The sequence below is a fragment of the Acidianus infernus genome (genome assembly GCF_009729545.1).
Taxonomy (GTDB): domain Archaea; phylum Thermoproteota; class Thermoprotei_A; order Sulfolobales; family Sulfolobaceae; genus Acidianus; species Acidianus infernus.
Genome location: NZ_WFIY01000004.1, coordinates 1,242,088 through 1,357,430, shown reverse-complemented (window position 1 = coordinate 1,357,430; position 115,343 = coordinate 1,242,088). Strand labels below are relative to the sequence as shown.

Below are 115,343 nucleotides of genomic sequence, written 5' to 3'. Positions count from 1 at the left end.
TGCGTCTCCCATGTTCTTTATGGCTTTAAGATTCCTAATAGGTGGAATAATATTATTACCATTTACTAAACAATTGACATTAAATAGGGATATTTTTCTTCTCTCAATTTTTACTACTTTAAGCACAACTTTTTGGGCTTACGGATTACTTTACGTTCAACCCTCTGAATCTGCAGTATTAAGTTACACAATGCCATTAATTGCCATCCCTTTATCAGCGTTAATACTTAGAGAAAAGACTACTAAGACTGAGGTAATAGGTATTTTGATAGGTTTCAGCGGTGTTATAATTTATTCCCTAAATCTAGGAATTTACTTTTCATTAATAGGTATAGTATTAACGCTAATAAATGCTTTCTTTTGGGCATTATTTACAGTCTATTTTAGAAAACTGAGAGGCCTTAATGCTATTTCAATTAATGCCGTACAACTACTATTGGGTTCTTTGATCTTTTTTACGCTATCTCCTATTCAATTTTACTTTAGATATTCGATAAATTTCCTAGTAGATCTATTATATGTTTCAGTACTTGGAGGAGGAATTTCCTTTTACTTATGGAACTCAATGCTAAAAACTGAGAGAGTATCAAAGGTGACTGTCCTCAGTTTTTCAGTGCCTGCGGTAAGTACTGCAGTTGATGAGCTTAGGGGAGTTAATGTAAACATTGGCATGATTGAAGGGATAGGCGTGATGTTTCTTGGAATTTTAATATCTAGGTTAGAGAAGAAGATTAACAAATCTAATATAGTAAGTGGAAGATTTCATGTATAGCGAATTTTATCTCAACTATTTTTAAATACTAGTGCAAGAAAGAATAGCATATGAGTTATCCTTACGGAAATCCATACTATCCTCAAGGAGGGTATCCTCCTCAAGGTTATCCGCAAGGAAATCCATACTATCAACAAAATTTCAATTCTTTCATTATGTGTGCCCAGCCTATAGGCTTAGGAGGAAAACAAATGATGATACCAATAAATCATCCGATAGATTTACAATATGTAGCACAACAAGCAGTAATGTACTTAATGGGCCAGGGATTTCAAGCTTATCCGATGGTCGGACAAAACATGGCAGTAATACAAGCACAACATACGAGCTTGCTGGGAGATTTAACTGCAGGTAATAAGGCTTATACTATAAGAATATGTCAAGGTCAAGGTTTCGTAATGGTAGAGACAGGGATAACTAACCTAATGCAAGATTTATTAACAGTAGCAGCTACTGCAGGCGGAACTTACTTGTTAGGAGATGATGTACTTCATAGTAAGCTGGTAGAACTATTAGGAGGGGGAGCATCTGCTCTCGATTTATATCACTTATACCAAGACTATGCTAATGAAGAACAATTAATGAATACTATAATGATGTTAATATCTACCGCACCTCCACCCCCTGCAGTAGGTCAGCCTGGCTATCCACAGCCTTACGGTCAGCCACAAGGCTATCCGCAACAATATACTCCCCAACAGTATGGTCAGCAGTATTATCCTCCTCAGCAAGCAGTTCCTCAGAACGCTGTGCAACCTACTACTCAGCAGAACAGTGTACAGCCCACTCCTCAGCGTGCGGTTCAACAGTCAACAAAAATAGTCAAATGCTGGAAGTGCGGGGAAGAAATTCCTGAAGGTTCAAAATTCTGTCCGTTCTGTGGTGCTCCGCAGACTCCTCTAAAATGTCCTAAATGCGGTACAATAAATTCTCCTGGTGCTAAATTCTGTTCTAACTGCGGTGCTCCTTTACAAGTTGAAAAACAATCATCTTAAGTTTCTTCTCCTTTTTATAAGTATAGTTATTATATATGTGAATATTACTAGGATTATTATGCCTGCAATTATATAACCTAGTTTTTCTATCTGATTAATAATTGTTTCCCATTGTGTAGCAAATTCATATCCAATGAGTGCTAAAGCTGTATTCCATATTATATGTCCAGAAAAAGTTGCTAAGATGAATTTCGCCATTTTCATTCTTGCTAGACCTGCAGGGAAGGAAATTAACGCTCTAAATAAAGGAATAAATCTAAAGCCAAATACTGCAAAAATTCCATATTTATCGAACCATGTGCTAAGCATGTTAAGTTTGTTATCGTCTATTCCAAAGATTTTCCCATATTTAGATAAGAATGGAATTCCAAGCTTCTCTGCAATAAAATAATCAATTAAAGAACCTATTAAACTGCCTATTGTACCAGAAATTATTCCAATCTCGATATTTATATATCCTTTAAAAGAATAATAACCTACTAGAGGCATAATAATCTCGCTTGGAATAGGTAAACTCATTCCTTCTAATACCATTAATATAAAAATTACGATGTAACTTAGTTGTGAGGTAAATTCGTACATTAAGGATTGTTAATTATGCGTGCTTTAAAATTTTTCAGAGGTATCAAGTCTAATGAAGTTTACAGAAAGAGGTTGGGGGAGGAAAGGGAATGGATAGCCCAAGACGTTAATGGTGCTCCTCCCCTACTCGAGGGAGGGATAACCAGCATGAAAGTCCCTCAAATGGTTCTCTGCGCTCGAATCTATGAGCCCCTTTGGAGGGAACCCTTCCAGGAGGAAGTCAGCTAAAAGGAGTCATAGATAAAAGTGAGATACATTATTAAAAGATCAAAATGTCGTTTTAAACAGTTAAATGAACCAATTTCCTTTTATAGATTTATGATTTTAAAATCCCTTTATACGCTATTATGAACTCAATCTACTATTTTCTCATTATAATATTTTAATCTTTTCGTTCTTAAAGAAAAGACAATAATAATTTTTAATAAGATTCTCTAATCCTTTCAAATGAAAGGTGTTTCAAAATCAATAATAGCTCTAATCATAGTTGTAATAGTTATAATAGCAGCAGCAGGAGTTTATTACGTCATATCACATAAGTCAACTACAAGCATATCTACAACTTCTTCAGTAACCTTGACCGTAGTTACATTTTCTGGAGAATCTGCTAAATTTATCCAATGTGCAGGTAATTTGTTCTCAGAAGAACACCCTGGAGTTACAGTAAAGGTAATTTGTTATCCGTTTAGTGAATATATTAATCAAGAAAAAACTGCCTTATTGGCTCATTCTACAGAGTATGATATAATAGGCTTCACTTCAACTTCTGCACAGGAAGTAGCTCCTTACTTAATTTGCCTTAATGAATCAATGTTCAACATGAGCGACATAATAATGCCGCAAGAAGATTTTGGTGGTATAATATATAATTCAACAACAGGAAAAACTGAAATGATAGGCATTGCTTATGAAACTGCAGTTTATTTAACTGCATATAAGGAATGCATCTTCTGCAATGCTACTTTAGCTGAAGAATTTTATAATGAATATCATATGAACTTTAGTCCAACTACTTGGGAGAATTGGACTATAGTACTTGACGTGGACTATTTCTTAACATCTCACGGAATAACAAAATACGGCTTCCTAATTGACGATCACGTTAGTCATGGAATAATTGACGCTTATCCTGCAGTTTTCGGATGGTATTATGAAAGATGCCCTCAGTTGACGCAAGGAAAGATCGGTGGAATTCCAGGGTATAATATAATGTTTGAGAGTTACATCTTACCAGGTTACTCGTATCCATTGCCTTCATTTAATTCAACGGCAGGAATAGAAGCTTTGGAGACATATTACGATCTAGTATCTTATGAGCCTTCTCCATCTTTAATACAAATATGTTACGGTGACTTTGCACAATTCTATCCAGATGCTGCGGGAGCTTTCATATTTACTTCACAACTGACTTGCTTAAACACTACTGAAAGAGAACACACATATCTAGCACCATTACCAGGAGATTACGCTGAGACTGGAACTGACTTCTTAGGAGTTAGCAAATATTCTCTACATAAACAATTAGCCGAAGAATTCCTCGCTTTCCTAGTTTCTCCGCAAGTTCAAAAATTGGCATTCTTAAAGTTTGGCAAATTCCCAATATCTAAGGAGGCATTCCAAGACTTGATGGGCAACACTTCCTTACCATCATATGAAAGAGAATGGTTAACTCAAGTGTATAGAGCTGCAGAAGAGGCATGGGCAAATCCACCAAACATACCTCCAACATATACTTGTTTGATTCCATACTTTAATTGTGAAGTGCACTGCTACCTAATTGGAAAGATCTCAGCACAAGAAGCGTTAAATATTGCGGCTCAAGATTGGATTAAAGCAGTAAGCGGGTAAAGTCATGAGCGTGGAACTTAAGGATGTAAGCAAGAAGTTCGGAAAGCTCTACGCATTAAGTAAAATTAGCCTAAAGGTTGAAAAGGGAGAGTTTTTTGTAATTTTAGGTCCTTCTGGCTCAGGAAAGACCACGCTTTTAAGGTCTATTGCAGGTTTAGAGAAAATAGATGAAGGAAAAATTCTCATTGACGGGAGAGACGTAACTTCTTTGCCTCCCGGTAAGAGAGAAATATCGATGGTTTTTCAAAATTTTGCTCTCTATCCTAACAAAACTGTCTACGAAAATTTATCAATGCCAATAGAGAATTTAAAGAAAGATGAGAGAGAAAAGATAATAGAAGAAGTTTCAAAGAGGTTAGGCATTTCCCAATTGCTAGATAGGTATCCTTCACAATTATCTGGGGGACAACAACAAAGAGTGGGTTTAGCTAGGGCACTTGTTAAGAGGTCAAAAGTATTCTTAATGGACGAACCTTTATCAAATTTAGATGCTCCACAGAGGATTTCCGCCAGAAAATTGATCAAGGAAATTCAGTTGGAAAATTCAATAACAACGCTTTACGTAACTCACGACCAAACTGAGGCAATGGCTTTAGCTGATAGAATAGCAATAATAGATCAAGGTAAGATCATACAAGTTGGGTCTCCTGAGGAAATTTACGAAAATCCCGTAAACGAATTTGTTGCCTCATTCTTTGGAAATCCTCCAATGAGTATTATACATGACGGAAAAGGAAAATTGGGAATAAGGGCTGAAGACGTAAAAATTGGGGAAGGAAATTATAAGGGTATAGTTAAGGACATTGAATTTTGGGGAGATAGATATTTAATTTATATTTCCTTTAATAATGAAGAAATAAAGGCTTTCTCTAGTAAAAGATTGAAAATTGGTGAAGAAATAAATTTTGATTTCAAATATAAGGTGATACCTTGAAGTACTCTATTCCTTATTTAGGTTATATATTAGGATTTGGAATAATTCCCTTTGCGTTAACTTTCGCATTGGTAGGGCTAAACTTTAAGACTGCTTTTCAAGGCATAAATTTAGTTCCTCTCAATGTAATAGTGTATAATACATTCTTTTTCTCCTTCTTTACTGCATTATTCTCATCTATTATAGGCACATTCCTGGCTGTGGGAATAGATATAATAAGTAAAGGAAAAAGGGCGTTGAGCTTACTTATAATGTTACCTTACACGATTCCTTTCACTTCCTCAGCCCTAATATGGACTATAAGCTTATACGGAGGTTACGGATGGTTTACCTACTTTCTTGGTTTAAAATTTGACCCTCTTTACATGAAATGCACCGCATTATATGCAGTAACGTTAGTAAGTATATGGTCTTCAATTCCAATGCCTTTTCTGATAATGCTGTCAGCCCTTAGGTCTATTCCTTCTTATGTTAAGGAAGCCGCTGAAATAGATAACCTAAGCTTATCGGAATACTACTTTAGAGTAGCTTTACCTATGGTAGGAAAGGCATTCTGGTTATCTTTCCTTTTAGAATTTATATTAGCTTTAGGTAATTTTGACTTGCCTTACGTATTGACCTCTGGAGGACCAGGGTATGCAACTACTACTTTGCCTTTATTAGTTTACGAGGAAATGTTCTCATATGATAACTTCTCAGGAGGTTCACTTGCGGCAGCAATTTTAAGTATAATTGCAACAATTCCTTCAATAGCCCTTCTCTCCTTATTAAGGAGTAAAAGGACAGGGTGGATTTCGTTAAAGATAAGAATACCGAACAAGGTCTTTAAAGGAATAATCTTTGCCTTTCTTGCTTTAATGTTATTTTTCCTCGATTTTCCAGTTTATTGGATGTTTTTAGTCGCATTTAGAAATTCCTCATTAGATTTCCATTATCCACCAATATTAATTCCAAAATGCTTGACTTCGTCTTACTTCTCTTCCGCCTCAATTCAAGCAGTACCTTATTTAATATCAAGTGCCATAGTTGCAATAACTGCTTCAGTTTTTACAATATTTATAGCTTTACCTTCGGCTTATGAAGTGTCAAAAGGAAAGCTAAAGTTCATTTTACCATTATCGATTTACCTTTATTCTTTACCTTCTACGTCTTTTGTAATACCTCTTTACGATTTCTTTTCCTCAGAAGGGCTTCTAAATACTTGGTGGGCTTTAATACTCTCAACCCCAATATTTACTGCAACCTTTGCAGTATGGCTATTTTTCAACTTCTTCTTAAGTTTTCCGAAGAGTTACGAGGACGCAGCAGAAGTGTTTTCAATAAAGAGAAAGATGACAAGAATAATAATGCCTTTATCAAGGCCTGCCCTCTTCTCCGTATTTCTACTATCTTTCATATTCAATTGGCATCTACTATTTTACCCATTAATATTCACTTCAACGCCCTACAATTATTCATTCCCACCAGAAGGTGCACAAACAATAACAATATTTGCATTATTAGCTATAGGAGATGAAAGTATAAACTGGGGATTATTAGCTTCTTCAGCATTAGTTGCAGCACTACCAGTAATGGTAGTAACACTATTTGCTATAGATAGGATACTAAAAGGTAGTTATTCTGGAGGATTAAAGTTTATATAAAGAAGAGATAATTTGCGCAACTTTTAATGGACATAGATTAGGGTACTCTACAATGTAACAACATGAAGAAGGAGGCGGTGGTGGGTGCGGATTAGCAGGACTAAGAGTAATATTAATTGACCAGAAGAATACGTAGTTTGCTCCACCTTCCTGTATTATAAACATTAGTAAAATACTTGCCCATGCAGTATTAGGATTTCCACAAAAAGTCCAACATACATTAACACAGTAATAATTGCATTTTGTAACGAAATAAAATGGCTTATTTTGCGGCTTAGCTTTACTAACTAGACACGCTTTATAAGTGTTTGCACGTGAAGTAAACGTTAAAGAAATACAACAATAAGAAAGTTTTGGACCATTCTTCGATATATTATATATTATGGGAATTAAAAATACCTTAGACGATTTTGGTAAACATATTGTAGTAACGTTAATTAATTTTTGGGAGTGCGTTGGAGGTGGAGGAGGTGGTGGAGGCGGAGGAGGTGGCGGTGGTGGAGGAGGTGGAGGTGAGTTATATTCGCAAATTTTTATAGAAACGTTATTGCCAGGATTCACAGAAGAGCAAAATTTTGGATTATGTAGAGAATGGTTTGTGTAAACTTTAATTATCTTAATAGTGCAAAATTGACCTCTAGCGTGATAGTAATACAGAACATCGGAGTAAAAGATACTGGACATTAAAAGAAGAATTAGTAATGCTAGTAATGCCGCTCTAGTCTTCATTAAGTTTCCCTTAATATATATTTAAACTCATTCTATAAATTATTTTTACCACCTTAAGGACTTTAGTTTTATGTTAGAGAAAATAACCTTCAAATCCTTCCTGAAAAAGAAGGAAAGAAAAGAAAAAATAACAATGCTCACAGCTTATGATTACCCTACTGCAAAGATAATTTCCCTCACTGAGCTAGATGGCATTTTGGTAGGAGACTCCTTGGCAATGGTAGTCCTTGGGCTGGAAAATACGCTTAAGGTAGGTATGAAAGAAATGTTACATCACTTAGACGCAGTAGTTAGGGCTAAGCCTAGGCAATTAATAGTTGCAGATATGCCTTTCCTATCTTACGAAACTGGGGATGCAGTAAAAAACGCTGGGTTATTTGCAAAGCACGGTGCAGATGCGGTAAAACTTGAAGGTGGGGAAGAGTTTTCAGACGTAGTAAAGAAAATTGTAAGAGCGGGAATTCCAGTCATGGGCCACATAGGATTAACTCCTCAAAGGTTCTTGAGGTTAGGAGGATATAGGACAATAGGAAAGACTGAAAGTGAAGAAGAACAACTTTTAAGAGACGCAAAGGCTCTAGAAGAAGCAGGCGTTTTCTCAATAGTTATAGAGAACGTCTACTCATCAATTGCAAAGAGAATAACAGAGAACTTATCGATACCAACTATATGCATAGGTGCCGGACCTTACTGCGATGGACAAATTTTAGTTATTCACGACTTGTTAGGGTTGTCTGACTTTAAGCCCTACTTTGCTAAGGCTTACGTTGATTTAAGGGAAATAATTAGCAAAGCTATCTCCGAATATGTAAGAGAAGTGAAAGAAGGAAAATTCCCATCGAAAGAGTATTATAAAGAGAAGTGAATTAATGTCTAAGAGCGAATACAGTATGTGAATTGTACAAGTTATTGAAAGTACCACAACTAGGGTTATAAGTTTCCCCCACCTTGGCTCATCGATTCTGGCGGTCCAGAGAAAAATTTGATGGACTTTCGTGCTGGTTGCCCTCCCTAGAGTCGTGGATGAGCGTAATTAACGTCTTGGGCTGTCCATCCCCTATGCATTTTTATTGCACCCTTAAACGATAAGGACACTAAAGAGCTGAGGCAATAAACCCGTGGCGTAACTTCTTAAGGGATCATTAGAGGGAAACTCCACTACCTTCCTAATTGTATCCTCCTTCAACAGAAACTGACTATCCTAGCAGCACTTTAATACTCCCACCTTCGTGAGCAGTTAAATACCTTGATGACTCTCTCCATCACCTCCTCACTTTCTATGTCACACCGTCTCCTCTGCACTAAGTTGAGAGATAATGAGAGAAAGCAACGTATGGAATTATTTATATCTTTAGGAACTAAATTTATGGAAGAACTGCCTAAACCTTGGTTTAATAATGCAAGATTACTAGAGGCAAAATACGAAGCGGAAATCGCAAGGAAGTTTTTAGAGGAAGGACTTTTACGTAACGCTGCAGGAAAAGTTTACAAAACTTGGAAGGCTGCGGCGTTTGCAACTAGATAAACTAGCGCAAAAGTTCAAAGGAAAGTGACAAAAGTTGACTGGATTATCGCAATGATGCCTACTAATAAAAGCTGTAGCGCAAACAATAGGTGGGGATACTAACACTCCTTCACCAATAAAACAGTCCCGATTCTCAAGCAGTATTAAGTCAGTATACTAATGATGAATCTGCCAAAGAAGATATTCTAAAACTGCTAGGCGTAATAGATAATATACTGAGTAAGTAAATTGAATAGAATGTAGCAAATATGATCGTTTGCTTGCTTTTATCCTCAAAAACCTGGTAATCGTCATATTCTGAGAAATGCCATTTCTTAATTTACTATCTAATATAAAAATCTCGAGTTTTCTATGTGCGAATAGGACGTAACAATCCTTGTACTAGAGCTCCAAGTCTTTCTGCACGAGTTTTAATAACGCTTTAAACACTAAAGGAAAATAGGGCGGTAATGGATAAATTCTTAGAGTTCCTAGAGGCCTCAATCGAGGAATTCAATAAGGGCAGATACAGGGTTTCATGCCTCTTATGCCAAGTGTCTGCAGAGCTCCTAATTAGGTCGATTTTTGACGAGCGAGGGCTTAAACAGCCAATAGTACCGTCCCACGATATTAGAACGTTATTAGGGAGGCTTAATGACGAGAACCTTTACGAGTTTATAAAAGAAAATAGGAAAGAACTTGACGTTGTAAGTAATTGTAGAAAGAATTCACAATACGGTGAAGTAAAGAAAGAGGAAGCTGAGGAATGCATAAAAATGGTTAAACTTCTTTTTGAGAAATTAAAAGGTAACGGAGTAATTAATGATGAGTAAGTTATAATAAATTCAGTTGAAAACTTATATTTGTAGAAAATATACTAATTTTTTGTAAGATGGAAAAAATTTAAGAACTGAAGAATTACATTAATCATAACCAGTTTTACACACTACTAAGCTTTAAGTCTCATTTTCATGAAACAAAAGAAAAAGTTTAAATTGTATAAGCAGTATGAACATGCATGCTCACAAAAAAGCAGTTAGCACTAATCTCCGTGGGCACGTCACTATCTTTCTGGGACATATTTAATGTACCTTACATAGAAAACGAGGCATCTTCACAACTAGGTTCTATTAACTCAACTTTAATCCTATCCGCAGAAATGATAGGATACTTTACCGGAGGAGCAATAAACGGGCTAATAGCGTCAAAGTACGGAAGGAAAATAGGAATAATTCTTTCAATGCTACTCATCTTCCTTGGTTCAACTATTGGATTTTTCTCAACGTCTTTCCTTCAGCTAGCTATTGCAGAATTCATCATAGGTTTCGGAATAGAAGGGGAAGTAGCAGTAGTCCCTGCCTACGTCTCTGAAATGTCTTCGGCAAATTTCAGAGGAAGGGCAGTAGGTTTAACTACACTGGGCGGTTTCCTAATGAGCCTTATTGTAGGACCAGTGGCAGTAATTGCTGGGGACAACTGGAGAATACTCTTCTTACCTTCTTTAATGATCTCAGCTTTCGCACTCATTTTTAGGTTAACCTTACCGGAATCAAAAATGTGGGAAGAGAAAAGGAGAGAGAAGATGGTTTGGGATAACACTGTCCTCCTCTTCCTAGCAATATGGTTTACAAGCTATTTTGCAGGGTACTCGCTCTTCAGCACTCCAGTCTTCTCATTACTTTCTAACAAGGGGTTTTCCAACACTTCCCTCTATTTTACTTACATACTTTACGGAGATCCATTAGGAGTAACTTTAGCTTCCATATTAAACGATAAGTTAGAAAGGAAGTTCTCCTCCTCAGCTTCTAACTTATTAAGCGGGATAGCAATAATTTCAATGCCCCTACTTGGAGGAGTTTCACTTTTAATAGCAGGTTTTATAGCAATGTTCTTCCAAGGTTTTAAGTTCCCCACAATGTACGCTTATACTGCTGAAAACCTTGGTACTAAAATAAGAACGCTGGGCTACGGAATAGCAGATGGAATAGGTCACTTAGGGGGAGCAATAGGACCAGTATTGTTTACGTTAACTTATGAATACAACGCAAGTTATTCATTTATGCTGATAGGAATTGTTTCAATGATTTCAGGAGTGATGTTATTGAAAGGCGCAAGAGTAAAAGGAAAGAGCCTTGAAGAAATCAAAGGATAAATGTGTAGAGAATCTCAACAATAATATTTAGCATTAACATAAACTGACTCCCCGTTGCATAAAACCAAGGTAAAGGAATACGCTTCACATTTCAAGGGAGAAAATCCTGAAGGGAGAGTTAAAGCAACGTTATTTAATCCAGGCTTCAAAATAACATTTTCCACTTCGCAGTAACCTTCTACTTGAAGTTTAACTATTTTTATTTGGGAATTAGTTTGAAGAGAAACGCAAAGTTGACCGTCTTTAATTATTCCCGGAGAAGCTTGAGTAACTATTACGCTCTGATTTTGCGCCCCTAACATTGAATAAGCATAAAACACTACAACTAGTGAAGCGAATACAGTTGCAATCAAGATAATAAGCGTTGTAAAAGAACTCCACATCCCTTTCATTAAGGGAAAGATGGTAAATTTTCTATATAAGTCTTTCTCTGACCTCCTCCCCGCTAGCAAGGGCTCCCCGAGATTACACCCCTTTATGGATGTTACTCTGTTATGATCTACGATGAAAGATAGAGGTTTCTTAACTGCGTTAACGATTACTCCTAATGCCTTCTTTAAAAAATAAAGCGTTGAAACATAAAATTGTGTAGTTAAATAGTTTCAGTATAGTCTCTCTGCTATTCAAATAAATTAAAGAATATCACTTCTTTTTTTAATTACTTTGAAATTGTAATATTATCTTCGCTTACTTAGTACTTGCTATAAAATTGGAAATAATCTTCGCTACAGATTTCAAAGGAAAAATTTATATAGAACTTTAAACAAAAGCTTCTTGAAGAAACATGATAGTGCAAAAGACGAAGAAAGGCAAAAAAGGATTGTCGGGTGCAATAACAGCTCTAATATTAGTAATTGCGTCAGTAATAATAGCACTAGTTGTAGTATTCTTCGCATTCGGATACCTAGGAGCATTCTCATCATCTCCAACAGTAACACAAGTAGGAACAGCAAAAATAATAGAATGTACGACGTCTGGGTCTGGGACTACTACGTCTTACAAATTATGTGTAACGTTATCATCTAATACACAAACAAAAATTGTAGCTGTGGAAGTAGGATCACACTCTATTAGTCCTGCTCAATGTACTATTATATATGCAGGAACAAACCTATACCACATTCCCCTTCCTAGTATTACGTATGCCGCCGGGCAAACCTATACTGTTGACCTAGTATTAAGCGGTGGGCAAGTAGTAGTTGTAAGCGCTATAGCATGTTGAGGGTAAAATTCAGGAGCTTAATTGGAATTTAGTAATATGGTGATATAAAAGTGATAAGACTTTTTTATTTTATTTTGATATTTTCTATAACTATAATTTCTCCTTTATTAGTATTTAGTACGTCTCATACTCCAGGTTTATTTAAGGGTTCTTTTTTAGTATATAATGATACTGTATTTACTTATGTTAATGGTAAGATTATTGTCAACAAAATAATACTTATACAGAAAGTAATATGCGTTTTCCCTAATGGTAGTATTCTTTTAAATAATACAATAATAGCGTTTAATGAATCGTCATATTTTTGTCCTTCTATATCAATTCAAAATTACTCTCATCCTAATGGTATGTTTTATATTTGTCCATATTTATTAGGCAAAAATATAAGTTGTAACAACTTAATTTTCAATGGAACTACACCTAGTGGTTTATATATTTATTATCACTGTACACATTTTTTTGGGGCAAAGAATGAGCTGATCCTATATTTTAACTCATCTGGAATAGCTATAAGTGGCGTGGATGTACAATGCAAATGCAGAATTAATGAAAGTGTTGCATACTATAAGCTTTGGAAAACTAATATAATAACTAACGAAAGTTTACCTAGTTTTACAGGTTTTACTAAGGCAAGAGTACTTACTTATAACTTGTCTTGTGACTTAACTCGAGAGTTTCATGATATCTCATTTACAATACTTAGTCTCGGATTATCTGGAATACTTATAATACTAATCTTTAGACCACAAACGAAGTTGAATGATAAATGAAAAGAAAGTATTATAATACTATCTTATTTCCTCTTTTATTGTACACTTTAGAAAAAATTATTGTTTTTATCACATTTTACTTGATTTTCAGAAACCTCTTCATATATGAAATTACGATAAACTGGGACGCCATAGATTACATGTGGATTGCCGCACATGGATATATGGTCAAATTCCTTTATGCATTCTCACCAGTTTTCCCAGCCCTTATTAAAGGGTTAACCTTCTTAACTGGTTCATATTCCCTTTCTAGCTTAATAATTACAAATATTTTTGTAATACTGTCATATAATTACTATGGGTTTAAAGGGTCAATAATCCTATCAACGTTTCCAGTATTTGTAATTTATTCTACTATCCCTTACTCTGACGATATTGCGTTAACTTTCCTCATACTTTCTCTAAATTTAGGTGGATGGCTTTCAGCAATAGCTTTAGGGGGCGCGATAGCTACTTTCTATAATTTGGCTTACACACTTCCTTCATTTATCTTAAAATATAAGAGAAAAATTTGGTATTTCTTGCCTCCACTAGCTGCTGGCGGGGCAATTCTTCTTGCCTTCTGGATCTTTACTGGAAGTCCTTTCACTTTCTTCTCAGTCGAAAGTAAACATTGGAGCGCTTACTTTACTACACCGTGGTGCCAGGCAGAATGGATATTAAATTGTTATTCTTTTTTTATTAATTCCTTCTTTGATCCATATTTTCATTTATCTCCGTTGGTTTACTTGCTGAGGAATTATGTATTTCTAGCCTTCTATATTACGGGAACTATACTCTTTTACAAGAAATCTAAGGACGTGTTTCTAACTCTCTATTCATTAAGTATAATATTACCTCTCTTTTTTATTCACGGCTGGCCTTCAATATCCTTACCTCGTTTATTACTGCCTGCATTTCCTTCCTTGCTTGGATATGTTGAGGTAATATTTAAGAGGAAAGCGTATACTGTCATTTATATAGCTATTTCCTTCTTTCTCACCTTCTTCTTTACTGAATGGCAAGTCTTGGCATTTTTCGCATAATTTTTTATTTGCAAGGCTAATCACAACTTTGATGGATAGGAATAAGGCATTAACGGTGAATTTTTCTCAGTTTTTATTTGCCATTTCTATGTTTCTACTAATAGCCCCAAATTACGACAATTTGATATTCATTACTATGGACGTGTTATTAGTATTTTTCTCAGGTCTCTTATTATTTACTAAATTGAGCATTCACGATAAATACTTCATTGCAATTATTTATGCAGAGATCATTATTGTAGGGATGCTCTATTATTTTACACAAGGAGTTAGTATTTACGTTCTCATTATTTACTTGTTACTAGTAGCATTAGGAATTAAATACAATTTTCTAGCTGAGGCAATGATTGTAAATTTTCTAATCTTGACTTTCTCTACCCTTGTTTTCCCTCCTAATTTTGGAACCGACGGAATGATGCTTAGTTACTATGCTGCTTACCTATTTTTGCACGGAGAAAATCCTTATAACCCTGCACTTACTGCTAACGTTTACACCTTTTTCCATTTGAGCCAATTTATACCAATTTTGGGTACTCCTCTTTCCACCGGAGGAGTAGTCACTAGGTACGATTACCCTGCGTTGCAAATGCTTATACTTATTCCGTCAGTAATCTTTAACATAAACCCCAATTTTATTACCGTGATTTTTTACTTTTTAGTAGTCTTTCTCCTATATGCAAAGTTAAGGAAAGTTGACAAATTCCTATTTTTATCTTTTTTACTCCCCTACTTGTTTAACATTAATTATCGTGACTTCTCTGCAGGGGGAGTTACTACTCTTGATTGGGTTTTCTTTGCTTTACTTTCGCTATTTTCCAAAGATGTGAAAGCTAAAGGTGTATTTTACGGCTTGGCTTTATCGCTGAAGCAAACTCCTTTTGCTCTTCTTCCTTTTTATTTAATTTCAATATACAAAGAAGGGGGAAGGAGTTCTTTGCTGAAGTTTATAACTTACACCGCCATCTCTTTCCTGGCAATTAACGGGTACTTTATTTTCCTTTCTCCGGAATACTATTTTCAAGGAGTTCTTTATCCAATAGTAGCTCCGCTAATAGGTATAAGTATGGGCTTGTCTATGATTGCGATTTCTGGATTCTTTTATATTTACCCTCAATTTTTTACTTTGGCATTAGTAATAGTTACGCTGACTGAGGTTTACTTTTTCTGGAAATATTACGACAATCTCAAGGATTCTTGGGTTTTCTTTCCGTATTTCATCTTCTTCGTTAACTATAGGGCTTTATGGAATTATTTTATGTCTTGGCCTATACTCGGATACGCATTGCCAAATGGGGAAAAAAGTAGTAGAAGTGCAATTAACTTTAAACCTTTAGCCATACCATTACTTTTATTAGTTGGTCTAGGAATTTTCTTCCATTTTGCATATACTCCATACTATACCTCAATTAACGTGAAAGTGCTTCATGTTTGTGAAAAAGATGGAGAAATTTACGGATTTTTGCTCAACGTAAGTTACTATCCCAAATCTCCATCCTTGCCTAACTGTATAAAACCCTATTTTAGGATATTTCCTGACGCTCCATCTATTTCGGCAAATGGTTATATTTTCTTCTCTAATGCAACTGTTTTGAAGAAGTGTTCTTGGGAAATAGTTAAGTTATATTCTCCTTACGAGGGCTATTATGTACCAGCAGTACCTTTAAAGGTGGAGGCGTATTACTGTAATTTAATAGGAATAGCTTCGGTTTATAAAGTATGAAAGCCCCTCATTATTATAAGTAAGTTTATAAGTTACTTTAATGAAATGAACTTGTGGACTTTTCAGAAATTGATTTTTCTAAGTGGACGAAAGCTCACTGGTCTCTGTTCTCGTCATTAGCCGTAGGATTTTTCATGTGGGGAATTATAGCGTCAATTGCCCCACTTTTTTACCCGCAAGTTAATCAAGTTTGGTTTTTGGTAGTTCCAATAATTGCTCAGCTAGTTGGTGACTTAGCAATTTCTCGCCTTTCCGACATAAGGTTGGGAAGAAAAGGAACCTTCTTCCTTACTATGGGGCTTTACGGTACTGGGGCTTTGATTATATTTGGAGTATCCCAGGCTGTAGTCTCTGGAATAATCTCTTCTTCCTCTCCAGTCTTTTTGCCTTTAGTAGTCCTAGGAATAGTCCTTGGTTATCTAGGAATTGAAGGTGAAGTTCCTACTGCTTTGTCTTATGCTGGAGAAACAATGCCCCTCTCCTTGAGGGAGACAATGCTGGTATTTTTACCTAATTTTAATAACATAGGCGCAATGGTTGCTGCAGCAATATCTTACTTAACGTATTATCTTTCTTCGTCCTACCTTTTAGAGCTGAGGACTTTAGGAATTCTCGCAATTGTAATGGTGGGCTTTGCAATAGTAATGAGATATTTAACTCCGGAAAGCGTTAGATGGTTAGTTAAGGCTGGAAAGAAGGAAGAGGCTGAAAAAGAAATAAAATATTTTGTTGCAGAGGTAAAGCATGTAATACCTGGGGGAGTTAATAAGGTTTCTTTAGGTTTTAGATATGCATTTCTTTCTATTATAGGAGTTTCGCAATACTTAACTTATGGTTTAATGGCTTATATTATTGCTGACTATTATTTTCATGGAATTGTTGTAGATGAGATAGTCTTCATTGCAAATTTAGGAGCCTCTATTGCTGGTATAATAGCTTCTTTCCTAGTTAAATACATACCTACAAGGAAATTTGCCGTATTATCCTTTCTAGGAGGTACTTTAACAATGATACCAATATTATTATTAATTAGCGGAGTAGTTCCATTCTCTCTAGGTATGTTTTACGTGATCTTGCTCTTTAATATGGCTTTTAGCGAATTGGGCTGGGCAACTAGGACAGTTCTAGAACCGTTATTAATGCCAATAAAATCTAGAGCTTTTTACATAGGCTTAATTAGAGTAGCCCCTATGCTAGCTTACGCTGGGTCACTTTACTTAACTTCTGGTTTTTCAGCTACTCAATTCGTAATATATAACCTTGGCCTTTGGGCTTTAGGGCTTGGTGGAAGTTTAGCTTGGTATTATAAAGGTTACGACACTAATATGATACCTATAGAAGAGACAGCTGGAGATACTGCCTATATAGAGAGGAAAGAATGATAAATATTTTCCCCTTAAGTTCTCTTTCTCTTTATTATTTCCTAATTTTTATGAATACAATAATACTTATAGCCAATACGATTACAGTAACGAGAATAATGAAGACGTAATTAACGTTCTCAACTAATCTTTCCACCACTGGTGAATTGACTACTATCATGCTTCCTGGAGATACATTATAAGTGCCTATAAATTCTCCTACTTCATAAATTGGTACGGTAGCGTTGAGTATTATCTTGCTTCCTGCATTGTACCATTTACTAACATGGCACTTTTGCTTCACCAATATAATGCAGATAAGGAGGGAAGTGACGAAATGGCAATATTACGACTTTTGAGCGAAATAGATAAGTTTACAGTAAGTTAATTTTTAATCCATTGCTCGAATTTTAAACAAGATTAACTTTTATGCCCATAAAATCATTAACACACATGAACGTACTTATTCTAGGTTCTGGTTATGCAGGTTTAACGGTTGCACATAGGATAAGGGATTACTTAAAGACAATAGATGTAACAATAATTTCTAGGTCAGCTATCGTAAGAGAAAACACTATCTTTCCGCTACTTTTAACTGATGAAATTAAAGTTGAAGATACCGAATTTAATGCTAAGGAAGTGATGGAAAGAAAAGGAGTAAACTTCGTTGAGGCAGAAGTTGAGGCAGTTGAAGATGGGGAAGTAAAAACTTCAAAGGGGACCTTTGATTATGATTACCTTTTTATTGCATTAGGAGGAGCTTACGAAGAGAACTTCGAGAAAATAAAAGGACATGAACACGCCTATATGCACCATACTCTTGAAGGTTTCTTAGGACTTAAGAAAGAACTGAGTGAAGCAGAGGATGGAGTAAAAATCTTCGTTGGAAACGCTAAAAATAGTCCTATTGAAGGACCTTCTTATCAAGTAGCGTTAATCTCTGAATTTATCCTTAGAAAGAAAGGAATCAAGGGTGAAGTTTACTTAGCTACCCAGAGTCCTAGAGGAGTCTTCGGCCCTATTCCTGATCCTAAAATTTCTGAAATAGCAAATAAATACTTTGAGAAGAGGGGAATTCATTTATTAAAAGGTAAATATGTGACTGAAATAAGGAAAGATAAGGTAGTGCTTAACGATGGGGAGGAAATAGAAGCAGATATTAAATCAGTATTACCTACGCTTTCTGCGCCTAAAGCAGTCAAGGAGTTTACAGACGACTCGGGATTTATTCCGGTTTCTTTCCCATCATTTTCATATAATGAAAGAATATTTGCACTAGGAGATTCAGCTAAAGGAATGGTAGGACCAAAGACTGCTAGGTCTGCCATGGTCTCTGCAGAGAATGCAACTTATGCTTTTCTTAAGAAAATGGGAATAAGTGTTGATAAGCCTTACTATTCACAAGGAGTACTTTGTATCATGGAAGGAGGCGACGATGGAGGAATTGTTAGGTTCGATAAGAACTCAAAGAAGAATGTCTCATTCATACTCTTTGGTAAACAGTACGTTACTATTAAGAAAATTTACAGTAGGCTTCTAGTTAATAACGCATTTAACGTACCTTATCACGCCTCATTGCCATTTATTTAAATAGATAGAAAAGTATCTGCAAAAAGATTAAATAGATGAAAGAGACTGGAATTTTTGCTTTCACTATCCACCCGTGGCGTAACGGGCTTAAGGGATCATACACCCTTCTAGGGAAACACCATTACCCTCTCATCCGTCTTCCTAATTCTTGAATTACTCATCTAAGAACTTTGAGAAATTAAGGATATCTTGAATATACCAGAAATTAAATAAAACTTGACATCTAATTTTATGGAAAACTCGTCATTAAAGTGTCAAGTTTACGTAAGTAAAAGGATAAAGGGTATTACGTTACCCTTTTTATTTTTAATCTTTCATAACTATGTCCATTAATTTTAAATTTAAAGTAGCACACGCCGTTAATCTAAAAAATATTTAAAGTTATCTTTAAATAAGATTGTTGAGGAAATATTAGTATGCAAGAGGAAGTTGTTGAAAAGAAAATAGAAAAGAAGGAAGAAGAGATAAAAACAATAGACATTACTACAGTGAATAGGGTGAGAGGTTTAGACTAAATGCAGTGCAGTGACCTGCTGAAGCTAGTAGTAGAAGGGAAAATAGATAAAGAAATTGGAGCATACTATGATTGTTTTTTAAGTTTGCAACATTTTTTAAGATTTAATGTTGCTATAAAACTAAAGAGAAAAGTAATAAAAATAGGTAATTATGTTTATTTTGATTTAGATTACGATAGACCTTCAAGTTTCATATCAGGAATTGACGATACAACAGGTAAGATATTCACTATGCCAGTTAGAATGTGCGGCATATATTACGAAACAGAAGAGGAAATAAGAAAATGCATGGGCTTTGATTATCACTACTACGAGAAGTTTGAGTATGCTACCAATGTTAAAATAAGGATTCAAGGAGATCTAGTTATGGACGTAATAAGAGCTTACGATAAAAAAGAGGAATTACTGAAATACGTAAATGAAAATAAGGAAAACTTTAGACAACTTTGGGAAAGTTTCGTAAGGGCTGAACTTGGTAAAAATAAGGAAATGCAGAACGCTGAAGTTTTAATAGGAGCTTATCAAGAGTTAATGGATTTTGCACTTAATACTAGAGTTTACAAAGAAGAAGATAGAAAAGATGTAATCAAAGTAGTAAAATTATTAAGAATTATTGAAAATAACGTTTTGACTCTAGCTAAAAAATACGGCATACAAGTTCATAACTTATATGAAAAACCTAGATCTTCTGAGCCTGAACGATATAAATGCATTAGATTCTTGGATATTCAAGAATTTGCTAGAAAATTAAGGGAAAAGAAGGCTGAAGAGTTAAGTGAAAATTTTGACAACTTCGTTTTAAGTCAAGAAAATACAGTAAAAATCAGAATAGGACATTATACAACTCCTCATGAAATATCATTAAATGGAGTAATAACAGACGTAGTAGAGGGTAGAAGAGTAAATGCGCTAATTCTTAGTCCTCAAAAGATTACTGTAAAACATCCAGAACACGGCTTAAACGAATTTTATGTGCCGAAGCCGTCATATGTGCAGTTCAGACTTATGGAACCTTTTTAAGCACAGTTTAAGAGAGGAAAGATTATTAACTTATTTAGTTTTTGATTTACATTTTTGCTATCAATATAATTTATAGCTGGTATGTAGCTTAACTTTTTTGTACAATTTTAGACATTTTCTGGATCAATTATGGCCCTATTTTTATGTTTCACGTATTTATTGGATTTTCACTGATTTTGTAGTATTTACAAAAAGGAGACCATGTCTGCGAGGCTTTGCCCCTTTTGTAAAAGTTCGTTTTTAAATTTTTTAGCTATCAAACATATCACTCCTTATGGTCTCTGGAAAAACAGTTGTAGTAACTGGAGGAACTAGAGGAATAGGAAGGGCAATAGCCGAAAAGTTCTTTTCATCAGGAAATAAGGTAATTGTTCTATATAATTCGTCAGACCAAGAAGCCGAAAAAATGAAAGAAAGAGGATTTTACGTTCTTAAATGCGATGTTTCAAAGAGGGATCAAGTAATAGCTACAGCAAAGAAAGTATCAGAAATAACTAAGACCGTTGATATTCTAGTAAATAATGCTGGAATTTGGTATTTAATGTCATTTGAGGAGTTTGACGATGAGAAATACAGGAGGATGCTAGAAATAAACTTAAATGGGACAATTTACGTTACGCACGAGTTCTTACCTTTAATGAAAGAGAAAGGTGGAGCAATAATAAATATTGCTTCAAATGCAGGTTTAGGAACTTCTGCTTTTGGCAATACATTTTATTCAATTACTAAGGCGGGAATAATTATCTTGACTAGAAGGTTAGCATACGAGCTGGGTAAGTATAATATAAGAGTTAATGCAGTTGCTCCAGGCTGGGTAGAAACGGAAATGACAATAGGTGGAAAGAGCGAAGAAGAGATAGAAAAACTTAGGCAATGGTTTAGAGAAAGGACAATGTTACACACTACAGGAAAGCCAGAAGATATTGCAAATATAGTTTACTTCCTAGCTAGCGATGAGGCTAGATACATCACTGGACAAGTTATTGTAGCTGATGGAGGAAGAATAGATTACTTGACTCATGGAATTTAAGACTTTGGCATGTTTTTCATTAATTTTTCTTTTACTGATTCGTCTAGAGAATTTAAGACTTCCATTACTATCTTAGCATCTCTATCTTGAACTTCTTTTGGCATTTCTGATACAACCTTCATTCTTAAAGAGAGAATTGATTTTATTACATTATCATCAAACATTGAAATGACTCTCATTGTACCTTCGCACCAATTCTTATAATCTTCGTCGCTTGCTTTAGATAAGGCAGTTAATAAGTCCTTTACGGCACTTTCGGCAGTTTTAGGATCCATTGAAAGTAATGTTTGAATTATTTTTTGTATATTATCTATCCTATTTGTATAAGGAAGTTGAGCTATTTGAACTGGATTTATACTCATGTGATATCTTTTTCACAAAACTTTTTATTCTTATCCATTTCTTTTTAACTCCAAAAAATATAAATGGATAAGGTAATAGATTTTATTCCTATTCACGCTTTTCATAATTCCTAAAGAATACATAATAAAGCAAAGGGTCAAATAGAGAAATCACGCCTCCAAGAAAAATTGATAATGTAAAAAGCCCTACAGAAAATAATGCCCCGGAAATTAAACTACCTAAGCCGTAAGGTATTCTTCTGGCTAAACCAGTTATTGAAGTACCGCTAGCTCTCTCTTTATCAGAGAAAACATCCATAGCTAATGATTGTCTCATAGGTATCGTTATAGTATAAGTTACTCCCCTAGCTAGGAATAAGATCGATGCTATAAAGAATGTTGGCGAGAAAGGTATTAAAAGTAAGAAAAGTGAAGATAACCCTCTAAGTATTGAGATGCTTTTAACTCTTCCTATTACTTTTTCTATCTTATCTGCAAATAAGAAAGAAATTCCTACTAAGCTGTAGGAAATTGAATACAAGTAGCTTATTTCACTTTCAGTAGCATCAAAGTCCAGTTTGAACCAAAGAGGTATTAAAGGCATAACCATTCCTAAGCCTATACTACCTAAGCTGCCCGCTATAGAAATTTTGGAAATTGAGGAGAAAGAAGCTTTTGGTATGCTTATTTTTCCTGTTCCGTGATCCTTATCTATTAGGTAAACAAAGAAGATAGAAAATAATGAAATTATAAAGCCTAGCGTAAAAAGTAATGAGTAAGAAATTGAAGGAGGATACACAGTGGTTATTAAATCTGATATTAACCCGCCTGCAAAAGCAGAAATTGTAGCCGCTGCAAAATTTATGGAATATAATTTAGTCCTCTCTTCTGGCCTCGAATAGTCAGCAATTAAAGCAGTTTGTAATGGGTTAAAAGGGCCTCCTCCTGCTCCTCCTCCAATGCCGCCTCCTGAAGCAGTACCTATTCCTAAAACCGAAGTTAGAAATACTACTAATGGAATTTTTATGAAAGCAAAAATGAATAAATTTAAGGAAAAGAGAATACTCAAAAGTAGTAAAATATTCCTCTTACCATAAGCATCTCCAAGGAAGCCAGAAAGGACCAAGAGGAAAGACGTTGAGATTGTAGCTATAAGAAAATAAATTCCTATGAGAAAAGTAGGAATACCTATTTTATGCAAATATAAAGGGACAAGAAAGGACATATAACTTAAAGGGAGACTTCTGAATATTCTAGATAAAACGATATATCTTATGTTAGCTTCCATGGTTAACTTATTTACCCTATCTTTTTTTATATTTTACGTAGGCTATATAGTATCCGTTCTCTATCTATTGAAAATAGTAAGGTTCTCTGACTTCCTCTTGGAAGAGTTCCCTCCCAAGGGGCTCATCAATTCGGGGGCTCAGAGCATTGGAAGAGTGAGAGACTTTCATGCTGTTGCACTTCACTCGAGCTGTGGAGGAGCGTCATTAACGCCTTGGGCTATCTATCCCCTTTCCGTCCCATTAACTCCCGTTTCCTTATAGAGACGAGAGCTAAATATAAAAATTTAAATAATTTATTATACTTTTAAAGAAGGAAGGGATATAAATATAACCACAGCATATATTGAATAAAAAATTCTTTTTACTAGAATACAAAAATAATAGTTATTCTGGAGGGATTTCCTTATAATTCAAGTCTATGTTTATTCCTCTCCTTAAATTATACTCTTTAGATGCCACGTATATTACTATTCCTAAGCCTATTAAACTTAGAACGTAAGCAATGCCTGGCCAGAAAGGTTGTCCATTTGATATTACTCCAAAATAAGGGTTAGTAAATGCTTCATAGCCCATGAATATCATAAATGCCGCAGATAATATAGACGATATTAGCATTCCTATCCTCTTTTTGCCTTCTAAACTGAATTTTATCCCTGCTAAAGATACTAGGAATAGGTAAGCAATTGCTAGGGGTGTGTAAGAGTATAAAGCTTGCACACCCTCAGGGCTTATTATCGGTACTGCTAGGAAAACTAAAGTAACTGCAAAGTCGAGTAAGTGAGCGTAAACTGGCGAGCTACTCTTATTAAGTCTAGAGAATATCTCAGGAAATAATCTATCAAAAGAGAACGCGAATACATACCTTGCAAATACTATAACTCCGAAAGCCATTACGAAGAATTCCCAACTTATTAATGAAATTCCTATAAACCATTGTAAAGCTTGGTTTTCTGCTAAGGCAATTGCAACGCTCCAGAAATTATATGTTTCAGTAGGAAATAGGCTGAAATTGAAACCATAACCTCCAGCAATACAGAGTAAATAGAAAGGTACTGTGATAAGGAAGAGAGTTAATAAACTACCTAGAATTATATTATATTTTATTCCTCTCTCACTTTTAATTTCGGCAGAAACAGCGGGCCCCGCGTAGAGCCATATGTAAGCAAAAGAAGCAAAGTAAGGTATCATGTAAATTGTCGCAGGTAAACTGAAAGTAGGTCCAGTGTAAGTTGAGGGAGTGAGATTAAAGTCTGTCAAGAATGTGGAAATTTTACTATGGAAATCCTGAACATTTATTCCCAGTTCTATCATTGCAACTATAGTACCTAATATTGCTAAAGTACCCAAAGCAGTTACGAGGGAGAACCCCCACTTAGGCTTCAAGATATTTATTCCTATTATTATTGCAAAAGCTATTGCTGCAAGAATATAAATTAATATTTCTTGAGTTAGTGTAATAGAGGGACTGTAGGGGTTAACGAATACGGTATTGGCTAAATTAAGGAGAGCTTTTTCGTGGTTTAAAGTTCCTATTACTTCAAGGACAGTATTTATCGCAGCAACAGAAAAGAAAGCCGAAAGAGCAAAGTAAGGCGGCATGTTAAAGGCTAGAGCGATTCCCATTATGGATCCAATTTTGCCGTTAAGTTTCCTACTTAGCCAAACGTAATCTCCACCAGTTCTGTGAATTTCTATTATAAAGAAAGTATATAGAAAAACTAGAGGCAAGGTGATCAAGAAGGTTATAAGCGAAGCTAACCATAGGACTGCCCCCTTAACTATATAAGGAGATATACCAATGAATATTGCTAGCCCTGCTCCCATGTTCGCAATATTGAGCATCATAGCGTCTGTCAAAGAGGCGTTCTTAACTAGTCCAGAAGAGTTTCTAACGAATTGCATAAGATGAAATTTTATAGATTATTTTTAAGATTAACTATCGAAAATATGTTCGGTATAATTCTAAGGCAAAAATTTCTTTAATAGGTCTTGTGATAAACTAGAATCTTCATTTTTAAAACCTTATATACTATTTTGCCCCCTTCATTGACATAAAAATTTATTACCAACTGCGTTTTGTATAAGACAGTGGTTATTGTGAATAAAATACTTATTATCACATTAGTATTATTATATATAGTTTCAATAATAAGCATAATTCCTATAACTAGTGCAGTACAAGGATTTAAGACTACAAATATAAGTGTTGGCAGTTTTCCTACAGCAATGGCTTACGATTCTAACAACGGATATGTTTATGTTGTTGATTCAGGATCTGGTCAAGTTTCAGTAATCAACTCATCGACTGTTATAGCTACAATATCCGTTGGCACTGATCCTACTGCAATAGTATACGATAAACAGAACGGTTTAATTTACGTGGCTAATACCTTATCTAATTCCATTAGTATAATTAATGGAACAGAAGTAATAGCAACTGTTACCGTAGGAGGAGAAATAGGTTATTCGCCAGTTGCATTATTATGTGTAAACGGTTTAATTTACGTTGCCAATTTAAACTCTTATAAAGCAGGAGTAGGAATAGTAAGCGTAATTAATGGTACAAAAGTAGTTTGTAATATTCAAGTTGAATGCCACCCAGTTTGTTTAGTTTACGATCCTAGTAATGGCTATATTTATGTTTCTGATAACGGTTTCTCTACGGTCTCAGTAATCAAAGGCGAAAAGGTTATTGCGACAATATCAGTAGGTCAAGCTCCAAGACAGATTATTTATGATCCTTATAACGGTCTTGTTTATGTATTAAACTTAGAATCAAATTCAACTAGCGTAATAAATGGAACCTCAGTAATTTGCACTATTAGCGTTCCATACCCTGTAGCCATAACTTACAGCCCTTCTTACGTTTATATAGCTAGCTTATGTAATAATACTGTTTACATGGTTAGTGGAACTAAAGTCGTAGGTAAAATAACAGTAGGGCAGTATCCAGTATTCATAACTTATGATTCCTACAATGGTTTAGTTTACGTAGCAAACTTAGGTTCAAACTCGTTAAGTGTAATTAACTCCTCTAGAGTAATATATCAAATACCTACAGGGAATTCTCCTAGATTTATACTCGTAACTCCTTCAGCAGTTTATGTAGCGGATTCCGGATCCAATGAGGTAACTGAAATTAGTGTATGTAAGATAGTATACTACTTAACATTTAAAGAAACTGGTTTACCTGTTGGCAAATCTTGGACCGTATGTATTAATGGAACAAATGAGACCTCAACATCTAACGAAATAACTTTCATATTACCTCCAGGAACGTATTTCTATAAGGTATATTCAGCATATTATATTCCTTCACCGTCTCAAGGAAGCATAACTTTAAGCTCCAACACAACACTTCAAATTTCCTTTACTCCAGTAAAGTTTAACTTGACTTTTGAAGAAACTGGATTAGTAAGCGGTACAAAATGGGCTGTCTGCGTTAATGGCACCATTTCTACCTCAACGTCTTCTAGAATTTGCTTCTTATTACCTTATGGATATTATGAGTATAAAGTACTTAATGTAACTGGCTATAAAGTAACGCCCACAATGGGATACATTAATTTAACTAGTAATACCACTATAAAAGTCACGTTTTATGCAATACTTTATAATATAACATTCAAAGAGACAGGGTTGCCAAAAGGAGTATCATGGACAGTTTGTATTGATAATGAAAATCATACGACTAATGCCTGCTACATTACAATAACATTACCTATGGGAGTGTATGAATACAAAATATTCTCTCCACATTATATGCCCAACGTTACTCAAGGTATTATAAACTTAACAATGAACGAAGTAATTAACATAAAGTTTACTGTAATGAATTACACTTTAACAATAATTGAAAGCGGATTACCTAGCGGATATGAATGGACAGTAAATATTAACGGAAGTAACTATACAACTACAATGAATGAGATTAATATAACACTACCTTATGGAGAATACATGGTTAAAGTTTACTCTAAATATTATATACCAATAACAGAAGAAGAATTTGTAAACCTAAGTAAGAATACTGAATTGAAATTCACTTTCGTACCTGAGAACTTTACCATAACATTTGAGGAGACAGGACTGCCAAGCGGTACAACATGGTCTGTATGTATAGACGGAAGGAATTACACAACTGCATCCTCCTCGCTAACTATAACACTACCTTATGGCACTTATGAGTACAGAATATTTACTACAACTAATGGTTACTCGCCTAACGTTACGCAAGGAACACTGACACTAACTCAAGCAGTAAAGATTTCAATAACGTATAAGCAAATAACTACTACTACTAGCACTACAACAACCACTACACCTCCTTCAACTACTGTTACTTCACCAAGCCTTAGCACTTCGTTCGTAGTTGGTATAGCTATCGTAGTAATTATCATAATAGCTGCTGCAATAATCCTATTAAGAAGGAAGTAATTTTTTTAACAATCTTTTTAATTACATAGAAGGTAGAAAGTAATAAATATCCACCTCATATAATTGATGATATGAAGTGTTCTACTGAAGAGATCAAGGAAATGCGTGGATTCCAATTTTTTGTTAATAATTGTGATAAAGACGAATTATATAAGAGGATAAGCGATATAAAATCTATCTCCGATTCTTCTGGTAAGACTTATATTCTTAGATTAGCTGAAAGTAATTATTTTAGATTTGAATTACTTTTCATACCAAATACAGTGACGCTAATATCAGTAGCTACTGCTAGGGGTACTAATAATATTAACTTAAGAGATTTTGAAAGTCTAGATGATTTAATCTCACTTTCATGTTGTGCATCAACTAATGAACAATTAAGAGAAGCCTCAAAGAATTTTCTTAATGAAAGGACAAATGAAGCGGAAATAGTTGACTTATTCTCTCAAAAAGAAGAGTTTGAAGTTAATGTTGATTGCAGTAAAGTAAGCTGGAACGAAATAAAGTTTCCTGAAACAGTAGAAGGAAAGTGGAACACAACAGAACTTGCCACAGTAGGAAAATTAAGCTTAAAAGCGCTAGCTGGGCAAATAAAGTTTCTAGCTATATCTACAGAAAGGCCTCAAAATTCAATAAAGTTTACAAACTTTGAGAGATTTTCATCACTATGCTGCTTCTTAAATATAGTTAAGAAAAAGCTAGACGAGTGCTCTGCAATAGTTGAAGCAATTAAGCCTTTCTTAGCACAAGAAAAGAAGAAAAGAAGTAGAAAACAATAATTACAAGAGTTTCACTTTTTATTTTCATGCTAATAGAACTGACAAAGAAGCTAATTTCTTTCAAGACTTATAATGACAACGAGCTCTATGAATGCGCTTTGTTTATAAAGGACTATTTGGAAAATCAAGGTTTTAAGGCAGAAATTAAGGAATACGTTAAAGGATATCCAGTGGTAATTTCCTCAAGCGGAAAAGGAAGGCCTTTAATGCTTAATGGACATTTCGATGTAGTTCCTCCAGGGGGAGGCTGGACTTTAGATCCTTTCGTTCCTAAGATAGTAGACGATAAAATTTACGGAAGAGGAGCAACGGATATGAAGGCAGGATTAGCAGTTCTCATGGAAACTTACGTATCCATGGCAGATAAGTTAGATTACCCTTTGCTTTTTACAGCAGTCCCAGACGAGGAAACTGGAGGTAAAAAAGGAAGTAAATTCTTAGCTGAAGAGTTTTCTCCTTTCTTTGTAATAATAGGAGAACCCACGGGTTCAGGGAGAATAAACATAGGAGAAAAGGGCTTATTGCAAATTAAAATAAAGGAAAGGGGTAAATCAGCTCATGGAAGCACTCCCTCTCTCGGCGATAACTCTATTTTAAAGTTAATAGACGATATTCTAGTTTTAGAGAAAGAGATAAACGATTTTTCCGTCAATATTCCAAAAGAGTTGGAAGAAGCTGTAAATAATGTCAAGGAGATTGACGATAAAATATTTGGTGATGTGAGGAAAATAACCTTTAACCCTGGAGTAATCAAAGGTGGAACTAAAGTTAACGTAGTTCCAGATTATGCTGAAGTTGAAATAGACATGAGAATTCCTCCTGGGATTACGACTGGAGAAGTTTTAGAAAAAATAAGAGTTAAAGGAGAAATTGAAGTAATAAATTCCTCAGAGCCCAATTACACTTCCTTACCTTTCTTTCTAGGTCTTAAACCTTTTATTACTCCTTATGCAACAGATGGAAGGTACTTTAGGTTGAAGGGAATTCCTACCATAGTCTACGGTCCGGGTGAGCTTAATAAGTTGCATTCCTCCGACGAGTATGTGAGAATAAGTGACATAAACGCGTCATTTGAAAAATTAAAGGAAATTTTAAGGAATCTTGTGCCGAAATTTCTATAAAGAATAGTCTAAAACTCCAGTAAGAAGATTGGAGTCTCGATAGTTGAAATCCTCCCACGTAAGGATTGACGAAATTATTCAAAGTAGCTTGAAGGTAGCCTAAGTAAATTCCATTCTGGCTTAGAGTATTTTTTCTCATAAAGTTCTTCTGCAAGTTTTATTTCATCAGTAGTTGGCAAGTCGAAATAGGCTTTTTCTCCCAGAAGAGAAGAATACTCCTTTATTATTGCATCTATTATTTCTGAAGTATCTATTTTCCTTCCTAGAGCGTCAACGAGGTTAGTGACACGATATTTAACCTCTGAGACTCCCTTATCTGATAACTTAGCCTTAGAAACCTTAAGTACTTTGCCCATAAGTTCCAGATTAGTATTTATGAGTAAAGTTCCGTGAAGTAAATAGTAATCTTCTTGAAATGTCGCTGAAGTTCCCGAAACCTTTCTTTCATTTACAACAACGTCGTTTACATTTTCTACTCTTACATTGGCAAAATGTTTTAATGCATTAACAAAACCCTTGAGGAGGAAATCGTACAAATAGTTTACCCCTCCGTCTTTCGGACCTTTAACCGCTATAGTCCATATTAAGCAGCCCATATCTTGATATACTGCGCCTCCACCGGTAAATCTCCTAACGACGTCAATCTTATATTTCCTAATGACGTCGAAGTTTAATTCTTCCTCTGCCAATTGGAAATATCCTATAATTGCTACATTTTTATGCCTCCAAAATCTTAAAGTATTATCAACTTTACCCTCTTTAAGGTTTCTCCACAAGCTTTCTTCAAAGGCCATACTAAAATAGGGATTTTCGTCATTTTCATAGAATAAAACTCTCATAATCCCACCTCTCTTAAAGCACCGTAAATTGAGTTCTTAAAATCTTCAATTGTACACCCAAAAAGCGTAGCCTTTGATAAAATTTCCTCTAAGATCTTAGGCAAGTTTTGCAAGTCGTTTAAAGAGAGACCTTGAAGTTTCTTTTCCAGATCAAAAATTACGTCCTCTGGGAACACCATGAAATCTCCGGATATTTTTATGTCTAACGAATCTCCGTAGTATTTTACAGTTGTTCTAATTACTCCTTTCTTTGCCTTTAACTCATAAATTCCTATTTTCATAATCTTAAAGTATATGACGAGAATTAAAATCCTAATTTTCGAACCTTCGGAAAGGAGGATTTTTAAAGATGAGTAAAACATAATATCGGCTAATAATCAATTTTATCCTAGATTTTTTAAAAAGTAATAGATGATTATAATAAATTATTTTATTGTAATAGTCTAAGATAGTTGAACAGTTTATTGTGAGTAAATCATAAGTTTATATTTCATTAGTAAGGACGCATTACTTTTGTTAAATTATAATTTAAAAGAGGTTATATCCAAATAAATTGCTTAGATAAGCATGTTTTGATGTAAATTTTTCCTAAATTAATCTTATAATATAAAAAATAATTAAAATTTTTATTCTTTAATATTACTTTAGAAAGTCACATTTTACAGAAACTTACTTGATATATTTCTGGCAAGCCGTTAGCCTGAACTTTTGCATGTTCACTAATCTTTAATTCTCCACAGAATGTATGTCCGTTATATATCATTTTAACGTATGCGTAGATAACTCCAGTTAAACAGTTTCCAACTGCAGTAAAGTTATAGTAATCTATTCTTATATTGAAAGTTGTCACATTCTTTAATAAACTGTTTAACTCTGATACCGTGTAATTTCCTGCCAATGGTAAGTTAGTACAGAAGAATACATAGCTTGGGAATTGCCCTATTCCTAACTCTGAAATTACTGGAGTATCTTTAGAGCATATTGCGTGAATGTATGTAAGTCCATCTAATGCCATCTGATACTGGATTTCATTAAAGTAATTATATACATCTATACTGCTTATCTTCCATGTGAACATTGACTGATTAGATAAGGTCATATGATATAATACGTAAATAAACGTTGTTCCTCCGGTACTGTTAACGTTACAATATTTTACTAAAGCAGATATTATAAGGCAGTGAGAAGTGTTATACACAACTCCACAGCATAGGAACGCTCTAACTATTGGATATGCGAATACTTGTGAAAACATTTTATTTACATTAACAATTCCACTAAAGCTACCGTTAATTTTACCTACAGAAATGAAGCCAGTTACGTTGGGGCAGAACATATTTGAGATTTCTTTAGCGTTTGAGGAAGCCAAATATTCTAAAACTTGATATGCTGTAGCATATCCATCTTCAAGGTTTAATTCTGACAGTAACATTGACTTATTACCGTAGAAGGATTCATTTAAACTCTCATAATGCTCTAATAATGCCGTAAAATAGGATTTTAGTTCATTATAATTATTGGATAATTCCGTATAATTAGCCTTTAAACTAGCATATGACGAGTTCATTGTATAAGATTCGCTCTTTAATGCGTTATACTTACTAGCTAAGGAATTATAACTGGAAGATAATGCAGATATTTCAGAATTTAAGTATATTCCTATTGCGGCAACAACAATTAATATAATGATAAATAATATTATTCCTACTTGAGTAGATCTCATATTTATATCCTCAATAGATTGAGTCCATATTAGAATATAAATTTTTATGAAATCTCATAGATAAATAGTGATGTATTAAAGTGAAAGCATATTAGAACTTAAAAATTATTTTTAACTTTAAATTTCTTTCATCATCGTTGTGATGAAATATTTGATTCATATATAGTATTAAAAGTTTAAGTTTTGCTTACATATAAGGTGAGAATTTGAGAAAGGTTTTTAAGTAAATATTCCATCAAAAACTTGTATGAAAAGTAAATCTATATACTTTAAAATTCTCTTGCTAGGTATAATAGTTTTATTAGGAGGTATGATAGTTTCGGAGGCCGCAGGAGTTTTTGTAGCGCCATCGGCATTAAAACAACATGTAACTCCTGCAATAGACTACTGTAAGTTCGGTCCATATTTAGGTTCAATAATATTCTTATGGAATTATACAATAAATACACAGATCTACGAGTGCTTCTTATCTGGTAATATACAATTAATTAATGCACTTCCAGCTTCACAATTTTTAAGCTCATGCATAGAAACTTTAGAGAAGTTACCATCGGTGTCTGTATATGATGAAGTGACCTATAGCTTTATATTCTTTCAATTTAACTTCAAATATTATCCAGAAAATAATGTATATTTCAGATGGGCAATAGCTAGTTTAATAAATCCTGCTTGTGTAGAATCTCAAATACTATGTAATGGACTTAAAGGTGTACCTAATGGATTATATATATGTCCTGCAGTATTTCCCTGCTTAGCAAGCAATACTACTTTAATAAGTGAACTATATAGTATATATAGTGCTCATGAATCTTACTGTCCAAAAAGAGCATGTCAATATTTAAAGGATGCAGGTTTGGTTTATAACCCGTCATTAGGTGAATGGACATATCCTAATGGAACTCCAGTAGTTATTCCAGTTTATATTCAAGAAGATTTCTATAATTGCAAGGCTTGGATAAGCATGCTAGAACATAACGCATGTGAGATACATTTCGGTAAGAATTTAGAGATTATAGACTACCCAGGATCATGCCTTGGTACTGACCTATCTAGCTTAAAATATGGATTAATTAATTTTGGATACCTAAGCTATACAGCACTTATAGCTGACTATTATTCCACTCTGGGGCCTCTGGCTCCTATAGTAGAATTTAACTGTTATGTAAATTCAACAGTTAATGCTCAATTATCTGCAGCTTATACAAAAGATCCGACTTACTCTCAAGCTTTAGTTAACCTAGCTAATGCTTTAGTAGACTTACAATGGGATGAACCATGGGTAATACTAGGTTGGACTACATGTATTACGCCCGCAATTACCAATAACTATTATGGCTATGTTGCGTCTCCAGACGAGGGATATACGCTTACATATACTGACATACATGAAGGAAATACAATAACCGGAAGACTAGTAGAGGCAATGGGAACTTGTGGATTTAAAGCACCAAATATGGATATTTTATACTGTAACTTCTACTCGTCTTCAGAAATATGGGATCAGGGAGTACCGACTCCATTAACTACTCCACCTAGTGAGCCAACACCTCTAGGTTTGCAGCCTTATGTTGCCAATTATAAGATAATACATCTATACAATGTTACTATAAACGGGCATAAGATCATAAACGGTACTGAGATTATATTCTGCTTCGTTCATAATGCTACGTGGATAAACGGTATGCCTCTAACTGCATTAGATTACAACTTCTCTATATGGTATTTTGACATGCCAGGATATTGTCCAAATAATAATCCATTAGGACTTAACATTAGCCACGTATACATAGGCAATTACTTCGGTATTCCAGTCTACGTTAACTATTCAGAAATACCAAATTATGCAATGAAAATAGTATACGGTACAATGCCTTCATTAGTATACTCTTGTGTTCCGGCAAATAACATTTATGAAATAAAATTATACTTCAATAGCACAGCAGCATGCTTACTATCTGCTAGTAATGAAATTATTGTACCACCATGTATATACTTGAATTATAAACCATGCCAGTATAATCCAGATTATCCTAGCTTCGTATGCTTAGCGTATAAAGGAGAATTGCCAGGAGGATTCCCATGGTATATATATGAATGGAATTACTCGATAGGCGCTATAGTGAAGCCATTTGTAGGAAACTTCTTGTGGAATCCATTAGCCTGTACGTATAACGTTACTGCAGGATCAGTTGCAACTATAACTACCAAAATTACTCAAATCATAGCATCTCCATACATAGTTGTTGCATCCAACGGTACTGTTATAAAGACAGCACCTAAGCCTTGTTGCCCAATAACCAACGCTACTGGATATGCTGAAGTATGGGCATACGGGTCTACAACGCCTATAGAGAAGTTGAATTTAATTCATGTAAAAGGCACTGATGAGTACGAGGTTGAGGTTAATACTAGTTACTTAAAGCCAAACGAGTTCTACGTAGTATTTATCAATGCTACTTATTATGCCCCAATAACAGTAATGGGACATACAATGATGATGCCTCACTATGCTTATAGGTGGTATGCAGTATATCCTTACTCTCCAACAGTTATTACTATTACTACTTATGTTTCTAACATAAGCTCACTAATCTCTTGTGCATCTAAATTGACTAGATATACTTATGCTCCAGCTAGTCTCTTTAGCGTAACAGTAAACTCCACGTTATTAACTTACACGCCACCATCTGTTCCTTCCGTTAGTTCTGCAGTAATAGCAATGATAGGAATAACTGTTGTACTAGCATTAATAGGAGTAGCAATTTTGATAAGGTTTAAATAAAAGGTAACTCTCAATTTTTTTAGGTGTATTATTTTTGGGTTTAGCTTCTTATTTAGTTAAGAGAGCAGTAGAAAGGTTAATATTGCTCTTGATTTTTACAGCATTCGTCTGGATGTTAGTTCTTGGAATTCCTCAGCTTTTAGGAATAAACCCTGCTTATCATTTTATTAATCCATCAGAGTTCCTTCATTCTAAAAATCCAGAACTTGCAGAGCAATTAGCAATACAATCTATAGATAGAGGGTTAGGACTTAATTATCCTTTAGAGGTACAATTCTTTATTTATTTTATTCATATGCTAACGCTTAATCTAGGAGTCTGTCCAGTTAATCACCAAAGTGTGGCAGTCTGCTTACTTTCCGCTTTGCCTTTTACGGTAATATTAACTATACCTCCGGTTATATTTCAAACATTGGCTAGTATATATCTAGGTTCTATAGCTGCAATAAAGAGGAATACAAAGATAGATGTTGCTATAATGAACTATTTTATAGTAGATTATAACTTACCTATCTTTGTAATAACTTTATTCTTATGGTTTTTATTTGCTGTAGCGCTAAAGATTTATCCTATTTCAGTATATAATGAGGTTCAAAATTGGACAAATATCGTTACAGATCTAAAGGTATTCTGGCTACCTTGGCTTATTTTAACTTTCATATACGGGTTTTCAACTAGGGGAATATTAATGAGAAACGCTATGATAGAAAATCTAGACTCTGATTTTATAAAATATGAGAGACTAGCGGGTTTAAGGGAAAAGATAGTAAGAGCTCATGCAAGAAGGGTTTCGATTATCCCAGTGATAGTCAGAACTGCAATTGATTTAGCTTTTGCAATATCTGGAGACTTTTTCATTGAAGTATATTTTGGTATACCCGGCTTAGGCTATAAGCTATTTTACGCAGCATTAGGTGATGAAATAATGATAGTTCTTGGCTCAACGTTTTTGTTAACTTTATATGCTATTATCTTACTATATTTCGTGGATCTAGTGGAATTCATAATAGATCCTAGAGCTAGGAGGTCGGTGAAGTGAATTGAATTTAAGAAGATTTAAAAAAACATTTAAGGAATTATTAAAAACATGGCAATTTTTATTATCATTTATTATATTATTGGGATTAGTATCAACTATAGTGGTAGGTAATATAGTATATGCAAAATGTTGCCCTTATAATCCTTCTTATTATTATGCCGCAGCACCTTTTGCCAGGCCCTCATGGGCTACATTATTTTGCGGCAATTTACCACCAGATATTAAGGTTCCTTCTAGTTATAATTTAATTGCCGCAAAGTGTCCTGGAGTATTATCTTATTGGCATTTAAGGAATGAGACGTTGAATGGAGATAAGATAGAAGTAATTTGGAACTCCACATTTGGTCCTTATAATGAGACACTTACTGAAGAAAATCTTGCTACTTTCGGGAATACCGGCCCAGGAAGTATAGAAATTAAAATAATTGGAGACAATCCAGTAAATATTACTTTATATCACTGTTTTGATTATACTTATAAATTGCCAAGCATTCATAATATTTACCTCATGCAATATAGTGTATATTCTAATACATCACAACTATATATTATACCTGGTAAAATTATTGGGCCAAATGGTACATCGATATGCGTGCTATATCATGGTAGTGGATTCCCCACGTTTATTAAAAACCCTGAATTTTATAGCTATATCTTTAACCCTAATAATAAATACGAAATAATTGAGGGTAAATGGAACTTCTTCCAAGCTGGTAGCAATATTCCAACTTTTACTCCTTATTATTATACATTACCGCCTAACAAGCAAGCATTAGCCAGCTTTTACATGATTCACAATTTATTCTCAAAGGATGGAATATATAATGTAACGTTTACCATAATGTATTATCCTTCTCCGATAAATGGAAATTGCACCACAATCTACCTATCCGATGTATATTTTGAATTTTTAGGTAGTGTTTATGGAATATTTGGAACTGATGCCAACGGTGCTAACGTTTTTGCAGAATTTGTTAAAGGAGGGATATTTGACTTGGAATTAGCAGGTTTAGCCGGTTTAGCTATAGTTGCCATAGGCGCGGTAGTAGGTATATTAGCCGGATATTACGGTGGAATAAGGGATATGATGTTAGTTTCTACAACTGACTTTGTACTTTTATTACCAGGATTAATAATAATTCTATTAATAGAGGAAATTTTAATTCTTTATGATCCTAAAGTTCTTGACACATATAGGCCCCTTATATTAGCAGGCATAATAACAATTTTATCTTGGCCAATAACTGCTAGAGTAATTAGAGGCGAAACTTACGTTGTTAGGTCTAAGCCTTTTATTGAAGCAGCAAGAGCTCTAGGGGAATCTAACCTACAAGTTTTAAGAAAGCATATATTTCCTAACTTGTTACCTATTATATTTGCTCAGCTAACTTTAGATGTTACTGCAGTAGTTTACACCGAGAGTACGCTAGACTTCTTGGGGATAGGGATTCCTATATCCGAATTTCCTACTTGGGGTAATATGCTAGGTTATGCACAAGATTATATAGCCAGTGCTCCTTCCTTTGCGTGGTGGTGGATACTTCCTCCTGCTTTAGCATTAGTTCTTTTAGGCATATCATTATTCTACTTAGGAGAAGCTATATTAGAAAGATATAGAGTAAAAACAGGTGTTAGTTAGTATGCTTCAAGTTAGTAATCTTTACGTTAAGTATAGCGTGGGCAAAAATATTAAGGTAAATGCAATAAACGACGTAAGCTTTTCCTTGGATAAAGGTGACGTTCTGGGAATAATAGGTGAAACTGGCTCTGGAAAGACTACATTAGCTAGTGCGATAATGAGAATATTGCCCGATAGTGCGGAAGTTAAAGGAAAAATAATGCTAGATAATTTGGATCTGTTAGCTATTAGTAAAAAGGAATTTAGAACTAAAATAAGGTGGAAAAAAATCTCAATTATTCCGCAGTATTCAATGAATGCGCTTAATCCAATCAAAAGGGTAGGAAAAGAATTAACGGAGATTGTAATGGAACACGAAAAAGTAAGCGAAGAAAAAGCTGTCAATAGAGTTTTATCTTTATTTAAGGATCTTAATTTACCGGAAGAAGTTTTCTTTAAATACCCAGATGAGCTTTCTGGCGGTCAAAGGCAAAGGGTAGTTATCGCTTCTGCATTATTATTAAACCCTGAAGTAGTAATAGCAGATGAGCCTACCACTGCTTTAGATGTTATAAATCAAGCTAGAGTACTAAATTTGCTAAGAAATAAGGTAATTAGTGCATCGAGAATATTAATATATATAACTCACGATATAGCTGTAGTGGCAGGACTTGCAAATAAGTTAATGACATTATATGCAGGCAGGATAATGGAAATAGGTAGCAGTGAAAAAATGTTTAAGAACCCTCTTCATCCCTATACTCAGGGTTTGCTCTCTTCGGTACCAGATATTAGTAACGGTAAGCCGGTTCACATTAGCTATATTAAAGGCGATCCTCCGGATTTAACTAAAGAAATAAAGGGTTGTCCTTTTTACCCTAGATGTCCCCTTGCAATGGACATATGCAAGGAGGAATTTCCAGAGCCCGTTCAAATAGATGATAGGCTCGTATATTGCCACGCGGTGAGGAAGGATGCTAAATAAAAATCTTATTAATGAACTAAAATTTGATCATAATGTAATTAGTGTAGAGAATTTATGGGTAAGGTACCCGCTAAGCAGAGGGCTTTTTAGCAGAGTTTATCTTTACGCAGTTAACGGAGTTTCGTTTTCAGTTCAACCCGGAGAAACCCTTGGAGTAATAGGAGAGAGCGGTTCTGGGAAAACTACTTTAGGTAGGGCAATATTAAAGCTAATAGAAGTTTATGAAGGAAAGATATTTTGGGGTAATATTGATGTAACTAAAATGAAAGAAAGTAAATTAAGGCATTTAAGAAGGTATTTTCAATTAATACAGCAAGATCCTTACGGTGCTTTAGACCCAAGGATGAGTGTGTATGATGCTGTTGCAGAAGGGTTAAGAATACATAAGCTCGTAAAAAGTAGGGAAGAAGAAGAGGAAATTGTTTACAAAGCTTTAGCCCAGGTTAAATTAACTCCTCCAGAAACCTTCGCCTCAAAAATGCCAGATGAGCTTTCTGGCGGTCAAAGGCAAAGGGTAGTAATTGCTAGGGCGTTAGTATTAAAGCCAAAGTTCGTAGTAGCCGATGAACCTATATCTATGTTAGATGCATCTACAAGAGGTCAGATTCTTGAAATACTTGATAATACAAGAAAGGAAAATAATCTTTCAATCCTATTTATAACTCACGACATTGCAATTGCTAGTTACATATCGAATAGAATAATGGTCTTATATAGCGGAAAAGTAGTAGAAATGGCGTCCTCAGAGGAGATCATAAAGAATCCGATGCATCCTTATACTCAAGCTCTAATTGAGGCAATACCTAAACCAGACCCTAACGCCAAGGTTCCAGAACCTAAAATTAAAGGCGAAGTTGTGCCTCTCTTAGATAAGCCGAAAGGTTGTGTATTTTATAATAGGTGTCCATTTGCTATGCCAATATGTAAGGAGAAGGAACCTGAGTTGAAGGAAATTAAAAGTGGTCATTATGTTGCGTGCCATCTTTATTAGCGTATTTTTTGTTATAGTTATTTTATCACTTTTTGCCCCACTTTTAGCATCATCTAATTATACAATAAATTACTCAGGAAGCTTTGAAGCTCATTATCTTGTTACAACTTATTTTAAAGCTTATGGTAACGCAAGCATAAAGATAAATGAGCATAATGTAAGTGTGAGTGAGAATTTTATAGTTTGTAATAAATCATTAGCAATATCAGCTTCGTGTATAAATCCTAATCTAACAAGTTTATTTAATTTTCACATTCATAATTCCTATTATTATATAATAAATAAGAGTAACAGCAATATATGTATAAAATTCTATTTTACAAATTTCTCTATAATGCTTATACCTTATTGTACAATGCTTATACCTTATTATTTACCAATAAATATTTCGAGCGGTAATTATAGCATAGTTATTTTAAACGAAAATATTTTGAGTGGTAAAGTAGTAAAATATAATGGTACATCAATAGTTTATTGCAAGGGAGGCATTCTTAACATTACCTTTACTGCTCTATGCCTTAATCCTTTTCATTATTATTATATTCATGGATATTATGCATATAATAAATCTAATAATATTTTACAATCATATGAGAATATATTTAGCGGAAAAATTAATAATGCTAATGGCAAAGCTCCATTAGATTTCGTGAAAATTTTACAGTTGCATAGGACTTACGAAGCTGTAGTCTCTCACACTTCCAATATATTCACATATATAGAAACTGGAGGTATAGTTATAATAATCTTAGTATTGTTCGCGTTGATTATCAAGAAGAAATTTAGGTGATCTTTAGCTTTTTTACTTAAAAAAGTTAAATGTGCGTAAGCTCATAATCTTAATGCGGTCCTCTTATATACTGGATCAGAAATTACGTAATTTTTCTCTATCTTTTCGATAATGTATAGTCTTTCCAATTAAAGTTTTAGTCGAAACTCTCTTTTCCAGTAGTTCACTCCAAGTAGCTCCATTAATTTCAGTGCTTTTATTTTTCACTTCTTATCTGCAGAATTTTTAAGCGCAATACTTCTAAACTTTCCTTTAATGCATTTTCATGAGGTTTAACGCATCTGTTAGCTCCTAAAAGTTTAACCAGCCTACTAATTTACCTAAAATGGATAGGGCCTCATAATATTTCTTTATCAGAGTAAACTACTCCACATTCTTCTAATTAAGGTATTCCTTATCGGTTTCGTCACGGTTTTAAAGTGATCTTAACCGGATTTCTCCCAGCTAACGATTGTTCTCCCTTTTGCTCTAATAAAGTTTTCATTAATCCTATTTCCAATCATGTAAATATAATTGAAAGATTTGAACACGTGTTAAATAGCCTATGAAAAACAGAGATTAGGTGAGTTATCCCGGCTTTAACGTCTTGTATTTTGTCTAGTACTTTTTGTCGCATAAGGATTTCCTCGATTTTCGGAGTAATTTTTTGTTTGATTTTTACTTTCACTGAAACCTATGAAACTAAAATCCTAGAAATCACGCCATTGATAAATTCTTGTTAAAACGTCTAGCAAATTCTTGTCCATTATTAAATCAACGTATACTACTCTAGAATCTAAGGAATGTGACACGGCCTTAGCCAGGAATTCCTTCTATGTGCCTTATCCTTTCAGTTCCTCTAAAGCCTTGTGCTCTCTCTTTTCAAATATTAGGAGGGAGGAAATTACTACTAAGCCTAATACGTCCAGGAAAACGCTAGCTTCGACTAGAAGTGGTAAAGGTATTAAGAACAAACCTAACATTACTATTCCGTTTTCTTCCTCAATGTAACCAATTATCTGAGCAGGAGTAGAGTTCCTCGATACTATCAAGTACAGTCCTTGGAAGAAGAGGGATAGGGGAAATAGTAACTCTACTTGGTGAAAGACTCTTCCTATTATAAACTCATAAATTACGATGATGGCTATAAAGAAGAAAGCTAAGTCTATTACTAGTAGTGATGCAACACCTTTTATTCTCTCTCTTTCGCCGAACTTATTGCCTAACATTTTAATTAGAACGTAAGGAGTAATAATTCCTCTAAGAGCAACAATTATTATAGCAAGGATAAAATAATCTACAATCCCCGTAATTATTCCGAGAGACGTAGATAGAATTGCTAAAATTATTGATTGTATTCCGCTCATTTTTACTAGAGGTTTATAATAAGCTTGTCCTTGAATGTAGAACGCAGTAATAATAATTATTACAGATATTAATTCTATTATTTCCTCTTTAATCATATTCTATCACCGAGAATATTAAGGATAATATTGATATAACAAACGCAACGGCTAGGAAATCCTGAACTTTGTATAACCTTAGCTTAGCGAGGGAAGTGTCAATGACTACTGCAATAAATATGAGAAATAACCATTTTAGAAACATTATTCCTAAATCCTCTATTGCACCTAAGATTCCAGTTTGCAGACCCCAAGGTAATATAAATACGTTAAGTAGAACAGAGCCTAGTAGATACTGCTTCATGTAACTACCCCATTTTAATAATGCCAGTAATTTACCACTATACTCGTAAGTTAATGCGTCATCTATCATTCCCATTTCTGCTAGGCCGGAGCTTTCAACTGGTAATTTTCCTGTTTCGAATAACCATAACATAAAGAAAGCTACAGAAGCAAACACGTGATCAAGAGCAAGGTAATATACTGGATTTTCTGCAAATTTTAGCTCTACATAAGGATTATTTGTCCCAGTAATTAGGGCAACTGCGAAGAATACCGTAATTAATGTGGCTTCTCCTAGAAAGTTGAATGAAATAGCTCTAGAAGTTCCTAGCGCTACAAAGTTGCTTCCAGAATCCATTGCAGAAATTATTTTGATAAAGGCAGCTAAAGAAAAGAGTAAAGCTCCGCCTAAAAAGTCAACAGTAGGAGTAAATATTATTGGCTGAGGGTAAACTACAGGTATAACGAACGATATCAAAACGTAGATTGAAAATATTACATAAGGTGAGTAAATAAATATTGCAGAGGCATTAATTGATACTATGCTCTCTTTCTTCAGTAGTTTGAGAATGTCGTAGTAAGGCTGAAATATGCTTTGGCCTCTTCTAGTAGATACATTAGCTTTTAATTTGTCTAGAATTCCTGCGTAAAGTGGGGAAAGTAAAATTACTCCTAAAACTTGAATTATTGTTTCTATTATTACCTCATTCATATTATCACCGCCAAGAGAGTTATTATAATAAAAGCGAGAATCATGTAAAAAATATAATAACTTAATGAACTATTCATATACGAAGTAGATAAAATCCTAGAGAACTTCTTATACGCCTTAGCAAGGCTATACATAGCCTCCCAAAATATATCTGCAGAGAATACTACCTCATTTTCTAAAATTTTAGTTCTGAGCAATTTAGACAGCATCATTCTGATATTGTTTGCTAAAGCGAATGATGAGTACTGTTCTTCAAGTTTTTCTCCATTATTCCACGTTTCACTTCTCCTAATTTTAGGTTTTCCAAATATTCCAAAAGTTATCAAGCTTATTATAAATAAAAGTAATAATATGTATAATGGAGAAATACCTCCGAATGGCTTTCCATAATTTGAAACTATGAGTAAACCTTCTAGCATGCCTAAACATGGTGCACCTGCAGTAAATCCTTTAAAGAAAATGTATGAATCTGAACCCAAGAGTAGGATAATGATTCCTACTAGTAATATAATAGAAGACTTGGTAGAACCTTCTGTTTTCCCTATCTTGAATATTTGAGTATAAGAAATAAATTTAATTAACGCACCAGTAGCTAATCCTTCACCCATTGCCACTATCGATCCTGAGATTATGGGAATAATAGAAAGAATAGAGTGTTCGACGTAAGCCAACATAAATAAGCTCTCTAAAAGCCCCCAAGCAGCTACTCCACCAATATTTGGTAATAATCCTGACATTGAAGTTGCTAGCAGAATTCCTCCTATTTTTCCTCTCAAGGATTTGGCTATCTTTACGTAAGATAATGATTCCCCTTCAACATCACCGGAAATAAAGAATAACCCTGTCTTTGCTATAGAGTGAGCTAAGGCGAACACGAGCGTAACGTCAAGAGCGAAGTGTGAAAGTATTCCGTTACTAATGAGATAAACTCCGATTCCAGTCAATATGGAGCCGTTATTCTCAATTGTACTGAAAGCTAACAAGCCTTTTACGTGTTCAGATACGTAGGCATAGAGTGCACCGAAGAAAACAGAAAAACCACCCATTCCTAATAATATAAAGCCAAAGTCTTGAGTTACTATACTGCGTTGTGTTAAAGATGCAATTTTTATTATACCGTATACTCCCATTAACGTCATTGTTGCGCTTAGTATCGCAGATAAATTTGCGGGTGCAGATCCGTGAGTTATTGGTAGCCATTCCATTACTAAGAAAGGAAATATACCCATTTTTACTATGAACCCAAATGTAGATATTATAAAAGGTAATGGCGATGAGAGCTCTGTAAAGTAAATGCTGTCAGTAATAGAATACGAATAGATAAATGCAGACAATATTAACGCTGTGCTCAGTTCTCCGAATGCCATAAAGGTGAACGCAGGATAATCTATTTTCTTATTTAGACCTATTATAGCATATGCAGGTATTGACATGATTTCCCAACCTGCTAGAAATTCTAGGTAATTATTGGAAATTAGTACGATATACATTCCTAGAATTGAAGTTATGAAAAGCGGAGAGAGCCATTTGCCGTAATTATCGTAAAATATTGAGAAAGCTGAAGAGAACAACCATACTATTCCAGCTATAAGCAAGAATATGCAATGCAACCCTTGGTATATTATGAGCACTGACGCTATTCCTAGTAAGGAGTAGCCTATTTTTCTATTAAACAAGGAAATTACTATAGATACCAATAATAAAAATAAAATGAGTAAGCAGAGCATTTTAATCACCTTTTGTCTCTACTAAAGCTTTCAATATTGTATACGGATTTGGAGGGCATCCGGCTATTCTAACGTCTCCTTTTATTTCTGGAGGCAAGCCTAATAGTCCGCCAGAAATTGCACATGCTCCTAGAAGAATTATTAACTTAGGCTCGGGCATAGCTTCATAAGCTCTCATAAGTGCTTCTCTCATTCCTTCGGTCATTATTCCCATTACTAAAAGCGCGTCAGCATGTCTAGGAGTATTTGTAAAAAATATTCCAAACCTGCTCATGTCGTATTGTGGGGAAGTTAACAGCTTGAGTTCTAAATTACATCCTCCGCAAGTTCCAACGTCTATTGGATAAATATAGAATGATTTCCTGAAGGTTGGATTTCTTTTTTCAACTTTAAATATATTCACGTCTCCGGTAGGTTTATAGCTAGGAAAGCATCTTCTACAGAATACGCATTTTTCTTGAGCCCATTTATTATCTTCTATTGCATTAGTTGGACAATTAACGTTGCCTTCTCCTTCAATTTTTGTGCTCCACGGTGCAACTTCTAATGGTTTTTCTTTTGGGAATTTCTCAGTTCTAATCCCACGTTTTATCCCTTTTAAGAACCAACTCATTCGAACTTCACCCCTATTTCTGATATCCAAATTCCAAAGCTTTCCCAATTAAATGGTAAATCCGTAAAAATATTTTTAACCATAGATTTTGAAAAAAGTCTAATATTTATTGAGGAAGGAGATAATAAGTAAATCTCACTAATTTTTCCTTTATTGTTAACTTCAACATAATATGCAAGGTCTCCAGAAGGGCTTTCAACTCTTCCTACTGCCTTTCCTTCAGCTAATCTATTCGTATATTCTATCTTTTTTAGATTTATTCTAGATAGCATATTTAAAGATTCAAAAATCTCCTTTCCTCTGACTATGAATCTGCCGAAGGCGTCTGCAGAATCGTAAGTTGAGATTTTAAATCCAAGGTCTTTATAAGGTAAGCCTATTTCTTCATTCCTTGCGTCGTATTCTAAGTTAGCTGCCCTTGCTGCAGGCCCTATGCTATCTTCGTTCTTAATAATCCCATTGCCTTGTAATCTATCTATAAATATTCTACTTTCTATCAGAGAATTGAATAACTCATTGAATTCCTTTTCAATAATTTCCAAGTCTTTTATTTTGCCTTCCTCTACGTTAATCCCTCCATAATAATTAACCCCAAAAAAGTATCTATGACCAAAATATTTCCCTATTATCCTATTAACTTTTTCAACTAACCATAATAATGAGCTCATCGGAACCTGAAATCCTGCAGCTTCTGTAAGTCTTTCTATAACTAAGAGATTATTCCTTATCCTCTCTAGTTCAATCTCTGCTATTCTGTCTAGTAATAATTCATACGGTACTTCTATTCCCAAGGCTTTTTCTATTGCCATTAAAAATGCTATTGTATGCGAAGCAGTGAAAGGAGCATTTATTCTCTCTATATAAAGTAAAGCATCGTTTATTTCTTTTCCTTTTATTTTAATCGTTCTAGACTTATAATATGGGTTAACGATAACGTCTCTAATATATTCTCCAAATGTTATAATATCAAGCCTCACAGATTCCATTAACCCGCCTGCACTAGGGCCGTAAACAAAATCAAAGGAACCATAAGCTGGAGTATATGCACTTTTCTCGATTTTCTCTTCACATTCTACGTAGCCGTCATTATATAAACAGAATTTACCTAGTTTACCTATTTTTCTCCTCATAATGACCACCAAGCTATAATAAATATTCCTATACCTAGTGATATAATTGCTGAAATTAAAGATATAATACCTAGTGTCTTATCTTCGTTCAGTGAATCTCTTTCTCCTTTAAACGTCATTTTGCTAACGTGGTAATTAACTGAGATGAAAGCAGCTGACAAAGCTATGAGGACTATAACAAACTCGATGACGCATTTTTCTATTAGTGATGATAAAATTAAAAATTCTCCAATAAATGTACCAAATGGTGGAGCCCCTGTGACTGCTAAGGAAGAAAGCAATAATGAATAAGGAATAAACTTATTCTTCCATAATCCATACTCTTCAATTCTCTTACTTTCATAAGTTTTAATTAGAAGTCCGCTAGAGTAAAAGGCTCCCGCTTTTCCGAATGCATGGGAAATTAAGAGAATTACTGCTCCTAGAATTTGCCCGCTGGCTAGTCCTAATAACGCTAAGTTCATGTTTTCAATTGTTGAATAAGCAAAAAGCCTCTTAAAGAACACTTGGCTTGCCATACTTATTGAGGCTATTACTATGGAAATTACTGCTATCCAAGAATATAATGTAAATATTGGGCATATTTTGTAAAATTGATAAAGAACGTATAGAGCCACTGGCAATAAGACGCCAGAGAACATTGCACTTATTGGTGCCGGCGCTTCACTGTGAGCATCTGGTAACCAAGTATTTACTGGAAAAATCCCTACTTTGGTGCCGAAACCTACTAGAGCTATAGCTGACGTGATCTTTAAAGTTAGTGACGAGTAATGATTCATTACTAGGTATGATACTGTTAAAGAATGCGTACTGTAGTATACTAGGATAATGGAAATAAAGGCAAAGGTTACTCCTGCTGAAACTATTATTGTATATCTCCAGCCGACTTCCATTGCAATTTCCGTTCCTTCAGTTATTACTAGGAGTATTGTAGATATTGTTGTGGCCTCTATTCCTACCCACATTAAACCTAGGTTGTTTATTACCAAAGTGAAGAGCATTGAAGAAACGAAGAAATTTAATAGCAAAAAGAAAGTTCTTTCACTTATTTTTGTTCTTTCGCCTTTGAGATAATTAATTGAGAATAATGCAGATAATAAATATATTGAAGATACCATTATTATAAAATACCAAGTAAGGGAAGTTACGTAAAAGTTGCATATTATGGGAATTTTGCCAAATAATAATAGGGAAATTAATACTTCGGCTATTCCTGAGGCTATTGTAGAATATTTAATACCTTTAATGAAGAAGACATTAGCTATTATTGGTACTACTATTAAGCTGATTATTAATACATTCACGGGCCTTTCACCTATCTCCTTTAGAGATAGGCGTCATCAGCCCTCATAAGATCGGGCGGTTCGGGGAATTAACCCCAGGGGGACGCCATCCCCTAGCTTCACTAATCAGCCAACTAAAACACTTTTAACAAGCTTAAAAGTTTTATTTATATAAAATTGTATTTTATCCAATTAGAAAGTTTTAATTGATAACACCCTCCTAGATTAACAAAAATAATTTAAACTATTTATTAATGTATAAGCAATATGGAACCTGAAAGCTTCTCGTCAAACAGTTATAAAGCAATAGTTTCCCAATTTACTGGATTTCTTTTGGATGCCTACGACTTGACAATGATATTAGGTATTGCTCCGGTAATAGCAAAGGTCCTTTTACCTCCTGCATCATCTTTAATTGCCACTTTTTCCGTCATATTATCATATTCCATAACAATAATATTTAGGCCTTTAGGTTCCGCAATTTTTGGCCATTTAGGAGACAAGATAGGTAGAAAAGGAGACTTAATAATTACTATCCTCGGCTTGGGAATAGCAAGTGCATTAACTTCAACTTTACCAACTTATGCCACAGTTGGAATATTATCCTTTATCCTTTTTATTATAATTAGAATTGCAGTGGGAATATTTGCAGGTGGAGAGTACGCTGCAGGACATCCCTTCGCAATGGAGTGGACTCCTTTTAAATGGAGGGGCTTAATTAGCGGAATAGTACAAGGAGGGTTTTCATTTGGTGCTGCCTTGGCGGCAGTAGTGGAAGCAGCATTTATTGGGTTCTTTGGGGTAAAGGCTTTAGATTCTTATGCATGGCGCTACTTGTTTTTAACTTCATTAGTTCCTGCAGTTATTGCGTTAATAATTAGGATTACTATGAAAGAAACTCCAGTCTTCGAAGATGTTAGAGCAAATAAATTAATCAGGAAATCCCCCTTCCTAGATTTATTTAGGAAGCCTTATAGGAGGGACTTCTTTCAAGTTATGCTTTACATGACTGGTTTATTCTTTTCAGCTTATGCCTTATTTGCTTATGTTCCTACCATTTTGGAGAATAGCCCGTCTATATATAGCTTAGGTGAAGCGGAAACAATATATTCTTACGGAACTTATGCAGCCTTTGCCGGAGCCGTAACTATAGGTGCATTATCTCAAATTGTAGGTAGGAGAAAAATAACAATTATATGGGCAATAATAACTGCTATCATATCAATTCCAATTTATTATCTTCTTATTTACTCGGCTACTATAGGAAGTGCCGCACTATCAACTTTAGCGGTAATAATAATAGGTTTCCTCACACAAGCGCCGTGGGGAATAGTCCCAATATATTTATCGGAAAGATTTAAGGCCTCTATGAGGGCTTCGGGCGTAGGTTTTGGTTATTCTTCGGGGATTTTTATAGGTGGGTGGTTTAGCATATATGTTCCGTTAATGCACCAGTATTTATTTAAGTCATTTGATACGCCAACTAATGTGTGGTTTTCTACAGCAGTACTATTAATTTTAGGGGCGTTACTAGTCGGTGTTGGAATATACTTAGGTCCAGAAACTTTAGGAACTAAACTAACTGAAGAGGTAGAAGAAGGTAAAGTTACTCCTCAGTAGGTAAAATATCACCTAGCTTTGTTGCGTATACTGAAATTTTAAATTTTCCTTTAAGATTTTTTAAATCTTCCTCAACATAGCTTTCCTTTCCTCCATAGTTTATGTAAATTCCTCTGAATTCTCCATTGACGAATATTAATCTGAAAATACCGTCTCCATAAGCTGAGATGTATAATACTGGATAATTATTGCAACTGGCTATTAATTCTTCAAGAGAAGAAATTAAGTCGTTTGTATTTATTTCCTTTTCTAGGATTAATTTAGATTTAGCGACTAATTTTGTTACGAATGAAATCCTCTTAAGATGCTCGGATAAATTCGCATTCCTGAAGTTTTCCTTGTAGTTTACATAATCAAAATAGATTTTTTCCTTTAGTTTCCTACCAATCTCATCGAAAATTTTGTAAAAGTTTGCTTCATTATTACCTTCGTAATATATTTGCGCAAAAGGCTCATCATCTAATATTACAGTTATTTTCATTTTATCTTCTTTGCCTTCCAAAGTGAGTTGGCAGAAATTTTTATCTATCCTTATATAATATTTCATCTTAATTTTTTTATTTATTATGATGGAAGGAATTTCTATTAATACAGAATTACCATCCTTTAACGCTGATGGAATACAATTTACTATGTTATTTAAATCACTAAACCAAGACTTTATGAACTCTCTATCAGTGATCGGAAGCTTCACAATTTTGGATAACATTATCGTAAGAGTCTTACATTATCTTTTTTAAAAAAAATTTTCTATATTAGTCTTACCTATTTATACGCTAACTTAGTTAAAAATCTATACTAATGTTAATCTGAAGCAACATGACTATAAGCAAAAAACTCATGTATATATAACGATAGTAATAAAATATTTTATGTGCAATCCTTATCCATATGAATATCAACCATAAGGCTACGGATATCCGCAAGGGGTCGGACTTTCATTGAGGTTTCATGAATTTGTATTCAACTCCTCGTCCTCATTCCCCCTGTCCGGCTCCCCACGCCTAGGTTAGGGAGCCAGCCACGACATGGGGAGCCTCATTGAGCCCATCCTCCCCCTCACATTGCTCATAGAGTTCATTGTAGGGCCCTCTTCTACATGTTAATACGCGACTACAGTATTTATAAATTATTTACTCAGCTTACTTAATAGCGTTGAAAAGGATTAGGAATGACATAAACTTCACTGCTTATCGAAAACTGTTGACAACGGTGTAATTCAAATAATAGTTAAATGTAACAACATTTTGTTTTTCCTAATATTATTTATAGAGTCCCGTTAATCTATGTTAATAAGTTTTAAATTATCTTGAAAGGAAAGTAGGTTATGGCTAAAAACATAGTTGTAATGATAAATTCGGGTAAAGATCAGAAGGCTAAGATATTAACTGGATTAACTTTAGCTTTAGTAGGTAAGCAAAAGCACTTGTTTGATGACGTTCAAGTTATTTTCTTTGGTCCTAGTGAGCAATTAATTGCAGAAAAAGATCCAGACATAATGAATATGCTTGAACAGTTAATAAAAGTTGAGAACGTTTATGCTTGTCAATTAGTTGGAGATAATATGAAGATTACTGATAAATTAAAGGAAGTTAAAGGCTTAAACGTGACATTGGTAGGCCCAGTAATTGCCGATTTTGTAGCTAAAGGATATGAGATACTTAATTTCTGACACGTACTCTCTTTAGATAAAGAGAAAAAATTGTATATAATTTATTTATTTTGTTTATATTATTTAGTGTAAGAGATTTTTCTTTAATTTAGTATTAATGAAATTATGTTATAATTAGAGATTATATGTTATTAACTAGAATATATCATACTAAATTGTATTCTAGTTTTTATTGATGAGATTTAAACTTAGTGGAATTCAAGGAAGAATTGTGAGTACATTAAAACATATAAGCTAACAATTTCAAGCCTTTATATGGATTTTAGGATAATAGAAAGTGAGGCAGTGGCCTCATACTTGGGTATGAAAATTATAGAAGTTAAAGATGGTAAATCGAAACTTGAAATTCCTTATAGTGAGAAGATCTGTAGAAGGGGAGGAGTTTTGCACGGCGGAATGATAATGACTTCCATGGATTACGCAGGCGGATTGGCAGTTGCTTCAATTAATGATGGAATAGACCAGGTTACTCAAGAACTTAAGGTAAATTTTCTTGAACCCATGTATAAAGGTCCCTTTATCGTTGAAGCTAAGGTGTTAAGAAAAGGAAGGACTGCAGTAGTTGTTGAAATTGAATTCAAGGATTCTGAAGGCAAGTTAGGTGCTGTAGGTTTAGGAACATGGTATATAATAAGAGATAGAAAAGTAAGCAAGGAGTAAGATACAAGAAGGGATATTCTCGAGAGTGTGTCCAACTATAAATGAGTAAAACTTTCCTAACGTGGGATTATTGTTAACTTGATAACACTTTAATTAAATTAAGAGCTAACGTCGAATTTAATGTTGATCTATGAATAAGTTTCAAATAAGTTGGATGCACTCATTCTCAACATAGAGAATTTATTTATTATATATAACTAGTTTAAACTCTACTATTCTCTCAATATTATTTATATCTTCCTATTTCATATTGATATTATGGACTTTAATGCAATAGCAGAAAAATGGCAGAAAGTTTGGGAAGAAAGGAGAATATTTGAAGCTAAGGTTGATGAAAAGAAACAGAAATATTTCATTACAGTCCCCTTCCCTTACACTAATAGCCCGATGCACATAGGTCACGGTAGAACATATGTTACTGCAGATATTTATGCCAGATATATGAGAATGAAAGGTTATAATGTTCTATTTCCCTTTGCCTTCCAATTTACTGGTACTCCAATATTATCTGTGGCTGATGCAATAAAAAGAGGGGACCAAGACATCATAGATTTTTTCAAGAACGTTTACGAAATCGATGAAGAGAAAATAAAGGATCTTTCTGATCCTTATAAATTGGCTGAGTACTTTAGACAAGAAATGGAGAAAACAGCAAAGGCTGTAGGCTTAAGCGTGGATTGGAGAAGGAGTTTTACTACTGTAGATGATAGATTTGCCAATTTTATCCAATGGCAATTCAAGAAACTTAAGGATAAAGGGAAATTGGTAAAAGAAACTGACGCAGTAGGTTATTGCCCTAGAGATCAATTTCCAGTAGGAATGCATGATACTAAAGGTGATGTAGAACCAGAAATAGAAAAATTAGACGTCATATTCTTTGAAGGAGACTACTTTTATCCAGTTGCAACTTCAAGACCAGAGACGGTATTTGCAGGAGTAGGGGTGGCAATTAGTCCTTTAACAACTTACGTGATCGCAGAATATTCAGGGAAGAAGATTTTACTTTCTAAAGAAGCATTCGAGAAACTTTCTTATCAGAAAGAACTTAAGAAGGTAGGAGAAGTTAAACCTGAAGAGTTGAAAGTAAAAGAGGCAGTAAATCCGGTAACAAGGAAAAAGGTTAAAGTGGTTCTGAGCAAATTGGTAGATCCTTCAATAGGTACTGGTTTAATTATGCTAACTCCTGCTCACGATCCTATTCATAAAATAATTGCAGAGGATAACGGAATTGAAGATTATTACTCAGTAATATCTTCTCCAGACTTGCCTGAAATACCCACTGAAGAAATAGACATTAGGGACATGGCTGAATTAAAGGATTTTGCTGATCAAATATACAGAATTGAATATTATAAAGGAGTAATGAAAGATGTATCTACGTATGTTCCAGATTATATGAAGCAGTACGTTAAGGAAATGATCTCCGGTAAACCCGTAAAGGACGCAAGGATATCTACTGTAGAATTACTTAACAGCATAGGTAGGCATGACACAATTTACGAAATAATGAATGGCCCCATTTATTGTAGATGCGGGGCGCAAATAGTGGTAAAGGTAATAAAAGACCAATGGTTTATAGCCTACGATGACCCGGAGTGGAAAATGGCTGTTCTGAATTCTTTAGATAACATAAATTTTGTTCCGTCAGAAGTTAGAAAAGATATAGAGAAGGCAATATTTAATTTAAGGAAGAGGGCAGTAGGTAGAAGCAGAGGTTTAGGAGTTAAATTACCTTGGGACGAAAGCGAAATAATTGATAGTTTATCAGATTCTACAATTTATACCGCATTTTATACAATTTCTCACTTACTCAAGAAGGCTAACGATAAGCTCTTTGACTACGTATTTTTAGGTTTAGGAAATCCTGAAGAGATTAGTAAAGAACTAGGAATAAGTAAGGAAGAAGTTGAGGAATTAAGGAAGGAATACAATTACTGGTATCCAGTAGATTCAAGGCATAGCGGAAGAGATCTGATACAAAATCATATTCCTTATTATATTTATAATCATTTGGAAATCTTAGGTAAGTTGCCAAGGCAAATAGTAATAAACGGATTCGTAAGAGTAGGAGGAAAGAAAATGAGCAAAAGCTTTAGAAACGTTTATCCATTAAGTAAGGCCATAAAGGAGTACGGCGTAGACCCCGTTAGGATAGCCTTGGCTACTCCTAAACTTTCTGAGGACGTCGAGTTTAATTCGTCAGTTGTCACTTCTATTGCAGATCAACTTAAGAGAATTTACTCCTTAATAGTAGAACTATTAGAGACAAAAGGAGGGAATAACTTTGGAACTGCGGAAAAATGGTTATCAAGTATAATAAGTGAGAAAATAAAAACTGTAGACAAGAAAATGAGAAATCTAGATTTCTTTGAAGCTTATAATATAATTCTATATGGTATTTATAACGATTTCAAGGATTATCTAGATTTTACTACCGGTATTAATGAAGATCTTATAAAGAAATCGATTTCAGCTTGGCTAAGAATGATTTATCCTGCAGCTCCTCATATAGCAGAAGAACTTTGGAGTAAAGCTTTCCTTGGTTTAGTTGCAGAACAGGAGTATCCTAAGCCTGAAGAGTTTACTATTTATCCAGACGCTGTTGTTGAAAAAGGTTACATAGATTATGTTATAAGCGAAATTAAGGAATTAGAAAGAATAGTAGGAGAAGGCGAAAAGGCAGTTATTTATGTGAACAACGATTTATCATTAGCTAAAGACGTTGCTAAAGCTATCGAAGAAGGTCAAAGCTTATTTGAATTTGCTAGAGGAAATGAGAAGCTAGAGAAAGTTTACTCATCTATGAAAGCTTACGATGGTATCTTTAGGAAATCATTGCTTACATTACAGGAATTTGATGAAATAAGGACCTTAGCTAATTATGCAAATTATATAATGAGAAAAACCAATTTAGGACAATTAAGCGTCTACGACAGTAATGATCCTAACGTGCCAGACTTTAAAGGTAAGAAGTCTCAAGCTTTGCCTCTTTCTCCATCAATAGTGATATTTTCTAGCTAAGGATCTTCATTAGAGTATTTTTTACGATCTCTCCTAAAACTCTTGTAGTTTCCAAATCCAAGCTACATTCATGAAAGCCGTCCTCATGAAGTTTCCAAGCCGATTTCCACATTTTAAACACTTCTGGATATTTTTCGTTAATTAACCTAGCAGCTTTAAATAATATTTCTGATTTCCATCTTTCTTTCTTATTAACTTCAGAAAGAATTGGTTCTAAATTCAGCCTTCTTGAAATTAACTTTATTGCTTCTTCCGCAGCTTTATAGTACTTCTCTGAAGCTTGAACTATATCGCCCCTATCTAAGAGTTCGTCAGCCTCTTCCAAGTAATTCATTATATTTCTCGTTTGCAATTTCAACTAATCTTTTTACATCTTTTATTAAAATTTTTAACGTATCTTGATCTAGAGTAGCGGTATAAAGGGCAGTAGCGCTATTCCAATAATCTAGAATTTCTTCACCTAGATCTTTTGATATCTCTAGAGCAGCTCTATTAATAGAAGCCAAGGTCCAATTCTCTGGGCTGATTTTAAGATATACAGATATGGTTTTTATTGCTTCTTCCGCAGCTTTATAGTACTTCTCTGAAGCTTGAACTATATCGCCCCTATCTAAGAGTTCGTCAGCCTCTTCCAAATAAACATCTGCAGGACTTTTAAGGATCTTCTTCACAATATAGGATTGTGTTTTATTAAAAATAAACCTTTATTTGCTAAAATTCGTTAGATCTAGCTATTTATTTTGTTAAAAATCTTTATTCTCAAACTTTTTAGTATAAAGTTATGTCAAAGTAAAATATAATAACTCTCATTCAGTTAATTTAAGTCTTTACGTTAGGTTTCTTTCTAAGAAACCCTAAATACTGTTAAAAGAACTATTCTACTATGAAAAAGATTGTAATTGTAGGTGGCGGAATAGCTGGAATGGGTATTGCGAATACATTAGCAGATAAGTTAAAGGGAAAAGCCGAGATTACCGTAATAAATAAGGAGGACTTTTATTTTGCTGGGCCTAGCAGACCTTTAATCTTAACTGGAGAACAAAACTACCATAGAATTATAAGAGGTTATGAAAACGTGGGCGTAAAAGGAATAAAATTAGTGGTAGGCAATGTTTATAAGGTAGATCCCGATAATAGGAAGGTTTACGTAAGCGAATCAACATTTGGTAATAAAGATTTAGTCCTAGATTACGACTACCTAGTTCTAACGCCAGGGATAGTATTTGATGGTTCTAAAATAACTGGTTATGAAAAATACTGGTGGAAAAATACCACTGTTTACGACCCAGGAAGAGTTAACGTGCTTAAGGAAAGATTATGGACTCAAAACGAAGGTACAGTTATAGTTTACGCTCCTAAAGCTCCTTACAGATGCGCTCCAGCACCTACTGAAACTACATTACTTGCTCATACGGTCTTAACACATAGAGGAGTAAGGCAGAAGTTTAACATTATTCACATAGATGCTAACGATAAAACTCAACCACCATTCATAATGGATATCGTAAAGCAAACATATGATAAAGCAGGAATTCAATTAGTTACAAACCAAGAAATTACGGAAATTGGAGAAGACTACGTAGTTACTAGTTCTGGAGAAAAATACAAATACACTATTCTAGCGATGTTAGAGCCTAATAGAGCACCTAAGTTTATTGATGAGGCAGGATTAGGTAAAGGTTTTGTAGATATTAGATCTCCTCAAGATTTAAGGCATCCTAAATATGACGATGTACTATCTGCAGGAGATGCAGCAAAGCTACCTTTCCCTAAGAACCAAGAGATAGCATTTGAAAGCGCTATGTTTGCTGCAAATAAAATCTTAGAGATGGAAGGAGTAAGCGAGAAAGTGCCAGTACAATACGCATTCGTTGGCTGGGCCTATATGGGCAATTTAGAAGGAAAGTTGGAGACGTTAAGTTTACAATTTCAGATGGACTTAACAACGCAACCTCCAAAGCCGACTAAAGATCCCCAGTTAAAGAGAGATTACACTTTACAGAAGGACAGATGGGAACAAGCATATCTAGAAAAATTGTTTGGATATAAAGCTATTTAATGAGACAAAACCGTTTTTATTACGTTATTCAATTTTTCTAAGTGTACTCTTATATCCTCTTCTGTATGCACCTTACTGATTGACCATTGTGAATCATAGTTGTTCATTGGAATTATTCCTGACTCTAGCATGCCTTTAAAGTATTTATTCCATTTCTTTACATTAATTTCTAGAAATTCTGAATACCTCCTTGGGGGACTTTCTCTGAAATATATTGTACCGCTAATTCCCCAACTAGTTACTGATGCCTTGATCTTGTTATCTTCTATTAAATCCTTATAGCCTTTAACAAGGATATCGTTAAGTCTCATCATTTCATACATACTCTGTTCGTTCAGTTCGTCCAAAGTTACTTCTAAAGCTTTAATTGAAATAGGACTGGCTCTCACGTAATCTTCTTCTTTATAATTTATTCCAACTATCCCTATTGGTATACTTCCTGCTAGCGCTCTCCCAAATAGTATTATGTCAGGCTTAATCTTTAGGTAGCCTGAAGCACCGTTGTAATACTTTCCTCCGGTTTTTATTTCGTCTGCTATAGTTATAATTCCATATTCTTTTGAGATTTCCATTACCCCTTTTAAGAATCCATTTTCAGGTAAAATTAGTCCCATGTGAGTAGCTATTGGTTCGAAAATTATTGCTGCAATATCGTAGTTTTGCCTCACAATTTTTTCTAGATAATCTAAGTTATTCCATTCTGCAATTATCTCCTCTCCTAAATCGCACTTCTTTATTAAATCATTTTGGCCGAACCTTATTATTTTCCTCTTTCCTGAAAGCTGTCTAGCTAAATTAATAGCGTAAGCTTTTGCTTGTTTTTCGCTTGAAAATATTTTAACAGACCTTAATGAGAACCTTCGTTTGAGCTTTTCTATTGTTTCTTTTTGATTGCTACTTCCTCCTAAGATTGAATTGACTAATTCTGGATTTCCGTAGCCAAGTAACGCATCTCCGTTAGACATGTCAAAGTCTATGTATTCTTTTCCTTCTATATCCCAGACTCTGTTTCCTCTCCCTCGTTTTAGAATAGGTAACTTGTGAGTTAATTTTAAAATAGGGAAGGATTCTTCATAAAAAACCTTCAGATGCGAGTGCATTCATTCCACCGAATCTTTTGCCAAATATAATATATTAATGAAGGTATTAATATAGTTTTGGATTGTACATATTACGTTTTTATTGAACAGTTTTAAACTATTTTAACTGTTGCAAAAACAGATAAATTGCCTTATATCCTATAGCTTTGGCGTTGATTTCTGCCAGTTTAATCTCTTGCTCGTTGGCGTTATAATAATCCAGTTGCAACTTAGGATAAATGGTCATTCCGTCTACGCTTACGTTAAAATTAATGATTATTGAATACACGTTAGCTCTTTTTGTCGAAGAAAGAGAGATGGAGGCGCATTCAACTTTTTTCATTATTTCATCCTTCTCTTTATTCATTGCATTCATTATTTCATCTACTTTTTCGGGGAGTACTAGTTTCATGTAATGCAAAAGTATCCCTTTCTTCTCTAATTTCACTCTACCCTTCTTGGAAATCAACAGCTTACCAACTTCTCTTATACAATCCTTGCATATCTTCATGCACTTTTCTCCAAAACATAAATTACAGTAACTACCTAAAAGCACCTTAGAAGCTAGGTCAGCCATTTTATCAACGTCATAATAATAGAAAATTCTACCTTCCTTTATTGCCCTATCAACATAATCTCCCATTTGGGTCTCAACGTTTTTTGGAGAAAGTAATACTTCAATAGAAGAAATTTCTCCAATGCTACTGTCTAACTTAGAAAATGAAGTACCCCCTCCTTCCTTCTTCACTATATCGACAACTCTGGCAACAGGACCTTTGCCTTCCTTCTTTTCTACAATATAGCTTACGTCAACTCCTTCCAGATACAGATTCCTAAGTGCGTCGTCCAAATTATCGTATTCAGGAGTTTTTGGAGTCAAAGCTACTACCAAGTACTTTAATGTATTCTCACTATCGTTATTGTTATCATCAGTTTTACTCCTAATTAGCCTCCCTAAACGCTGGTAAAACCTTAAAGGGCTTTGAGGAACGTCCGTCATAATTAATAACTTCGCCTCTGGAATATCAATACCTTCTTCGCCTACTAATGTAGATATAATTACGTCAATTTCTCCTCTTTTAGCACTTTTAACTAATTTTTGTCTCTCAAATTTTGACGAATCCCCGGTTAGAACTTTTATCCTCCCCGGGTCTAAATCCTCTATTGCTTTTTCGAACTCATAAGCGGTAGCTTTTCTGCTAGTGAAAATTAATACTGGTTTAAAATCCTCTATTTTATATATTGAAAGAATTTGCCTTAAAGCCCTAGCTTTATGACTTAACTCCTTAGATTCACAAAGGAAGTCTAGCTGAGGGTTTTCCTCTATTTTTCCCTCCATTCTGCCTAGGCTTTCACAAAAGGCCTCCTTACCGTAACTATAAAGCGTAATTTCAAGGAACTTTAAAGTGTTTTTATCACCTTTTATTTGGCCTCTGAAAAAAGCTTCATACGCAGAATCCTCTATTTTATTCATTTCCGCATCAAACACGTCAGCAATTGCTTTGGGAGGGTTAAAAGTAGGGTCTATTTCTGCTAAAGCTTTAAAATCGTAGTTTAAGAATTTTGGCTTACCGAGCTTTTCTATTAGCCTAGGGTCTACCATGTATTTCTTATAAGAAGGAAGTAGAGCAGTAAAGCCAATCAAGTACTTAGGATCTAAACTAACTAATGTGGATTCATATCTACTATCTCCAAAAGCGTGGTGAACTTCGTCAACGATTATTGCCTCAGTTTCTGGAGCACATTTTTCTGCAGTAAAAGGAGTTGAAACTATTATCTTTTTACCTTCCTCAAAGGCAGTGCATTCTCCTTCATACTCCATCCCAACGTCTTCCCCAAAGATTTTCCTCCAGAAATTGAAGTACATTTGATCGCAAAGCAACCTTGTTGGCTCCATTACGATTACATTCTTTACTCCTTTTTTAAGGAAGTAATATGCCATGAAGAGTTCTATTACAGTCTTACCGCTTCCAGTAGGCATTGAAACTACTATGAAGTTACTTTTCCCTTCTTCCAGTTCTCTTATTATTCTCTCGCTTACGTAAGATTGATAAGGAAATAAGTTATAACCTAGTTTGTCCTTTACTAACTTGCCAAAGTCAGAAAGCATTCCTAACTACATGTGCAGAGTAGAAAATATAACATTTGCTATACTAATTTCCTCTCCGCCAAAACCCCTTGGTAAGCTACCTCACCTTGTTCATTTTCTTTGGATTCGCAATTAAAAGGAACTGCAAGAGCACCGAAAGTGGACAAATACAACAAGAGAGAGGTTGATGAGCATAAGTAGACCGTTAGGCAAACCCAGCAATAAAAATGATGAGAAAAGAGAATACGGAAAGACGAAGAATGTGAAATAGTTAGACTCAGATGACATAAAAAATAGAGAACATGAAATAAAAACAAAACAAGGAATAGTGGCTCCCATTTCATTAAGCGTTATAAATGGTCTAATCTATTAGGTGTCATAATAAGTGTTTACCCGTACTTCTAATTCCGCCACGGGCTTCATACACCCTCCGAGGAATGCCAATACCCTTGTGAGCAGTCATCAGTTGAGAGATCATTCGGCATTTAGAAATGATTATCGTAAAAATGTTACAGTCTGAGTAGACTACGAACGTAAATCTTTCCGGAAGCAAAGCAAGGTAGTAAAACAATGAGTTACTATCAAACTAGTGTGCAGAGAAAGAGGGATTGTTACTCTTCACGGTAAGCTTTTATCTTGCTTTAAAGACTATAGGTTAATGGAAGAGAAACTTACCAAGGAAGACATAATAGCTATGCAGAAGCTTTTTATGAATAGCTATGAAAGGTTTGCTTCAGTTTATTTCTTCCTAATTGCAATAGCTGCTATTGCCGACTATTTATCTATATCTCTCAAAAATTTAGAGATTAGTATCATATTTGGTGTAACCTTCATGTTTATTATAACTGTTTATTTTACAGCTCTAATCTTTAAGTATTCACAATTTATAAGGCTACGCATGCTATTTTTTGGCCATAACAAATTTAAAAATTACTACATTACTAAGATAGTTATATTTATCATTTACATGATAGCTAACAGCATTTTACCCAATTATAACCTGTTTTTATTCGAAGTTACAACTGTGCCTTTAATTCCTATTATTATACTATTACCCTCAGGAAGTCCAGCTACAGACAAGTTTAATAACATGATGTACAAACTTTCCTTGATTTACGTACTATTTTCTCCCGTCTATTATTTTACCGGCATATCCTCGTTTCTAGTAACTTCACTACTTTTGTTTGCAGGGGGAATTTACGTTGTTGTTAGACAGAGTTAAAGTTCTCGTACTTATTTTCCTTTACGTCAAAGGCCCCCTTTCATTTACAGAACTCTTGAATATGATTAACGAAGTAAACGAACTTACTAAAAAGGAGAGAATAACTAAGGGGAATCTAGATTCTCACATCAAGGTGATGTTAAACAATGGCTTAATTGAACGTAGGGAGAGTTTTTATTTTATCACTGGTAAAAAGGTAATTTATAAAATAACTGAAAAGGGTAAGGAGGAGTTATTTAATACTATTAAAGAGTTAGAGTACATAAGAGACTTAATAAAGGAAAATAAGAAGTAAAAACTATAAAAAATACGTAAAAATAATTTCATATATTTCGTATAAATAAAAAGGAATAAGAAGATAGTCAAAGTTATTTATTTTTCTATAGAAATAAATTAAAATAGAGTAAAATACGAAATTAATGGCAAATTGATAGAGCATTATTAATATATTTAATCCTCCAAGCATTTCTATTATAGAATAAAATAATGCAGCTCTTATGAAGCCTAGATACGTATATAATCTCTTATAGAAAAATTCAATTTCTAGTTTGGGTACTATAAAAGACATCAGTAAATTATAAATTAAGCTGTATTTCGGATTTTGCAGCGCACTGCTAATAGCCCATACAAGTTCATTTGAGAATAATTTTTGTTCCAAATTTAGCGTAAAATATCCATATATAATAATTACTAAACTATAAATACTTAAATATTTAATCAAAAGAATTTTTTCCCTTTTTTGTATATTATTATATCTAACATTAAATTTAGTAATATAATCAAATATTATTATGGAGAAATATAGATCTAGAATATAACTAACTATATAATAAATTTGAGCAATAGCAGAATAATAACTGTAACCTATTATATGTCCTAAAACACTAAAGAATACGAGAAACATTAAGAATATTAGGAATGATATTACCATAATAACTGTCTTATTGTTTAAATTAATTTTCATGAACTATCACCTTATTAAGGGAAGGGATTAGGAAGAGTATTTAGTATTTTTTCCTTATAGCGGGATGATTTTGTTTTAATATATAATCATAGGGTGCAAAAGGTAGTAATTTGTCTGATATTGCTTTATATGTATAGATTCCTAAATCCTCGAATAATTCGTTTGTTATATCTATTATAATAGGATCATCATTTATCTCATTAATGAATGTGTTTTTGATTATTGATAAAAGGTAATCAGATTGAATTGTATGATCTTTGAGATTTTTTAACTCCTCTATTCTATCTAAAAGATCTAAAGGCTCATAAATTTCATTACTCTCTTTAAAAGTTTCTTTAACAAAGTTTTCTATTTTTGTTATATTTTCTCTATTAAAGGCATAATAAAGATATCCCATGTCGTAAGGATCAACTTCATAATCAAATATAGTTTTATAATTTAAATACTCTATATTATCTATAATATTATCTATATTATTAAAATTATCTATATGAAATAAATGGAAGCCGAATACAGCTTCTTCTACCGATTTTTAAGTAAGTGTTGGTGTCTTATTTTCAGACTTTATTACTAGTTTAAGGTAAATTTCGTGCAAAGAGTAAATGATGATAAGGGAAAGTTTACGCATAATGTTTGCTAGAAGGAGATTTTTAATAATAGTAGTAATTTATATCTTTTTAAACGCATTATTCACGTATACTTCTATTAGCACAAATCCATATCCTTATGTTAAATTTGCAGTGATACCATCTATAGCGTCCCTTATGTTATCTGACGTTTTCTTTATTCTAACAATCTTCCTTTCTGACATAATATCAGAAGAAAAGAACTTTGCGAGGGTCGTTTTCCTAAAATCGTTATTCAAAAATAATATTAAAAGGTACTTATCGTCGAAGGTGTTATCTGCAATAATCTTAATGTCTGCCTTATCTATAGCCCTTAGCGTCACAATAGTTGGAGTCGTTAACTATTACCTAGTAGGTCTATCGTTTATGCAAATGTTAGAAATCTCACTAATTCTATCAATAACACTTATAGTAATTAATATACAAATGGTTGGTATTGGATCCTTATTTAGTGATCCCAGAATAAGCATAGTATTCAATTTTATTTTCTATTCATTATTTTATAATGGCATAATTCTTAATATAATAGGAACTCATTATTTAAGTTATTATTACTTGGATCTAGGGAATCTAATTGAATTTTTAATAATTAAAACAATAGAAAAGCAAAGTATTTCCGAAATAGTTGCAGTTTGGGGTTATAAAGTACCTCCTCATCAAGTAACGATATCATTAACGTGGGCTACAATAGGTATTTTAATTAACTTAGTAATAGGCGTGATTCCCATAGTTTATAACGTGATAAAAATAGTAGGTAAAAAAGAAGATTAACCTAGTAGAATTGTAGTTGAAATAAACTGAGTGACTCCATTTATACTTAAACCATTTTCCAATTTATTATCGATAAAGGACTCGTAAATTAAGCTCTTTTTCCCTAAAGCCGTAGCTAATAATACAATGTTCTGAGCTATTATTCCAGCTTCTATTAGCGATAATTTGAATCCCAATTCGCCGTATTTTAAAACAGTTCTTAAGATGTTGTTGACCAAGAATATTATAACCGACGCTTTAGAAGCCATATCCCTATCCATAAACCCAGAATAAATTACTTTAATTCTTTCTTCATTAGACGAAAGTAAATATATTGATAATATATCTGGGTTAAAATAATAAATCCCTTTCTCAAGTCCGTCAACGTTATTAACAAGTACATAAACGGAGTTAGGATATAATGCACCAGGAGAAGGATAAGTTCTTAATGTTCTTCCAGTATACTTATCTTTAGAACTCTTACCTGCACCATAAACTAATATCGAAGATAGTTCATCAAATTTAAGTTTGTTATTAAACTCTCTCGAACTACGTCTTTTCATTAGTATATCCGCTAGATCTACATTTATGTTTTCGAGAGGCCTTAATTTAATTTCTTTACCTATTTCATAATTTGGTATACTAATCATTTTTGCAATATCTGGTGATATGAAAAAACCGCTAGTTATGGACAAATTTGATGATAATTTCTCACGTTTCATTTCACTTAAATAAAGGCTCCAAATAGGCGGAGTATATAACATGTCCAAAATTCTATCACTTACGGAATTATATCTTAATGTTATCCAATTTTTCGATCTAAATTTTATTAGCATCAAACATTACATAAATATTTTGGAATATTAGTTTAAAATTAAGTCGTAAAATCCGACTTTCGTATACCTAATTAAAACAACAATGGTAGTTATTCTCATGAAACGTTTTGTAGCGAAAACGGTGTTCTTAACTAGGAAATTTATGATATCCTTGGCAATTTACATGATATTCATGATATTTCTATATATTTACTCCAGTTATTTTCTTCACAAGTTACCTAGCGAGGCACGCCTTTTCATCCTCAGTTACTTGTCATACAATCTCTGGTTTTATATCTCACTCATTTCTAGCGCGCTTGCTTCTGTAACGATTTCAGAAGATCTAGAGGAGAAGGCGCATTACATATTCTTAAAGTCGATATATAGGAACTCGTTCCGCAATTACGTATGGAATAAGGTAATGATAGAGTTAACTTTCTTGACTATCTTAAGCATAATTTCCTCACTAATTCTGTTCATCACAATTTCCTCACCAGTAGAGAAATTTACTGTGGATGATTACGAAAGGCTCTCGATATTGCTCCTTCTATTATCTACAATACCAATAACCTCGACAATAGCGTTTAGTAGCTTTATACCAGACCAAAAGTCAGCCCTACTCTTCTCTGTAACGTTATACTTTTTCGGCAACGTGCTTATTGATTATTATTTACAAAAGTACGCTCCTCATCTGATGCTCTACGTTCTATTCACTTTACCTTATTATTTCCCCACGGCGTTCCACAACTGGAGAGAGATATACTTCCAGACGAAGATTGTGTACTATGGACTTTACGGCACAAATCTACCTTACGTCAAGTATTGCACTATCCTGGAAGTTTTGATATTGTATGCCATTGTGTCTGCAATTTCTATGGTTGTCGGAATAGAATTCAACTTAAGGAAGAGGATTAAAGATTAATTGAAAATGAGAAAGACCCTTTGGTATGCTACTAAATGATAGTAAATGTGAATAACTGGTAATAAAGTCTGAAAATAAGACACCAACCTTTACTTAAAAATTTGTATAGTTACTATCCATTAATGATCAAAGATAAAAATTAGGATTATCAAACACTGATACATGCAAAACTATGTGTATCTTCATTTTCTACTTGTTGTTTCTCGGGTGTTGCAGTGACACCTACTGAGATAGCCATGAGATGGTGGTGCAAAAGTGAGCAAATATATTTTAAACCCTAAAATTAAGATTTTCTTGATAAATGAGAATAAGTTGAATTTTTTAATAGATCACTCGCTAGTAGCTGTGTTTACTCGTGGCGTAATTTATCCTTAACTTCTAATTCCGCCACGGGCTTCATACGCCCTCCGAGGGAAACTCCATTACCCTTGTGAGCAGCCATCAGTTGAAAGATCATCAGTAAAAATATTAAAAATATAGTGTAATACCATATAAATTAACTATTCAAAAACAACATTTAGAGTAACGAGCAGTTTCGTAAAAGTGTTACAGTCTAGCTAGTTTTAGAGTTAATAAAAAATTACAAGCCTTACCCTTCTACGATAGACCCAAAATCACCTCCTTTAAAATAGCGTTTCTACTAGATTTTCTGTAAATAAGTTAATTGAGAACAATAGTTTAAATTCTTCCCATTGTCAACACGTGAAAAACAAATAAGGAGAGAAAGACCTTTTAAATTAGTAGCCTTATAAGTAAACTATTTATCGTATGCATTCTAACGCGTCCTCTTTCTCACCTCTATCTTTCCTGATTGAACTTCTAATACAATTATAAATTCCATTATCCTCATTAATGTCATATTATTCTTGTGTCTACCGCGAATAGCGAGGCTTTACCCTTTAACCCTAATTTATTGTAAACTTCGTTAGTCTTAAACACAGACTTTATACTATATTAAAGGTATAGGAAAGCGAAACTATACACGTGCAAGGGCATTTAATGGAAATAAGGAATTTAACGGTAAAGAGGGGGAACACGACAATTCTCGAAAACGTTAACATTATTGAAGATAATAACCCCATCTGTTTAACTGGACCTAACGGTAGTGGGAAAACCTCGTTGTTATTGGCAATTGCTAAGGTAATTCCAGCAGAAGGAGAAGTGAAGTTTGGCGGAAGGGAACTAAGTCAGGATGAAATAAGCTTCCACGTAGAGGGCATGAAGCCTTATGAACACTTGACCGTAAAGGACTACTATAACCTAGTAAAGGAGTTATATAATACTGAGGTTAAGGATATATTCGGAATTTACGAGAAGTGGAAAAACACGAAGTTTTCAAAACTCTCTCAAGGTACTAAGAAGAAGTTACTCCTAGAGTTGGTTATTTCACAACCTCACAAGCTATTATTAATTGATGAACCTTACGCAAATTTAGACGACGAGTCCAAAAAGACGCTAGCGTCTTATATAATGAAAGAGGCGGAGAAGAGCATTGTAATCCTGGCGTTACCTTCAAAGGAAATGGGTAACGAAGTCTGCAGGGCTTTTTACGACGTTTCTAAATGGAGAGTATATTAGAAAGGAGAGCAGACAAGAGTTAATTTTACGACCTCACGCATTGCTTTTTCTATATTGCAAGTGCTAAAAGCCATAAGCTAGCATACCATGGAAGTGGATTGTGCGTTGAGGATATTGATGAAGAGTTGACTGACCTCCTTTAAAACATTAGGCCCTCCTTGAGCTTAAAGCAAGGTATAACTAGTAATAAGGGCTTTGTTTTCATAAGTAGTATACGCACAATTTTGTCTACCGGAAACTCTTAGCCATAGGAAAAGAGGTTTTAAAATTCCTATAAGGGGGCTTTCCACCATTTAAGGAGGCTTCCCATTTTAATGGGATGTTTAAAGGTTTAGATTTAGCTTTAAAATTATTTTATAATAAACCTTTAAGCTAACTTGAAATGCAGTGTTTTATCTGGAATAGTAGACATTACAACCAGAGATCCATACCATTATGAGTTTCATAAATTGGTTATGCGCATTATTATAAACTTAACCATTTATTTACGTCTTTGCCTTTAATATTTTCCTGATCTCACTCTCTACTTCAGCCATAAAGTTGTCTACCTCACCAGATCTCACTAGCCGACTATTTATTTCCGCAAATCTTCTCATTACTTCCATTATTTCCTTCTGATGATCCCTCACTTCCTCCAAATATTTTTAGTCTGCTTCCTCTCTCCCTATGATATAGTCTGCAGTCTCTGCAGCTCTAGCCAAATAAGCAGTGTGCAGTAAACCATCAAAAAGTTCTTGGAGACTCAGATCTAACATAAGTAGTATTTGATCAATTAAATAAGGCTTTTCTTTATACACTTCTAACATTTTCTTACTCTCATCTGGTAAGTTTTTACAAACCTCATCTTCTTCTTGCTCTTCAAGGCATTTTCTAATTAGGCTAAGCAACTGTTCATATTCATTCCTAAATTGGATTACTCTAGTGATCTCATTTCTTAATCTAAACAAATCTGAATAGTTTCTTTCATTAGCAGGCTTTTTCAAGAAATTTGCGATATTCTCATAAACTTCTGCCAACTCCTTTTTTTGCATACATCTTAAGAAATTGGCCGTTGTAATTAGGAGATCGGATATCTGAGATTTCCCTATCGGATCATGCTTCAATTTTTCTATAATTTTCTTAGTGTTAACAGCTTGTCTTAATAAAGTTGGCAACGAATTTAGTATTTTCTGAAATTGCCTTTGACATTTTAAGCGTTCCCTCTCTACCGTTGATATTAAAAATACGGGGTAAACTATTATAACTCCATATGTTGCAAGAAAAGCTTTACTTGAAGTTTCAAAAAACCTCGCAATATTAAAAATCTTCTGTTCCTCTAAGAGTTTAATATCAGATAAAATACTTTCTTCTCCTGTTTGTTCTGTTTGTATTCTTTTATATAAAGCTTCTACAGTATCGAAAAAACTTAAGGAGTTTAAGAGGAACTTAGCAAATATTGACTTTTTATTCATTTAACTACCCAAAATCTTATCTCTAATTAAGGAGTACTTACCATACTCTGGGTATTTTTCGTAGACGTATTTTAGAATCTCACTTCTACTTTTCCTAACCCATTCTTTGAAGAATTCCATAATATCTACGTCCTTTTCTTCTGGCTTAAACTCGCCCTTTAGCACATAAGTACTGTTGTACGTTATCACTAATTCTGTGAAAGGATCTTTGACCTCATGCTCAATTACGTCAACTTCACCTAGTTCAATTAGTTTGTCAATGTAGTCTTGCAGTAGTTCAGAGTATGGACCGAAGAACCATGGTTCGAAATTAAGTCCTAACTCTACTCCTTTCTCTTTCTCTAACAAAAAGAATATCTTCTGGAGTTTGGTCGCGTCAACGTCTGCATTCTCTCTTTTTGCAACATAAAGTAGTAGCTTAATAAGACGAAAATTAATAAGACGAAAAACCTCCTTATCAATCATAATAAGTAACCTTATATTATTAATAGTGGAGAGGGTATAATAAGTTTAAAAGGTCTTCTTTTCTAAAAATTGCTTAAGTTTGATGCTTTAGATAATGACCTTCAACTTTTATAACATCGATTTTTTATTTTTATATCTTCTAAATATGATATGCAAAAGGCTTTCATAGATAAAAATATAAATATTCAAAAACTAGTCCAAGATCTTCAGAATTCCTTAAGCATTGATGGTTGGGAAGTCAGAATTAACCAGTATTCGCAAAACGATTACCTACTTAGAGGTCAAAAGAAAGGGCATTTTCATAAAGTTGAAGAAATTCTAATAAGAGTTAGGGGAGATCCTAACAACGTCTTAATTACAATAGACGAAGAGAATATAGGGACTTTTGGGAGAGCTTGGATAAATCTTAAACTCTTGGGTGAGATTGAGAGAAAAGTAAATGATGGCTTTTATAGTTGAATATATAGAACTATTTAGCTTATGTAAAACTATTTATTTTATGTAGAGAAAGTATAAATATGAACTTTCTATATTCAACTCGATAAAAATGAGTAAATCTTTCCCTTCACCGTTTAGATCTATAGATTCCCTAAAACTGACGTTTAATCATATAAAAATATGGTACACTGCAGGAATGGGTTTCTTCACTGACGCATACGATTTACTAATAATAGGTTATATATTAACTACTATAAATGACGCTTACAAATACGCGGGAATAGTAATGCCAGGATTTACTTCATATTTAGTAGGTCCAGATAAGGATTTCTGGAACGGATTATTAGCTTCTATAGCGTTGTGGGCGGCAATAGTAGGTCAGCTAATATTTGGATATTTAGGAGATTACTTGGGCAGGAAAAAGATTTACGGAGTAGAAGCTACTTTACTGACTATAGGAGCGATTTTGAGCGCGCTATCTCCTAACCTACTTTGGTTAATAATATTCAGGTTTATAATGGGTGTAGGAATTGGCGGGGATTATCCAATCTCGGCTACAATAATGAGTGAATACGCAAACGTTAGAGATAGAGGAAAACTTATTGCACTAGTTTTCTCAAATCAAGCCTTAGGCTCGTTAGCCGCAGCCGCAGTAGGAATAATCTCTGCCTTAGTTTTACCTCCATGCATAGCTTGGAGAGTTATGGCAGGTATAGGAGCGATTCCAGCTGCGACAGTAATATATTTAAGGAGGAAAGTTCCTGAGACTCCAAGATATTCACTATTAGCAAATGGAAATGTAGAAGAAGCTAAGAAGGCTGCATCTTTCTTAGGAGGAAATATTGATGCACAACAACCTGTAGTAGCAAAAAGAATGAGTGCGAATGAATTCTTATCTAAGTACGGTACTTTATTAATAGGTACTACAATTCCTTGGTTCATATTGGATATAGCGTTCTATGGAACAGGAATTTACTCTTCGCCAATAATTGCTCCGATATTTGGATCGCCGTTCCCTAAGTCCTCGACAGTTTTGCCCTTATCAGTTTTCCAAGGAGACCTTGCTTATGCATTATTCCTTGGAGCAGTTCCCTACCTTGTAGGTTTTCCAGGATACTTTACTGCAGTAGCTTTATTAGATAAACTAGGAAGGAAGACTATACAAATTCAAGGATTTGTAATGATGGCAATAATTTACCTCATAGTTTCAGCCGTAATGATAGTTACTTACACATCGAAAGGCCCTAAGGTTAGTGGGTTCTTAATACCAGCTGAGGCAGCGTTCGTGCTATATGCATTGAGCTTCTTCTTCATTGATTTTGGGCCAAATACGACAACTTTCGTTATCCCTGCCGAGGTTTATCCAGTAAGGTTTAGGACTACAGGTCACGGAATTTCTGCAGCCTCAGGGAAATTAGGAGCGGCAATAACTACTTACTTATTCCCAACTTTATTGACAGAGATGGGAATAAAGAACTTGCTAGTAATGCTTGCAGTGGTTAGCGTTATAGGAGCTTTAGTAACGTTCTTCTTTGTTCCGGAAACAAAGAATAAGAGCTTAGAAGAGGCGTCAAATGAGGAAATAATTACTACCACTATTACTACAGATAAACAGTAAATAATTCAAATTTTTCTTTTTATTCTTTCAATCCTTATTAATTCGTTAAATTTTTCTTTGAATTCTTTAACTCTTTTTTCTAAAATTTTCGAGTTTATAAAATCTAGTGGCAAAGAAATATCGAGGTTCAACTTAATTTTCTTATCTTCAATATCAAACCATATATTTCCCCATCTGTGCTCAGCGAAATCAGCTACGTTCACGACATAGTTCACTGAATTTATTGAGGTATACCTAGTTACGTAAATTATTAGGTTAAATGGCAAATAAAAGATTCCCTTTATTGGAATTTCTACCTTGTATTTATTATCAATTTTCTCAACATTCGTAGCTTTTAACATTGAAGGGAACAAGAAAAACGGGTCCGAAAGTATAGTTAAAACGTTAGTGCCATGTTCATTTTCGATCTCGTCTATCAATTTCATAAATTTAACTAAAAGAAGTTTATATATATATTTTCTCTATATATTCAATATATTTCCTCATATGATATAAAGAAGTACATAATCTATAGAGAGTAGTACTAATGACGATTTTCATTCAACATATAATCTTTTGCTTTAACGAAATTCGCACCACCTTCCTTTAATATTTCAAAAGAGTAAAAACTCTATAGGAATCCAATAAAGTAAACGCCTAGGAAACTCTTCTTAAATATTGAATTCATCAAATTTAAGCACTCCTCAGCGAGAACCCTTATCTAGAGTCGGCATATTCTTCCTCAAGTTCTTTTAATTATCTCTTATTTTTATCTATGAAGTTCTTGATGTTTTCGTTTCTGTAAATTATTGAAAGCAATTCCCTTATTCCGAGAATCCTTGGCATAAAACCTAAAAATAAATGCTTTAGCTTTCAATTGCACCACTTGTTCTGCGTAAAAGCAGGATACATTATAATATCCTTCTTGATATGCTATAATACTATCTTTCCCGAATTTTTATGCCCTTTTAAGAAGTAAATTTGTATCATCGTTTCATTAGTAGCATTAGCTAAAGATTAGGTCTTAACACGTAATGCTTATTTTCCTTTTGTGTTACCTTGAAATATGGAACAGAAATTATTGGAAAGTTTATATAAAGCCATTGAAGACCAAAAAGATTTTATTATTTCTCTCTATAAGGAATTCATACCAATAAAAGCCTTAGGTCCAGAAAATGGTGGTGAAGGAGAATATTCTAGAGCTATGAAATTAAAGGAAATTATGGAAAAATACTTTGACGAAGTCAAGGAGATAGATGTAAAAGATGAAAGAGTTCCTTCAAAAGTAAGGCCAAACCTTATTGGGACAATAAAAGGAAGAGATCAGAGTAAGACATTATGGATAATAGCTCATATGGACACTGTCCCAGAAGGAGATAGGAGTCTATGGAAATTTGATCCATTTGACGTTACCGTTGAAGGAGATTATATTTACGGTAGGGGGGTTGAGGACGATGGGCAAGCAATTGTCTTAGGAATTACGCTAGCTAAAGTTCTTAAGGAATTAAATCTTACTCCCAACATTAATTTTTCCTTGCTAATTTCAGCAGATGAAGAGACAGGAAGTAAGTACGGAGTTTCCTACTTGGCTAAGAATTACTCCTTATTTAACAAGGATGATATAATATTAATTCCAGACGCTGGTAATCCAGAAGGATCAATGATTGAAGTTGCAGAAAAAAGCATTTTATGGTTGAAATTTACTGTAATAGGTAAACAAGCTCACGCAAGCACGCCGGAGAAGGGGATTAACGCTCACCTTCTTTCAATGATATTAGGCGTTACTCTTTATGAAGAACTTCACGAAAAATATGATGCAAAAAACGAGTTATTTGAACCACCTACTTCGACATTTGAGATAACTAAAGTTGAGAAGAACGTGGAAAACGTTAATACCATACCAGGAAAGCATACATTTTACATGGACTGTAGAATTCTTCCTCAATATGACGTTGATGACGTTTTAAATACAATAAATGAAATTGTAAAAAGGTTTGAGGCAGAAAATAATTGTAAGGTTGAAGTCGAGGTAGTTAATAGGGAGGATACTACAAGACCTACTGACGAAAATTCTGATACTGTAAAATTGTTAAAGAATGCAATAAAGGCTGTAAAAGGCATTGATGCTAAGGCAATAGGTATAGGAGGAGGTACTTACGCAAAATATCTGAGGTCTTTAGGATTAAACCCAGTAGTTTGGATGACTTGCGACGAGACGGCTCATGAACCAAACGAGTATGTCAGGATTAGTTACATACTTTCGGATCTAAAAGTGATATCTTATATGCTAATGTGAGAGAAATGAAAAAAGTAGTTTTCCTTATTCAGGAGGTATTTCCTTAAATACCAATCCTACATCAACACCTTTTCTTAGGTTTACTAATTTAGCATTGCAAATCCTGAACCGTACATAAATACCAAGGAAAGTATTCTGACTTCCCCCGTCAGCGAGGGTTCCCCTCATCGATTTGGGCTTACATCTGAGGGGCAGTCGAGAGGGTCAGAGACCCCTCCCATTTAAATTCGTGACTGCAATAACGTCACGATCGTTCTCATAACCACACGAGGACAGTGAAAGTACCTATGAGCAATCTCAACCTAGGGTTGGAATTAATGTAATCAAATAAGCTAAAGCCCAGTTAGCCCCTGGGGCTAACTATAGCCATGAGATTATTAAAAGAGGAGTTCCAGTTATTAAAGCCCAGTTAGCTAACATTGAAGGCCATGGGCTCACATCTCTTACTAGGCCGGAAGATTGACGTAAAAATACTTCCTTAGCCATCTCATAAAATGATAATAAAATGTATTTAAAAAATTATTTGACGTTAAGCATAAAAATTTATTTTAATAATAACTGAGAAATCCTTATGCCTTAGATTGAGTATTCTTTTCTTTATTTAATTCATCCAAATATTTTTTAAGAGCATCAATGTTTTCCTGATGAACAGATTTCCTTCTCTTATCAACCCTTAGTCCAAGCTTTCTAGCTTTTTCAGGGGTTAAATTCACGGCCTTAAGTTCTCCTAAACTAAACCCTCTTCCTTCCCTAGTACTTTTCCTTTCATGGGGATATTCAAAAGAGTAATTAGGCCTCTTAATTATAGGAGTAGGGGGGTTCATATTTTCCTTTTAGAAGTATATTTTTTAAAATTAGCTTTCGCATACAAGTTTAATTTCTTTTTTACGTTTAGCTTACGGTGTTTTTACCCTACTCTCAATGAAATTTGTCACTTCCAGGATGTCCTTTTTTACAAGTTCCTCTTGAAATTTCGCTATCCTTTCCATTGTACTGGAATTAGTGTAAATCTAAAGCTATTTCTACAATTAATCTAAGTTTATTGTCATTTATTATACTGGCTATTTCTCTTAATCTAGTTGAGGGCATAATAGCAATAATCAAATCTACTCTTTCTACAACTTTCCTCGGTGATAATCTCCTTTTACAGAGATGGGGGTTAGGGGGGCGGAAAGGGGATGGATAGCCCAAGACGTTAATGATGCTCCTCCACAGCTCAAGTATGAGCAACCAACAATAAGGGACTAGGTGAATGAAAGTCCTCACTCTTCCAATGCTCTGAGCCACGCGAATCGATGAACCCCTTTGAAGGGAACCCTTTAGGAGGAAGTCAGCGGGAAAGTATTTAGATAATAAATCTCTCTCTATAGTTTATTGCTAACCCCGCAACGTGCGCTTTGATCGCTTGGTAAGCCTTTCCAGCGGAATTTCTTATTAATCCATCATTTAAGAATCTCTCTGCTAGATCCGCCTCATATAATGCTTCCTTGAATCTATCTTCTTGATATTTCTTATAGTCTACCCAAGGTTTTCTACCTTGCGAAGGAATAGAGAACTTCTTTTTGTGCGGTAATTAGTAATAAATTCTAGGATATATAGAGTTCTCAACTATATGTTAGTTTAAATACTTTCAATTAATAAATTTTGTCTCTGTTTTCATTTATTCAGTAATTTTAATAGTCTTCTTTGAGGTAGATAAGAATCTTTTTGCGTTTTCCTCATCTTCAATATGGAGTTCTACTGGAGCGTCAAAAGGGAGACTATAAAAGTCCATAGCTCTAATTAATACTTTTTTAGATAACTCTTTTCTTTCCTTTCCTGAAAGTTTCCTTTTTATGACTATGAGAATATCGATATCGCTAAGTACAGTAATCCTATCTTCCGCAACGCCCCCTATTATATAAACTTCCGCACTAGGTTCTATATCGTGTACAGCTCTCGCAATCTTTTCTGCATATTCCCTCCATCTTCTTAAATGTGAAAATCTGAACTTAACCCAACTTAACGTTTTTAGCCACCTCCTCTAGGAAATTGATTATTTTATCTGCGACATCAATTAGTTCTTTTGATTCTTCTTCATAATAATCTATATCCTCGTATCTAGAGTCTATATATGCGTCCTCAATAGAAATTAGTTGCTCTCTATATTCTCTGATAAGTTCATTTAACTTTCTTGACAAATCTTCATAACCGTTTTCCTTTAGCAATTTGGATAAATAACCTAATAATTCCCTTATTCCATACCCTACATAATCTTTTCCGAAGAGTTCAAAAATTATTGCTTTAATATAAAGCTGTAAAGCTTGCTCTACGTGAAATGTGCTAGTATCGTAATAACCTTCATTATAATCATTCTTTGCGTCAGCTAAGAACCTTAAGGCTCTCCTTTTTAATCTTTGTACTCTATTTCCACTCACGCTTTAAAATAAACGAGGAATATAAAAGAGTTTATAGCTCTTGTTAATCCTAAGATAGTGGTTTAGCCAAACGAGGAAAACAAAAGTAAGTTCCACGATAAGAGTATACGGCCATTGCAGTTACGAGAAATTATATCATAAAAGTTATTCTATTTAACAGTCCTATTTGTAAGATCTAGGAGTAAAGCTTGACCTCATAGATTTTCTAATTCCTTCTTAATCTCCTCTATTTCATTTATCTCTTCCTTAGTTAGGTGAGAGGAAATCCATTCAAATCTTAGCTCTTTAAGTAATTTTATTATATCTTCTTTTCTAGCGTCATTTTCTTTCCATTCATCAAATAGTCTTAATGCTTCTTTAGTCATTTCTGTAATGCCATTGTAATATTTCTCCAGTTCTTCAGCAACTCTTATCATGCAATTCTTAGGCACAGCGCACGGCGTATCCTTTCTATGCAAGTCATACTTCATTGCTAAAGATTGAAGCATTCTTCTCAACGACTTGTAAGCTCTCCAGGCTGAAAGTTTTAATTCTCCTCTCTTCAGCCTTTCAAAAGCTACCTTGAAATCGTTGTAACTCATTTTTGCATAAGTTTGCTCATCCCTTATTGGCATAAGTATAAGGAGGAATAAGAGTTTTAAAGTTCAGCGAGTAATCGCTTCTTCACCTATCTAGTCCCCAAAAAGTCATCATCGATATTAAATATTCCTTATATCCTTTTTTGGTTAACGCTCATGGAGAACAATCTCTAATGATTATTATCGTCAATATTCTTGTGCCACGTAACTACTCTGGAATAAAAATCTAATAAAAAGAATTTATACAATTAAAATCAAAATTTAGTTTTTATTAGATGTTGCTTTAGTTCCATATTCTTTGAAATTATTTGTCTTGCACATATAAAAATGTCCTTAGGTCTCTTTTCACAAGCCCTTAGTTTTCATAAGAAAAGTTTAAATTGAGATATTAATAGCTCCAATTTATGGAAACTGAATACAGAATAAATAAAAGGGGAATAATTATAATGACCACTTTTTCCTTATTTTATGCCATGTTAGAGGCAGGAATGGATTGGGATCCAAAGCAAGGATTATTATCACCACTTAATAACTGTTCTTCGTTATATTTCTACAGATTTTTATATACGGCATTATTCCTTTATCCTTCTTACTTAGCTTCGAGGAAACTTTTCTCGCTCTTAACTATTTGGTATTTTGTATACGGTTCGCTGGCTGAGGATATACTTTATTGGATTATAATGTTTAAACCTCCATATTCGTGGTCTTGGTTTTACAAAACTGGGGGTTAAGGGGGAGGAAAGGGGATGGATAGCCCCCTTATAGAAAGCTTTTTTAAACTTCTTTTCCTGCCAATATTCAATGGCTAGGAGGGAGAAAAACCCAATCAGAGCTACGGTTTCAATGAAGATTGGCTTGTCTAACTCCCTCCTAGCCCTCGTGAACAACTACGTAAAAGCACTCCGTTTCACCTTGTTCTGGTTGAAAGAGAACGTGAAAAACCCTGAAGAAAAGGGCACACTTTCTAAAGTGCACGAGGGATTGTATGAAAAGCTGAGGAAAGAGTACAATCTACCATCAAAGGTTGCTCAAGACTGCTATCGTGATGCCTTGGCAACATACAAGGGTTGGTATAACAACCCGAAAAAAGGTAGGTTTCCAAGAGTTTATAAGCCCACTGTATGGTTGACACCAAAAGCTAGCTACAGTGTGGAGTTAGAGAAAATGGTAGTTAAGATAGCAAGTGTTGGTGAACTACCAATACTAGGTTATCCTAGAAATCTAAAGGACTACTTAGCATGGGAGATGAAAGAAGCTAGGCTAACAATCAAGGATGGCAAAGCTTTCCTTAAGGTGGTTTTTGAGAAACCAAAAGTTAAGATACAACCCAAAGGTAGTGTTGCCGTAGATATTAACATGAGCGATATTGTCGTTGGTAAGGATGACACTCACTACGTTAGGATACCCACTCGCCTTCACGATGCTTATCACTTCAAGTCATTAGCTGAGAATTTGCAAAAGAAGTATCCTAGAAGGTGGAAGGAGAACAAGAGAATTCTACATAGGATACGCTCTTTTCATCAAAAGGCCAAACGAATCATGGAGGATTTTGCTAGGAAAGTTGGCAAATGGACCATTGAGATTGCTGAGGATTTGGGTGCCAACGTTATAAAGTTGGAGAACTTGAAGAACCTCATCAGGAACGTTGATAAGCTACCAAGTGAGTTTCACGATAAACTCTACCTAATGCAATATCGTCGTATTCAGTATTGGATAGAGTGGCAGGCTAAGAAGCATGGGTTGATTGTTAAGTATGTTAATCCTAGATATTCCTCAGTTTCTTGTCCAAAGTGTGGCAAGAAGATGACTGAGATTGCTCATAGGTATTTTCACTGCCCCTCATGTGGCTATGAGAACGATCGTGACGTTATTGCAGTCACGAATTTAAATGGGAGGGGGTCTCTGACCCTCTCGACTGCCCCTCAAATGAGAGATGTAAACCCAAATCGATGAGGGGAACCCTCGCTGACGGGGAGGAAGTCAGCCTGTCTATTATTATATTCCAATTCCTGATGTCATGGAGCTCTGGATATTAATTATTTTAAGGAAGAAAGTAGCTAAATAATATGAAAGTCTTTTCAGTTAAGAGCGTTCTATAAATTTTATATTCTGTATTGAATTATAAAGATTTGTTATTTAGTTAATTATGAACATGTAGTATTAATTTTAGTAAACTTTTTCCTTTAGAGGAAATCTCCTAAGATTGTAAGGGATATTTTAGCTCATAAGGCTTCCAACCCAGACTTTCTCTGAAATCGTTAATGTACTTTATGGCCTTCTCCTTCTCGCCTTCCGGCATGTCCTTCTTATGAAGTACGCCCATAAATAATGCGTAAAGTCTTGCATTAATAACTTTGGGACTAAGGCCGTAGTCCATGTCCTCTTTTAGTTCATCTAGTATTTCCTTAACTTGCTCTGCGTTTTCAAGTCCTTTACCGTTAAAATCCTTAACTTTTCTGCCTAAGTACAGTTTTCCTTTATCAACAACTATTGCCTTACCGTTCTCAAAGGTTATTCTTCCTTTAAATACTCTATCGTAGAACTGCCACGCATCTGCTACTTCAGGCTCAAGTTGTTGTAACCTAGTTAAAACGTATCTCCTTATTTCGTCTGTTGAAATCTTTTCCCTCTCCTTAACCCGTTCGTCGATCTCTTTTACAATTTCCTTCGCAACTTCATCTGATGCACCTGCTCTTATTAATGCATTATAAAGCTTATCTGAGAGGTATTCTTCCTCTTCTCCTGATCTCTTAATTACTTTAGTCATAAAATGTATTACAACAAAAGAAGAATATATTTTTACATGAAACCCATCTTAATTGAGCGTGCATAGTCTTTAAGACTGACTTCCTCCTGGTTCCCTTCCAAGGGGTTCATCGATTCTGGTGGTCCAGAGAACCATTTGAGGGTACTTTCATCTATAAATACTGTTGCGCCTCACTCGAGCTGTGGAGGAGAGTCATTAACGTATTGGGCTATCCATCGTCTTTCATTCCTTAACCCCCGTTTCTGTAAAGGATAATTGAGCAAGATAATGGAATACTGCTTTCATTAAAAGGTATGCATTCCAGTTTGAATGAAATGAAAAAATTTCTATAATTAGAAAATAATAGATGGCATTTATTTATTTTCTTTCAATATTTTAAGAACTAATTCCTTTAATTTATTTACATTATGCCTTATGAACGACTCTCCAATATTTATATCAATTTTAAATTCTCCAATATTTATAATTCCTTGTGGGTTAGCTTCTGCTGTGGTTATTGTATTGAATACTCCTTCTTTTACTGAAAAATCTTTGCCCACCTTGTTCTCTTTGACAATGGACGGATGAAGGTATTTTATCGTTGAAGTTTCGACAGTTCCCGCATGTAAGTCCTCGCCTTGAAAGAAGTTATAGTCAGGGTAGAATATGTATACTTTTTTGTTATCATAGCTCTCCTTTTTGTCACCTCTATTTAGATTTATTTCCCTCTTTATTACCTCTAGAATTGCCTGGTTTCCTCCGTGTGCATTGACTATTATTACTGCCTTAGTTAATTCTAAGGCCTTCTTTATTACCTCTACTAAGTAGTTGTAGAATGTAATATAAGATACTCCAACATAAGGTAAACCGCTATGTTCAATGGAGCATGAATAATAAATTGTAGGGAATAATAACACGTCATTTTTAAATTCGCTCTCTACTCTCTTAGCTATCTCCTCTGCAATAATTGCATCTGTACCCATTGGTAAATGGGGTCCATGTTGTTCAATACTGCCAATAGGAAGTAAAGAAATCTTATTAAAAACTTCGTCCCTGGTTGAGTAAAGTAAATGCATAGAATATTAAAAGCGAGAGAGATTTAATGCTCTGTTATTCTTTCCTTCATTGCTAAAAAGCTGGAGTAAATCACTTCCTTCATATTTACTTCCTTCAAGTTGCTACTTCTCAAGTCCTCCCCTGGATTTGCTATTAACATCTTTATTCCTGCCTTCTTTAATATTCTATATGAAGGGAAGCATAATGAACCATGAGGAGCTATAACTGTGCTTGCCTTAAGCTCTACGCATTCTTTAGCTACAGCCGGTCTCTTCATTGGGGAGTTGAGTGCAGGGTTATTTCTCTTTTCTATAATTTCTCCATTTTCATTCATTAATACTAGGTATTTCGCTTTGGAGAAGATTTCGAATTTCATGCTATCGTTAACTGTAGTGCAGATTATCATGTGTTAATATACTTTCTAAGGGTTATAAAACGATGCTAGAACGCTTTAATAATTATTACCGAAACATATTGTTATTCCCGAAAAGAAGTTTACAAAGAATGGGGGTTAAGGAATGAAAGGGGATGGATAGCCCAAGACGTTAATGACTCTCCTCCTCAACATTCCTCTGGTGGTGGTTCTCTGAGCTCTAATCAATGAGCCCCCTTGGGAGGTAACCATTCCAGGCAGAGCTAAGGCCCGAGAACTTTGGAAATAAGTGAAAAGAGAAAGAAGTAATGAGGCAATGCTCGTGAATAAAATGTCAGAGAAAAAATGATTCGCGAAAATCTAGCTGCTCGAAGCTCAGATGTTTAGTTTCTTTGTGTTGTTGCAAAAATTGATAATTATAAATGCTTTTAGAGGAAGAAAAAGACCAATGCGTTAACACGTTAAATAGTACCAAGACTTCTTGAAAGATCACGTAATGCCAGTAGTCTTTTGATTATCAGTATCAACTTTCTTCATTAATGAGAAGAATATTCCTTGGTCTACATGATATTCAACTTCAGAAAATCCCGCGTTGAAGAAATCTTTCCTCATGTTCCTAACAATCTCCGGTTCAATAAGTATGAAATACCCGTTATCCTTTATTACTTTGCTTATCTCATTGGCTAAGTAGTTTCTTTCCTTTCTTATTTTATTATAAAAATAAAGGACAGAATAAGCTAAATCGAAGCTTTTCTCTTTGAAAGGTAAAGGAAACAAGTTCTCCACTAAATTGTAATCCTCACCTCTTAAATAGTCCTTGACTTCCTTGTCTGTAATTTCATCCTTCCATACTTCTATTGAAATTAGGGAAGGAAGTTTGGTCTCCTTCTCAACGCTTAACGTAACTAAACAGTTACCGCAACCTATTTCTAGGGCTTTCTTGGGATTGATCCTCTTTATTATTGATGAAACGAGTTTACCTATCCTCAGTTCCTCACATATTGTGACTCCCATTCTTCTAAACGGTCTGTAATTCCAGGAGTTTATACTGTCAAAGATAGATGACATAGTTTATTATGATATCTTAAATTTATAAATTATGATAAATACTACTTCTTCTTCCGTTTTGCTGTCTTTTATCAATAGTCCTTAATGTTTACCTCCTTTCTATATACTCTCTTAAAGATATGCCTGAATAATTCGCTATATATTTTCACCTTCCACTCTCTTAAAGATATGGTGCTTACCCGTGGCATAACTTATACTCTGTTCACGAAAATCCCTTTTATGTCTCTTCCTAACTTGGATTGTTTAGGGAAATCCTCAGATCATTTAAAATATTTTATATTCTTGCCCGTGAGCCTCCGTGCATCTTTTATTACTTCCTCGTTAGGTAACTTTTTATATCTTGCATTTTGACTGCTGAAAATTATAAACTGTTTTTATCTGGATTTCCCGCCTCGTCAATTGCTACGTGAATCTCATTTTTAGTCATTAACTACAAGTAAAAAATGAAATCGTGCGCGTGTAAGCTTAAATATTTCTCAGTGTAAATTGGGGTTTACGGGGATACGCGTACGATGAGTTAACCTCAAAAATCCTTCTTCAAATATTATCATATGCTAGAGTCAATCAAACCTATGAGTAAAGGCCAAGAAGAATTACTTAACGCACTTACTAACTCCAATTATAATATTATAGGAGTATTTGGTCCCACTGGAACTGGGAAAAGTCTATTCTCATTAGCTTATAGTATTGATGCAGTATCTACTGGAAAATTTAGAAAATTAATTGTAGCAAAGCCTATAGTTGATGTAGTAACTCAGGAAGAATTAACAAGAAAAGAGTATGACAAGTATGAAGATATGGTAAAGGATTACATAAAGGACGTCTTGGGTGGTTTTGCGGAAGAGAAAACTATAGATGATTTATTCTCTTCCGGTAAAATAGAAGTGCTCGATTCAAGGTACCTAAGAGGGAGGTCTTTCAACGACTCGATAATATTTTTAGACGATGTTCAGTTAATGAAGCCCGAAAGCGTATTAGAACTGTTCATAAGGTCAGGGAAGAACTCAAGGTTAATTATTGCTGGAGACCCTGTTTTCCAGACTTTAAGTAATGAGGCAGATTCTTCTGAAATTATAAGGGAAGTGTTACTGAACGAGAAAGACGCAAAGGTTGTGGACTTAGGAATAAAAGATATAGTTAGGGCAGGGACTAAGAGGGGAATAAGGCTTTTGCTAGAGTATAAATTAAGGTCTAGAAAACTCAGCGAAGCCGAAAAGAAGGTAATGGATTCAGCAAAAATTCGCGCTCCAGATGCAGATATAATAACTGTAGTTGAGTTCTCAGAAGAGAAGAAAAAGCTTAATATAACCTCAGAGCATGTTCCTGATGCATTAATAGTAGTAAAGGAAGGCAATGCTGGTAGGCTAATAGGTAAAAGTGGGGAAAGGATTAACGGAATAGAGAGCGATACTAAGATGAAGGTTAGAGTAGTGGAGTTAAAGTTAGACTTTAAGGATATGATAAGGGCGGTGCATCCTTTACCTTGGGTAGTTAAGCATGTTGAGGATGTAGATTTTCAAGGTAACGAGCTCGTAGTGAGATTAAAGAAAGAGTCCGGAGGCTTCATAGGTCAGAAAGGTGTAAATATAAGGCTAGTTGAATACGTAATTAAACAAATGTTTAATGTAGGAGTTAGAGTAATTCAACCAAATGAGGAAAATCAATCATAAAGGCCTTGCGATATCATCTTAACGGTATTTGCTAAGTTGTCGATTTAAAGTAAGCAAATATACTACTTGATAAAATGAAGGACAAACTTCGCCCCTTCTAGGGGCGGGGTAAAGCCTTTTAAACGCCAACGATACCTATTAATTAAGATGCCCTCCTCTGGTCAACTTTATGAGGAGCGGAAGCCGACTTCTACTTCCGCAATACCGGAGGAGGGTGTCTACGAAGTTAAATACTCAAAAAATTATCTAGAATTGTTAAGGGAAAGGAGGAGGTTGTTTAAGAAACTAACTAGGAGGCTCCTTCACCTCTACCGTAACTTAGCTTCTCACCTTATTGAAACACTCCACGAACTAGGAGTATCAACAATCTACTTAGGTTACCCATTCAACATTGTGCAAGAAAAAGGCAACAAGTTCACAGTAAATATGTGGTCTTATCGTAAGTTAATGGAATCCATAGAATTGAAGGCTCAAGAATATGGTATGAAGGTGTATGAAGTCGTTGAGTACAATACGTCCAAGTACTGTGCTTACCACGACGTGGAAGTTAAGAGGAACCCAAGAGGAGTAATCATTTGTCCCAAGGGTCATAAACTTCATAGCGACCTAAACGGCGCGTTAAACATTCTAAAGAAGGCAGTAGGAGTAATCGTTAACGCAGTGAAAAAACCCTTGTCTTTCATCGTGGATCATAACCGAGTAGCACCCATCAAAGGGGGTGTAACCCCTAAGACCTCGGGGAACCCTCGCTAGCGGGGAGGAGGTCAGCAAGTAGAACTTCTATTTGGAGACAGCTGGCGAGTTTCTGAATAAGGGAGATTTAGTTGATGTTTGTGAAAAATATTATAAAGCCACGAGGATTTTCTAAAGTATATAGCTATTGTAGATAATATGAGTGAAATATTAAATCAGATTGACAAAAAACTATTGGGAATCTGAGCTTTTGTTAAAAAGAAAGTTGAGCTGAAGGAAGGTAGCTTGGAAATTACATGGGGAAAGAATGAGTGAAGTAAAGACCTTGGCTAGTATAATCAAAGCACTTTCTCTAAATTTATTACCTCAATATTAGCGTTTAATTTCTCGTATAATTGAAAGAAATCGTTTCTTTGCCTCATCTACGTCAAAATCTATAAATTCTTTCAATTTATCTATCGCTTTTAATCCGTTTTTAATCATTTCTTCGCTTAAACCGTATCCTACATCGATTTCCTTTGGCTTGCAACCTATTACAATAATTTTTCTATTTTTACCATCAGAATTTAAGATTGTAAGTATATCTCTCATAGACATGGAGTGAGAGCCACCTAAAGACATCGAAATCACTGCTTGAGGAATTTCATCTTCTAATTCAGTTTTTATTTCAAAAACTTCTACGTCATTATCTATATCTGCTGCGTCAATAATGATTATTTCATCGTAATCCCTTATATCATCTATTATAGATAAACTTCCCATTCCCAGGTCTTTAACATCTATTGGAATTAACCCGTCTAATGCTTGGGCTATAAAGCTTCCGCAACCATCGTCTTTCATAAAAATATTTCCTACCCCTATTACGACTTTCATTTTTCTTCACTGATGTAATAAACTTGTCCCAACGCTATTCCTCCATCTCCAGGCGGTACTTTAGACTGCGTAAGTATTTCGACCCCCTCTGAATTTTCTATCATACCTTTTAGTATATATTCGTTAACTGACGCTCCACCAGATACTACTATTTTTTCTGGATTAAGTTTCAAAGCAGCTCGAACTAACGCTTTTCCTAGCTCATATTGTATAGTATACGCAATACTTGGCTTGTCTTGAATTCCGTTTTCAATAATCCACTTAAATGCCGCAGTTGTGTCTATTTCGTTATTAATTATTGGAAATTCGAAATCTAGTAACTTACCGTTTCTTGCAAAGGCCTCAAGCTTTATTGCCGGTTCTCCTTCGTAAGTTCTATAATGGCAAATATCTAGTAACGCCGAGATTGAGTCTAAAAATCTCCCTGTACTTGAGGTAAATAATCTGTTTTTCCTCGTTTGATACTCTAATACTTTTAGTTCTGTATCACTTAATTTGACATAATTTTGAATTTCGTTCCAATTCATAAACGTTGAGAGAAATAGTGCTAGCATTCTATCGGGCTTTAACGAATTTATGTCTCCGCCAGTATAAGGTACATATTTTAAATGATATTCTCTTGAATATTTTTCTCCATGATCTTTTATGTTGATTACCTCTCCGCCCCATCCGTTACCGTCGTCTCCGTAACCTATGCCATCAATTATTATACCTACAGCGTCGTTGAGACCATATTCAGCCATGGCGCTTAGCCCGTGAGCTAAGTGATGTTGTACTTGTACCAGCTCTGCTGAGTATTCTTCTGAAAGTTTTGAAGCGAGTCTAGTGCTTTGGTATGCTGGATTCTTATCTGCTACTATAACTTCAGGAGTTAGGTGGTAGGTATTTAAGAAGAACTTTATATATTTTTCCAGTTCTTCTAGAGTGTTTAGCTCGTCAGTGTCACCTATGTATTGAGTAAGGATAACCTTATCATCGAAAGCTACAGCACCAACGTTCTGTAGTTCTGCGCCAACCGCTACAGTAACTTTTCTCAATTTTCTCTTTATTCTTATCCATGTGGGGGCATATCCTCTGCTCCTCCTGAGGAACATAATTCTCCCTGAAGATATTCTTATCACGCTGTCATCAACTCTATTTACAATTTTTCTATTATGATATAAAATATAATCTACAACTCCTTTTAGTTTAGTTTTCACGCATTCCTCATCGGTGCACATTGGTAAGCCGTGTTTATTTCCGCTCGTCATTATTGATATTTTTTCCTTAAGATTGTCGAGTAGTAAATAATGCAATCCAGTATAATATAAGAAGAATCCTTCTCTATCTAGGTAAGGAGAAACGTACTTAGAAATTTCTGAATCCTCTTTTTTCCTAAGTAATACTATAGGTCTCTCTAAGGATTTTAGTAATTCCTCTTCTAACTGGCTTACTTCAGCGTATTTTTTAATAACGTCTACTGATAAAGCCATTAGTGCAAAAGGCTGTTGAGGTCTGTTTTTCCTTTCTCTTAGTTTTATTACAACGTCATCGTCAAATGGGTTGGCTGCAATGTGAAAACCTCCTATTCCTTTTATTGCCAAAATGTACCCTTCCTCAATAAGCTTAGCAGCAGTAGCTATGGGATCTTTGTCTTGTATTATTTCTCCATCACTTGTAGAGAGGAAAACTTTAGGACCGCAAATAGGACAACTTATTCCCTGTGCATCGAATCGTCTCTCGTTTTCAGGATCTTCGTATTCTGCTTTACATTTATCACATAAAGGAAAATCTCTCATAGCAGTATTTTCTCTATCATACGGAATTTTGTAAAGCATTGAATACCTTGGTCCGCAGTAGGCACAACTATTGAAGGGATATTTATATCGTCTATCTTTAGGATCCAAAATTTCTCTTAAACAATCGTCGCATATTGATAGGTCTGGAGGTATTTGACTAGGTTCATTTACTACGTTGCCACTAGGCAAAATTTTAAACTCGTGGATGTCTTGTACATTATCTTCTTCTATCAGTATTTTTTCGATTTTAGCCGGTGGTGGAATTTTAGAGAAAAGTAGGGAAAAGAACTTGCCTATATTTTCTTCTCTGCCTATAATCTTAATTTCTACTTCGCTTCCGCCCAAATTTTTTACATAGCCGTAAACATTAGATTTTACCGCTATCCTATAGATGAATGGTCTAAAACCTACTCCTTGCACAATGCCAGAGACAAGTATTCTATAAGCCTTCATAATAGTAGTCTCTCATTGCCTATTTTAATGATTTTATGAAGTTTTTCAGCTCATCTTTAACGTCTTCTTCATTTATAACCTTTATGGCGTAGCCTGCATGTACTAAGACATAGTCTCCTATTTTGGCGTTTACTAGACCAAGCTCAACTTCTCTTCTTATTCCGTTAAAGTCAACTATTGCAGAGCCTTCATTATTAATTTTAATAACCTTACCTACGTATGCCATATCATATGGGTCATACATTATGGATCACGCTGTTAATTTCTTTCTCGTAATTTAGAATTTCGTCGAACTCTTCTTTTGAAATTTTTTCATATATCATGCCGTAACTAACTATTACATAATCCCCTGGCTTAAGGTCTTCAAAACCATTAGCTAATACTGGTTCTATTATTCCATTACCATAGTCCACGAAAACTATACTATCTTGAACGTCAATGACTTTTGCTGGAAAACTTAAACACATAATTAAGAATTATTGGTAACATTTAAAAGTATTGTTTATATACAGTTTTAATTAGATAGCATTAAAAAGAAAGATTTCAAAGATTATTTAATGAATCCATTAGATCTTGAAGCTATTAGTTTAAGAATAAATATTGAAAATAACGTAGTTGTATCTGCTCAATCTTCTGGGAATAAATTAAGGGGATATGAAAAAGCATTTATAAATAAGAAAGTTAGAGAAGTTCAAGATATTATACCAAGAGTTCTGGCTACTTGTAGTCAGTCCCACGTTTCTGCATTCGCACGGGCTATAAGTATTATTAATCATAATAGTGAAATATTATCAAGAATTGCTGTATCGCTAGAAATAATAGAAAGTCATATTAAGCATCCTTACGTATATTGGTTTCCATATATAGGAGATAGAAATTACGATTTTCCCACAGGGGAAAGGTTTAAAAGGATAATTCCTTTTTCCAAAAAAGTTAAGGAAATTATGGAAAAAATAGGAGGAAAATGGCCTTCCACTAATTACCTAAATAAAGGATTTAAGGTCAAGCTAAGTAAAGATGACATCGAATTTCTTAGAAAAGTGGTTGAAGAGGAAGTCATAGGTATGAAAATTGAAGAATTTCTTAGCATAAATAATATTGATGAACTAAAAGGAGACCTAGCTTTACTTAAAAAAGTACCCTACTGGACTGCCGGAATAGGTAAATACCTAGTGGTAGGTTTTCCGTTTTCAGCTACTATCGATTTGTCTAAGTTAAAGGATACTGGGTTAGATGTAACATATAATGGTGATCATGTGGAAGTCGGTCCCTTAGCTCAAGCACTAACCTTTGATGGCATGGTTAAAAGTCTCCATAATAAATACGGTCCATCTCCATTACTTAGAGAAATTAGTAGAATAAAAGTAGCTTGTAAATTACTGAGTGAATTAACTGATTTTGATGGAGAGACTGATGGATACGAGATTTTGGGAAGCGGCATAGGGACGATTGAATCTATAAGAGGATCCCTTTTACACAAAGTTTCAATTAAAGATGATAAAGTAAATGATTATGCTATAATACAACCAACATCATTTAATGCTTCTCCGGGTGGAGCATTAGAGTACGCCGTTAAAGGAATTCCAGTTAAAGATCCAAAAAACCCCTGGGAGATTTCCTTGGCTGTAAGTTCTTTAGATTCTTGCTTTGTTACAGAAGTAAGCATATATGAGGGAAGTAAGCTGATTTCGAAAAAGAGAATAGGAGGTTTCTGTTAATGGGCTCTGGACATTTTTTCCGCAATCCTTTGAGCAATTAGTTTTATTCCCTCAAAATTTAATTCTACATAATCGCCTTTTATTTCTACTAGGCCAGAGTTTAGAACTTTCTCATCTATTTCGCTTATTTTAGTCTTAATTCCATTAGCCATATTGATGTAAATTTCTTGTAGAGAGTCCAAAATTCCATATAACTCTGCTAATCTTTTTATTCCAGCGTCAGTCAAGTAAAGCCAGCCGTTTTCTTCTTTGACTAATCCTCTATTTATTAGATCGTCAATATTAATATCCTTTAATCTTAACTCGTCAACTCTTCTAGGTGCAGTATTTATTTCTTCGAGAGCTTGCAATTCAGAAAGCATCTTACTAATTCCTCATAATTTTTAGAGAATGCTACTATTGTAATTCTTGGGCTAATTCCCTTTATTTTTGCGTTTAGGAGATAGTTCTCAAGCTCATTATAAGAGAAAATTCCTGGATAAATATTCTCCACCGTCATGACTATGAACCCTTCTCTCCTTAGCGAATCTATAATTATTACTTCATCTTCATTCTTCATTAGATCTTCAAGTAAGATTAATTTATTTCCTATGTAAACACCTCCAAAATCTTTAGCAATTTTTCCTTCTTCTTCAAAATCCTCGTGACCTATTCCTATTATTTTCAAAGCCTTATCACCATTTTTTCTAATCCTGAATCGAAGAAGTGTACATTACACACCATACATGCATCGTGAGATCTAACTACGTGAGCAACCTCTATTGGATTATTTACATCATTAACTTCTGTTCCAAGAAGGGATAAGCTCAGATGACTTAAGTTACCGAAAGGATCTTCTGGTCCCATATTTATTTGCGTTGGAGTTACTATCTGATAATTATATATCTTACCCTCTTTTATTACTATCCAATGACCTAAAGAACCTCTAGGTGCTTCCAGCATTCCATATCCTCTAGTAGTGTTAACTTCATCTGGTTTTTTATATGCCGGTTTATTTATATCATAGTCGTTCAATTCGTCCATGATAATCTTATGAATTAGGGCCAATCTAATTATTCTAGCTATTTCCCTTAATAGCACATTCGATTTAAATCTTCTTACTAAATCCACCATTAAACTGTTCCCTCCTACAGTAAGCATTGATATTGCTCCCACTTCTGGAGCGATAAGTGAGTTTCCCAATTTATATCTGAATGCCTTTGTGAATGTATATTTACTAGAACTAGCATTTGGAGGTAACGGTTTAGTCTCGCCATCAAATGGATGTAGCCCTATCTTTTCGCCTTCATCGTAAGTATAATAAGAACTTGACACAAATTCTAGAATATTGTTCTGATCTAAATCAATTTTTTCCCAATTTTCCAAATTTATTATACCTTTATCGAACATCAACTTACTATTACCTGGAACGTACTTCTCCGCTAATGGTACGTGACCGAAAGACATGAGATAGTTGGATCCTCTGCCTAATTCCAACCATCCCATATCTTTTCCATAATTCCAGATTTTGCATAAGTCTCCGTTAGGATAGTCAGTACACCATTGCTCTAATCCATTTAAAGAATTGATTTCAAGGAATTGATATAATGGCCCTCCTAACACGGTTTTCTCTAGAAACTCTACCGTTATATGAGTTAGGATTCCTTTAGCTTTCATTATGTCGTTATAATACGGATCTGTTGTAACTCCACCTGGAACCATTGCTGATCCGTGAGGCCATTGACCGCCAAATATCGCGTAAATTTCGGTATACTTTTTAGACCATTTTACTGCTTCCTTATAAGAACTTCCAATATAAGGAGCCCATCTTAATACCATATCTTTATAGAAAGGTAGATTTTCGTATTTTTTATTAACAGTATCTATCAAGAACATCAAATAAGTATGCCTTACATCGTTTTGTGCCATTTCAGCTAATGCCATTACATTTCTTAATCTGACGCCGTTAGGGGGAACGTAAGCGTTGTATGCCATGTCCAAAGCTTGTGCTGTAGCGTATAGGTGAGATGCACCGCAAATTCCACATATTCTGGGCGTAATTACTAGCGAATCCATAGGATATTTATTCCTTAATATTATTTCTATACCTCTAAATAATCTAGACATCGGGTAAGCTCTAATTACTCGATTATTTTCGATTATAACTTTTAAATCTAGATCTCCTTCAACCCTATTAAGAGGGCTTATAATTTTCTCATTCAATCCAATCGCCTTTTCCCTTTCTTACCAGAGGCCTTAGGAGGAATTGGGGTGCAGAGGCTTTAGCTACTGCAGAGAAAGTAACATAAGATCCTCTACTTACCCCAAGAGGTAGCCTTTTAGGAATCCCTGATCTATTCTTTTCGGTTTTAAAGAAATTGAATGACGGAAAATCAAATTCTGTACAACCCATACACGGAGTGCCCACTCTAGTCTTACTGCTTTGATTGTTCCATAGTATATTATTGCAGGAACTTCTTGTATAAGGTCCTCTACAGCCCAGCTCAAAATATAAACAACCTTCTCTATGTCCTAGTTCTTTTGTAGAAATTTTGTAGGTAAAATAAGGTTGTCTGGGACAGCCGAACTGCGTTGTTGTAGAATAAAATAGTCTTGGCCTGTTGAATTCATCTAGGTCCTCTTGGCTTAATTTGTCTTCTATAATTAACAATAAAGTTGTTAAAAGCCATTCTGGATGAACTGGGCAGCCAGAAAGGTTAATTACTGGAAATCCTTTTCTTGACTTGAAATTTTTACCAAGGAATCCTCCACAATCTTTTTTATGAAATTGTAATCCAGTGGATTCAGTAGGGTTGGGTTCTGAGGCAGGAATTCCTCCAAACGATGCACAACTGCCTACAGCGATAATATAATCAGCTTTTGTGGCTATTTTCCTTAACCATTCTATCATTGGTTTACCAGCGAATATATCATACATCCCCGTACCGTTGGGTCCCATAATTACTGTTCCTTCAAAGATTAGTATATCCAAGTGTAGCCTATCGGAAATAATATCATTTAATATTTGGGTTATGTTATTATCTAACGATAATGAAGGATGCCACAATAGTTTAACGTTATGGGTAAATAAAAATGTGAATAAATCTGGATCTGAAGCATTTAATACAGATAGTGTATTTCCTCCACAAGCTCCTCCTTGTAACCACAATAGATTTTTCATAAGATAAGTTTAGAATTTAGGTTTAAATTTGTTTTTTATAAAACTTGTTCAAAGACTAAATCTTCTTTACATAAAGCTATAAAAGAAAATTATAATGTAAATAAAGCTTTTATATATAAAGTCCAAAAGTATCTGAGGGGCTTATGAGTATTGACAATGATGAGGATTATATTGAAGGAATGAAAAAATTAAAGGAAATAGTAATTTACCTTAATTCTACTGGTCTCCTAGACAGCATTTTAGATTTGCTTAAAGATGAGAATAAAATCATGTCTTTCTTAAGGTCTAAAAGTTTTAGGGCAATCGTGGAATTGTTAGGGGATTTGAAAGAAATGATAGACTCAGGACAAGTTAGCTCAGAAGATTTCATTAACGGTACATTGGCTATAGCTAAGCACCTCGATAAGATAGGTAAGATATTATCAACGTTAGAACAACATGGAGTTTTAGACGTGATAACGTCTGGTTTGTCCAGGGCGGCAGAAGCTATGGTTAAGGAAGGTGATCAGTCTAATATAGTGGAACTATTAGCCTCGTTTGACGATCCTGACGTTAAAAAGACGTTAGCTTATTTAAGATTTATGCTAAAAGAGCTGGGCAAGGCCGCAACTCCAATAGTTGAAAACGATGGTAAGTCTCAACAAAAATAATCCTTCTCCGGATTATTAGGAGGAGATAGTAAATTTGTAAGCTGTAAAAGCATTAACATGGCATTTTTTAATGCCTTACCTTGTGTTGTAATGGAATACATTACTGTCTTCCCGTTTTTATCTATTTCTCTCCTTATTAGATAAGCTTTCTCTAACTCCTTTAATCGCATAGATAATATTCTTTGAGTTATCCCGTTAATCTTTCTCATTATTTCATTAAATCTCATTTTATCATATTTATCTAGGAGCAGCAAGATAGCTAGAGTGTACTTTCTAGTTATTAGCTGATATATTTTCGGAGAATATTCCATGCAAAGGTCTTGTTCATCTTGGATACAACATCCTGTCATAATTTTTCTCAATAATATTTGTTTAAAAAGTTGATGTTATTATGAAAAATATTTTCTTAATCTATGATCTTTATTATGCTATATAAACCTTTTAACTTACTACGTATATCTCTTTATCATTATTTAAATAGTTTTTAAATGTATTAATTACGTTAAATTTATCTTTAATCTTCGATGATTTTCCGCATCACTTTTTCTACTAGTTCTCTTTTCATTTTACTCCCCAATAATACTGAAAACATTTCATCAATTATTGAAGAATATATGGAATAAATACTTTTATCTGATCTAATATAGTTAATAATTTCCTCTTGAATTTCTGGGCTATAATAATCTTTACCAATTTTATATAAAGCGTATTCTTCTAAGCTTTTAAGCAAGAAAGAAACCGAAATAACGTCATCATTACTTTCCATAGCGAGCTTTAAGTATGTTAATGCCAATTCTTTATGCATCGTAATTTAACCTCTCATTTATTTCTTCTGAGATATAGTAATTTTCTATAACTATCTTATATCTTTTAAATAAACCCTTGAGCTGCAACCCTACGGATATAACTAGAATTGGAGGAGTAAAGGGCGAAGGAGGAGTGTAATGTATTTCATTCTTTTCAATCCTCAGTAGTCCGAGCTTTATTGCAGGAACTCCTGTCTCCGGTTCAATAACTTTGTTAATAGCTTCCAGGTCTTCCGCCAAATTTCACCGCCCTTATATATCTGGCTCCAGGCTTTCTAAGATCTTGAGGCTTTAATGAATATTTTATACCTCCGAGGGCTCTTGCGGCTATATTAAATCTTGCCCATTCCTCCATTATTTCAGCGAAAGCTCTGGCCTCGTGTATGCACGCTCCTACTGATACAATACCGTGATTCATTAGAATTACTATTCTAGGTACTTTTGCCCCTTCTCCTCTTAGTGCCTCTCCTACAGATTTAGCTAATTCAATAGTCCCTGGATGAGAGTAAGGAATTATTTTTATTTCACCAAGTATTGCGGCTGCTTCTCCATGAGTTATATCCAAATAGCCGGAAATTGCTGCCCCCATAGTATAAGGAGAGTGAGCGTGAATCACTGCATTCACATCTGGCCTATTTTTATAAATTTCCAAGTGCATTCTAGTTTCTATTGACGGTCTTAGATCTCCTTCTATCACATTACCATCTAAATCTACTGCAATCAGATCCTGGGGCTCCAAGCTTACTCTAGGATACCCAGATGGAGTTATCCATATCTTATTTTGACCAGGTAATCTGGCACTCTGATTTCCGCCCGCATTACTTACCATTCCTTTCCAATATAGAGTTTTTACGCTATTCACGAGCTCTCTTTTTAACTGTTCTTCATCTGTTTGACACAGTTTACAGTAGGTGTTACCTATCATGTACACCATTTGTTATTCACCTACCTTTTACATCTAGGTGCAACATTTACTATCTTATGCATGGCCCATATCCAACATGTTCCTTCTTGAGACACCATTGGAGCACCTTTGGGATCGTCTGGTTTGCAAGTCTTCATATAGAGTGGGCACTCTGGCGGGTCGATTAGTCCCATAACTACTTCTCCACAACGTGCACCTGCAACATACTCATCGGCAGTTTTGCTTCTATCCTTTAATCCATATTGCTCTCTTGCATCATACTTTCTAAATTCATCTTTTAATCTGAATCCTGCTTTAGGGAATATTGCAACTCCTCTTACGTAACCGTCTTCTAGATCGAACACTTTTTCCATAACTTCTTGAGCTTTAACATTACCTTCCCAAGTTACTGACCTTGTATATTCGTTTTCAATCTTTGGCCTTCCCTCGTCTATTTGCTTTAATATCATATATATTGCCATTAGTACATCAATTGGTTCAAATCCTGTAGCCACCATTGGTTTTTTAGATCTTAAGAAGTACTCATAGTAGGGCTTTAGTCCAGTTATAGTTGCTGAATGCCCTGCAGATATAAAAGCATCGATCCCTAACACGTTAGATTCCATTACTGAACCTTGAATTGCAGGAGTATATCTATACGAGACTAAGAAGCTTAAGTTCTTAGGAACTCCTTTTAATAATTCAAAAGCAGTAGCGGGCGCAGTTGTATCCATGCCTACTGCAAAGAATAGGAACTCCTTTTCTGGCTCTTTTCTGGCCATCTTTACAGCATCTTGCACTCCATATATTATTCTAACATCACCGCCCAATGCTTTAGCATCTTGCAACGACATTTTTGTTCCTCTAGCTCTACTCATGTCTCCATATGTTGTAATTACCACGCCATCTAATGCCAGTTTCACCGCGTCATCTATGTCCGTTGCAGGCGTTATGCAGACGGGACAACCAGGGCCTGCTCTAACTTCAATATTATCTGGTAATAGAGTTCTTATTCCATAATGAGTTATAGTCCATTCGTGACTACCGCACACGTGCATTATCATAACATTTTCTTCAATTTTTCTTGATAATTCATCAATCTTGATTTTTATTGCCTTTGCTAGCTTAGGATCTCTATAATATTTTAATAACGATAAATATTCCTCACTCATTTCCTCTCCCCACTACCTCATTAAAGTCTTGAATTCTCTTCTCTTTAGGGAGTTCTCTTGTCATTTCATTCCATATCTCTATACTTCTTCTAGCCTCTTCTTCATCAACTACTTGTATTGCATAACCTGCATGTACCAGAACGTAATCTCCTACCTTAGCGTTAACCAAGGATAATAAGATGTTATCTCTTATTGTCCCATTACCGAAGTCAATTTTTCCAAAATCTCCGTTTATTTCAATTACCTTTCCTGGAAAGGCTACGCACATTTTACTCACCATAGATTCTCTTTAGTTCTTCTATTTCGGATTTACTTAACTTATAAATAGGCATGTAGTCCTCATCTACGTAAAGCATAGGAACGTTGCAATGTCTAGGCATTTCCAGTTCAGTTCCGCAAATTTCACATTTAAGGAAGTCTCTTTTTCTGAAATTCCCTTTTTGAATGTAACTCATTGGCTTACCGCAATGTAAAGGAATTTTTTCTTCAGTTCCGCAAATTAGGCACACAAGCTTCATTCACATCAACCTCAACAAATTCTCGGAACTGGACTTCCTATTGGTCTTCCAACGTACCTTTGACCTCCTATCACTGTTTCCATTATAACTCCGCTAATGTCCTTTCTAACTTCGCCTATTGTTGTAGCGTACTTACCCAAGGGATCCGAATGTAACTCCTCTAGTACGTCCTTTTCATATTCTGGGGAAACTGCTAATACTACTTTTCCCTCGTTACTTAGCTCAAGGATGTCCATTCCTAAAAATTCTACTGCAGCCCTCACTTCTTCTCTAACCGGAATATCTTCTTCTTTAATATATATTCCAAGTCCAGATTTTTCTGACCAATCGTTTAGTAAGTCAGCTAATCCTCCTCTAGTAGGGTCTTTGGCATCGGCTATTCCCCCTACCTCTAATAATTTTAGCATCAGCTTATTTAACGGCGCTACGTCAGATTTTACGTTAGCTTCAAAGCCTATTCCTTCTCTCGAAGATAATATGGATATTTCGTGGTCTCCAATAGTTCCAGAAACTATAATCTTATCTCCAGGTCTTAAGTTTGTAGGAACTAACCATCTTGAAGGTTGTCTATTTTTTCGTAAAGTATTTATATTATAATCTAATTGTGGTGGTCTATTTCCTATTCCTGAAGTATTTATTATTATTTTATCTAATGAACCCTTTTCCATGACTTTTGTATCTCCAGTAACTATATGCACATCCGCCTCCTCTGCAGTCTTCTTAATGCTGTCCACAATCTTTTCTAAGTCTGATAACGGAAATCCCTCTTCCATTACTATAGCAAGGCTTAACGCGATTGGATTACCACCCATCATTGCTATATCATTTACTGTTCCGCTGACACTTAATCTTCCTATATCTCCACCTTTAAAGAAGATGGGCCTTACTATGAAAGAGTCCGTGCTTATTACAGTATCATTTATAACTGCTGCATCGTCAAGCATTTCTAATCCTACTTCTCCATAATTATCGTTAAGCTTCATGAATACGTTCTTTATTAATGAGTGCATATAAGAGCCTCCTGCTCCATGTAGGAGTGTTATAATATCTTTATTGCTCATGTTTATCATTTATCTTTAACTTAGAATGGTTAATAAACATATTTAATATAAACCACAAATAAACAAAAGCAACCATAATTTTGATCGAGGTGCTAACCTCTTACCTATTTAATCAAATATACTGAAGAATACCTTATCTTATTTAATTATAGTGAAGATTAAAAAACTTTCATAAATAACTTATTTTGGGAGATATAATGTTCTATCCGTCTCCTTTGATTCTCACGTACATAGCATACGTTATAACAATGACTTTAGCCTTATCTTGGGCCTTTGATGAAAGTATTAGAGGAAATAATTTAGGTTCAATAACCATGGTAATTTCCTATATAAGTACTTCAGTATATCTGATAGTTTTCTCTTTAAATAATCTTGGAATAGTATTATCCATAGTAGTAATACTTATTGTAATTCCAATAACTCTTAGAAATTTGGGGTTTAATAGATCCTATAACGTTTTACTTTTATTAATAAATGAAATTATAATGAGTTTAGTATATTATGTAATTTTAAGAGGATTTAATAACGCCGTTTTAGCTTTGAGCTTTTATGGGACAGATATCCCTGTTTCCTCCTTATCCCCCGTTAATGTTATCCTTGCGCTAATAGAACTTTCCAATTCCTTTATGTTCTTCCTAATGATTCTTCCAGAAGTCTTGTATTTTTCTATAAGGCACAAACATTATTATCCTTTATTGCTAAGCATACTAGCTCTTTCGGGACCTAATATTGCCTCTGAAATGACGCATTCCATTTTACCACTGCCTTATGACCCTATAAAAGAGGCGAGTGTACTAATAACTTTATTGTCTATAATTTTATCTGTATATTTTTCATATAATGTAGTAAAGGGCAGAATGAACCTAAATAGCTATTTAATCTTCATAGTAGCTAATATCATCTTAAGTCTATCATCATTGTATTATTCCATTTCCCTTAACGAGATACCGTACGGAATAGCTACGCTTATAACAATTTACATTGCTTTGTCCGATATTAAATTTAATTTAAGAATCCCTACTACAATTTGGCTATTATTAGCAATTCCACAAGCGTTATGGGGATTATCGATAGCATTATGGTATAATCTACTACAATTTGAGTTATTACTGGGAATAGGGTTATCAATATTTTATATAATATCAGTAAGATTGATTACTAAATTCTGAAGGCTGGCTATTCAGTTAGAGTTTCCTTTTTATTCTTTCAATTCTTATATCCTCTTCAAAATTACTGCAGAATTCCTTAATCCATTTAATAATTATTGATTGCGAAAGTCTTTCCATCCATCCCTCATATTCAAAGATAATATCGACTTTATTATTAGATATAATAAAACTTAACTTCCCAGATCCAGTATCTTTGCCATGCCGTAATATGAAAACGTAAGAAATCTCATTAACTGAACGAAATACATTTCCATTAACTTCATGAGTTAGTCCAAGGTAACTAGCAGTAGCTGAAAATCTCGAGTTTGTTGTTTCTATTTTCTTAATAGATTTGAATATTTTAGGTAAAACAAAACTAGGATCAGATAATAAAGTTAAAAGGGCGTCTATGGAGTGAGATGTAGATATTTCAGTACTATACTTCATAGAGAAAATATAGGCAATTAAAAATAAAATTTTTAGCTACTCCTTCTGGTAGATTTAATGTATTAAATATTTCGATGATGATAAGTAGATATTTTATTATAGCGATTCCTTCGCAAAACTACTCTTGACAGTTGCCATTCTAAAAAGAAAAGTTTAAATATTATCCATTCTAGAATGGTATGAAAATCAACGTAAAGTATTCATACCGGCATAGGTGATTAATTATGGAAAAAATAGAGTGGCTAAAAAGAGATATTCTGCATATTCTAGACTTAATTCCATTATCTACCTCAAGTGTAGCACCAACGTTTAGTATTGCTGCCGCTTATGGAAGCATGGTAGCACTAATGGGCCCAAGTGCTATAATGGCGGTTGTAGTGTCTTTCCCATTCTTCCTTTTTGCTTCGATAATATTTAGGCAATTAAATAGAAAAGCTCCTCATGCAGGTGCCTCGTATCACTGGGGGATGGCGTTAGTAAACAAAAAATACGGTTCTTTCCAATTTTGGATAGTTAGTTTAGCATATTTCTTATCACTACCACCAATCATAATTCCTGCCGGAGAATACACTTTAGACTTACTCTATAGACTACACATGATAAGCAGGGCAATGGAGTTAAGCGTTTTCTGGGATTCAATTGTTGGCATGATTTGGGCAGCTATAGCTGCAATACCGCTATTATTGGGGGCAAAACCAACTGCAAGGTTTACTGAGGCGTTTCTAGTTATAGAATTAATAATATTATCGTCCTTTATAGGTATAGGTTTAGTTGAGTTACCCACCCACGTCATTAATAAATTTAGCTTTAGTTGGTTTTTTAGCCCATCCTGGCTTATGAATCCTTCAATGTTTTTAAGTCTTACTGCAACCATGGTTATTGTTGCGACAATACTTGATGGTTGGGAAATAGATAGCTATGCCTCAGAAGAGTCTAAAAAACCTACAAGATGGCCGGGAAATTCTGGGATAATAGGTTTAATTTCCGTATTTATAATTTATATGATTACAATGCCAATAATGACCATAGAGACTCCGATCTCTGCCTTAAGTTCATCAATAGATCCGCTAGCTAGATGGGCCTCCTATGTAATTCCTAATTATGTTTGGTTAATGGATATAGCAGTAATAGCGAGTACTGCTAGCTCTTTATGGCTTACTGCATATATTTTAAGCAGGGCATGGTATGCAGGAGGTAGGGAGGGTCTTCTTCCTAGAATATTTTCTAAAGTGCATAGTAAATATGGAAGTCCTTGGTTTAATATCATGATTATTACTGTTTTGGAAATATTTGTCCAAGGTTTAGAGTTAGTTTCTCCATCTATGCAGTCTTTCTTCGGAATAGTGTTAACTGGAGCTGGCGCTTTTCTATTAATGGAATTTGCAATCGATTCTACGACTGCTACTATTACGTGGTGGAGGAATAAGTCTAGCGGAGCTATTGATGTACTATTAAGAGTAATATCTCCACTAACTGCGTTTGTAATGTTTTCTGTGATAATCATGGGTATTATTGAAGCAGGACCGGCTTTTGGGATTCCTTCAACTAACTATGCAATAGCTATAATCACAATGATTTTGCCAGGGATTTATTTTACATTTAGATCATATAAAGCAAAAATAATAGTACCAGAATGGATAAGTAGAGAAATTAAGGAAGAGCGGAATAAACTAAGATAATTAATTTTTTTAATATAATAATTTTTTAATTAGAAAATGTAATGAAGAAAAGTATATATAGTTTTAATATAAAATTGATATTATGGGTATAATAGCTTATACCGGAGAAATAATTGTTAAAGATGGTAGGAGAGTTAATCTAGACAACATTTTAAGGGCTTTATACGGTCTTTCTGATACGGATCTTAAGGTCTTAAAAATTATAGAAACCTTAGGAAAGGCTAAAATTGATGAGATAAGTAGTAAAATGAACGTTAACAAGAGTACTGTAATAAAGTCCCTTAAAACCTTACATTCATTAGGGTTTATTCAAAGGGAAATTCTAAGAAACGGCAATAAGGGGAGACCAACATTTATCTACTTTATAAATATAAAAATTGAACATAAAATTAAAGAAGACTTAGAATCAATAGTCTCTGCACTATCTAAAACTTAGATTTAAGATATTTTATTCCTTTATCTATTAGAATAATGAGAAATATTGACCCTAATATTATTATAGGCAAGAATTGAAAATTATTATAGCTATTAGACGCTCCTTTCTCACAGCATGCGAAAGGAGGTAAATTAAGCATATAAGACGTTCCATGTGGTGACGAGTTAGAGATAATTGAAATAGTACCGTCAAAGAAATTCGATACGAATATGAATTTACTTACATTATCATATATTATTCCTATTGGAGTTATACCAACGTAAATCTTACCTAAAATCCTTGTTCCGTTTAGAACTAGCACATAATCTGGGCCATAAAGACTATCGCTCGTGACATAAATTAATCCATTTTTAATAGTAATTCCCTCAAATTCTTCCCCTTGAACTTCAATATAATTAATTTTATGTGTATATAAGTTTATAATAAAAATATACTCATCTGCTGCGACATATAATGAACAATTATAATAAAATATGTAATTTGGAAAGGTATTGAAATATATTGGACTATACACGGATGGATAGAAGACTATAAACCCTTGATTTTTAGTAAAATTAAATCCTGAAATAAAGAGAATTTTTCCATTGGTTGTTATTGATGTGACTTTCCCTGGCACTTTAAGCACTTGAGAAATTCTACAGTTATTTAATGAATACACATATCCATATGAACCAACGTATATTGTATTATTTACCGCTGAAATAGCAAGTGGATAAAAACAAGTGGCTATTGTCTTTATGCTCATGTTTCGTAAGTTAATAAGTGTAATAGTCTTATTAGGTAAGGTACCACTAGTTGCAATCAGTGTTGAATTATAATAACATAAGTATTCTACGCCAGAAATATTTAATGAATTAATCACCTTTCCGTACGGACTAATTTCGTAGATTTTATTTACAGCTGCAACAAAAACATTGCCTTTACTACACTCTACTAGATACGTAGGTGAAATTTGACAGAAAACATTTGAAGATCTGCCAGCTACTGTGGTTTCGTTATTAAGAAAAATTGTATAGGCCACGCAGCCTATGTTACTTGTCTGAGAATACGCAATAATAGATGATATAACTATTATCAAAATTAAAAATCCTTCCAATATTTTTCATCATCTCCCAACGGCTTCCAGTTGTCTGACTTAGGATAATTATTTATGTAACCTATAAGCTTTAGTGATAATGGAATTATATCCCTAAGTTTAGTATTTGGATTATTTGCTTCTATCTTTTTAATTAGTTCTCTAATTTTATTTAAGTTACTTACAGCATCCTTCCAAAAGCCCCAGTCATTAGAAAGGATTCTTGCAATTTTTTCTTTATCTATATCGTCATATTTTAGTAAGATGGCTATAATATCGGCTATGTCTTTATCAAGAGCGTAATGAATTTGTAATTTAGTAAGCAACAAGTCTGTTAAACTTAATGAATATTCTTGGGACCAGTCTACTTCAAAATCATGATTAAAAGATATTTTATCCATATAATAAGCCTTTATTATCATTTCATTCATGAAAAACATGCCTGCCTTATCTCCTATTGTTACTTCTAGATGGTAATATGGAGTAAAACCTTCATTTATTACTACTTCTTTAAAAACGTCTCTATATTTAATGGGGACTAGTACATTTAAATCCTGAGGTCCGTTATTCCTTCCTAATTTCAATAGCTCTATAGAATCTCTGGAATTCATAAGCCTATAATATAATGCTATGGAGCCGTAAATTAATGCCTTTGAGTTTCTTCGCTTCAATTCTGTATATATACTATCCCAAATTTTTAGATAGTCCTTAGCTAAATTCTCAAAATTTACCTTCTTTTGAGGGGAACTTATAGGTATTGACATATTTTATTATACAATTTTCGACATTATATATCTTTCTTCGTAATTTAGTTATAATTTGATAAGCCTGTTAGTTCTACAAAATTCTTATATAAGTTTATTCAACATACAAATAATTATGGATTGGAAGGAAGCATTAAAGGACGATAGGCTAAAAGCTGTACTCTTCTGGACGGATTGGTGTGAAGACTGTGACTACGTTAAGAAAGAATTTGAGAAGGTTTATAATCCCTATTTTGCATTTGTTGAAGTCAACGCTGATGAGCGTCCAGATTTGGCTTTAAGATATTCTCCTCAAATATTTCCATCAATATCAATAATCTCTAAAGGTAACGTAATTGGCGGAATTTATGGCAAAGTAAATGCAGAAACCATAGGGGAAGTCTTATTAAAGGTTCTTGACTTAAGCCTTGGGGGAGGAGTTCTAGTAAAACCTAATTCTCCTAAGGTAGAGAGAACTAAGTACACAATTGACGAGGCAATACGCACAATTAGACGTAACTGTTTAGCAATGTTTGATATTTACTATGGAGGTTTTGAAAAAGAGCCAAAATATTTTTTACCAAATGTGTTGATTTTTCTAATAGAGCTTGGCGACAATTATTCCCTGGAAGTAGCAAAATATACTGCAGAAGCCGCAATATATTACCTATGGGATGAGGGATTTTATCCATATGCGAAATCTTACGATTGGAAAATACACCCTAATTTCAAGCTCTTGGATGTGAACGCAGAGGCTATAATTGCATTGTTAAAACTTTACGAGAAAACTAAAGATGACTACTTCCTTGAATATGCCATAGAAACCGGAAATTGGATATTAAAAAATAAAATAGACGGTCTTTATCCCATTGCAATAGTTGATAGAAAAATAATAAAAAAGTATTATATTGATGTTAATAGTAAAATTGGTGAGGCTCTCATTTATTTATTTAAATTTACTCAGGATAAAAAATTTCTTGACGAAGCGATATCATTAAAAAATAAGTTATTATCTTATTCTTCATGGTCCCACCTTTTAAATTCTAACGTTCCATTATTCTTTTTGGATCTAGCTTATCTACTTAGGTTCTTATCATATTTCAAAGAAGGCGACATTGTTATAAATCTAGCTAAGTCTAAGTATTCTAGTGAGGACGGAACATTTTATGATGTAGATTTTAGCATAGCTAATGAAGAAATGATAGGTAGATATAAAATAATGTTTGAAAATGCTGTCTTTGCACAAGGATTACTTAACTTAGGATATTTTGAGGAAGCTCGTAAGATAGCTGATTATTTTCTTGATTCTTTTTACGAGTTTAATTACGTGGATCAAGCAGAATATGGAAGATTATTGGTGAGACTTAATGAGGCTTCATAACATTTTTCTCATATCTATAATTTTAGGACAAGGAATATTTATATATGAATTAATATTAATACTGGTGTACCCTATGCAGTTTAATTCTATATATATGTATTTTAATTTAATCAATTACTTTCTAATTTTTCTATATCAGACATTAATTATTATCTTATTCTATGTTAATTTAGCAAATTCGAAACTTAAATACACGCTTCCCACATTATTAGTGCCGTTTATAGGAGAAATTCTTGAGGGAGTATATATTCTCTTTATAGAAAAAAGTAATAAAAGAATAATACTTACCGGAATTTACTATCTTCTTTATTTTCTAGCAGTATTAAGCTCAGCTTACGTTATTGTTCCTCCAGGTTTTCCTGCATCCCAATATCAATTAAAGGAATTCGGAATTACCTTATCAATTTCCGATATATTCAATCTTTTTGTGCTTCTTTATATTTTCATCCTTGTGAGAAGGTGGGATAGTCACCGAGGTACTCAATAATTTTTTTCTTCATTAATTCTAAGCATTCCTTTCCCCACTCACTTAGCTGAATTCCTTCATCCAGTTCAACCTCACACTCTATGATTGTAGTATCCTCGGGAAGTACGTCTAAAGACTTAGCAACTTTAAGGAAAGAGTTTATGTCCATATAATACGCACTCATACTTGAAATCACATCAATCCAAGTAGATATCTTATTTTCAATATCGTCCGGTTTATATATTCTTAATTCCTTTTTACCTTTTTTGTCAGCGGTGAGTATTATTAATTTGTTTGGAGATAAAATACGTAGAATATCTGCAGCTTTCATTGCACCTAGACTTAAGTCCAGAACGTCTAATCCTTTCGCTTTAAGCTCATCAGCTAATTTGATTGGTATTGAATAATCTCCTTGATATAAATATCCTAAAAACGCAATAACTGGTATTTTCAACCTAACCACACCATGCCAATTTTTTCTGCATATTCCCTTATTGCGTGAGAATTCCTTAATATCTCAAAGGCATTGATTAACGTCTTATCTGCACCTTTAAATAGTCCTATTTGTATAGTAAAGGTTTTATTTAGCTCATAACCTTTTAAACCGTTAGCCTTAGCAGAATGAAACCATGTAACACCAGCATCAACATTTCCCTTCTTTAATTCTTTTATCACTTCTCCATCATTTTTAACTAAAACTAATTCGCCATGGCATTTGTATGATTTAATGAAATTTATGGAAAATACTGAGTATTCTGGGTTTACTATCGCTATTCTTTTTGCTTTGCATATATCATCTAGTTCTGTAGCTATGAACATTTTGATCTTCACGAAATTTGCTACTGCCAATAATAATTCCCATTGCTTTAGGCTAGAAATTTCAGAAGAAGGAAGTATCAGTATTCTCGGTGGCTTATCGTATATTAAATTACCAAACTTCACATCCTCGTTGAATATCTGTTTCATTATGATGCCAGAAGGTAAAATTTCTATAAGACTTTTAATGTAATTTTCCTTTAATTCAAGAAAAATTGTATTAGCTAGTTCGCTTAGTGCGGAATCCATGAAGATAACAACTTTTGAATCTACATAACCTAGAAGTGACGTAATATTATTGTCGCTATCCGTTAAGTCTAGCATATGGGAATATTAGCAATTATCATTAATAAGTTTCATCACAAACTTTCCATTAATATTTAATAAAGAAAATACAGGAAATTGAAGAAAAATAAGAAGTTTTGTTAAAAAAATTTATAAACACGGTATCAGAGAATATACCAGATAAAAATGAAGTTAAGTCGAAGAGAATTTCTAAAGCTATCGGGGGTAACAGCCTTAGGTACTACACTAGCTGCCAGTGGCTTAACCTATGAAGAGCTAGTTTCTAAGGCACAGGATTCGGATCAGCCAATAAATATAATATGGACGGGAAATGGATGGTGCGGCGGAAATACTATAGCCTTTATAGACGCAATGAATCCATCAGTTGAAGATGTGATAACTGGAGTATATTTTGATGGTAAACCAATAACTCTAAGACAACCGAGCATTCAAGAACTAGGCAATGTAAATTTAGTATATCACCCAATATTAATGCCTCAAGACAGCATGGCTTACGCTACTATGGAAATGGCTCTAAACGGAGAACTAGATCCATACGTCTTAGTAGTAGAAGGTACTTTATTTGATGAATTTGGTCTATATTCAAGGGACGTATATAATGGAGTTCCGTACTCATATAAAAAGAACCAATTCTGGTGTTCTGCAGGGAGAAAGCCTGACGGAAGTGCACTATTGTGCGAGGAATTCGTTTTCAACCTAATGAAAAACGCTTATGCGGTAGTAGCAACTGGTGCTTGTGCAACATATGGAGGAATTCCTGCCACTACTAACGGTCTAGGAAAAAGATCCCCTACATACGCAATGGGAATGCTAGACGATCCTTACAGAGGAATTTATGGATTTCCGTATTATGCCTATCAAGTCTATCAAAAGGATTTAGCACCAGATATAATTGATGAGGATATATTCTCTGTAACTAACTCTCCAATAAATACTGCGTGGCCTGGTCCAAGTTATCATTGGAAGTCTAAGGGAGGTTTACCAATAATAGCCATAGCCGCAGATCCTCCAGCAGGAGACTGGATAATGAGAACCTTACTTTCAGTTGTATTATATGCTAGAGGCTTAGGTCCTAATCCTGCTGACGATTTAGATGTATTTAATAGGCCAAAATTCTTCTACGGTAACGAAACTCATCAAAATTGTCCAAGAGCTGGCTTTTTTGCAGAAGGTCAATTTGCTTACAAATTCGGCGATCCTCAATGCACTTACAGCCTAGGTTGTAAAGGTACAGAAGCTAATAGTCCGGCACCTCGACTGGGTTGGGTAGGAGGAGTTGGAGGTTGCACTAGAGGAGGAGTTTGCATAGCATGTACTGCACCAGGTTTTCCAGACCTATATGAACCGTTTTATGCACCGCCCAATGCTCCGACCATACCGAGTACAAGCCTGTTTGCTGCTGCCGCAGCCGCAGGAATACTAGTTGGAATTGGAAGTTATGCTTTTTCAAGAAAGAGGAGGTCTCCTCCTAAAATTCAAGGTGGTGGTGGAAAATGAGTAGTGCATCCTCTCCATATTATTTCACTTTTGATTGGACTAAACCAGTCTTAATAGAACCTATAGTTAGGATAAAACCCGAGCTAGGAATTCAAGTAACTTTTGACTTTAATACTAATAGAGCAACAGACGCTTATGCCTCTGGTGGAATGTTTAGAGGATTTGAAATATTCATGAGAAATAAGCCTGGACCTGACGTTATAATGTTGTCCAGTAGGGAATGCGGAATATGCGGCGAACATCATCAGTATATAGAAAGGATAGCTCAAGAAATGGCACAAGGTGGTAACGCTCCCCCTCCATTGGGTTTAGAAGGAATAGTGTTGGGTATAGATGCTGCAATGACTTACGATGCAACAGTTCACTTAAGTGCTTTAGGCGGACCTGACTGGAGTTCATTATTCTTTAAGATAGCAGGATATTTCCCGAAGGAAATATACGAGATTGCGCAGCAAACTCCGTTAAGTAAGGTTGCTCAATACTCTGAAGCATTTCCAATGGGAGCCCCGTCAGAGCTAGAAATGGCAGGAGTTAAGTTAAAAACAGTAGCTGACATTATGGATGCATTAGTTCCAATTGTAGGTGCATATTTCTTAGAAGGGGCGTATAGCTGGAGAATATTGCATGAGGCTGAATTATTGTATTATTTAAGGATACCTCATCCCATAACAATGGTTCCGGGAGGTATAGGAGTACCACCGACTATAGAGAACTTGCAGAGGTATTTCCAAAGAATGGTAGATGGCACTGCGTGGTTAATGAAGCAAATGGCTGCATATGAATATCTAGATTTATTCTTAGCAGACTACGATAACGTCTTCGGAATACAAGCGTTATATGATAAGCTTAACGGGACGTTAGGATTTGCCGAGGAAGGAAATAGACCGGGCAATTTTGTATGCTATGGTCAAAGCGACGTCTCTGAAGCACCAGTTGTAACACCTTCGAGTACACCAGTGGCTCCTTACGATGCCACTTATGAGAACATGGGAGACTGGGGTAGAGCAAGAGTAGTTAAACCTGGGCTAGTAATTCAGCAATCCTCAACTTCACCTCCAACCTTGGTCACTAACGATCTAATAGACATAAATCTAGGTATAAGAGAATTCGTAGAATCCTCTTGGTATAATCCTTGGGTAAAGGACGGCACGTTTGCGTCCGAGGTTCCTTCAGAAGTTGCTGGCATAACTGAAGATCCAATAGGCAATCCTGTAAGTTATTATCATCCTTGGAGAAAGTGGACAATGCCCAATCCTCAGCCTAGACCGATACCTATGGCTTATCCGACTCCTTACTCTTGGGTTGTATCTCCTAGGTTCGTTCCATATCAGAATCATAAACCAATATCTAATTTATATTATAATGCCGAGGCAGATCCTCAAGCAGTTATGTATGCTCAAGTACTTCAACCTCAAGCACCTACTCCAATATACACATCAGAATATCCTACCGCCGGATTAGGTGCCAAATATAATAGTAATGAAATGAGCGTCACTTTCTATTTGCCAACTGTGCAGAGTCCCAGAATTTCATTACCTCCAGAATTTCAACAAGGAAAGGAAATAGAATTCAAGTATATTGCACCGTACAAACTCTCAGGAGGAAAGATAGTTACTAATGCTATAGAAAGAATGAGGGCCAGAGCATTTGCGGCCGGACTAGACGGAATGGGTATGTGGATAGCATGGTACACTGCACTAAAATGGTTAAGAGAAGGCAAGACAGAAGTAAGCTCAATGCCTCCTTCCAGTTGGACATATAAGAAGAACACTAATCAAAACGTTGCTATAGGTGTAGGAATGAAGGAGGCACCACGTGGGGCTCAATTCCATTCTGAAGTATTCGCCACTGGAACTGGCGTTTCAGTACCTACTATAAATCCACAACAAATGCAACCAACTACTGTAAATGCCGGACCAAGAGTCAAATTAACCTATGATGATGGAATACAAACAATTAAGCCGGCCTCTCCTACTCACGGTGCAGGAACTTTTGAGGAAGCCATAATGGGTAATCCAGATTATAACATTCCAGGCACGCCTAGATTAACTATCATTCCTACAGAGCAGTGGGACGGTTTTGAGTTCGCCCAGACGTTAAGATCATTTGACCCTTGTTTCGTATGCGGTATTCACGTTATAACTCCAGACGGGAGGGTTAGGTTCCAAACTTTAGGGGCACCAGTAGATTTAAGTAATGTAATTAGGACTTTCTACAAATTCGCAATGCAATTAAGGTGATAAACGTGTTACCAGTGGTTTATGCTATAGGCGCGTCTTATTCTTCTGACGCTCTGTACTGGTGGGGACTAAACGTAGTATTCCCATTAGGCCTTTTATTTTTTGTGTTTGGAGCAATATATAGGATTTCAAGGTATTTTTTAGGTAGGAGATTCCCATCCTATGCAGTTTCTGGATTCGGTAGTGAATTCAAAGAAGCAATAACTGCAATACCTACTCCATTTAGAAGCGCGGCAAGAAGAGATCCGTTCCTAATTGTAGAGACAATATTTTGGCACATCTTCATGCTAGGTGTGATTATAATTGTTGGTATACACATCATAGCATGGAATTATATATTTGGTACAATACTAGGCATACCTAATCCCTTATGGTTTCTCTTCAAGATTTCGACACCAGAGCAATTCACTTCAGCTTATCAAATGGGATTATTGGGTAGTAATTCCTATTCTCACGGCGGGATATTAAATCCGTTAGGTGCGTGGAATTCTGCAGAAGTTTCAACTTCTACATTTGATCCTTGGGGATTTCTCGCAGTGCTAGTAAATGGAACGATGATGGGGCTATTAGCATTAGCAGGAATAACCGGTTACCTAGTTACAAGGATAATTGAAGATGTAACTGGACATAAGAGATTAAGTTCTTCTGGAGACTATATATTCCTTATATTATTATTAGCAATAGTTGTCACAGGACTTGCGGCAATGTATGACATACCTATACCTTACTTAGGGATTCCAAATCAGGCGAATTGGTATGGTCTTCATATTGCACTAGTGGGCGCATTCATAGGATATGTTCCCTTCAGCAAAGGTTGGCACATGTTCGGATATTACTTAGGCAAAGGATTTAGAGGCTACTCATATGGCAGAAAGAAAGAGTGAATGCGGGGGATTTAAAGTGGAAGGAGGAAAAGTAAAAATAAGCAGGCAAATAGTTTCCAGAACTTTAGATGAGATGACTCCATACGATGTATGGGGTTTACAAGAGTGTATGAGATGTGGTGTTTGTAGATACGCCTGCCCGTTTTGGCTGGTTACTAAAGAAGCTACAGATATCCCAGCTTGGAGAACTTATGAGATAAACAAGTTATTTTCAATGTACTACACCGGGTACGGTATTGTAGCCAGAGTATTAAGATTAAGGAGACTAAAGAAAAAGGAATATTTGTCATGGAGAGAGTCAGCATATAATTGTACTGCATGCGGTGCTTGCACGGACGTTTCACCTTTAGAGATACCAAATTGGTACACTGCACTGCTAATGAGGAGGATACTCCATTATACTGGAATGAACATTCCAGATGTCGAGAAATGGGCCGAGAATACTAAGAAAATTGGTAATGCTATGGGAATGGACAAAACGGAGTGGGAAAATAATGCAAAGTCTGCTGGATTAAGCGTGGATCAAAAAGACGCTGAAATACTATATGTACCAAGTGCATTGGAAGCTCAAGATATCAATATCTTATCTCAAATAGGAAGTATAGCACAAGGCTTAAGGAGTAAGTTAACTGTAAGTAGCGAAATAAGCGATGTAGGATATTATTCATATTTTGCAGGAGATTTCGAGACCGCCAGAGCCCAATTTACCAAAATTTATGAGGAGGCGAAGAGGCTTAATGTGAAGAAAATACTTACGAGCGACGGGGCAGCACTGTTCTTCCTAAGATGGCAAGGACCCAAGAGCCTCCATTATAAGCCAGAAATAATTGTCGAGCACCTAACTGAGACTGTTTACAACAACATGGTGAAAGGAAACGTTAAGCTTGATAAAGCTGATATAAATGATGATATTACAGTTCATGATTCCGAATTTCTGAGCAGATTAGGAGGAGTTGAAAAACCGCCAAGAGAGGTGTTAAAAGCTATCATACCTAAATTTAAGGAACCTAAACAAAAGCCTTCTTCATATTCGCTATTCACTTGTGGGCACCATCTAGAGTTAATCAATGAGAAGAAAGAAATAGTCAGCAAAATGAGGGCATACGTCGCAGGTCAATTAGGTAATTTGGCTAAGGCGGTTGTAACTTTAGACCCTAATTGTAAGTTGTCACTAGAGAATGCAGTAAAGGAAAATCAAGGAATTTCCAAAGTTTACTATTATACAGAAATTCTAGCTAAGGCGATAAAGTCATGAGTTGGATATTAAGGAAATATTTTTTTAAGGAAATATTTGATGAGATAGAGAAAGATTTGGCATTAGATCCAGAAATTTTGAGGCTTATTATGCCAGTAAGATATCCTCAACGGAACGGCGTTGAAGAGCTTAAGAAAATGATTAGAGAACTAGGAATTGAAGACATTGAAATAAAGGAATCTAAAGAGCCTATAGATGAAAGGAGAAGAGCAGCCGCAATATCCTCTAATATGTCTCCAATAAACATAGAAGATCCAGTAGAAGTGTTATGGAAAATAGCTGAACGTTTCAAAGGCGATGGACTTGGAAATAGAAAATCTAAGTAATTCTATAATTTTTTCTAAGCCTCTACCTTTAAGCTTTATAAAGGATTTCTTCTCCACTGATTCTGAGAATTTTAACTATGATGGAGTAAATGTATTCGTAGATAAGGACGAAAGAAATGAGAACTTCGTAAAATCCTTAACTTTTTCTTCACTTAATAGTGATAAGTCTCAAATTTTGCACGATAGATATTTGAGATGGTTATCTCTTAAGGTGAGGTTAAACGAGGTAATATGGGCTTATCAAATAAATGCTGAAATTAAAGCTAAAACTAAGGAATTAATAAAAACGCCGTCAGTTCTCCCATTAGTAGGTAATGTTATGCTCACTGGTTTAATAATAGCTAACACAAAGAATCTTAACATGAACCAAAGAAGGTTTTGTATTGTGCAAATTGATACCACAGTCAAAATAATAAAAAGGGACGAGAACTATTTTAGCATATCAAGAATTATAAATGATCTGAAAGAATTACTAAAAGTTCTTGAAGAAAGTTTCAAACTATAAGTTTTATTATACTATTATTTTTATGTTCTAAATGAACTGCACATGCAGAGCATGGGTCAAAGCTCCTTATAATTCTCAGCGCATCGAGTCCAGAAATCTCTATTTCGGTAACTTTTTGACCTATTATCGACCTCTCTACTGGTCCCCTATTTGGGCTGAAATTTCTATCACTTGGCGTTATTATTTGATATCTCAATATTTTATTTCCTTCCGAGACCAACCAATGTGCATTAGCCCCTCTAGGTGCATCATGTGCGCCAACCGCAAATTTATACCCCTTCTTGCCTTTTCTTGGATTAAGGTCCGAATTGTTTACTTCTATTTGTTGTAAATACTCCTTCAGATATGCTACTGTAAATACTCTCGCAAAAGTCCTTTCCATTACTGTATTACCCCTGGGCTCCCATTCGTAGCCTAAAGCCCTTATTTTACCCTTCTTTAGCCTATATGCATAAAGCCTCGCTATGTCTCCAGTTGTGGGCATATATTCTTTGCCTTTATAATATTGCTTCACAGTAGGTACGAAGTTATTTATTATAATTTTATCCTTAAGGCGCGTTTCTTTATTCCAAGGATGTCTCTTATCTATTTCGTTTCCAAGTTCATCTTTTTCGTATTCTTTATTCCAGTCGTCATAAGGAGTGTTATCTACATAAACCCTAACTCCTAGTAAAATCTTAGAAAGTCTGTCTTCAACTAGCTCTCCATTAATTATTAGAGCAGGAGGAAATTCCCTTTTAGCTCCCCACATGTCCATGCTTTCATAATCAGCGTCATAATCATCACTTTCTAAAAGTCCGTAAGTGACGTAATCGTCTTCTATTTTCTTATACTCCGTAAAGAATTCTCTTAAATCTGCCATTATATAAAACAATTTTTCGATTTCCTTATCTTCTTTCATGAATTTCTTAACTTTTTCTACTATTGACGGATCTCTAATTGTTATGGATCCAGGCTTAAGGCTGAGAGGCTGAGGATATCTTAACCATATAGCCGTGGCCAAATCCCTAAATGCTGTCTGAAGACGAAAAGCAGATCTGTATATTTCCTTACCGAAATATAAATTATCTAGTATAGACGAAATCTTAGGATATCCGTGAACATCCTTAAATTCGCAACTAGTATTCTTAGCTCTCTCATAAACATTCGGAGTGTATTTGCTAACAATTTCTGTAGAGTAATCAATAGCTTGAAACAAAAACGCTACTGTTATATTATTATACATTAAATCGGCTAACGAATATGCAAGGTTCCTATATTTTATAGCCTCAGGTGAAGGATAGATGCCAGAAGCCATTTCTATAGCTTCAGTGGAAACAAGAACATGGGTTGCCCCGCAAACCCCGCAGATTTTTCCCGCAATATTGGGCGCTAAGTGAAGGTCTTTTCCTTTGAGCAGATTTTCGAATCCCCTATACATAGATACTCCTACTTTTGCATCGACATATTCTCCATTGTCCACTTTCACGTGAACTCCTAAATGTCCTTCAATTCTGCTTATCGGATCTAGATCAAGATCCATGATTTTCACCTAGTGCAGAATAAATCATTGCGACTATCATTTGTGGAGATGCGGGACACCCTGGAACTTCTAAAACTTTCTTGCTATTAATTATTTCTCTTACTCCTTTACTTCCAGCCTCCCTAAGTATTCCACCATTTACTGCACAAGATCCTACTGCAATTATACTATTTGCTCTCTCGGCTAAGAGCTTTATAACTTGAGTGCAAGAATAACCGCCGAAAGTACATAGGGAATCGTTAGATGGAATAGCCCCTTCAACTACCAGAATATAATCGGTCATTTCTAATATTTTTTCCAAGATTTCTCTTCCGGACTTTTCTTCACAAACCAATGAGATAAACTTTACTGGAGAAGAATGGAAAAAGAGCTCTTCTAGACCTTCACATCCGGATCTTAGTATCATTACAGTCTCTCCAGAACAGGATTGAGCTTCTATCCAAACTATGTTATGCTTTAATACTTCTTTAAGTGCAGAACAATAGTCCATACACAATTATTTCCTTACGTTATTATAAAGATTACTAATATCTATAAAGTATGATAATATCGTTATAATAAATTATAACAAAAAATTGAAACAAAGGTATTATTATCTTAATTTATAAACTTTGAATAAATTCTTTCAACTTTTCTTTTACAGCTCCTTCGTAATCTTGGATTCTTCCAATGTATTCTTCAATGCTAGGATCTATTGGAAGTCCGAAACCCTCATATTCGCCGAAAGGTTTTACAACCTTTCCGTCGCAGTCCATGTAGGCTAAGTTTACCAAGATTTTAGGTTCTTTACCTCTTTCTCTCAAATATCTCATCAAGTAATCTACAACCTTTTTCGAAATCTTTGAAGGAGTAGTGACAACTATAGGAGTAAAATCTGTTATTCTTTCTAATACTAAAATCTCATCTCCTAGTCCTGGTGGTAGGTCAAAAATTACCGTATTAGTATCAATATGCGAATATGCTATTAAAGACTCCATGATAGATGATTGGTTACCCCCAGGCAATATTACGTAATTATCCTTTACTATTCCGCTTAAACTTACTATTTTCGTAGTTTTAATTTCGAATGGCTCAATACCATTCTTACTAACTTCATGTAACTTTCCTTCTAGCCCGAAGAGCTTTGGTATTGCCATTGTGTGAATATCCAGATCTATTAAGGTCGTCCCTCCCATTGTTAGAGCTAGTAGTGATGATATTACGCTTTTACCTACTCCTCCTTTAGCGCTCATAACAGCGTATACTTTTTTACCGGCAAGTTTATCCTTGGCTAACTGTCTTAACGGTTCCATTTTCCTCCACCTGAATTTCGTCAATTGTCATATCTTGTGACTCAAGGATAATATCATGAGAACCGCAATAAGGGCATTTTATGAAGGAAGGAGCTAACGCAGGCATGAAATGCATAGGATATTCTTCTCCGAATTCAGACTTAACGCTGTCTATTTGATCCTTAACTTCATTAAGAGAAAACTCTTTGCCGCAGTTTTTGCACTTAAACTTAGGATCCTTGAACTTAACTTCTAATTCTGCCTCATCTAAAACTGAGTCTTTTTTCATCATATCAAAAGCCTCTTTTAGAATTTCTACATCAAGAAAAGAGAATGAAGGAACGCCTAAAACTACTTTTTTAACTTTAATCTTCTTTCCGTCGGCCCAATCTATTACTGTTCTAATAACGGCGTCTGCAACTGACCATTCATGCATAAGTTATTTACTCTTATTTAGTATAAAATATTATTGCAACATTATGTTGGATAGTTTAGTTGTTAAGCTCATCAATTTTCTTAAATTCGAGTGTTGAGTTAAAAGCAAGCTTTGATTTAAAGAAACCCGCAAAGCAACATTATTAACAGAGATAAATAGTTATAATAAAAAATATTTATAGTAAAACATAAATCCTTTCTTAATTAGTGTTTCTCATGGGAAGCAAAGTTATAGATTCGTTAATCTCGTATGCTAAGGAAAACGATAGTGACGTTAAAAACGTTACAGTAGGCGTAACATGGACTTGTGTACTTTCCAAATATTGTGGAGTTTCAATGACTTATAATACAGGGAACGAGGATTTAGATGTTAAAGGTTTCGGGCACTTAGAAGAGAAGAGAGTCGGAGAGTTAGCCGAATATCTTAGGTCGTGGAACCTCTTAGAAGCAAGCGTAGGTCTAGCTGCAATAAACTCTGTTATAGAACCTAAAGGAAATGGCGAAGCTAATGGGCTAGACGTTGCCTTAGAAATTAGTAAAGGAAAGAAAATAGTGATGATAGGTAAATTTCCTAGATTACAAAAATTTAAGGAGGTGGCAAAGGAATTTATAGTTTTA

The 115,343-nt window shown here is 34.6% G+C and carries 122 protein-coding genes, 2 pseudogenes and 1 riboswitch (2 of these 125 only partly in view); of the genes and pseudogenes, 58 read left to right on the top strand and 66 right to left on the bottom strand.

The genetic code is table 11. The features are described from left to right. Nucleotides 1–772 carry the 3' portion of a DMT family transporter gene (locus D1867_RS12695; RefSeq protein ID WP_338078003.1) on the top strand. It extends 80 nt beyond the left edge of the window, so 772 of the gene's 852 nt are visible here — the last part of the coding sequence; its start codon lies beyond the left edge, outside the window; its stop codon occupies nt 770–772. A 50-nt stretch (nt 773–822) separates the two neighbouring features. Further along, a complete protein-coding gene (locus D1867_RS07925) occupies nt 823–1,767 on the top strand; it encodes a zinc ribbon domain-containing protein (protein ID WP_155863619.1) in 945 nt (314 codons plus the stop codon). Here D1867_RS07925 and D1867_RS07920 read toward each other — a convergent pair. Next, nucleotides 1,759–2,349, bottom strand: a complete 591-nt coding sequence (locus D1867_RS07920; RefSeq protein ID WP_155863617.1) for a DedA family protein — start codon at nt 2,347–2,349, stop codon at nt 1,759–1,761. The two genes, D1867_RS07925 and D1867_RS07920, sit on opposite strands and share 9 nt — an antisense overlap. Before the next feature lie 447 nt (nt 2,350–2,796). On the opposite strand from D1867_RS07920, the gene D1867_RS07915 reads away from it, so the two are divergent. Genes D1867_RS07915 through D1867_RS07905 form a run of 3 tightly spaced genes read left to right on the top strand, consistent with a single transcriptional unit; the run spans nt 2,797 to nt 6,774 of the window. Next, on the top strand, nt 2,797–4,197 hold the full coding sequence (locus D1867_RS07915) for an ABC transporter substrate-binding protein (RefSeq protein ID WP_155863616.1): 1,401 nt from the start codon (nt 2,797–2,799) through the stop codon (nt 4,195–4,197). A 4-nt stretch (nt 4,198–4,201) separates the two neighbouring features. Beyond that, nucleotides 4,202–5,131, top strand: coding sequence for an ABC transporter ATP-binding protein (locus tag D1867_RS07910; protein ID WP_155863614.1), 930 nt, complete (start codon nt 4,202–4,204; stop codon nt 5,129–5,131). Then, nucleotides 5,128–6,774, top strand: coding sequence for an ABC transporter permease (locus D1867_RS07905; protein ID WP_155863611.1), 1,647 nt, complete (start codon nt 5,128–5,130; stop codon nt 6,772–6,774). Before D1867_RS07910 ends, D1867_RS07905 begins: the two co-directional genes overlap by 4 nt. On the opposite strand, the gene D1867_RS12180 is transcribed toward D1867_RS07905, so the two are convergent. Beyond that, nucleotides 6,760–6,939, bottom strand: a complete 180-nt coding sequence (locus D1867_RS12180; protein WP_162309140.1) for a hypothetical protein — start codon at nt 6,937–6,939, stop codon at nt 6,760–6,762. The genes D1867_RS07905 and D1867_RS12180 overlap by 15 nt on opposite strands. A gap of 217 nt (nt 6,940–7,156) precedes the next feature. Between D1867_RS12180 and D1867_RS12175 the strand changes: the two genes are divergently transcribed. The 5 genes from D1867_RS12175 (at nt 7,157) to D1867_RS07880 (ending at nt 11,159) form a co-directional block, all read left to right on the top strand. Next, the gene (locus D1867_RS12175) at nt 7,157–7,378 is read left to right on the top strand and encodes a hypothetical protein (protein WP_162309139.1); all 222 of its coding nucleotides are present in this window, start codon (nt 7,157–7,159) and stop codon (nt 7,376–7,378) included. Between the two features lie 195 nt (nt 7,379–7,573). Beyond that, nucleotides 7,574–8,368: a 3-methyl-2-oxobutanoate hydroxymethyltransferase gene (gene panB, locus D1867_RS07895; protein ID WP_155863606.1), complete on the top strand. Its 795-nt coding sequence runs from the start codon at nt 7,574–7,576 to the stop codon at nt 8,366–8,368. A 468-nt stretch (nt 8,369–8,836) separates the two neighbouring features. Then, nucleotides 8,837–9,028 (top strand): PaREP1 family protein, encoded by a 192-nt coding sequence (locus D1867_RS12455; protein ID WP_240872200.1) that lies wholly within the window; start codon nt 8,837–8,839, stop codon nt 9,026–9,028. 449 nt (nt 9,029–9,477) lie between these two features. After that, nucleotides 9,478–9,840 carry a HEPN domain-containing protein gene (locus D1867_RS07885; RefSeq protein ID WP_155863604.1) on the top strand — a complete coding sequence of 121 codons (363 nt, stop codon included), beginning with the start codon at nt 9,478–9,480 and terminating at the stop codon, nt 9,838–9,840. Between the two features lie 185 nt (nt 9,841–10,025). Then, nucleotides 10,026–11,159, top strand: a complete 1,134-nt coding sequence (locus D1867_RS07880; RefSeq protein ID WP_155863602.1) for an MFS transporter — start codon at nt 10,026–10,028, stop codon at nt 11,157–11,159. Between the two features lie 14 nt (nt 11,160–11,173). On the opposite strand, the gene D1867_RS07875 is transcribed toward D1867_RS07880, so the two are convergent. Beyond that, on the bottom strand, nt 11,174–11,551 hold the full coding sequence (locus D1867_RS07875; RefSeq protein ID WP_155863601.1) for a hypothetical protein: 378 nt from the start codon (nt 11,549–11,551) through the stop codon (nt 11,174–11,176). A gap of 392 nt (nt 11,552–11,943) precedes the next feature. Here D1867_RS07875 and D1867_RS07870 point away from each other — a divergent pair, with 392 nt between their 5' ends. Genes D1867_RS07870 through D1867_RS07850 form a run of 5 tightly spaced genes read left to right on the top strand, consistent with a single transcriptional unit; the run spans nt 11,944 to nt 17,278 of the window. After that, nucleotides 11,944–12,381, top strand: coding sequence for a hypothetical protein (locus tag D1867_RS07870; RefSeq protein WP_155863599.1), 438 nt, complete (start codon nt 11,944–11,946; stop codon nt 12,379–12,381). A gap of 50 nt (nt 12,382–12,431) precedes the next feature. Beyond that, complete coding sequence (locus D1867_RS07865; protein ID WP_155863597.1) at nt 12,432–13,151, top strand: hypothetical protein; 720 nt, start codon at nt 12,432–12,434, stop codon at nt 13,149–13,151. A 38-nt stretch (nt 13,152–13,189) separates the two neighbouring features. Next, a complete protein-coding gene (locus D1867_RS07860) occupies nt 13,190–14,176 on the top strand; it encodes a hypothetical protein (RefSeq protein ID WP_155863595.1) in 987 nt (328 codons plus the stop codon). A 31-nt stretch (nt 14,177–14,207) separates the two neighbouring features. Then, a complete protein-coding gene (locus D1867_RS07855; protein ID WP_155863593.1) occupies nt 14,208–15,896 on the top strand; it encodes a hypothetical protein in 1,689 nt (562 codons plus the stop codon). Between the two features lie 53 nt (nt 15,897–15,949). Beyond that, nucleotides 15,950–17,278: an MFS transporter gene (locus tag D1867_RS07850; RefSeq protein WP_338078002.1), complete on the top strand. Its 1,329-nt coding sequence runs from the start codon at nt 15,950–15,952 to the stop codon at nt 17,276–17,278. Nucleotides 17,279–17,312: 34 nt separating this feature from the next. Here D1867_RS07850 and D1867_RS07845 read toward each other — a convergent pair whose 3' ends face one another. Then, complete coding sequence (locus D1867_RS07845; RefSeq protein ID WP_155863590.1) at nt 17,313–17,564, bottom strand: hypothetical protein; 252 nt, start codon at nt 17,562–17,564, stop codon at nt 17,313–17,315. Between the two features lie 146 nt (nt 17,565–17,710). Between D1867_RS07845 and D1867_RS07840 the strand changes: the two genes are divergently transcribed. The 3 genes from D1867_RS07840 to D1867_RS07830 all read left to right on the top strand — a co-directional run bounded on the left by D1867_RS07840 (nt 17,711) and on the right by D1867_RS07830 (nt 21,412). After that, entirely contained in the window at nt 17,711–18,847 is a 1,137-nt protein-coding gene (locus D1867_RS07840; protein ID WP_155863587.1) for an NAD(P)/FAD-dependent oxidoreductase, read from the top strand. Between the two features lie 515 nt (nt 18,848–19,362). Continuing rightward, nucleotides 19,363–20,382 (top strand): hypothetical protein, encoded by a 1,020-nt coding sequence (locus D1867_RS07835; RefSeq protein WP_155863584.1) that lies wholly within the window; start codon nt 19,363–19,365, stop codon nt 20,380–20,382. Nucleotides 20,383–20,656: 274 nt separating this feature from the next. Continuing rightward, a complete protein-coding gene (locus D1867_RS07830; protein ID WP_155863582.1) occupies nt 20,657–21,412 on the top strand; it encodes an SDR family oxidoreductase in 756 nt (251 codons plus the stop codon). Here the strand turns inward: D1867_RS07830 and D1867_RS07825 are convergent. From D1867_RS07825 to D1867_RS07815, 3 genes are all read right to left on the bottom strand, one after another. After that, nucleotides 21,409–21,774 (bottom strand): hypothetical protein, encoded by a 366-nt coding sequence (locus tag D1867_RS07825; protein WP_155863580.1) that lies wholly within the window; start codon nt 21,772–21,774, stop codon nt 21,409–21,411. The genes D1867_RS07830 and D1867_RS07825 overlap by 4 nt on opposite strands. An 88-nt stretch (nt 21,775–21,862) precedes the next feature. Beyond that, nucleotides 21,863–23,041, bottom strand: a complete 1,179-nt coding sequence (locus D1867_RS07820) for an MFS transporter (RefSeq protein WP_155863578.1) — start codon at nt 23,039–23,041, stop codon at nt 21,863–21,865. A gap of 385 nt (nt 23,042–23,426) precedes the next feature. After that, nucleotides 23,427–24,944 carry an amino acid permease gene (locus tag D1867_RS07815; protein WP_155863575.1) on the bottom strand — a complete coding sequence of 506 codons (1,518 nt, stop codon included), beginning with the start codon at nt 24,942–24,944 and terminating at the stop codon, nt 23,427–23,429. A 186-nt stretch (nt 24,945–25,130) separates the two neighbouring features. On the opposite strand from D1867_RS07815, the gene D1867_RS07810 reads away from it, so the two are divergent. From D1867_RS07810 to D1867_RS07800, 3 genes are all read left to right on the top strand, one after another. Beyond that, the gene (locus D1867_RS07810) at nt 25,131–27,479 is read left to right on the top strand and encodes a YncE family protein (protein WP_155863573.1); all 2,349 of its coding nucleotides are present in this window, start codon (nt 25,131–25,133) and stop codon (nt 27,477–27,479) included. Nucleotides 27,480–27,550: 71 nt separating this feature from the next. Continuing rightward, nucleotides 27,551–28,258, top strand: coding sequence for a hypothetical protein (locus tag D1867_RS07805; RefSeq protein WP_155863571.1), 708 nt, complete (start codon nt 27,551–27,553; stop codon nt 28,256–28,258). 26 nt (nt 28,259–28,284) lie between these two features. Continuing rightward, a complete protein-coding gene (locus tag D1867_RS07800; protein WP_155863569.1) occupies nt 28,285–29,379 on the top strand; it encodes a M20 family metallopeptidase in 1,095 nt (364 codons plus the stop codon). Nucleotides 29,380–29,453: 74 nt separating this feature from the next. On the opposite strand, the gene D1867_RS07795 is transcribed toward D1867_RS07800, so the two are convergent. From D1867_RS07795 to D1867_RS07785, 3 genes are all read right to left on the bottom strand, one after another. After that, the gene (locus D1867_RS07795) at nt 29,454–30,218 is read right to left on the bottom strand and encodes a lipoate--protein ligase family protein (protein ID WP_155863567.1); all 765 of its coding nucleotides are present in this window, start codon (nt 30,216–30,218) and stop codon (nt 29,454–29,456) included. Continuing rightward, on the bottom strand, nt 30,215–30,499 hold the full coding sequence (locus D1867_RS07790) for a lipoate-protein ligase small subunit (protein ID WP_155863565.1): 285 nt from the start codon (nt 30,497–30,499) through the stop codon (nt 30,215–30,217). The genes D1867_RS07795 and D1867_RS07790 overlap by 4 nt, the downstream gene beginning before the upstream one ends. A 371-nt stretch (nt 30,500–30,870) precedes the next feature. Beyond that, nucleotides 30,871–31,941, bottom strand: a complete 1,071-nt coding sequence (locus D1867_RS07785) for a hypothetical protein (protein WP_155863563.1) — start codon at nt 31,939–31,941, stop codon at nt 30,871–30,873. A 247-nt stretch (nt 31,942–32,188) separates the two neighbouring features. Here D1867_RS07785 and D1867_RS07780 point away from each other — a divergent pair, with 247 nt between their 5' ends. From D1867_RS07780 to D1867_RS07755, 6 genes are read left to right on the top strand one after another with little or no spacing between them, the layout of a single operon-like run. Continuing rightward, on the top strand, nt 32,189–34,723 hold the full coding sequence (locus D1867_RS07780; RefSeq protein WP_155863560.1) for a periplasmic substrate-binding domain-containing protein: 2,535 nt from the start codon (nt 32,189–32,191) through the stop codon (nt 34,721–34,723). A gap of 34 nt (nt 34,724–34,757) precedes the next feature. Continuing rightward, nucleotides 34,758–35,762, top strand: a complete 1,005-nt coding sequence (locus D1867_RS07775) for an ABC transporter permease (RefSeq protein ID WP_155863558.1) — start codon at nt 34,758–34,760, stop codon at nt 35,760–35,762. A 1-nt stretch (nt 35,763) separates the two neighbouring features. Beyond that, complete coding sequence (locus D1867_RS07770; protein ID WP_155863556.1) at nt 35,764–37,401, top strand: ABC transporter permease; 1,638 nt, start codon at nt 35,764–35,766, stop codon at nt 37,399–37,401. Nucleotide 37,402: 1 nt separating this feature from the next. Further along, nucleotides 37,403–38,365, top strand: coding sequence for an ABC transporter ATP-binding protein (locus D1867_RS07765; RefSeq protein WP_155863554.1), 963 nt, complete (start codon nt 37,403–37,405; stop codon nt 38,363–38,365). After that, a complete protein-coding gene (locus D1867_RS07760; RefSeq protein WP_155863552.1) occupies nt 38,355–39,356 on the top strand; it encodes an ABC transporter ATP-binding protein in 1,002 nt (333 codons plus the stop codon). The genes D1867_RS07765 and D1867_RS07760 overlap by 11 nt, the downstream gene beginning before the upstream one ends. Then, a complete protein-coding gene (locus tag D1867_RS07755; RefSeq protein WP_155863550.1) occupies nt 39,334–40,146 on the top strand; it encodes a hypothetical protein in 813 nt (270 codons plus the stop codon). The genes D1867_RS07760 and D1867_RS07755 overlap by 23 nt, the downstream gene beginning before the upstream one ends. Before the next feature lie 821 nt (nt 40,147–40,967). Here the strand turns inward: D1867_RS07755 and D1867_RS07750 are convergent. From D1867_RS07750 to D1867_RS07725, 6 genes are read right to left on the bottom strand one after another with little or no spacing between them, the layout of a single operon-like run. Next, a complete protein-coding gene (locus D1867_RS07750) occupies nt 40,968–41,588 on the bottom strand; it encodes a hydrogenase (RefSeq protein WP_155863548.1) in 621 nt (206 codons plus the stop codon). Beyond that, nucleotides 41,581–42,522: a respiratory chain complex I subunit 1 family protein gene (locus tag D1867_RS07745; protein ID WP_155863546.1), complete on the bottom strand. Its 942-nt coding sequence runs from the start codon at nt 42,520–42,522 to the stop codon at nt 41,581–41,583. Before D1867_RS07745 ends, D1867_RS07750 begins: the two co-directional genes overlap by 8 nt. Beyond that, complete coding sequence (locus D1867_RS07740; protein ID WP_155863544.1) at nt 42,519–44,249, bottom strand: proton-conducting transporter transmembrane domain-containing protein; 1,731 nt, start codon at nt 44,247–44,249, stop codon at nt 42,519–42,521. Before D1867_RS07740 ends, D1867_RS07745 begins: the two co-directional genes overlap by 4 nt. 1 nt (nt 44,250) lies before the next feature. After that, nucleotides 44,251–44,862 (bottom strand): NADH-quinone oxidoreductase subunit B family protein, encoded by a 612-nt coding sequence (locus D1867_RS07735; RefSeq protein WP_155863542.1) that lies wholly within the window; start codon nt 44,860–44,862, stop codon nt 44,251–44,253. Continuing rightward, nucleotides 44,859–45,992, bottom strand: coding sequence for an NADH-quinone oxidoreductase subunit D-related protein (locus D1867_RS07730; protein WP_155863540.1), 1,134 nt, complete (start codon nt 45,990–45,992; stop codon nt 44,859–44,861). Before D1867_RS07730 ends, D1867_RS07735 begins: the two co-directional genes overlap by 4 nt. Beyond that, entirely contained in the window at nt 45,989–47,296 is a 1,308-nt protein-coding gene (locus tag D1867_RS07725; RefSeq protein WP_338078000.1) for a proton-conducting transporter transmembrane domain-containing protein, read from the bottom strand. The genes D1867_RS07730 and D1867_RS07725 overlap by 4 nt, the downstream gene beginning before the upstream one ends. A 20-nt stretch (nt 47,297–47,316) precedes the next feature. Beyond that, nucleotides 47,317–47,398, bottom strand: a riboswitch (Fluoride riboswitch). A gap of 144 nt (nt 47,399–47,542) precedes the next feature. Here D1867_RS07725 and D1867_RS07720 point away from each other — a divergent pair. Then, complete coding sequence (locus D1867_RS07720) at nt 47,543–48,895, top strand: MFS transporter (RefSeq protein ID WP_155863538.1); 1,353 nt, start codon at nt 47,543–47,545, stop codon at nt 48,893–48,895. On the opposite strand, the gene D1867_RS07715 is transcribed toward D1867_RS07720, so the two are convergent. Then, nucleotides 48,882–49,604, bottom strand: coding sequence for a hypothetical protein (locus D1867_RS07715; protein WP_155863536.1), 723 nt, complete (start codon nt 49,602–49,604; stop codon nt 48,882–48,884). The two genes, D1867_RS07720 and D1867_RS07715, sit on opposite strands and share 14 nt — an antisense overlap. 618 nt (nt 49,605–50,222) lie before the next feature. Between D1867_RS07715 and D1867_RS07710 the strand changes: the two genes are divergently transcribed. From D1867_RS07710 to leuS, 3 genes are all read left to right on the top strand, one after another. Then, nucleotides 50,223–50,567 (top strand): DsrE family protein, encoded by a 345-nt coding sequence (locus tag D1867_RS07710; protein WP_155863534.1) that lies wholly within the window; start codon nt 50,223–50,225, stop codon nt 50,565–50,567. Nucleotides 50,568–50,822: 255 nt separating this feature from the next. Continuing rightward, the gene (locus tag D1867_RS07705; RefSeq protein ID WP_155863532.1) at nt 50,823–51,227 is read left to right on the top strand and encodes a PaaI family thioesterase; all 405 of its coding nucleotides are present in this window, start codon (nt 50,823–50,825) and stop codon (nt 51,225–51,227) included. 258 nt (nt 51,228–51,485) lie between these two features. Next, nucleotides 51,486–54,248, top strand: coding sequence for a leucine--tRNA ligase (gene leuS / locus D1867_RS07700; RefSeq protein WP_155863530.1), 2,763 nt, complete (start codon nt 51,486–51,488; stop codon nt 54,246–54,248). On the opposite strand, the gene D1867_RS07695 is transcribed toward leuS, so the two are convergent. Beyond that, nucleotides 54,241–54,582 carry a PaREP1 family protein gene (locus D1867_RS07695; RefSeq protein ID WP_155863528.1) on the bottom strand — a complete coding sequence of 114 codons (342 nt, stop codon included), beginning with the start codon at nt 54,580–54,582 and terminating at the stop codon, nt 54,241–54,243. The genes leuS and D1867_RS07695 overlap by 8 nt on opposite strands. Then, a complete protein-coding gene (locus tag D1867_RS07690) occupies nt 54,560–54,919 on the bottom strand; it encodes a PaREP1 family protein (protein ID WP_338077999.1) in 360 nt (119 codons plus the stop codon). Before D1867_RS07690 ends, D1867_RS07695 begins: the two co-directional genes overlap by 23 nt. A gap of 212 nt (nt 54,920–55,131) precedes the next feature. On the opposite strand from D1867_RS07690, the gene D1867_RS07685 reads away from it, so the two are divergent. Further along, nucleotides 55,132–56,307: an FAD-dependent oxidoreductase gene (locus D1867_RS07685; protein ID WP_155863526.1), complete on the top strand. Its 1,176-nt coding sequence runs from the start codon at nt 55,132–55,134 to the stop codon at nt 56,305–56,307. Here D1867_RS07685 and D1867_RS07680 read toward each other — a convergent pair. Both D1867_RS07680 and D1867_RS07675 read right to left on the bottom strand, forming a co-directional pair. Beyond that, the gene (locus tag D1867_RS07680) at nt 56,304–57,407 is read right to left on the bottom strand and encodes an aminotransferase class III-fold pyridoxal phosphate-dependent enzyme (RefSeq protein ID WP_155863524.1); all 1,104 of its coding nucleotides are present in this window, start codon (nt 57,405–57,407) and stop codon (nt 56,304–56,306) included. The two genes, D1867_RS07685 and D1867_RS07680, sit on opposite strands and share 4 nt — an antisense overlap. Nucleotides 57,408–57,504: 97 nt before the next feature. Beyond that, nucleotides 57,505–59,496: a DEAD/DEAH box helicase gene (locus tag D1867_RS07675; RefSeq protein WP_155863523.1), complete on the bottom strand. Its 1,992-nt coding sequence runs from the start codon at nt 59,494–59,496 to the stop codon at nt 57,505–57,507. A 637-nt stretch (nt 59,497–60,133) separates the two neighbouring features. On the opposite strand from D1867_RS07675, the gene D1867_RS07670 reads away from it, so the two are divergent. Together D1867_RS07670 and D1867_RS07665 are read left to right on the top strand one after the other, a co-directional pair. Then, nucleotides 60,134–60,697, top strand: a complete 564-nt coding sequence (locus D1867_RS07670) for a hypothetical protein (protein ID WP_155863521.1) — start codon at nt 60,134–60,136, stop codon at nt 60,695–60,697. After that, the gene (locus D1867_RS07665) at nt 60,678–60,992 is read left to right on the top strand and encodes a winged helix-turn-helix domain-containing protein (RefSeq protein WP_162309163.1); all 315 of its coding nucleotides are present in this window, start codon (nt 60,678–60,680) and stop codon (nt 60,990–60,992) included. Before D1867_RS07670 ends, D1867_RS07665 begins: the two co-directional genes overlap by 20 nt. Nucleotides 60,993–60,995: 3 nt before the next feature. On the opposite strand, the gene D1867_RS07660 is transcribed toward D1867_RS07665, so the two are convergent. After that, on the bottom strand, nt 60,996–61,661 hold the full coding sequence (locus tag D1867_RS07660; RefSeq protein ID WP_155863517.1) for a hypothetical protein: 666 nt from the start codon (nt 61,659–61,661) through the stop codon (nt 60,996–60,998). Nucleotides 61,662–61,701: 40 nt separating this feature from the next. Next, a complete protein-coding gene (locus D1867_RS07655) occupies nt 61,702–62,058 on the bottom strand; it encodes a hypothetical protein (protein ID WP_155863515.1) in 357 nt (118 codons plus the stop codon). A gap of 208 nt (nt 62,059–62,266) precedes the next feature. Here D1867_RS07655 and D1867_RS07650 point away from each other — a divergent pair, with 208 nt between their 5' ends. Next, on the top strand, nt 62,267–63,058 hold the full coding sequence (locus D1867_RS07650; protein ID WP_155863513.1) for a hypothetical protein: 792 nt from the start codon (nt 62,267–62,269) through the stop codon (nt 63,056–63,058). On the opposite strand, the gene D1867_RS07645 is transcribed toward D1867_RS07650, so the two are convergent. Next, complete coding sequence (locus D1867_RS07645; protein WP_155863511.1) at nt 63,055–63,873, bottom strand: SagB/ThcOx family dehydrogenase; 819 nt, start codon at nt 63,871–63,873, stop codon at nt 63,055–63,057. The genes D1867_RS07650 and D1867_RS07645 overlap by 4 nt on opposite strands. 97 nt (nt 63,874–63,970) lie before the next feature. Here D1867_RS07645 and D1867_RS07640 point away from each other — a divergent pair, with 97 nt between their 5' ends. Together D1867_RS07640 and D1867_RS07635 are read left to right on the top strand one after the other, a co-directional pair. After that, nucleotides 63,971–64,774 (top strand): hypothetical protein, encoded by an 804-nt coding sequence (locus D1867_RS07640; RefSeq protein WP_155863509.1) that lies wholly within the window; start codon nt 63,971–63,973, stop codon nt 64,772–64,774. A gap of 999 nt (nt 64,775–65,773) precedes the next feature. Then, nucleotides 65,774–66,352: an ABC transporter ATP-binding protein gene (locus D1867_RS07635; protein WP_155863508.1), complete on the top strand. Its 579-nt coding sequence runs from the start codon at nt 65,774–65,776 to the stop codon at nt 66,350–66,352. A gap of 485 nt (nt 66,353–66,837) precedes the next feature. On the opposite strand, the gene D1867_RS12450 is transcribed toward D1867_RS07635, so the two are convergent. The 3 genes from D1867_RS12450 to D1867_RS07625 are packed head-to-tail and all read right to left on the bottom strand — an operon-like array spanning nt 66,838 to nt 68,268. Beyond that, nucleotides 66,838–66,990 carry a hypothetical protein gene (locus D1867_RS12450; RefSeq protein WP_240872199.1) on the bottom strand — a complete coding sequence of 51 codons (153 nt, stop codon included), beginning with the start codon at nt 66,988–66,990 and terminating at the stop codon, nt 66,838–66,840. A gap of 6 nt (nt 66,991–66,996) precedes the next feature. Continuing rightward, entirely contained in the window at nt 66,997–67,803 is an 807-nt protein-coding gene (locus tag D1867_RS07630; RefSeq protein WP_240872197.1) for a conjugal transfer protein, read from the bottom strand. Continuing rightward, nucleotides 67,804–68,268: a conjugal transfer protein gene (locus tag D1867_RS07625; protein WP_155863506.1), complete on the bottom strand. Its 465-nt coding sequence runs from the start codon at nt 68,266–68,268 to the stop codon at nt 67,804–67,806. Between the two features lie 150 nt (nt 68,269–68,418). On the opposite strand from D1867_RS07625, the gene D1867_RS07620 reads away from it, so the two are divergent. Together D1867_RS07620 and D1867_RS07615 are read left to right on the top strand one after the other, a co-directional pair. Beyond that, entirely contained in the window at nt 68,419–68,727 is a 309-nt protein-coding gene (locus tag D1867_RS07620) for a hypothetical protein (protein ID WP_155863504.1), read from the top strand. Nucleotides 68,728–68,815: 88 nt separating this feature from the next. Continuing rightward, nucleotides 68,816–70,324, top strand: coding sequence for an MFS transporter (locus D1867_RS07615; RefSeq protein WP_155863502.1), 1,509 nt, complete (start codon nt 68,816–68,818; stop codon nt 70,322–70,324). Between the two features lie 5 nt (nt 70,325–70,329). Here D1867_RS07615 and D1867_RS07610 read toward each other — a convergent pair whose 3' ends face one another. Then, nucleotides 70,330–70,749 (bottom strand): STK_08120 family protein, encoded by a 420-nt coding sequence (locus D1867_RS07610; RefSeq protein ID WP_155863500.1) that lies wholly within the window; start codon nt 70,747–70,749, stop codon nt 70,330–70,332. Between the two features lie 323 nt (nt 70,750–71,072). Next, nucleotides 71,073–71,240, bottom strand: a complete 168-nt coding sequence (locus D1867_RS12445) for a HEPN domain-containing protein (protein ID WP_338078113.1) — start codon at nt 71,238–71,240, stop codon at nt 71,073–71,075. A 129-nt stretch (nt 71,241–71,369) separates the two neighbouring features. Here D1867_RS12445 and D1867_RS07600 point away from each other — a divergent pair, with 129 nt between their 5' ends. After that, complete coding sequence (locus D1867_RS07600; protein ID WP_240872195.1) at nt 71,370–72,599, top strand: M20 family metallo-hydrolase; 1,230 nt, start codon at nt 71,370–71,372, stop codon at nt 72,597–72,599. 178 nt (nt 72,600–72,777) lie between these two features. On the opposite strand, the pseudogene D1867_RS12770 reads toward D1867_RS07600, so the two are convergent. From D1867_RS12770 to D1867_RS07565, 8 genes and pseudogenes are all read right to left on the bottom strand, one after another. Next, nucleotides 72,778–72,886, bottom strand: a pseudogene (locus D1867_RS12770) (transposase); the annotation flags it as partial. A 13-nt stretch (nt 72,887–72,899) separates the two neighbouring features. Continuing rightward, a pseudogene (locus D1867_RS12440) lies at nt 72,900–73,085 on the bottom strand (APC family permease); the annotation flags it as partial. A gap of 83 nt (nt 73,086–73,168) precedes the next feature. Further along, nucleotides 73,169–73,423: a 50S ribosomal protein L13e gene (locus tag D1867_RS07590; protein WP_155863498.1), complete on the bottom strand. Its 255-nt coding sequence runs from the start codon at nt 73,421–73,423 to the stop codon at nt 73,169–73,171. Between the two features lie 175 nt (nt 73,424–73,598). Continuing rightward, nucleotides 73,599–73,886 carry a hypothetical protein gene (locus D1867_RS12255; RefSeq protein WP_205737144.1) on the bottom strand — a complete coding sequence of 96 codons (288 nt, stop codon included), beginning with the start codon at nt 73,884–73,886 and terminating at the stop codon, nt 73,599–73,601. 58 nt (nt 73,887–73,944) lie between these two features. Next, entirely contained in the window at nt 73,945–74,034 is a 90-nt protein-coding gene (locus D1867_RS12435; protein WP_338078112.1) for a hypothetical protein, read from the bottom strand. 225 nt (nt 74,035–74,259) lie between these two features. Further along, a complete protein-coding gene (locus D1867_RS07575; protein ID WP_338078111.1) occupies nt 74,260–74,544 on the bottom strand; it encodes a nucleotidyltransferase domain-containing protein in 285 nt (94 codons plus the stop codon). Nucleotides 74,545–74,590: 46 nt separating this feature from the next. Beyond that, the gene (locus D1867_RS07570; RefSeq protein ID WP_338077998.1) at nt 74,591–75,016 is read right to left on the bottom strand and encodes a HEPN domain-containing protein; all 426 of its coding nucleotides are present in this window, start codon (nt 75,014–75,016) and stop codon (nt 74,591–74,593) included. A 194-nt stretch (nt 75,017–75,210) separates the two neighbouring features. Then, the gene (locus tag D1867_RS07565; RefSeq protein WP_155863496.1) at nt 75,211–75,630 is read right to left on the bottom strand and encodes a hypothetical protein; all 420 of its coding nucleotides are present in this window, start codon (nt 75,628–75,630) and stop codon (nt 75,211–75,213) included. A 368-nt stretch (nt 75,631–75,998) separates the two neighbouring features. Here D1867_RS07565 and D1867_RS07560 point away from each other — a divergent pair, with 368 nt between their 5' ends. Together D1867_RS07560 and D1867_RS07555 are read left to right on the top strand one after the other, a co-directional pair. Next, complete coding sequence (locus tag D1867_RS07560) at nt 75,999–76,325, top strand: hypothetical protein (protein ID WP_205737143.1); 327 nt, start codon at nt 75,999–76,001, stop codon at nt 76,323–76,325. Between the two features lie 70 nt (nt 76,326–76,395). Beyond that, nucleotides 76,396–77,547: an RNA-guided endonuclease TnpB family protein gene (locus D1867_RS07555; protein ID WP_155863494.1), complete on the top strand. Its 1,152-nt coding sequence runs from the start codon at nt 76,396–76,398 to the stop codon at nt 77,545–77,547. Nucleotides 77,548–77,791: 244 nt separating this feature from the next. Here D1867_RS07555 and D1867_RS07550 read toward each other — a convergent pair whose 3' ends face one another. From D1867_RS07550 to D1867_RS07535, 4 genes are all read right to left on the bottom strand, one after another. Further along, nucleotides 77,792–78,361 carry an ATP cone domain-containing protein gene (locus D1867_RS07550; protein ID WP_155863492.1) on the bottom strand — a complete coding sequence of 190 codons (570 nt, stop codon included), beginning with the start codon at nt 78,359–78,361 and terminating at the stop codon, nt 77,792–77,794. A 353-nt stretch (nt 78,362–78,714) separates the two neighbouring features. Continuing rightward, nucleotides 78,715–79,416 (bottom strand): creatininase family protein, encoded by a 702-nt coding sequence (locus D1867_RS07545; RefSeq protein WP_155863490.1) that lies wholly within the window; start codon nt 79,414–79,416, stop codon nt 78,715–78,717. A gap of 23 nt (nt 79,417–79,439) precedes the next feature. Next, nucleotides 79,440–79,802 carry a NifB/NifX family molybdenum-iron cluster-binding protein gene (locus tag D1867_RS07540; RefSeq protein WP_155863488.1) on the bottom strand — a complete coding sequence of 121 codons (363 nt, stop codon included), beginning with the start codon at nt 79,800–79,802 and terminating at the stop codon, nt 79,440–79,442. A 456-nt stretch (nt 79,803–80,258) separates the two neighbouring features. Then, nucleotides 80,259–80,837: a methyltransferase domain-containing protein gene (locus D1867_RS07535; protein ID WP_155863486.1), complete on the bottom strand. Its 579-nt coding sequence runs from the start codon at nt 80,835–80,837 to the stop codon at nt 80,259–80,261. A gap of 551 nt (nt 80,838–81,388) precedes the next feature. Between D1867_RS07535 and D1867_RS07530 the strand changes: the two genes are divergently transcribed. The 3 genes from D1867_RS07530 to D1867_RS12765 all read left to right on the top strand — a co-directional run bounded on the left by D1867_RS07530 (nt 81,389) and on the right by D1867_RS12765 (nt 83,375). After that, nucleotides 81,389–82,507, top strand: a complete 1,119-nt coding sequence (locus D1867_RS07530; protein ID WP_155863484.1) for a PhoH family protein — start codon at nt 81,389–81,391, stop codon at nt 82,505–82,507. A 147-nt stretch (nt 82,508–82,654) separates the two neighbouring features. Then, nucleotides 82,655–83,260: a zinc ribbon domain-containing protein gene (locus tag D1867_RS07525; RefSeq protein WP_240872193.1), complete on the top strand. Its 606-nt coding sequence runs from the start codon at nt 82,655–82,657 to the stop codon at nt 83,258–83,260. 31 nt (nt 83,261–83,291) lie between these two features. Then, nucleotides 83,292–83,375, top strand: coding sequence for a hypothetical protein (locus tag D1867_RS12765; protein WP_155864430.1), 84 nt, complete (start codon nt 83,292–83,294; stop codon nt 83,373–83,375). Nucleotides 83,376–83,572: 197 nt separating this feature from the next. On the opposite strand, the gene D1867_RS07515 is transcribed toward D1867_RS12765, so the two are convergent. The 4 genes from D1867_RS07515 to D1867_RS07500 are packed head-to-tail and all read right to left on the bottom strand — an operon-like array spanning nt 83,573 to nt 86,771. Further along, nucleotides 83,573–84,073 (bottom strand): hydrogenase maturation protease, encoded by a 501-nt coding sequence (locus tag D1867_RS07515; RefSeq protein ID WP_155863482.1) that lies wholly within the window; start codon nt 84,071–84,073, stop codon nt 83,573–83,575. After that, nucleotides 84,070–86,304, bottom strand: coding sequence for a carbamoyltransferase HypF (hypF, locus tag D1867_RS07510; protein WP_155863480.1), 2,235 nt, complete (start codon nt 86,302–86,304; stop codon nt 84,070–84,072). Before hypF ends, D1867_RS07515 begins: the two co-directional genes overlap by 4 nt. Nucleotides 86,305–86,323: 19 nt before the next feature. Beyond that, on the bottom strand, nt 86,324–86,548 hold the full coding sequence (locus tag D1867_RS07505; RefSeq protein WP_155863478.1) for a HypC/HybG/HupF family hydrogenase formation chaperone: 225 nt from the start codon (nt 86,546–86,548) through the stop codon (nt 86,324–86,326). Next, nucleotides 86,541–86,771 (bottom strand): HypC/HybG/HupF family hydrogenase formation chaperone, encoded by a 231-nt coding sequence (locus D1867_RS07500; RefSeq protein WP_155863476.1) that lies wholly within the window; start codon nt 86,769–86,771, stop codon nt 86,541–86,543. The genes D1867_RS07505 and D1867_RS07500 overlap by 8 nt, the downstream gene beginning before the upstream one ends. 90 nt (nt 86,772–86,861) lie before the next feature. On the opposite strand from D1867_RS07500, the gene D1867_RS07495 reads away from it, so the two are divergent. Beyond that, nucleotides 86,862–88,022, top strand: a complete 1,161-nt coding sequence (locus tag D1867_RS07495) for a nickel-dependent hydrogenase large subunit (RefSeq protein ID WP_155863474.1) — start codon at nt 86,862–86,864, stop codon at nt 88,020–88,022. On the opposite strand, the gene D1867_RS07490 is transcribed toward D1867_RS07495, so the two are convergent. From D1867_RS07490 to D1867_RS07475, 4 genes are read right to left on the bottom strand one after another with little or no spacing between them, the layout of a single operon-like run. Then, nucleotides 88,019–88,372, bottom strand: coding sequence for a hypothetical protein (locus D1867_RS07490; protein WP_240872192.1), 354 nt, complete (start codon nt 88,370–88,372; stop codon nt 88,019–88,021). The genes D1867_RS07495 and D1867_RS07490 overlap by 4 nt on opposite strands. Next, the gene (locus D1867_RS07485) at nt 88,351–88,689 is read right to left on the bottom strand and encodes a hypothetical protein (protein ID WP_155863470.1); all 339 of its coding nucleotides are present in this window, start codon (nt 88,687–88,689) and stop codon (nt 88,351–88,353) included. The genes D1867_RS07490 and D1867_RS07485 overlap by 22 nt, the downstream gene beginning before the upstream one ends. Next, entirely contained in the window at nt 88,686–90,224 is a 1,539-nt protein-coding gene (locus tag D1867_RS07480; protein ID WP_155863468.1) for a nickel-dependent hydrogenase large subunit, read from the bottom strand. Before D1867_RS07480 ends, D1867_RS07485 begins: the two co-directional genes overlap by 4 nt. Further along, nucleotides 90,217–91,182 (bottom strand): NADH-quinone oxidoreductase subunit B family protein, encoded by a 966-nt coding sequence (locus tag D1867_RS07475; RefSeq protein WP_155863466.1) that lies wholly within the window; start codon nt 91,180–91,182, stop codon nt 90,217–90,219. Before D1867_RS07475 ends, D1867_RS07480 begins: the two co-directional genes overlap by 8 nt. A gap of 143 nt (nt 91,183–91,325) precedes the next feature. On the opposite strand from D1867_RS07475, the gene D1867_RS07470 reads away from it, so the two are divergent. Beyond that, nucleotides 91,326–91,832, top strand: coding sequence for a helical membrane plugin domain-containing protein (locus D1867_RS07470; protein ID WP_155863464.1), 507 nt, complete (start codon nt 91,326–91,328; stop codon nt 91,830–91,832). On the opposite strand, the gene D1867_RS07465 is transcribed toward D1867_RS07470, so the two are convergent. The 8 genes from D1867_RS07465 to hypE all read right to left on the bottom strand — a co-directional run bounded on the left by D1867_RS07465 (nt 91,820) and on the right by hypE (nt 96,302). Continuing rightward, nucleotides 91,820–92,182, bottom strand: coding sequence for a winged helix-turn-helix transcriptional regulator (locus D1867_RS07465; RefSeq protein WP_155863462.1), 363 nt, complete (start codon nt 92,180–92,182; stop codon nt 91,820–91,822). The two genes, D1867_RS07470 and D1867_RS07465, sit on opposite strands and share 13 nt — an antisense overlap. Nucleotides 92,183–92,346: 164 nt before the next feature. Next, nucleotides 92,347–92,637 (bottom strand): hypothetical protein, encoded by a 291-nt coding sequence (locus D1867_RS07460; protein WP_155863461.1) that lies wholly within the window; start codon nt 92,635–92,637, stop codon nt 92,347–92,349. After that, nucleotides 92,630–92,878, bottom strand: a complete 249-nt coding sequence (locus D1867_RS07455; protein WP_155863459.1) for a hypothetical protein — start codon at nt 92,876–92,878, stop codon at nt 92,630–92,632. The genes D1867_RS07460 and D1867_RS07455 overlap by 8 nt, the downstream gene beginning before the upstream one ends. Continuing rightward, nucleotides 92,853–93,572 (bottom strand): class II aldolase/adducin family protein, encoded by a 720-nt coding sequence (locus D1867_RS07450; RefSeq protein ID WP_155863457.1) that lies wholly within the window; start codon nt 93,570–93,572, stop codon nt 92,853–92,855. The genes D1867_RS07455 and D1867_RS07450 overlap by 26 nt, the downstream gene beginning before the upstream one ends. Nucleotides 93,573–93,583: 11 nt before the next feature. Continuing rightward, nucleotides 93,584–94,714 (bottom strand): hydrogenase formation protein HypD, encoded by a 1,131-nt coding sequence (hypD, locus tag D1867_RS07445; RefSeq protein WP_155863455.1) that lies wholly within the window; start codon nt 94,712–94,714, stop codon nt 93,584–93,586. Then, the gene (locus D1867_RS07440; protein WP_155863453.1) at nt 94,707–94,982 is read right to left on the bottom strand and encodes a HypC/HybG/HupF family hydrogenase formation chaperone; all 276 of its coding nucleotides are present in this window, start codon (nt 94,980–94,982) and stop codon (nt 94,707–94,709) included. Before D1867_RS07440 ends, hypD begins: the two co-directional genes overlap by 8 nt. Before the next feature lies 1 nt (nt 94,983). After that, complete coding sequence (locus D1867_RS07435; protein ID WP_155863451.1) at nt 94,984–95,232, bottom strand: hypothetical protein; 249 nt, start codon at nt 95,230–95,232, stop codon at nt 94,984–94,986. An 11-nt stretch (nt 95,233–95,243) separates the two neighbouring features. Continuing rightward, nucleotides 95,244–96,302, bottom strand: coding sequence for a hydrogenase expression/formation protein HypE (gene hypE, locus D1867_RS07430; protein ID WP_240872191.1), 1,059 nt, complete (start codon nt 96,300–96,302; stop codon nt 95,244–95,246). Between the two features lie 206 nt (nt 96,303–96,508). Between hypE and D1867_RS07425 the strand changes: the two genes are divergently transcribed. Beyond that, a complete protein-coding gene (locus D1867_RS07425; RefSeq protein ID WP_155863449.1) occupies nt 96,509–97,462 on the top strand; it encodes a hypothetical protein in 954 nt (317 codons plus the stop codon). Between the two features lie 15 nt (nt 97,463–97,477). Here D1867_RS07425 and D1867_RS07420 read toward each other — a convergent pair whose 3' ends face one another. Continuing rightward, entirely contained in the window at nt 97,478–97,888 is a 411-nt protein-coding gene (locus D1867_RS07420; RefSeq protein ID WP_155863447.1) for a DUF3211 domain-containing protein, read from the bottom strand. Between the two features lie 224 nt (nt 97,889–98,112). Here D1867_RS07420 and D1867_RS07415 point away from each other — a divergent pair, with 224 nt between their 5' ends. Together D1867_RS07415 and lrs14 are read left to right on the top strand one after the other, a co-directional pair. Then, nucleotides 98,113–99,567 (top strand): APC family permease, encoded by a 1,455-nt coding sequence (locus D1867_RS07415; RefSeq protein WP_155863445.1) that lies wholly within the window; start codon nt 98,113–98,115, stop codon nt 99,565–99,567. A gap of 82 nt (nt 99,568–99,649) precedes the next feature. Continuing rightward, the gene (lrs14, locus tag D1867_RS07410) at nt 99,650–100,003 is read left to right on the top strand and encodes an Lrs14 family HTH-type transcriptional regulator (protein WP_155863444.1); all 354 of its coding nucleotides are present in this window, start codon (nt 99,650–99,652) and stop codon (nt 100,001–100,003) included. On the opposite strand, the gene D1867_RS07405 is transcribed toward lrs14, so the two are convergent. Together D1867_RS07405 and D1867_RS07400 are read right to left on the bottom strand one after the other, a co-directional pair. After that, complete coding sequence (locus tag D1867_RS07405; RefSeq protein WP_155863442.1) at nt 99,993–101,081, bottom strand: YncE family protein; 1,089 nt, start codon at nt 101,079–101,081, stop codon at nt 99,993–99,995. The two genes, lrs14 and D1867_RS07405, sit on opposite strands and share 11 nt — an antisense overlap. A gap of 2 nt (nt 101,082–101,083) precedes the next feature. Further along, nucleotides 101,084–101,842 carry a hypothetical protein gene (locus tag D1867_RS07400; protein WP_155863440.1) on the bottom strand — a complete coding sequence of 253 codons (759 nt, stop codon included), beginning with the start codon at nt 101,840–101,842 and terminating at the stop codon, nt 101,084–101,086. Nucleotides 101,843–101,957: 115 nt separating this feature from the next. On the opposite strand from D1867_RS07400, the gene D1867_RS07395 reads away from it, so the two are divergent. Continuing rightward, the gene (locus tag D1867_RS07395; RefSeq protein ID WP_155863438.1) at nt 101,958–103,202 is read left to right on the top strand and encodes a thioredoxin domain-containing protein; all 1,245 of its coding nucleotides are present in this window, start codon (nt 101,958–101,960) and stop codon (nt 103,200–103,202) included. Between the two features lie 443 nt (nt 103,203–103,645). On the opposite strand, the gene D1867_RS07390 is transcribed toward D1867_RS07395, so the two are convergent. Both D1867_RS07390 and D1867_RS07385 read right to left on the bottom strand, forming a co-directional pair. Beyond that, a complete protein-coding gene (locus tag D1867_RS07390; RefSeq protein ID WP_155863436.1) occupies nt 103,646–104,122 on the bottom strand; it encodes a hypothetical protein in 477 nt (158 codons plus the stop codon). Next, entirely contained in the window at nt 104,119–104,808 is a 690-nt protein-coding gene (locus D1867_RS07385; RefSeq protein WP_155863433.1) for a hypothetical protein, read from the bottom strand. The genes D1867_RS07390 and D1867_RS07385 overlap by 4 nt, the downstream gene beginning before the upstream one ends. A 147-nt stretch (nt 104,809–104,955) precedes the next feature. On the opposite strand from D1867_RS07385, the gene D1867_RS07380 reads away from it, so the two are divergent. The 6 genes from D1867_RS07380 to D1867_RS07355 are packed head-to-tail and all read left to right on the top strand — an operon-like array spanning nt 104,956 to nt 111,497. Continuing rightward, complete coding sequence (locus D1867_RS07380) at nt 104,956–106,287, top strand: NADH-quinone oxidoreductase subunit B family protein (protein ID WP_155863431.1); 1,332 nt, start codon at nt 104,956–104,958, stop codon at nt 106,285–106,287. Further along, nucleotides 106,284–108,527, top strand: a complete 2,244-nt coding sequence (locus tag D1867_RS07375) for a nickel-dependent hydrogenase large subunit (protein ID WP_155863428.1) — start codon at nt 106,284–106,286, stop codon at nt 108,525–108,527. The genes D1867_RS07380 and D1867_RS07375 overlap by 4 nt, the downstream gene beginning before the upstream one ends. Before the next feature lie 5 nt (nt 108,528–108,532). Further along, nucleotides 108,533–109,411 carry a hypothetical protein gene (locus tag D1867_RS07370; RefSeq protein WP_338077997.1) on the top strand — a complete coding sequence of 293 codons (879 nt, stop codon included), beginning with the start codon at nt 108,533–108,535 and terminating at the stop codon, nt 109,409–109,411. Next, nucleotides 109,392–110,666: a 4Fe-4S dicluster domain-containing protein gene (locus D1867_RS07365; RefSeq protein WP_155863426.1), complete on the top strand. Its 1,275-nt coding sequence runs from the start codon at nt 109,392–109,394 to the stop codon at nt 110,664–110,666. Before D1867_RS07370 ends, D1867_RS07365 begins: the two co-directional genes overlap by 20 nt. After that, the gene (locus D1867_RS07360) at nt 110,663–110,992 is read left to right on the top strand and encodes a hypothetical protein (protein WP_155863423.1); all 330 of its coding nucleotides are present in this window, start codon (nt 110,663–110,665) and stop codon (nt 110,990–110,992) included. The genes D1867_RS07365 and D1867_RS07360 overlap by 4 nt, the downstream gene beginning before the upstream one ends. Then, entirely contained in the window at nt 110,970–111,497 is a 528-nt protein-coding gene (locus tag D1867_RS07355) for a hypothetical protein (RefSeq protein ID WP_155863422.1), read from the top strand. The genes D1867_RS07360 and D1867_RS07355 overlap by 23 nt, the downstream gene beginning before the upstream one ends. Here D1867_RS07355 and D1867_RS07350 read toward each other — a convergent pair. From D1867_RS07350 to D1867_RS07335, 4 genes are all read right to left on the bottom strand, one after another. After that, on the bottom strand, nt 111,487–113,019 hold the full coding sequence (locus D1867_RS07350) for a nickel-dependent hydrogenase large subunit (RefSeq protein ID WP_155863421.1): 1,533 nt from the start codon (nt 113,017–113,019) through the stop codon (nt 111,487–111,489). The two genes, D1867_RS07355 and D1867_RS07350, sit on opposite strands and share 11 nt — an antisense overlap. Next, nucleotides 113,009–113,509 carry an NADH-quinone oxidoreductase subunit B family protein gene (locus D1867_RS07345; RefSeq protein WP_155863420.1) on the bottom strand — a complete coding sequence of 167 codons (501 nt, stop codon included), beginning with the start codon at nt 113,507–113,509 and terminating at the stop codon, nt 113,009–113,011. Before D1867_RS07345 ends, D1867_RS07350 begins: the two co-directional genes overlap by 11 nt. Before the next feature lie 112 nt (nt 113,510–113,621). Further along, complete coding sequence (locus D1867_RS07340; protein ID WP_155863419.1) at nt 113,622–114,311, bottom strand: P-loop NTPase; 690 nt, start codon at nt 114,309–114,311, stop codon at nt 113,622–113,624. Then, complete coding sequence (locus D1867_RS07335; RefSeq protein WP_155863418.1) at nt 114,280–114,726, bottom strand: hydrogenase/urease maturation nickel metallochaperone HypA; 447 nt, start codon at nt 114,724–114,726, stop codon at nt 114,280–114,282. Before D1867_RS07335 ends, D1867_RS07340 begins: the two co-directional genes overlap by 32 nt. A 215-nt stretch (nt 114,727–114,941) precedes the next feature. Here D1867_RS07335 and D1867_RS07330 point away from each other — a divergent pair, with 215 nt between their 5' ends. Beyond that, nucleotides 114,942–115,343: the 5' portion of a DUF364 domain-containing protein gene (locus D1867_RS07330; RefSeq protein ID WP_155863417.1), read on the top strand. Its footprint extends 345 nt past the window's final position; the window shows 402 of its 747 coding nt (coding positions 1–402); it begins with the start codon at nt 114,942–114,944; its stop codon lies off the right edge, out of view.

Bases quoted from the DNA above. Each gene is read 5' to 3' on its own strand.
- hypE (WP_240872191.1), bottom strand. From the start codon at position 96,302: ATGATAAACATGAGCAATAAAGATATTATAACACTCCTACATGGAGCA.
- D1867_RS07495 (WP_155863474.1), top strand. From the start codon at position 86,862: ATGAATCCATTAGATCTTGAAGCTATTAGTTTAAGAATAAATATTGAA.
- D1867_RS07760 (WP_155863552.1), top strand. From the start codon at position 38,355: ATGCTAAATAAAAATCTTATTAATGAACTAAAATTTGATCATAATGTA.
- D1867_RS07855 (WP_155863593.1), top strand. From the start codon at position 14,208: ATGGATAGGAATAAGGCATTAACGGTGAATTTTTCTCAGTTTTTATTT.
- D1867_RS07470 (WP_155863464.1), top strand. From the start codon at position 91,326: ATGAGTATTGACAATGATGAGGATTATATTGAAGGAATGAAAAAATTA.
- D1867_RS07745 (WP_155863546.1), bottom strand. From the start codon at position 42,522: ATGAATGAGGTAATAATAGAAACAATAATTCAAGTTTTAGGAGTAATT.
- D1867_RS07500 (WP_155863476.1), bottom strand. From the start codon at position 86,771: ATGTGTTTAAGTTTTCCAGCAAAAGTCATTGACGTTCAAGATAGTATA.
- D1867_RS07835 (WP_155863584.1), top strand. From the start codon at position 19,363: ATGCAGTGCAGTGACCTGCTGAAGCTAGTAGTAGAAGGGAAAATAGAT.
- D1867_RS07795 (WP_155863567.1), bottom strand. From the start codon at position 30,218: ATGAGAGTTTTATTCTATGAAAATGACGAAAATCCCTATTTTAGTATG.
- D1867_RS07915 (WP_155863616.1), top strand. From the start codon at position 2,797: ATGAAAGGTGTTTCAAAATCAATAATAGCTCTAATCATAGTTGTAATA.
- D1867_RS07535 (WP_155863486.1), bottom strand. From the start codon at position 80,837: ATGTCATCTATCTTTGACAGTATAAACTCCTGGAATTACAGACCGTTT.
- D1867_RS07675 (WP_155863523.1), bottom strand. From the start codon at position 59,496: ATGCTTTCTGACTTTGGCAAGTTAGTAAAGGACAAACTAGGTTATAAC.
- D1867_RS12175 (WP_162309139.1), top strand. From the start codon at position 7,157: ATGGGAATTAAAAATACCTTAGACGATTTTGGTAAACATATTGTAGTA.
- D1867_RS07335 (WP_155863418.1), bottom strand. From the start codon at position 114,726: ATGCATGAATGGTCAGTTGCAGACGCCGTTATTAGAACAGTAATAGAT.
- D1867_RS07920 (WP_155863617.1), bottom strand. From the start codon at position 2,349: ATGTACGAATTTACCTCACAACTAAGTTACATCGTAATTTTTATATTA.
- D1867_RS07805 (WP_155863571.1), top strand. From the start codon at position 27,551: ATGAAGTGTTCTACTGAAGAGATCAAGGAAATGCGTGGATTCCAATTT.
- D1867_RS07815 (WP_155863575.1), bottom strand. From the start codon at position 24,944: ATGCAATTCGTTAGAAACTCTTCTGGACTAGTTAAGAACGCCTCTTTG.
- D1867_RS07365 (WP_155863426.1), top strand. From the start codon at position 109,392: ATGGCAGAAAGAAAGAGTGAATGCGGGGGATTTAAAGTGGAAGGAGGA.
- D1867_RS07645 (WP_155863511.1), bottom strand. From the start codon at position 63,873: ATGCTAATAAAATTTAGATCGAAAAATTGGATAACATTAAGATATAAT.
- leuS (WP_155863530.1), top strand. From the start codon at position 51,486: ATGGACTTTAATGCAATAGCAGAAAAATGGCAGAAAGTTTGGGAAGAA.
- D1867_RS07925 (WP_155863619.1), top strand. From the start codon at position 823: ATGAGTTATCCTTACGGAAATCCATACTATCCTCAAGGAGGGTATCCT.
- D1867_RS07340 (WP_155863419.1), bottom strand. From the start codon at position 114,311: ATGGAACCGTTAAGACAGTTAGCCAAGGATAAACTTGCCGGTAAAAAA.
- D1867_RS07785 (WP_155863563.1), bottom strand. From the start codon at position 31,941: ATGAGATCTACTCAAGTAGGAATAATATTATTTATCATTATATTAATT.
- D1867_RS07885 (WP_155863604.1), top strand. From the start codon at position 9,478: ATGGATAAATTCTTAGAGTTCCTAGAGGCCTCAATCGAGGAATTCAAT.
- D1867_RS07555 (WP_155863494.1), top strand. From the start codon at position 76,396: ATGGCTAGGAGGGAGAAAAACCCAATCAGAGCTACGGTTTCAATGAAG.
- panB (WP_155863606.1), top strand. From the start codon at position 7,574: ATGTTAGAGAAAATAACCTTCAAATCCTTCCTGAAAAAGAAGGAAAGA.
- D1867_RS07660 (WP_155863517.1), bottom strand. From the start codon at position 61,661: ATGAAAATTAATTTAAACAATAAGACAGTTATTATGGTAATATCATTC.
- D1867_RS07610 (WP_155863500.1), bottom strand. From the start codon at position 70,749: ATGAAATTGATAGACGAGATCGAAAATGAACATGGCACTAACGTTTTA.
- D1867_RS07545 (WP_155863490.1), bottom strand. From the start codon at position 79,416: ATGCATTTACTTTACTCAACCAGGGACGAAGTTTTTAATAAGATTTCT.
- D1867_RS12455 (WP_240872200.1), top strand. From the start codon at position 8,837: ATGGAATTATTTATATCTTTAGGAACTAAATTTATGGAAGAACTGCCT.
- D1867_RS07380 (WP_155863431.1), top strand. From the start codon at position 104,956: ATGAAGTTAAGTCGAAGAGAATTTCTAAAGCTATCGGGGGTAACAGCC.
- D1867_RS07870 (WP_155863599.1), top strand. From the start codon at position 11,944: ATGATAGTGCAAAAGACGAAGAAAGGCAAAAAAGGATTGTCGGGTGCA.
- D1867_RS07830 (WP_155863582.1), top strand. From the start codon at position 20,657: ATGGTCTCTGGAAAAACAGTTGTAGTAACTGGAGGAACTAGAGGAATA.
- D1867_RS07465 (WP_155863462.1), bottom strand. From the start codon at position 92,182: ATGACAGGATGTTGTATCCAAGATGAACAAGACCTTTGCATGGAATAT.
- D1867_RS07600 (WP_240872195.1), top strand. From the start codon at position 71,370: ATGGAACAGAAATTATTGGAAAGTTTATATAAAGCCATTGAAGACCAA.
- D1867_RS07875 (WP_155863601.1), bottom strand. From the start codon at position 11,551: ATGAAAGGGATGTGGAGTTCTTTTACAACGCTTATTATCTTGATTGCA.
- D1867_RS07715 (WP_155863536.1), bottom strand. From the start codon at position 49,604: ATGTTATCCAAAATTGTGAAGCTTCCGATCACTGATAGAGAGTTCATA.
- D1867_RS07780 (WP_155863560.1), top strand. From the start codon at position 32,189: ATGAAAAGTAAATCTATATACTTTAAAATTCTCTTGCTAGGTATAATA.
- D1867_RS07550 (WP_155863492.1), bottom strand. From the start codon at position 78,361: ATGACTAAAGTAATTAAGAGATCAGGAGAAGAGGAAGAATACCTCTCA.
- D1867_RS07735 (WP_155863542.1), bottom strand. From the start codon at position 44,862: ATGAGTTGGTTCTTAAAAGGGATAAAACGTGGGATTAGAACTGAGAAA.
- D1867_RS07680 (WP_155863524.1), bottom strand. From the start codon at position 57,407: ATGCACTCGCATCTGAAGGTTTTTTATGAAGAATCCTTCCCTATTTTA.
- hypF (WP_155863480.1), bottom strand. From the start codon at position 86,304: ATGAAGGCTTATAGAATACTTGTCTCTGGCATTGTGCAAGGAGTAGGT.
- D1867_RS07695 (WP_155863528.1), bottom strand. From the start codon at position 54,582: ATGAATTACTTGGAAGAGGCTGACGAACTCTTAGATAGGGGCGATATA.
- D1867_RS07820 (WP_155863578.1), bottom strand. From the start codon at position 23,041: ATGGAAGCTAACATAAGATATATCGTTTTATCTAGAATATTCAGAAGT.
- D1867_RS07435 (WP_155863451.1), bottom strand. From the start codon at position 95,232: ATGAAGCTTGTGTGCCTAATTTGCGGAACTGAAGAAAAAATTCCTTTA.
- D1867_RS07560 (WP_205737143.1), top strand. From the start codon at position 75,999: ATGGAAACTGAATACAGAATAAATAAAAGGGGAATAATTATAATGACC.
- D1867_RS07740 (WP_155863544.1), bottom strand. From the start codon at position 44,249: ATGCTCTGCTTACTCATTTTATTTTTATTATTGGTATCTATAGTAATT.
- D1867_RS07525 (WP_240872193.1), top strand. From the start codon at position 82,655: ATGCCCTCCTCTGGTCAACTTTATGAGGAGCGGAAGCCGACTTCTACT.
- D1867_RS07625 (WP_155863506.1), bottom strand. From the start codon at position 68,268: ATGATTGATAAGGAGGTTTTTCGTCTTATTAATTTTCGTCTTATTAAG.
- D1867_RS07710 (WP_155863534.1), top strand. From the start codon at position 50,223: ATGGCTAAAAACATAGTTGTAATGATAAATTCGGGTAAAGATCAGAAG.
- D1867_RS07685 (WP_155863526.1), top strand. From the start codon at position 55,132: ATGAAAAAGATTGTAATTGTAGGTGGCGGAATAGCTGGAATGGGTATT.
- D1867_RS07460 (WP_155863461.1), bottom strand. From the start codon at position 92,637: ATGCATAAAGAATTGGCATTAACATACTTAAAGCTCGCTATGGAAAGT.
- D1867_RS07650 (WP_155863513.1), top strand. From the start codon at position 62,267: ATGATAAGGGAAAGTTTACGCATAATGTTTGCTAGAAGGAGATTTTTA.
- lrs14 (WP_155863444.1), top strand. From the start codon at position 99,650: ATGGGTATAATAGCTTATACCGGAGAAATAATTGTTAAAGATGGTAGG.
- D1867_RS07620 (WP_155863504.1), top strand. From the start codon at position 68,419: ATGCAAAAGGCTTTCATAGATAAAAATATAAATATTCAAAAACTAGTC.
- D1867_RS07590 (WP_155863498.1), bottom strand. From the start codon at position 73,423: ATGAACCCCCCTACTCCTATAATTAAGAGGCCTAATTACTCTTTTGAA.
- D1867_RS12180 (WP_162309140.1), bottom strand. From the start codon at position 6,939: ATGTTTATAATACAGGAAGGTGGAGCAAACTACGTATTCTTCTGGTCA.
- D1867_RS07910 (WP_155863614.1), top strand. From the start codon at position 4,202: ATGAGCGTGGAACTTAAGGATGTAAGCAAGAAGTTCGGAAAGCTCTAC.
- D1867_RS07655 (WP_155863515.1), bottom strand. From the start codon at position 62,058: ATGGGATATCTTTATTATGCCTTTAATAGAGAAAATATAACAAAAATA.
- D1867_RS07515 (WP_155863482.1), bottom strand. From the start codon at position 84,073: ATGAAAGTCGTAATAGGGGTAGGAAATATTTTTATGAAAGACGATGGT.
- D1867_RS07630 (WP_240872197.1), bottom strand. From the start codon at position 67,803: ATGAATAAAAAGTCAATATTTGCTAAGTTCCTCTTAAACTCCTTAAGT.
- D1867_RS07475 (WP_155863466.1), bottom strand. From the start codon at position 91,182: ATGAAAAATCTATTGTGGTTACAAGGAGGAGCTTGTGGAGGAAATACA.
- hypD (WP_155863455.1), bottom strand. From the start codon at position 94,714: ATGAGTGAGGAATATTTATCGTTATTAAAATATTATAGAGATCCTAAG.
- D1867_RS07755 (WP_155863550.1), top strand. From the start codon at position 39,334: ATGTTGCGTGCCATCTTTATTAGCGTATTTTTTGTTATAGTTATTTTA.
- D1867_RS07880 (WP_155863602.1), top strand. From the start codon at position 10,026: ATGCTCACAAAAAAGCAGTTAGCACTAATCTCCGTGGGCACGTCACTA.
- D1867_RS07505 (WP_155863478.1), bottom strand. From the start codon at position 86,548: ATGTATGACCCATATGATATGGCATACGTAGGTAAGGTTATTAAAATT.
- D1867_RS07705 (WP_155863532.1), top strand. From the start codon at position 50,823: ATGGATTTTAGGATAATAGAAAGTGAGGCAGTGGCCTCATACTTGGGT.
- D1867_RS07670 (WP_155863521.1), top strand. From the start codon at position 60,134: ATGGAAGAGAAACTTACCAAGGAAGACATAATAGCTATGCAGAAGCTT.
- D1867_RS07385 (WP_155863433.1), bottom strand. From the start codon at position 104,808: ATGCTAGACTTAACGGATAGCGACAATAATATTACGTCACTTCTAGGT.
- D1867_RS07375 (WP_155863428.1), top strand. From the start codon at position 106,284: ATGAGTAGTGCATCCTCTCCATATTATTTCACTTTTGATTGGACTAAA.
- D1867_RS07565 (WP_155863496.1), bottom strand. From the start codon at position 75,630: ATGCCAATAAGGGATGAGCAAACTTATGCAAAAATGAGTTACAACGAT.
- D1867_RS07360 (WP_155863423.1), top strand. From the start codon at position 110,663: ATGAGTTGGATATTAAGGAAATATTTTTTTAAGGAAATATTTGATGAG.
- D1867_RS07640 (WP_155863509.1), top strand. From the start codon at position 63,971: ATGAAACGTTTTGTAGCGAAAACGGTGTTCTTAACTAGGAAATTTATG.
- D1867_RS07615 (WP_155863502.1), top strand. From the start codon at position 68,816: ATGAGTAAATCTTTCCCTTCACCGTTTAGATCTATAGATTCCCTAAAA.
- D1867_RS07750 (WP_155863548.1), bottom strand. From the start codon at position 41,588: ATGATTAAAGAGGAAATAATAGAATTAATATCTGTAATAATTATTATT.
- D1867_RS07440 (WP_155863453.1), bottom strand. From the start codon at position 94,982: ATGTGCGTAGCCTTTCCAGGAAAGGTAATTGAAATAAACGGAGATTTT.
- D1867_RS07765 (WP_155863554.1), top strand. From the start codon at position 37,403: ATGCTTCAAGTTAGTAATCTTTACGTTAAGTATAGCGTGGGCAAAAAT.
- D1867_RS07720 (WP_155863538.1), top strand. From the start codon at position 47,543: ATGGAACCTGAAAGCTTCTCGTCAAACAGTTATAAAGCAATAGTTTCC.
- D1867_RS07540 (WP_155863488.1), bottom strand. From the start codon at position 79,802: ATGATAATCTGCACTACAGTTAACGATAGCATGAAATTCGAAATCTTC.
- D1867_RS07530 (WP_155863484.1), top strand. From the start codon at position 81,389: ATGCTAGAGTCAATCAAACCTATGAGTAAAGGCCAAGAAGAATTACTT.
- D1867_RS07420 (WP_155863447.1), bottom strand. From the start codon at position 97,888: ATGAAGTATAGTACTGAAATATCTACATCTCACTCCATAGACGCCCTT.
- D1867_RS07415 (WP_155863445.1), top strand. From the start codon at position 98,113: ATGGAAAAAATAGAGTGGCTAAAAAGAGATATTCTGCATATTCTAGAC.
- D1867_RS07400 (WP_155863440.1), bottom strand. From the start codon at position 101,842: ATGTCAATACCTATAAGTTCCCCTCAAAAGAAGGTAAATTTTGAGAAT.
- D1867_RS07840 (WP_155863587.1), top strand. From the start codon at position 17,711: ATGAACGTACTTATTCTAGGTTCTGGTTATGCAGGTTTAACGGTTGCA.
- D1867_RS07790 (WP_155863565.1), bottom strand. From the start codon at position 30,499: ATGAAAATAGGAATTTATGAGTTAAAGGCAAAGAAAGGAGTAATTAGA.
- D1867_RS07450 (WP_155863457.1), bottom strand. From the start codon at position 93,572: ATGGTGTACATGATAGGTAACACCTACTGTAAACTGTGTCAAACAGAT.
- D1867_RS07345 (WP_155863420.1), bottom strand. From the start codon at position 113,509: ATGGACTATTGTTCTGCACTTAAAGAAGTATTAAAGCATAACATAGTT.
- D1867_RS07825 (WP_155863580.1), bottom strand. From the start codon at position 21,774: ATGAGTATAAATCCAGTTCAAATAGCTCAACTTCCTTATACAAATAGG.
- D1867_RS07730 (WP_155863540.1), bottom strand. From the start codon at position 45,992: ATGAGGAGAAAAATAGGTAAACTAGGTAAATTCTGTTTATATAATGAC.
- D1867_RS07635 (WP_155863508.1), top strand. From the start codon at position 65,774: ATGGAAATAAGGAATTTAACGGTAAAGAGGGGGAACACGACAATTCTC.
- D1867_RS07800 (WP_155863569.1), top strand. From the start codon at position 28,285: ATGCTAATAGAACTGACAAAGAAGCTAATTTCTTTCAAGACTTATAAT.
- D1867_RS07395 (WP_155863438.1), top strand. From the start codon at position 101,958: ATGGATTGGAAGGAAGCATTAAAGGACGATAGGCTAAAAGCTGTACTC.
- D1867_RS07350 (WP_155863421.1), bottom strand. From the start codon at position 113,019: ATGGATCTTGATCTAGATCCGATAAGCAGAATTGAAGGACATTTAGGA.